Source organism: Bacteroides sp. K03, assembly GCF_019734355.1.
Lineage (GTDB): Bacteria > Bacteroidota > Bacteroidia > Bacteroidales > Bacteroidaceae > Bacteroides > Bacteroides nordii.
This window is the reverse complement of record NZ_JAASHC010000003.1, coordinates 1-115,343: the sequence shown is the minus strand read 5'-3', so window position 1 is coordinate 115,343 and position 115,343 is coordinate 1. Positions and strand designations below refer to the sequence as shown.

96 protein-coding genes (1 of these 96 running past the window's edge) are annotated in these 115,343 nt (G+C 43.3%); 37 read left to right on the top strand and 59 right to left on the bottom strand.

Going from position 1 to position 115,343, the window contains the following annotated elements:
- The 6 genes from HCG69_RS03120 to HCG69_RS03095 form a co-directional block, all read right to left on the bottom strand.
- Positions 1 to 453, bottom strand: the start of a protein-coding gene (locus HCG69_RS03120) for a metallophosphoesterase (protein ID WP_221648805.1). The gene continues 711 nt to the left of window position 1, outside the view; only the first 453 of its 1,164 coding nucleotides appear in the window; its start codon is at positions 451 to 453; its stop codon lies beyond the left edge, outside the window.
- A gap of 97 nt (positions 454 to 550) precedes the next feature.
- Positions 551 to 1,135 (bottom strand): hypothetical protein, encoded by a 585-nt coding sequence (locus tag HCG69_RS03115; RefSeq protein ID WP_007484939.1) that lies wholly within the window; start codon positions 1,133 to 1,135, stop codon positions 551 to 553.
- A 3-nt stretch (positions 1,136 to 1,138) separates the two neighbouring features.
- A complete protein-coding gene (locus HCG69_RS03110; RefSeq protein WP_002561746.1) occupies positions 1,139 to 1,651 on the bottom strand; it encodes an RNA polymerase sigma factor in 513 nt (170 codons plus the stop codon).
- Positions 1,652 to 1,891: 240 nt separating this feature from the next.
- Positions 1,892 to 2,788: a vitamin B12 dependent-methionine synthase activation domain-containing protein gene (locus HCG69_RS03105; protein ID WP_221648804.1), complete on the bottom strand. Its 897-nt coding sequence runs from the start codon at positions 2,786 to 2,788 to the stop codon at positions 1,892 to 1,894.
- Positions 2,789 to 2,898: 110 nt separating this feature from the next.
- A complete protein-coding gene (locus HCG69_RS03100) occupies positions 2,899 to 4,242 on the bottom strand; it encodes a dihydroorotase (protein WP_221648803.1) in 1,344 nt (447 codons plus the stop codon).
- Positions 4,243 to 4,283: 41 nt separating this feature from the next.
- A complete protein-coding gene (locus HCG69_RS03095; protein WP_221648802.1) occupies positions 4,284 to 5,045 on the bottom strand; it encodes a polyprenol monophosphomannose synthase in 762 nt (253 codons plus the stop codon).
- Between the two features lie 196 nt (positions 5,046 to 5,241).
- On the opposite strand from HCG69_RS03095, the gene mfd reads away from it, so the two are divergent.
- Positions 5,242 to 8,619 carry a transcription-repair coupling factor gene (gene mfd / locus HCG69_RS03090; RefSeq protein WP_221648801.1) on the top strand — a complete coding sequence of 1,126 codons (3,378 nt, stop codon included), beginning with the start codon at positions 5,242 to 5,244 and terminating at the stop codon, positions 8,617 to 8,619.
- 125 nt (positions 8,620 to 8,744) lie between these two features.
- On the opposite strand, the gene HCG69_RS03085 is transcribed toward mfd, so the two are convergent.
- The 14 genes from HCG69_RS03085 to HCG69_RS03020 all read right to left on the bottom strand — a co-directional run bounded on the left by HCG69_RS03085 (position 8,745) and on the right by HCG69_RS03020 (position 25,487).
- A complete protein-coding gene (locus tag HCG69_RS03085) occupies positions 8,745 to 10,565 on the bottom strand; it encodes a YgiQ family radical SAM protein (protein WP_221648800.1) in 1,821 nt (606 codons plus the stop codon).
- A gap of 34 nt (positions 10,566 to 10,599) precedes the next feature.
- Positions 10,600 to 11,673 (bottom strand): hypothetical protein, encoded by a 1,074-nt coding sequence (locus HCG69_RS03080; protein WP_221648799.1) that lies wholly within the window; start codon positions 11,671 to 11,673, stop codon positions 10,600 to 10,602.
- Between the two features lie 10 nt (positions 11,674 to 11,683).
- Positions 11,684 to 12,166 carry a DUF456 domain-containing protein gene (locus HCG69_RS03075; RefSeq protein WP_221648798.1) on the bottom strand — a complete coding sequence of 161 codons (483 nt, stop codon included), beginning with the start codon at positions 12,164 to 12,166 and terminating at the stop codon, positions 11,684 to 11,686.
- 4 nt (positions 12,167 to 12,170) lie between these two features.
- Complete coding sequence (locus tag HCG69_RS03070; RefSeq protein WP_007484949.1) at positions 12,171 to 12,515, bottom strand: hypothetical protein; 345 nt, start codon at positions 12,513 to 12,515, stop codon at positions 12,171 to 12,173.
- A gap of 116 nt (positions 12,516 to 12,631) precedes the next feature.
- Positions 12,632 to 12,850 carry a sulfurtransferase TusA family protein gene (locus HCG69_RS03065; protein ID WP_221648797.1) on the bottom strand — a complete coding sequence of 73 codons (219 nt, stop codon included), beginning with the start codon at positions 12,848 to 12,850 and terminating at the stop codon, positions 12,632 to 12,634.
- On the bottom strand, positions 12,847 to 13,164 hold the full coding sequence (locus HCG69_RS03060; protein ID WP_007484951.1) for a hypothetical protein: 318 nt from the start codon (positions 13,162 to 13,164) through the stop codon (positions 12,847 to 12,849). Before HCG69_RS03060 ends, HCG69_RS03065 begins: the two co-directional genes overlap by 4 nt.
- 187 nt (positions 13,165 to 13,351) lie before the next feature.
- Positions 13,352 to 16,249, bottom strand: a complete 2,898-nt coding sequence (locus HCG69_RS03055; protein ID WP_221648796.1) for a xanthan lyase — start codon at positions 16,247 to 16,249, stop codon at positions 13,352 to 13,354.
- A 227-nt stretch (positions 16,250 to 16,476) separates the two neighbouring features.
- The gene (locus tag HCG69_RS03050) at positions 16,477 to 17,202 is read right to left on the bottom strand and encodes a tyrosine-protein phosphatase (protein ID WP_221648795.1); all 726 of its coding nucleotides are present in this window, start codon (positions 17,200 to 17,202) and stop codon (positions 16,477 to 16,479) included.
- A gap of 83 nt (positions 17,203 to 17,285) precedes the next feature.
- Entirely contained in the window at positions 17,286 to 19,277 is a 1,992-nt protein-coding gene (locus HCG69_RS03045) for a glucosamine-6-phosphate deaminase (protein ID WP_221648794.1), read from the bottom strand.
- A 173-nt stretch (positions 19,278 to 19,450) separates the two neighbouring features.
- Positions 19,451 to 20,227 carry an amidohydrolase gene (locus tag HCG69_RS03040; RefSeq protein ID WP_221648793.1) on the bottom strand — a complete coding sequence of 259 codons (777 nt, stop codon included), beginning with the start codon at positions 20,225 to 20,227 and terminating at the stop codon, positions 19,451 to 19,453.
- Between the two features lie 25 nt (positions 20,228 to 20,252).
- Positions 20,253 to 20,813, bottom strand: a complete 561-nt coding sequence (locus HCG69_RS03035; RefSeq protein ID WP_221648792.1) for a 1-acyl-sn-glycerol-3-phosphate acyltransferase — start codon at positions 20,811 to 20,813, stop codon at positions 20,253 to 20,255.
- Between the two features lie 2 nt (positions 20,814 to 20,815).
- Positions 20,816 to 21,085, bottom strand: a complete 270-nt coding sequence (locus HCG69_RS03030; protein WP_002561713.1) for a hypothetical protein — start codon at positions 21,083 to 21,085, stop codon at positions 20,816 to 20,818.
- A 303-nt stretch (positions 21,086 to 21,388) separates the two neighbouring features.
- Entirely contained in the window at positions 21,389 to 22,849 is a 1,461-nt protein-coding gene (locus HCG69_RS03025) for an LTA synthase family protein (RefSeq protein ID WP_221648791.1), read from the bottom strand.
- A gap of 424 nt (positions 22,850 to 23,273) precedes the next feature.
- On the bottom strand, positions 23,274 to 25,487 hold the full coding sequence (locus HCG69_RS03020; RefSeq protein WP_221648790.1) for a patatin-like phospholipase family protein: 2,214 nt from the start codon (positions 25,485 to 25,487) through the stop codon (positions 23,274 to 23,276).
- Positions 25,488 to 25,762: 275 nt separating this feature from the next.
- On the opposite strand from HCG69_RS03020, the gene HCG69_RS03015 reads away from it, so the two are divergent.
- The 3 genes from HCG69_RS03015 to HCG69_RS03005 all read left to right on the top strand — a co-directional run bounded on the left by HCG69_RS03015 (position 25,763) and on the right by HCG69_RS03005 (position 31,561).
- Positions 25,763 to 26,959, top strand: coding sequence for an efflux RND transporter periplasmic adaptor subunit (locus tag HCG69_RS03015; RefSeq protein WP_221648789.1), 1,197 nt, complete (start codon positions 25,763 to 25,765; stop codon positions 26,957 to 26,959).
- Between the two features lie 3 nt (positions 26,960 to 26,962).
- On the top strand, positions 26,963 to 30,055 hold the full coding sequence (locus HCG69_RS03010) for an efflux RND transporter permease subunit (RefSeq protein WP_195570480.1): 3,093 nt from the start codon (positions 26,963 to 26,965) through the stop codon (positions 30,053 to 30,055).
- 117 nt (positions 30,056 to 30,172) lie between these two features.
- Positions 30,173 to 31,561 (top strand): efflux transporter outer membrane subunit, encoded by a 1,389-nt coding sequence (locus HCG69_RS03005; RefSeq protein ID WP_221648788.1) that lies wholly within the window; start codon positions 30,173 to 30,175, stop codon positions 31,559 to 31,561.
- Positions 31,562 to 31,828: 267 nt separating this feature from the next.
- On the opposite strand, the gene HCG69_RS03000 is transcribed toward HCG69_RS03005, so the two are convergent.
- A complete protein-coding gene (locus tag HCG69_RS03000) occupies positions 31,829 to 34,165 on the bottom strand; it encodes a glycoside hydrolase family 95-like protein (protein ID WP_221648787.1) in 2,337 nt (778 codons plus the stop codon).
- Positions 34,166 to 34,453: 288 nt separating this feature from the next.
- On the opposite strand from HCG69_RS03000, the gene HCG69_RS02995 reads away from it, so the two are divergent.
- Both HCG69_RS02995 and HCG69_RS02990 read left to right on the top strand, forming a co-directional pair.
- On the top strand, positions 34,454 to 36,097 hold the full coding sequence (locus tag HCG69_RS02995; protein ID WP_221648786.1) for a diphosphate--fructose-6-phosphate 1-phosphotransferase: 1,644 nt from the start codon (positions 34,454 to 34,456) through the stop codon (positions 36,095 to 36,097).
- Positions 36,098 to 36,308: 211 nt separating this feature from the next.
- A complete protein-coding gene (locus HCG69_RS02990) occupies positions 36,309 to 37,202 on the top strand; it encodes a glycoside hydrolase family 25 protein (protein WP_370634108.1) in 894 nt (297 codons plus the stop codon).
- Between the two features lie 131 nt (positions 37,203 to 37,333).
- Here HCG69_RS02990 and prmA read toward each other — a convergent pair whose 3' ends face one another.
- Together prmA and HCG69_RS02980 are read right to left on the bottom strand one after the other, a co-directional pair.
- Positions 37,334 to 38,179 carry a 50S ribosomal protein L11 methyltransferase gene (prmA, locus tag HCG69_RS02985; RefSeq protein ID WP_195570483.1) on the bottom strand — a complete coding sequence of 282 codons (846 nt, stop codon included), beginning with the start codon at positions 38,177 to 38,179 and terminating at the stop codon, positions 37,334 to 37,336.
- Positions 38,180 to 38,428: 249 nt separating this feature from the next.
- Complete coding sequence (locus HCG69_RS02980) at positions 38,429 to 40,669, bottom strand: hypothetical protein (protein ID WP_221648785.1); 2,241 nt, start codon at positions 40,667 to 40,669, stop codon at positions 38,429 to 38,431.
- 437 nt (positions 40,670 to 41,106) lie between these two features.
- Here HCG69_RS02980 and HCG69_RS02975 point away from each other — a divergent pair, with 437 nt between their 5' ends.
- Together HCG69_RS02975 and HCG69_RS02970 are read left to right on the top strand one after the other, a co-directional pair.
- The gene (locus tag HCG69_RS02975) at positions 41,107 to 42,405 is read left to right on the top strand and encodes a hypothetical protein (protein WP_221648784.1); all 1,299 of its coding nucleotides are present in this window, start codon (positions 41,107 to 41,109) and stop codon (positions 42,403 to 42,405) included.
- Between the two features lie 29 nt (positions 42,406 to 42,434).
- Positions 42,435 to 43,997 (top strand): OmpP1/FadL family transporter, encoded by a 1,563-nt coding sequence (locus HCG69_RS02970; protein WP_221648783.1) that lies wholly within the window; start codon positions 42,435 to 42,437, stop codon positions 43,995 to 43,997.
- Positions 43,998 to 44,279: 282 nt separating this feature from the next.
- Here the strand turns inward: HCG69_RS02970 and HCG69_RS02965 are convergent, their stop codons facing one another.
- On the bottom strand, positions 44,280 to 44,747 hold the full coding sequence (locus HCG69_RS02965; protein ID WP_002561697.1) for a nucleoside deaminase: 468 nt from the start codon (positions 44,745 to 44,747) through the stop codon (positions 44,280 to 44,282).
- 111 nt (positions 44,748 to 44,858) lie between these two features.
- On the opposite strand from HCG69_RS02965, the gene lpdA reads away from it, so the two are divergent.
- The 5 genes from lpdA (at position 44,859) to HCG69_RS02940 (ending at position 51,463) form a co-directional block, all read left to right on the top strand.
- Positions 44,859 to 46,208, top strand: a complete 1,350-nt coding sequence (gene lpdA / locus HCG69_RS02960; RefSeq protein WP_221648782.1) for a dihydrolipoyl dehydrogenase — start codon at positions 44,859 to 44,861, stop codon at positions 46,206 to 46,208.
- A complete protein-coding gene (locus HCG69_RS02955; protein ID WP_221648781.1) occupies positions 46,208 to 46,942 on the top strand; it encodes a lipoate--protein ligase family protein in 735 nt (244 codons plus the stop codon). Before lpdA ends, HCG69_RS02955 begins: the two co-directional genes overlap by 1 nt.
- 149 nt (positions 46,943 to 47,091) lie before the next feature.
- On the top strand, positions 47,092 to 48,435 hold the full coding sequence (locus tag HCG69_RS02950; protein WP_221648780.1) for a dihydrolipoamide acetyltransferase family protein: 1,344 nt from the start codon (positions 47,092 to 47,094) through the stop codon (positions 48,433 to 48,435).
- 304 nt (positions 48,436 to 48,739) lie between these two features.
- Positions 48,740 to 50,776, top strand: a complete 2,037-nt coding sequence (locus HCG69_RS02945) for a thiamine pyrophosphate-dependent enzyme (protein ID WP_221648779.1) — start codon at positions 48,740 to 48,742, stop codon at positions 50,774 to 50,776.
- Between the two features lie 192 nt (positions 50,777 to 50,968).
- Positions 50,969 to 51,463, top strand: a complete 495-nt coding sequence (locus HCG69_RS02940) for a flavodoxin (protein WP_221648778.1) — start codon at positions 50,969 to 50,971, stop codon at positions 51,461 to 51,463.
- Positions 51,464 to 51,569: 106 nt separating this feature from the next.
- Here the strand turns inward: HCG69_RS02940 and HCG69_RS02935 are convergent, their stop codons facing one another.
- The 20 genes from HCG69_RS02935 to HCG69_RS02840 all read right to left on the bottom strand — a co-directional run bounded on the left by HCG69_RS02935 (position 51,570) and on the right by HCG69_RS02840 (position 71,579).
- The gene (locus HCG69_RS02935; RefSeq protein WP_221648777.1) at positions 51,570 to 52,460 is read right to left on the bottom strand and encodes a hypothetical protein; all 891 of its coding nucleotides are present in this window, start codon (positions 52,458 to 52,460) and stop codon (positions 51,570 to 51,572) included.
- A gap of 21 nt (positions 52,461 to 52,481) precedes the next feature.
- The gene (locus HCG69_RS02930) at positions 52,482 to 52,946 is read right to left on the bottom strand and encodes a DUF4252 domain-containing protein (protein ID WP_221648776.1); all 465 of its coding nucleotides are present in this window, start codon (positions 52,944 to 52,946) and stop codon (positions 52,482 to 52,484) included.
- A gap of 40 nt (positions 52,947 to 52,986) precedes the next feature.
- Positions 52,987 to 53,412, bottom strand: coding sequence for a hypothetical protein (locus HCG69_RS02925; RefSeq protein ID WP_195350717.1), 426 nt, complete (start codon positions 53,410 to 53,412; stop codon positions 52,987 to 52,989).
- Positions 53,409 to 53,930 (bottom strand): RNA polymerase sigma factor, encoded by a 522-nt coding sequence (locus tag HCG69_RS02920; protein ID WP_221648775.1) that lies wholly within the window; start codon positions 53,928 to 53,930, stop codon positions 53,409 to 53,411. Before HCG69_RS02920 ends, HCG69_RS02925 begins: the two co-directional genes overlap by 4 nt.
- 503 nt (positions 53,931 to 54,433) lie before the next feature.
- Entirely contained in the window at positions 54,434 to 54,877 is a 444-nt protein-coding gene (locus tag HCG69_RS02915) for a VOC family protein (protein WP_002561687.1), read from the bottom strand.
- A 65-nt stretch (positions 54,878 to 54,942) separates the two neighbouring features.
- The gene (locus HCG69_RS02910) at positions 54,943 to 55,929 is read right to left on the bottom strand and encodes a Gfo/Idh/MocA family protein (RefSeq protein WP_195349549.1); all 987 of its coding nucleotides are present in this window, start codon (positions 55,927 to 55,929) and stop codon (positions 54,943 to 54,945) included.
- A gap of 377 nt (positions 55,930 to 56,306) precedes the next feature.
- On the bottom strand, positions 56,307 to 57,137 hold the full coding sequence (locus HCG69_RS02905; RefSeq protein ID WP_002561685.1) for a transporter substrate-binding domain-containing protein: 831 nt from the start codon (positions 57,135 to 57,137) through the stop codon (positions 56,307 to 56,309).
- A gap of 15 nt (positions 57,138 to 57,152) precedes the next feature.
- Positions 57,153 to 59,219 carry a putative porin gene (locus tag HCG69_RS02900; RefSeq protein ID WP_221648774.1) on the bottom strand — a complete coding sequence of 689 codons (2,067 nt, stop codon included), beginning with the start codon at positions 59,217 to 59,219 and terminating at the stop codon, positions 57,153 to 57,155.
- 148 nt (positions 59,220 to 59,367) lie between these two features.
- Complete coding sequence (locus HCG69_RS02895) at positions 59,368 to 59,910, bottom strand: 2-oxoacid:acceptor oxidoreductase family protein (protein ID WP_221648773.1); 543 nt, start codon at positions 59,908 to 59,910, stop codon at positions 59,368 to 59,370.
- A gap of 49 nt (positions 59,911 to 59,959) precedes the next feature.
- Positions 59,960 to 60,313, bottom strand: a complete 354-nt coding sequence (locus HCG69_RS02890; protein ID WP_221648772.1) for a four helix bundle protein — start codon at positions 60,311 to 60,313, stop codon at positions 59,960 to 59,962.
- 28 nt (positions 60,314 to 60,341) lie between these two features.
- Positions 60,342 to 61,106: a thiamine pyrophosphate-dependent enzyme gene (locus HCG69_RS02885; protein ID WP_002561682.1), complete on the bottom strand. Its 765-nt coding sequence runs from the start codon at positions 61,104 to 61,106 to the stop codon at positions 60,342 to 60,344.
- 386 nt (positions 61,107 to 61,492) lie between these two features.
- Complete coding sequence (locus HCG69_RS02880) at positions 61,493 to 62,572, bottom strand: 3-methyl-2-oxobutanoate dehydrogenase subunit VorB (protein WP_007484986.1); 1,080 nt, start codon at positions 62,570 to 62,572, stop codon at positions 61,493 to 61,495.
- Between the two features lie 12 nt (positions 62,573 to 62,584).
- Positions 62,585 to 62,812 carry a ferredoxin family protein gene (locus HCG69_RS02875; RefSeq protein WP_002561679.1) on the bottom strand — a complete coding sequence of 76 codons (228 nt, stop codon included), beginning with the start codon at positions 62,810 to 62,812 and terminating at the stop codon, positions 62,585 to 62,587.
- Between the two features lie 21 nt (positions 62,813 to 62,833).
- Positions 62,834 to 63,112 carry a tetratricopeptide repeat protein gene (locus HCG69_RS02870; RefSeq protein WP_195349551.1) on the bottom strand — a complete coding sequence of 93 codons (279 nt, stop codon included), beginning with the start codon at positions 63,110 to 63,112 and terminating at the stop codon, positions 62,834 to 62,836.
- 347 nt (positions 63,113 to 63,459) lie between these two features.
- Positions 63,460 to 64,863, bottom strand: a complete 1,404-nt coding sequence (locus HCG69_RS02865; RefSeq protein ID WP_025867700.1) for a glycoside hydrolase family 28 protein — start codon at positions 64,861 to 64,863, stop codon at positions 63,460 to 63,462.
- Between the two features lie 208 nt (positions 64,864 to 65,071).
- Positions 65,072 to 65,506, bottom strand: coding sequence for a ribose 5-phosphate isomerase B (gene rpiB / locus HCG69_RS02860; protein ID WP_195349552.1), 435 nt, complete (start codon positions 65,504 to 65,506; stop codon positions 65,072 to 65,074).
- Positions 65,506 to 67,515 carry a transketolase gene (locus HCG69_RS02855; protein ID WP_025867699.1) on the bottom strand — a complete coding sequence of 670 codons (2,010 nt, stop codon included), beginning with the start codon at positions 67,513 to 67,515 and terminating at the stop codon, positions 65,506 to 65,508. The genes rpiB and HCG69_RS02855 overlap by 1 nt, the downstream gene beginning before the upstream one ends.
- 305 nt (positions 67,516 to 67,820) lie before the next feature.
- Positions 67,821 to 68,975 (bottom strand): galactokinase, encoded by a 1,155-nt coding sequence (gene galK, locus HCG69_RS02850; RefSeq protein WP_002561674.1) that lies wholly within the window; start codon positions 68,973 to 68,975, stop codon positions 67,821 to 67,823.
- Positions 68,976 to 69,008: 33 nt separating this feature from the next.
- A complete protein-coding gene (locus tag HCG69_RS02845) occupies positions 69,009 to 70,328 on the bottom strand; it encodes an MFS transporter (RefSeq protein WP_221648771.1) in 1,320 nt (439 codons plus the stop codon).
- A gap of 150 nt (positions 70,329 to 70,478) precedes the next feature.
- Entirely contained in the window at positions 70,479 to 71,579 is a 1,101-nt protein-coding gene (locus tag HCG69_RS02840; protein ID WP_044095505.1) for an aldose epimerase family protein, read from the bottom strand.
- Between the two features lie 268 nt (positions 71,580 to 71,847).
- Here HCG69_RS02840 and HCG69_RS02835 point away from each other — a divergent pair, with 268 nt between their 5' ends.
- A complete protein-coding gene (locus HCG69_RS02835; protein WP_195349554.1) occupies positions 71,848 to 72,822 on the top strand; it encodes a type I phosphomannose isomerase catalytic subunit in 975 nt (324 codons plus the stop codon).
- A gap of 429 nt (positions 72,823 to 73,251) precedes the next feature.
- On the opposite strand, the gene HCG69_RS02830 is transcribed toward HCG69_RS02835, so the two are convergent.
- The 4 genes from HCG69_RS02830 to HCG69_RS02815 form a co-directional block, all read right to left on the bottom strand.
- Positions 73,252 to 73,512 (bottom strand): hypothetical protein, encoded by a 261-nt coding sequence (locus tag HCG69_RS02830; protein WP_002561670.1) that lies wholly within the window; start codon positions 73,510 to 73,512, stop codon positions 73,252 to 73,254.
- 3 nt (positions 73,513 to 73,515) lie between these two features.
- A complete protein-coding gene (locus tag HCG69_RS02825) occupies positions 73,516 to 73,878 on the bottom strand; it encodes a phage holin family protein (protein ID WP_002561669.1) in 363 nt (120 codons plus the stop codon).
- A 21-nt stretch (positions 73,879 to 73,899) separates the two neighbouring features.
- Positions 73,900 to 74,106 (bottom strand): YtxH domain-containing protein, encoded by a 207-nt coding sequence (locus HCG69_RS02820; RefSeq protein WP_002561668.1) that lies wholly within the window; start codon positions 74,104 to 74,106, stop codon positions 73,900 to 73,902.
- A gap of 188 nt (positions 74,107 to 74,294) precedes the next feature.
- Entirely contained in the window at positions 74,295 to 75,563 is a 1,269-nt protein-coding gene (locus HCG69_RS02815; protein ID WP_221648770.1) for a DEAD/DEAH box helicase, read from the bottom strand.
- 176 nt (positions 75,564 to 75,739) lie between these two features.
- On the opposite strand from HCG69_RS02815, the gene HCG69_RS02810 reads away from it, so the two are divergent.
- The 10 genes from HCG69_RS02810 to HCG69_RS02765 all read left to right on the top strand — a co-directional run bounded on the left by HCG69_RS02810 (position 75,740) and on the right by HCG69_RS02765 (position 85,599).
- Positions 75,740 to 76,510: an SDR family NAD(P)-dependent oxidoreductase gene (locus tag HCG69_RS02810; protein ID WP_007484996.1), complete on the top strand. Its 771-nt coding sequence runs from the start codon at positions 75,740 to 75,742 to the stop codon at positions 76,508 to 76,510.
- Positions 76,507 to 76,911: a lipocalin-like domain-containing protein gene (locus HCG69_RS02805; RefSeq protein ID WP_002561665.1), complete on the top strand. Its 405-nt coding sequence runs from the start codon at positions 76,507 to 76,509 to the stop codon at positions 76,909 to 76,911. Before HCG69_RS02810 ends, HCG69_RS02805 begins: the two co-directional genes overlap by 4 nt.
- A 31-nt stretch (positions 76,912 to 76,942) precedes the next feature.
- Positions 76,943 to 77,443, top strand: a complete 501-nt coding sequence (locus HCG69_RS02800; protein WP_002561664.1) for an SPOR domain-containing protein — start codon at positions 76,943 to 76,945, stop codon at positions 77,441 to 77,443.
- A 427-nt stretch (positions 77,444 to 77,870) separates the two neighbouring features.
- Positions 77,871 to 78,695, top strand: coding sequence for a 3'(2'),5'-bisphosphate nucleotidase CysQ (gene cysQ / locus HCG69_RS02795; RefSeq protein WP_002561663.1), 825 nt, complete (start codon positions 77,871 to 77,873; stop codon positions 78,693 to 78,695).
- Positions 78,696 to 78,711: 16 nt separating this feature from the next.
- On the top strand, positions 78,712 to 80,268 hold the full coding sequence (locus HCG69_RS02790) for an SLC13 family permease (protein WP_221648769.1): 1,557 nt from the start codon (positions 78,712 to 78,714) through the stop codon (positions 80,266 to 80,268).
- Between the two features lie 172 nt (positions 80,269 to 80,440).
- Positions 80,441 to 81,004 (top strand): adenylyl-sulfate kinase, encoded by a 564-nt coding sequence (gene cysC, locus HCG69_RS02785; RefSeq protein WP_122202247.1) that lies wholly within the window; start codon positions 80,441 to 80,443, stop codon positions 81,002 to 81,004.
- Between the two features lie 29 nt (positions 81,005 to 81,033).
- A complete protein-coding gene (cysD, locus tag HCG69_RS02780) occupies positions 81,034 to 81,945 on the top strand; it encodes a sulfate adenylyltransferase subunit CysD (protein WP_007485002.1) in 912 nt (303 codons plus the stop codon).
- 31 nt (positions 81,946 to 81,976) lie between these two features.
- The gene (cysN, locus tag HCG69_RS02775) at positions 81,977 to 83,407 is read left to right on the top strand and encodes a sulfate adenylyltransferase subunit CysN (RefSeq protein WP_002561659.1); all 1,431 of its coding nucleotides are present in this window, start codon (positions 81,977 to 81,979) and stop codon (positions 83,405 to 83,407) included.
- Positions 83,408 to 83,510: 103 nt separating this feature from the next.
- Positions 83,511 to 84,617: a sulfotransferase gene (locus HCG69_RS02770; protein WP_221648768.1), complete on the top strand. Its 1,107-nt coding sequence runs from the start codon at positions 83,511 to 83,513 to the stop codon at positions 84,615 to 84,617.
- Between the two features lie 16 nt (positions 84,618 to 84,633).
- Positions 84,634 to 85,599, top strand: coding sequence for a PCMD domain-containing protein (locus HCG69_RS02765; protein WP_221648767.1), 966 nt, complete (start codon positions 84,634 to 84,636; stop codon positions 85,597 to 85,599).
- Positions 85,600 to 85,763: 164 nt separating this feature from the next.
- On the opposite strand, the gene HCG69_RS02760 is transcribed toward HCG69_RS02765, so the two are convergent.
- From HCG69_RS02760 to HCG69_RS02735, 6 genes are all read right to left on the bottom strand, one after another.
- Positions 85,764 to 86,822, bottom strand: coding sequence for a hypothetical protein (locus HCG69_RS02760; RefSeq protein WP_221648766.1), 1,059 nt, complete (start codon positions 86,820 to 86,822; stop codon positions 85,764 to 85,766).
- Between the two features lie 13 nt (positions 86,823 to 86,835).
- Entirely contained in the window at positions 86,836 to 88,935 is a 2,100-nt protein-coding gene (locus tag HCG69_RS02755; protein WP_221648765.1) for a hypothetical protein, read from the bottom strand.
- Positions 88,936 to 89,103: 168 nt separating this feature from the next.
- A complete protein-coding gene (locus HCG69_RS02750; RefSeq protein ID WP_221648764.1) occupies positions 89,104 to 90,225 on the bottom strand; it encodes an OmpA family protein in 1,122 nt (373 codons plus the stop codon).
- 41 nt (positions 90,226 to 90,266) lie between these two features.
- Positions 90,267 to 91,022 carry a YjbH domain-containing protein gene (locus HCG69_RS02745; RefSeq protein WP_221649081.1) on the bottom strand — a complete coding sequence of 252 codons (756 nt, stop codon included), beginning with the start codon at positions 91,020 to 91,022 and terminating at the stop codon, positions 90,267 to 90,269.
- A gap of 39 nt (positions 91,023 to 91,061) precedes the next feature.
- Positions 91,062 to 93,176: a DUF3869 domain-containing protein gene (locus HCG69_RS02740; RefSeq protein WP_221648763.1), complete on the bottom strand. Its 2,115-nt coding sequence runs from the start codon at positions 93,174 to 93,176 to the stop codon at positions 91,062 to 91,064.
- A gap of 85 nt (positions 93,177 to 93,261) precedes the next feature.
- Positions 93,262 to 94,257, bottom strand: coding sequence for a hypothetical protein (locus HCG69_RS02735; protein ID WP_255585374.1), 996 nt, complete (start codon positions 94,255 to 94,257; stop codon positions 93,262 to 93,264).
- A 405-nt stretch (positions 94,258 to 94,662) separates the two neighbouring features.
- On the opposite strand from HCG69_RS02735, the gene HCG69_RS02730 reads away from it, so the two are divergent.
- The 13 genes from HCG69_RS02730 to HCG69_RS02670 all read left to right on the top strand — a co-directional run bounded on the left by HCG69_RS02730 (position 94,663) and on the right by HCG69_RS02670 (position 109,453).
- Positions 94,663 to 95,805, top strand: coding sequence for a site-specific integrase (locus HCG69_RS02730; RefSeq protein WP_221648762.1), 1,143 nt, complete (start codon positions 94,663 to 94,665; stop codon positions 95,803 to 95,805).
- Between the two features lie 440 nt (positions 95,806 to 96,245).
- Positions 96,246 to 97,490, top strand: coding sequence for a hypothetical protein (locus HCG69_RS02725; RefSeq protein ID WP_221648761.1), 1,245 nt, complete (start codon positions 96,246 to 96,248; stop codon positions 97,488 to 97,490).
- Between the two features lie 10 nt (positions 97,491 to 97,500).
- The gene (locus HCG69_RS02720; RefSeq protein WP_221648760.1) at positions 97,501 to 99,360 is read left to right on the top strand and encodes a carboxypeptidase-like regulatory domain-containing protein; all 1,860 of its coding nucleotides are present in this window, start codon (positions 97,501 to 97,503) and stop codon (positions 99,358 to 99,360) included.
- A gap of 45 nt (positions 99,361 to 99,405) precedes the next feature.
- Entirely contained in the window at positions 99,406 to 100,152 is a 747-nt protein-coding gene (locus HCG69_RS02715; RefSeq protein ID WP_002561646.1) for a YjbH domain-containing protein, read from the top strand.
- Between the two features lie 63 nt (positions 100,153 to 100,215).
- The gene (locus tag HCG69_RS02710; RefSeq protein WP_221648759.1) at positions 100,216 to 101,421 is read left to right on the top strand and encodes an OmpA family protein; all 1,206 of its coding nucleotides are present in this window, start codon (positions 100,216 to 100,218) and stop codon (positions 101,419 to 101,421) included.
- 120 nt (positions 101,422 to 101,541) lie between these two features.
- Positions 101,542 to 101,958, top strand: coding sequence for a Holliday junction resolvase RuvX (ruvX, locus tag HCG69_RS02705; RefSeq protein WP_002561644.1), 417 nt, complete (start codon positions 101,542 to 101,544; stop codon positions 101,956 to 101,958).
- A 44-nt stretch (positions 101,959 to 102,002) separates the two neighbouring features.
- Positions 102,003 to 102,557: a peptide deformylase gene (gene def / locus HCG69_RS02700; RefSeq protein ID WP_221648758.1), complete on the top strand. Its 555-nt coding sequence runs from the start codon at positions 102,003 to 102,005 to the stop codon at positions 102,555 to 102,557.
- Between the two features lie 217 nt (positions 102,558 to 102,774).
- Positions 102,775 to 104,820 carry a tetratricopeptide repeat protein gene (locus tag HCG69_RS02695; protein WP_221648757.1) on the top strand — a complete coding sequence of 682 codons (2,046 nt, stop codon included), beginning with the start codon at positions 102,775 to 102,777 and terminating at the stop codon, positions 104,818 to 104,820.
- A 164-nt stretch (positions 104,821 to 104,984) separates the two neighbouring features.
- Positions 104,985 to 106,925, top strand: a complete 1,941-nt coding sequence (gene thrS / locus HCG69_RS02690) for a threonine--tRNA ligase (protein WP_221648756.1) — start codon at positions 104,985 to 104,987, stop codon at positions 106,923 to 106,925.
- 72 nt (positions 106,926 to 106,997) lie between these two features.
- A complete protein-coding gene (infC, locus tag HCG69_RS02685; protein WP_221648755.1) occupies positions 106,998 to 107,609 on the top strand; it encodes a translation initiation factor IF-3 in 612 nt (203 codons plus the stop codon).
- Positions 107,610 to 107,677: 68 nt separating this feature from the next.
- Positions 107,678 to 107,875, top strand: a complete 198-nt coding sequence (gene rpmI, locus HCG69_RS02680) for a 50S ribosomal protein L35 (protein WP_002561639.1) — start codon at positions 107,678 to 107,680, stop codon at positions 107,873 to 107,875.
- 99 nt (positions 107,876 to 107,974) lie between these two features.
- Entirely contained in the window at positions 107,975 to 108,325 is a 351-nt protein-coding gene (gene rplT / locus HCG69_RS02675; protein ID WP_002561638.1) for a 50S ribosomal protein L20, read from the top strand.
- A 360-nt stretch (positions 108,326 to 108,685) separates the two neighbouring features.
- Positions 108,686 to 109,453, top strand: a complete 768-nt coding sequence (locus HCG69_RS02670; protein ID WP_221648754.1) for an EFR1 family ferrodoxin — start codon at positions 108,686 to 108,688, stop codon at positions 109,451 to 109,453.
- A gap of 64 nt (positions 109,454 to 109,517) precedes the next feature.
- Here the strand turns inward: HCG69_RS02670 and xpt are convergent, their stop codons facing one another.
- The 5 genes from xpt to mltG all read right to left on the bottom strand — a co-directional run bounded on the left by xpt (position 109,518) and on the right by mltG (position 115,067).
- The gene (gene xpt, locus HCG69_RS02665) at positions 109,518 to 110,084 is read right to left on the bottom strand and encodes a xanthine phosphoribosyltransferase (RefSeq protein WP_044166434.1); all 567 of its coding nucleotides are present in this window, start codon (positions 110,082 to 110,084) and stop codon (positions 109,518 to 109,520) included.
- Positions 110,085 to 110,196: 112 nt separating this feature from the next.
- Positions 110,197 to 111,504, bottom strand: a complete 1,308-nt coding sequence (locus HCG69_RS02660; RefSeq protein ID WP_221648753.1) for a phenylacetate--CoA ligase — start codon at positions 111,502 to 111,504, stop codon at positions 110,197 to 110,199.
- 96 nt (positions 111,505 to 111,600) lie between these two features.
- Positions 111,601 to 112,185, bottom strand: a complete 585-nt coding sequence (locus tag HCG69_RS02655; RefSeq protein WP_221648752.1) for an indolepyruvate oxidoreductase subunit beta — start codon at positions 112,183 to 112,185, stop codon at positions 111,601 to 111,603.
- A 3-nt stretch (positions 112,186 to 112,188) separates the two neighbouring features.
- Positions 112,189 to 113,781, bottom strand: coding sequence for a thiamine pyrophosphate-dependent enzyme (locus HCG69_RS02650; protein ID WP_221648751.1), 1,593 nt, complete (start codon positions 113,779 to 113,781; stop codon positions 112,189 to 112,191).
- A 248-nt stretch (positions 113,782 to 114,029) separates the two neighbouring features.
- The gene (gene mltG, locus HCG69_RS02645) at positions 114,030 to 115,067 is read right to left on the bottom strand and encodes an endolytic transglycosylase MltG (RefSeq protein WP_007485032.1); all 1,038 of its coding nucleotides are present in this window, start codon (positions 115,065 to 115,067) and stop codon (positions 114,030 to 114,032) included.
- Between the last annotated feature and the right edge of the window lie 276 nt (positions 115,068 to 115,343).

Here is a 115,343-nt window from a genome sequence, read left to right as displayed (position 1 = left end):
ATATCCTTTAAAAGCTGGTGGCAGTTTAGAGGAGTAATAGGCAACTTCTTTCACTTCAAACTGAGTTTTACCAATCAGGGAGCCGTACAGAATAACTCCTGCATTGATTCCGGCAAGCACTAATCCGGCATATACAAACGGTGTTTTGGGCCAGTGCAACAGGTAATTGAACGGAAGTCCGATAACTGAACACAACATAAAGTTCAATTTAGGCAATGCGAACAGGAACAATACAACGGCAAACCAGCCGATCCCCCGCATGTGCTGACTTACGAAGTCTTCGGGAGTAAAGAATGTGAGGTAGATAAGTCCTGCTAACAGGAAGAAGGTGGGAGCCCAATAAAGCACTTTTAAGACCGGATGTACCATTTGTCGTGCGATAAACATCTGGTAGATATAGATGTCCGGTAAAATAACTATTAGTGTTAGAAAAATAAAAATTCGTTGTAACATATGTATGATTATTGTTTTTGATACGAAAGTCTCCTCCGTTTTAATAAACAGAGAAGACTTTACTTTGTTAGAGAAAATAGAGAGAGTATGGTTTAAGTTAATTATTATCTTTCAGTTCTTTTAACTCTCCGAGATTTTTCTTTATCTCGCGAAGCCGGTTCAGATTTTTACGATATATCCAAAGCGGGATAATGATGCATACGGTCCATATAATGAAAAAGAAAATGATCATTCCGGTACCGTGTTGCCACACCTCCCGATAGAAGAAAAAGAATACAGCCATAAATAAAATGAAGCCTATCCCTATCATCCGTTCACGAATCACCCATCGGTGAATGCGGTTGAAACGGGATATAACGGTCACAAGTGGTAATTCATCTATTGAGGTATTACTCAAATAACGGGAGCTAAACAAGTCCCATCCCAAAGCTGGTACCAATGCTATCAGGATAATCTGATAATAAATATCCGGAAATACGCCATCGTATATGAACGTAAACAGGAGTAGTGCGATAATTGTCAGTGAAATGATACGTAGTCTTTTGTTAAGTCGACTCATTTCGTTGATGTTTTTCGTCGCATGATTAATGAGCTGGGATATTTCTTCATCTTTGACCAGCTTCTTATCTTTCAGATGTTCGTCCAGTGCATTCCATGATTTCTTAAGTTCATCCAGTTCCATCTATTATTCCTCCTTCTTCATTTTTTTAAGTTTGTCTTTAATTCGGCTCAGTTTGGTTGCCACATTTGTCACGGTAAGCCCAGTGATTTCGGCCATTTCTTCATAGCTTTTTTCTTCGAGATAAAGCAGAATGATAGATTTATCGAGTTGCCCCAGTTGGTTTATCATCCGGTACAATTGCCTTAGCATTTCCTGGAGTGGGTCATTGTCTTCGGTCATCCAGTCGGCTTCGCGGCTCAGCGTTACAAACTCCGGTACGTTTTTTTCTTTGCGGATAAAGCTGATACAAGTATTTAGTGCAATGCGGTATATCCAGGTTGATATTTTGCATTCTCTCCGAAATTTTGGATAAGCTCTCCAAAGATTGAGTACCACATCCTGGTAGAGATCATTGAGCGTAGCATTGGGAGTAGTATAAAGGTAACACACCTTATATATAACCCGTTCATACTCCCGGATGACCGATAGGAATTCCTGTTCTACACTTTCGTTGACTTGCGTGGCTTTTGAATCCATTGGCTTTTTTCTCGATTGCTTTTTAGATTGTTAGTCGTTGGGGGATAAGAAAAATCACAGCGAGATGTGCAAAGATAGGAAGTATTTTTATGAATGTTAGAATATATGCCTTTTATATTTTGATGGCAAACTTAGTATTTTAACAGTGACTTAAAATGCATATTAACAGTGCGTTAAATACGTACTTTTGTAGTATCAAAGTACGTACTTTCTTATGGCTTGATTATCAGCCTTATTCAACTAATCCTGTAAATTTGCTGCCAGGAACTTTCGCATTTCTTCTACTGATTTTCCCCGGCGAGTTGCGTAATTCAGTAACTGGTCTTCTCCGATTTTGCCGACAGAGAAGTATTCGGAAGCAGGATGTGCAAACATCAAACCACAGACAGAGGCATGCGGATACATGGCCCCGTTTTCTGTAAGTGATATACCGATCTGCCTCATATCTAAAAGCTCGTTGAGCAGAAAGTTTATTGACTGATCGGGGAGGGAAGGGTAGCCTACAGCCGGGCGAATGCCTTGATACTTTTCTACGAGCAATTCGGGGATAGTCAGATTCTCTTCTTTGGCATATCCCCAGACTTCTTTGCGCACATATTCGTGCATCTTTTCTGTTGCAGCTTCTGCAAGGCGGTCGGAGAGGGTTTGTACAAGGAGGTGTTTATATGGATCTTTTTCATAAAGCCCTTCCATATCTGCATCGATTGTGGAGGCAAAAGCACCCACAGTGTCGGTTATGCCAGATGACAAGGGGCGGACAAAGTCACTCAGGCAAAGGAATGGACCTCCTTCGCGTTTTTTAGCTTGCTGGCGAAGCAGGGGAAAAGTAATGCCGTCCAGTATCAGATTGTCATCCTGTGAATTTGCCTGGCAGAGCTTAAAGATTGTTTTTACTTCAAAATCTTCGTCCAGTAAGTTCAGCATCCGATTGGCTTCTTTGAGGAGTTGCATAGCTTCCGAAGCCTTGGGGCGTTCTTCTTCCGGAAATGATGTTAGCCAGGAAGCACGGCAAACATCGCACCCATGTATATCGGCTATCGCAGCAAAACGGGGTTGAAAGCCCCATGCATGAAAGAAGTAGATCCAATTGATATAGGGACTGACTTCGTGAATTTTATATGATACTATTGTTGACAAGTTTTTAATAATAAATGGTCGGTGAATAGTGATTAGTGAGTAGTGATAAGTGATTAGTACCATGCGGATCACAGCGCAGCTACTAATCACTAATCACTAACCGTTTATCACTAATTTCTAAATCTCAATTCCTGTCCACGATAATTTTCGTCTACCGTTCCATCGGAATATAACAAATGTCCGTTGGCAAAAGTTTTTTCAACCTTCCAGCGGAAAGTATGTCCCTCTAACGGACTCCATTGGCATTTGCTAAGAATACACTCTTTATTTACAGTCCATTCGCTATTGGGGCGAACGAGTACCAGGTCGGCCTGATTGCCTGTCCGTATGTAGCCACGATTATGTATCTCGTATATTTCGGCAGGGGCATGGCACATTTTTTCTACTACCTTTTCAAGGGTAAATATGCCTTCATCTACCAGTTCTAACATACTTACAAGGGAGAATTGTATCATAGGCATACCGGATGCTGCTTTTAAGGCACCTCCTTCTTTATCGGAGATCAGATGAGGAGCGTGGTCAGTGGCAATTGAATCAATAAGTCCGGAGTTTACAGCATCGCGCAGCGCATTTCGCTCTTTCTTTTTGATAGCAGGATTGCACTTGATACGTGTGCCCAGTTCCTGATAGTCACTGGAAGCAAAAAGCAGATGGGCAACGCATGCTTCGGCCGTGATTCGTTTTTCTGATAATGGAATATTCTCGAACAGTTGCAACTCTTTGGAAGTAGAGATGTGCAGTATATGCAGACGGGCATCGGCTATACGCGCCAGACGAACAGCAAGCTCGGAAGACTGATAACAGGCTTCCGACGAACGGATATTGGGATGATACTTTAACGGTACATCGCCATCTACTCCGTATTTTTCCAGATATTTGACTGTGTTGTCTTTGATGATAGATTGATCTTCACAGTGGGTGGCAATCAGCAGATCGGTTCCGTTGAATATATTCAGCAGACTGGCCATCTTGTCCACCAGCATATTGCCGGTACTCGAACCCATGAATAGCTTGACACCGCATACACGGTGCTTATCCAGTTGTTCGAGCAGAGGATAGTTGTTGTTGGTAGCGCCAAAATAACAGGAGTAGTTTACAGAACACTTTTCAGCCAGATGGTCGAGCTTGGCGTTCAGGGCATCCAGCGTTGTTGTTTGCGGACTGGTATTGGGCATATCCATGATAGATGTTACTCCGCCGGCGGCTGCTGCCCGGCTTTCGGTGGTGATATCTGCTTTGTGAGTTAATCCCGGATCACGGAAATGAACATGACCGTCGATAACTCCGGGCAGTAGATAGCATCCTGTTGCATCGATTATTTCGTCACAAGGAACGGCAGATTCCTGATTCTCAACCAATATTTCCGCTATCTTTTCTCCTTCTATAATCACCGAACCAGGTACTTGAAGCCCTTCGTTTACAATGATTGCATTCTTTATAAGTGTTCTTTTCATCTGAAATCTACAATTTTAAATTACCCATTAGACTTAGTCGTTCACTGTTTATTGTTTCCCACTTTTTGGGGATACTTATGAAACCAACTGTTTAGTTTCAGCTTGATTACTCCAAATACAGCTTCGCCAAAAATACTACCGTTCATTTTGGAGGTACCCAGTTCCCGGTTGATAAAGATGACAGGGACTTCGATTATTTTGAATCCGCATTTATAAGCCGTAAACTTCATTTCTATCTGAAAGGCGTATCCTTTAAACCGGATATTGTCCAGGTCTATGGTTTGGAGTACACAACGTCGGTAACATTTGAACCCGGCAGTGGTATCGTGTACCGGTATTCCGGTTATGAACCGGACATATTTGGATGCGAAATACGACATAAGAACACGTCCCATAGGCCAGTTTACTACATTTACTCCACTGACATAACGCGAACCGATTGCCACATCGCCTCCTTCTTCTGCACAGGCTTTGTACAAGCGGGGCAGATCTTGCGGATTGTGACTAAAGTCGGCATCCATCTCGAAGATATATTCATAATGGCGGGCAAGTGCCCATTTAAAACCTGCAATATAAGCAGTCCCCAATCCGAGTTTACCTTTGCGCTCCACCATGAACAGACGTTCGGGGAACTCCTCTTGCAATTTTTTCACGATGGCGGCTGTTCCATCCGGCGAGCCGTCTTCGATGATGAGAATATGAAACTCTTTTTCCAGCCCGAAAACAGCACGGATAATATTCTCTATATTTTCCCGCTCGTTGTAGGTTGGTATGATAACAATGCTGTCCGATGGTGTGTGCATAATCGTATCTGTATTTGCAGACAAATGTAACGCTTTTCCGTTACTTACCGAAAATAGTGTATCAAAACTAAGGATAATTTAGTACTTTTGCGAGGATTTTCACCACGGAGAGCACAATTATCTTACAAGGGTTCTATTTTTTTCTTAAAACTCAGTGGGACTCTTTGGCTCTTTTGGCGAGTTAAAAACAGGAACAATGACTATCACCGAACTGCAACAACAATACGCCTTTCATCCCAACGTGACTGTTATGTGTCAATTGCTGAAAGACGTTTCTGTAAATCATATTTTTTGTGGAGGATTGTGCGCTTCTTCTGCTTCGCTTTTTTCATCAGCGTTGATACAGAAAAGTCCGTCTCCTTTTGTGTTTATTCTGGGCGATCTGGAGGAAGCCGGTTATTTTTATCATGACCTGATACAGGTGTTGGGAGGGGAGCAAGTGCTTTTTTTCCCTTCTTCTTTTCGTCGTGCCATCAAGTATGGTCAGAAGGATGCAGCCAATGAGATACTCCGTACCGAGGTGCTCAGCCGTTTGCAGAAAGGAGAAAGGGGCTTGTGCATTGTTACCTATCCCGATGCATTGGCGGAGAAAGTTGTTTCGCAGGAAGAACTGGACGACAAAACTCTTAAGCTGAATGTAGGTGAGCATGTTGACTCCGGTTTTATCACGGAGGTGTTGCATAGCTACGGTTTCGAATATGTAGATTATGTCTATGAACCGGGACAATATGCTGTACGTGGTAGTATCATTGACGTTTTTTCTTTTGCGTCGGAGTATCCCTATCGTGTCGATTTCTTCGGAGACGAAGTAGAGAGTATCCGCACATTTGAGGTCGATACACAGCTGTCGCGTGAGAAGAAAAATAGCATTGTTATCGTTCCTGATCTGGCGCTGGCAGGGGCAATGTCTTCTTCATTCCTTGATTTTATTCCGAAAGATACGATATTGGCCATGCGTGATTTTCTTTGGTTGCGCGAACGTATTCAGACTGTTCATGATGAGGCATTGACTCCGCAGGCACTTGCAGTGCAGGAAGCCGAAGAGAATGGGGGGATTAAGCTTGAAGGGAAATTAATTGATGGTGCCGAATTTACCGTTCGCGCTCTTGATTTCCGAAGGATGGAGTTTGGCAACAGGCCCACCGGAACACCGGATGCTACGATTGAGTTTGAGACAACGGCACAACCTATTTTTCATAAGAACTTCGATCTGGTAGCCGCTTCTTTCAGAGAATATCGTGAGAAGGGGTATTCGCTTTATATCTGTAGTGACAGCAGGAAACAGACTGAACGCATACGGGCTATTTTTGAAGATAGAGGTGACGAGATACCTTTTATTGCAGTAGAGCGTACTTTGCACGAAGGGTTTGCCGATGATGCCCTGCGTCTGTGTATCTTTACAGATCATCAGTTGTTCGACCGTTTTCATAAATACAACCTTAAAAGTGATAAAGCCCGTTCGGGAAAAGTAGCTCTTTCGCTGAAAGAACTTAACCAGTTTACCCCCGGTGACTATGTGGTGCATACCGATCACGGGGTGGGGCGTTTTTCAGGATTGGTACGTATCCCTAACGGTGATACCACTCAGGAAGTCATGAAATTGGTGTATCAGAACGAGGATGTGGTTTTTGTGTCTATCCATTCGTTGCACAAAGTATCGAAGTACAAAGGTAAAGAGGGAGAAGCTCCCCGCTTGAATAAACTGGGTACGGGTGCTTGGGAGAAACTAAAGGAACGTACTAAAACCAAGATTAAAGATATTGCCCGCGATTTGATTCTGCTTTATTCAAAGCGCCGTGAGGAAAAGGGATTTGCCTATAGTCCCGATAGCTTTCTGCAGCGTGAGTTGGAGGCTTCTTTTATTTATGAAGATACGCCCGACCAGAGTAAGGCTACTGCCGAGGTGAAGGCAGATATGGAACGTGATCGCCCGATGGATCGTCTTGTTTGTGGGGATGTGGGTTTTGGAAAGACAGAAGTGGCTATCCGCGCCGCCTTTAAGGCAGTGGCCGATAATAAACAGGTGGCAGTACTGGTACCTACTACCGTGTTGGCTTATCAGCACTTTCAAACCTTTCGCGAACGACTGAAAGGACTCCCCTGTAAAGTGGAGTATCTGAGCCGTGCCCGTACTGCCGCACAAACAAAAGCGGTACTTAAAGGACTTAAAGAAGGAGAAGTGGGTATCCTTATCGGTACGCACCGTATCCTGGGTAAGGATGTGCATTTCAAAGATCTCGGTCTGCTGATTATTGACGAAGAGCAGAAGTTTGGTGTATCTGTAAAGGAGAAACTACGCCAACTGAAAGTGAACGTAGATACGCTGACTATGACGGCAACGCCTATCCCGCGCACGCTCCAGTTTTCGCTGATGGGAGCACGTGATCTGAGCGTGATATCTACCCCGCCGCCCAACCGTTATCCTATACAAACGGAACTGCATACTTTTAATGAAGAGATCATAACCGATGCTATTAATTTCGAAATGAGCCGCAACGGGCAGGTATTCTTTGTAAACAACCGTATAGCGAATCTGCCGGAACTGAAAGCTATGATACAACGGCATATTCCGGATTGCCGCATCGCTATCGGACACGGGCAAATGGAGCCTGCCGATCTGGAGCAGATTATCCTCGACTTTGTAAATTATGACTATGATGTGTTGCTTGCCACTACGATTATCGAGAGTGGAATTGACATCCCTAATGCCAATACCATCATCATAAACCAGGCGCAGAATTTTGGTTTGAGTGATCTTCACCAGATGCGCGGGCGCGTGGGACGTAGCAACAAGAAGGCATTCTGTTACCTGCTTGCCCCTCCGCTTTCGTCACTTACTCCTGAGGGGAGGAGACGATTGCAGGCTATCGAAAATTTCTCCGATCTGGGGAGCGGCATCCACATTGCCATGCAGGATCTTGATATCCGTGGTGCAGGAAATATGCTGGGGGCGGAGCAAAGTGGTTTCATTGCCGACTTAGGATATGAGACGTATCAGAAAATCCTTTCAGAGGCCGTGTATGAGTTGAAGACAGACGAGTTTGCCGAGTTGTATGCCAACGAGATAAAAGGTGAAGGAGCTGTCAGTGGCGAGCAGTTTGTGGATGAGTGCCAGGTGGAGAGCGATCTTGAATTGTTGTTACCTGCCAATTATGTCACAGGAAGTAGTGAACGCATGTTGCTGTATCGCGAGTTGGACGGTTTGACTCTGGACAAAGATGTGGAGGCTTTTCGTTCGCGGCTTGAAGACCGTTTTGGCCCTGTGCCTTCCGAGACGGAGGAACTGCTTCGTATCGTTCCGCTTCGTCGCCTTGCAGCCCGTCTGGGAGCGGAAAAGGTATTCCTTAAAGCAGGACGTATGACGTTGTTTTTCGTATCCAATCCGGACAGCCCGTTCTATCAGAGCCAGGCTTTTGGTAAGGTGATAGATTATATGATGAAGTACACCCGCCGTTGCGATTTGCGCGAACAGAACGGACGCCGTTCGATGGTAATAAAAGATATCCCGAATGTAGAGACTGCCGTGAGTATATTGCAGGAAATGGTGGCTTTACCGGTGAAACAGGAAGAATAAACCTACCCGTTTCTGTGTGCCTTGTAGAGTCTGTTTGCAGAGTACGCCTTACCTGTTTGTAGGCAAGGCGTACTCTCCATGCAGGCAAGGCGTGTACTGCAAGCAGCATAGTATGATACTGTATTCTATCTCTTTCCGTACAGTTTGTCTATCAGGTCCTGGCGTCCGATGCGCCGCAATTCGTTGATGATATTCCGGCGTTCTTCCGGTTTGTACCAGAAGAAGAACTGGCGTTGTGCCAGTTTCTCTCGTTGTGTTTTGGCACTGAATATCGGTTCCAGTGTATAGGGGTGGAATCCGGTATACCATGCTTCTGTTGCAACGGTCATCGGGGTAGGGGTGAAGTCCTGTACTTGCTCCAGATGAAAGTCCAGTCGTTTGGTGATGATGGCCAATTCAGCCATGTCCTCTTCCTTGCAGCCCGGATGGCTGGAGATGAAGTAAGGAATGAGTTGCTGTCGCAGGTTTTTCTCGGTGTTGATGCGGTCGAATATCTTTTTAAACTCTCCGAACTGGCTGAACGAGGGCTTGCGCATAATATTGAGAACGCGGTCGCTGGTATGTTCCGGTGCAACTTTCAGTCGTCCGCTAACATGCTTCTCGATCAGTTCGCGGGTATATTCATTGGTACTGCGATTTACTGCAGGGTCTTTACTTTGATGCAGTAGCAGGTCATAGCGTACCCCGCTACCGATAAATGATTTCTTAATGCCCGGCAGTGCATCTACTGCATGATAGATATCAAGCAGGGGACGGTGGTCTGTATTCAGATTCGGACATATTTTGGGATGGATACATGACGGGCGTTTACACTTCCGGCAGACTGTTTCGTCTTTTCCTCCCATCTTATACATATTGGCCGAAGGACCTCCCAAATCACTAAGATAGCCTTTGAAGTCCGGCAATTGCATCACCTCTTTTACTTCTTTGAGAATGGAATCCTTGCTGCGGCTTACGATGAATTTGCCCTGGTGTGCCGAAATGGTGCAAAAGGCACAACCTCCGAAGCATCCCCGGTGGATGTTTACCGAGAACTTAATCATATCATAGGCGGGGATACGCTTTCCTTTATACTTGGGATGCGGCAGGCGGGTATAGGGTAGGTTGAACGAGTGGTCCAGTTCCTCCTGCGTCATGGGCGGATAGGGCGGATTGACTACTACAACCTGTTTTCCTACAACTTGCAGGATACGCGCAGCGGCATATTTATTCGACTCCTCTTCGATGTGGCGGAAGTTAGCGGCCTGCTTTTTCTTGTCTTTCAGGCATTCTTCGTGCGAGTAAAGTTCGATATCATCTTCCGCACGGGTTACGTCTTCCGTATTGTTTCGTAAATAAGCTGTTTGCAGTAGGTCGGTCGGCATCTCATGGGTGGTTTGCAGTCGTTTGCAAAGGTCGGCAATAGGCTTCTCTCCCATGCCATAGATGAGCAGGTCGGCACCACTGTCACACAGGATACTTTTCTGTATTTTATCCTGCCAATAGTCATAATGACTCAACCGGCGCAAGCTTGCTTCGATGCCACCCAGTACAACGGGAACATCCGGGTATAGCTTTTTCAGTATCTGGCTGTATACAATCGAAGGGTATTCGGGACGCATATCCGGGCGTCCGTCCGGAGTATAGGCATCTTCACTGCGAAGGCGTTTATTGGCAGTATATTTGTTTACCATAGAATCCATACATCCTGCCGAAATGCCAAAGAACAGACGGGGGCGTCCCAGCTTCTTAAAGTCGCGCAGATCATCGCGCCAGTTAGGTTGGGGGATAATGGCTACCCGCAATCCCTGTGCTTCGAGAATGCGGCCAATCACAGCCGGCCCGAAGGAGGGGTGGTCTACATAGGCATCTCCACTGAACAGGATGACATCGAGTTCATCCCATCCGCGCAGTTCTACTTCTTTCTTGGTAGTGGGTAGCCAGTCGGTAAGTCGGTATTCTTTCATGCTGCAAAGATACGGATAATTTATAACTGCACATTTATTTTATGTGAAAGGATTCCATAAATCGGGTGACGGCAGGGTAGTTCGTTCTTACTCCACGTTGCAGTGCGGCCATCAGAATATATATCTTGCGATTTTTTAAAAACATGTGATAAAGAAGGGTCTCGGTTGTATTACCACTTTGTACCGTAATGGCTATTCCTTGTAGATTGCCTCTTTGGATTTCTTCTTTCTTTATTAACTTCCCGTTAGAAGTACTTACCATCGAGTGAACGAAATGCTGCAATAATAAATTCACCGTTTCGGCTGACATCGTTTCCGGAATGGTTTCTGAAAGAAGTGCCTCTGATAGTTTATAATAACTCACTGAGTCTTCATATTGATACATCTTGATGGTTTCTTCCTCTTCGCCAATCCAGATAGTTACCTCTTTTTCTTTTTGGGGAGTTGGGGCATATGCTTCTATTGCATATATCATTTCGGGTTCCGGATTATCTATTTTATATACTTCGGGTGGATAAGGAAAAAGGATGCTACAACTTAAACTATCAAGACTGATTTTCTGTATCTCTTTGATATAGTTGTCGATATAAAAACTCTGAATAAACTTTAGGCATTCGTAGTTGAATTCCTGGTCTTTTTTACAATGTATCTCTGAGGTATATACCTTGTTCTTGCTATATCCAATAAAGAAAAGAATGTATTCTCCATTGATATTTTTCAAAGTATATTGTGTAATAGGAACTCCCCCTTTGGGAAAAATATTCTTGTCCATGAGTTCCAGATTGCTTCCATACAGCTTCTGGGTGATAAGTTGCATCTCTTTCTTTTCTGCATATCCAGAATCAGATGGGTTTGTTGTTTCCCAGATACTGATGAGGTAAGATTTATTGGGATGTTCTTCTTCCTCTACTATATTTTCAAAACGATAGTTCTTTTCCTCACCGTCTAATTTAGTAGTGGCTGTGGGTTGTTGGTAAAAAGAGGCACTAATTCCTAATTTCTCTATCTGAATAGTATGCCACTCTCTATCATCCTGCGCTTTTATGGTAAGGGATGTAATGAAGGAGAACAAAGTTAATAGACAAGTCAGTGATTTCGTGTGTTTCATAGATAGATCGTTAAGATTGAATTAATGCATTGATAAAGCAAAAAATGAACCAACCACATATGGTAACTTTCAGTACAGTACCCATTAAGAATCCCACAAAAGCTCCGAATCCGGCTTTGAGGGCGTGATGTGTCTCTTTCCCTCCTAATAACTCTCCTATAAATGCTCCGGCAAACGGACCGATGATAACACCCCAGGGAGGAAACAGGAAAAGTCCTGCGAAAGTACCGATAATACAACCCCAGTTACCCCAACTGGTGCCACCAAACCGTTTCACCCCGAACATCGGGATAAAATAATCGAGCACCTGAATAGCTACGACAAGCAGCAGCCACAAGAAAAGCTGAGTTATTGTGAATTGTACTTTGTCGGTGAAGTGAAGCAATACCAAAGCCATATAGGCGATGGGCGGACCTGGAAGCATCGGGACGATGCACCCTATCAGTCCTGCCAACAGGCAGATGCTTCCTATGATAATGAGGAGAATATCCATCCGGTTAACCGATTCGTTTGATAATAGAGATGAACTCTTCATTTGTCATGCCGAAGCTTTGTTCGCGGTAGTTTACGAAATCTTCCAGATAGTCACTGGCTATGGCATCCATAATGTCTTTTCCGTCGAGACCAAGTTCGTCGAGCATGAAACGTATGAGACCCTGATAGGCACGAATGGTTTTCATTCGTTGGTCGGCAGCCGGCACAGCCATCATTTGGCACTGGTGCTCATTGCGGGCAATAAGATAAACGGTAGCATAAAACTTGTCTATGCTACCATATATACTGTTGATTTTCCGGGTGGCTGATCCCGGTAACTCTTTTAATTTTTGTTGTACTTCACTCATATTTAATGCGGTTTGGAATATGTTTCACCACAGAGTAACACAGAGTACTATTTAGCTGATTTCTAATAAAAAAAAAGAACTCTGTGAAACTCTGTGCCCTCTGTGGTGAATTTCCTTCATTCCAGTTTTGTAAACTGCAAAGTCATTTGTTCGCTACCGTAGATTTCGCGAAAACCGATGCCTTGTTCCGATAAGTATTCTTTTAAGTCTTGAAATGCGTCAGCATTATCCATAATAATCTTCACTGTCTCGCCGGGTTGGGCGCTACATATGGCTTTTATGGCCGGGATTAACGGACTGTAAGCAGTCGTTCCACGAGTGTCGGCGGTAATCATGATTCTTCCTCTTCTGCTTCTTGGGAGTTAAGCCAGGTAAGGTATAGTTTGATAAGCTGTTGCAGGCCGAATGCTTTCATGTTATTGTGATAGATCACGTCTATGCAGAGGTCAAGCAGGTCTTTACTGTCTTCTTCCTGGCTGGCGATAAGCGAACGGACGTTGAGTTTGAGTTTATCAAGAACAGCTTCGTCTACAATACCATTACTGTCAATCAGGTGACGGAAGAGGGCATATTTTTCAATGGTTTTCAGGTTTTCTTCGGAAACTTCCATGCTGCGTGTGCCGCTGGGATTTGCTTGTATGGTATACATAATGTTTTTATTTTAGAGGTTAATGATAGGGACAAAGATAGAACTTTTCGCGAGAGATTGAACAAATAGGGGGGAAATTAATTAAAAAAGTGATTAGTGAATAGTGATTAATGATAAGTGATAAGTGATTAGTGCCATGCGGCATGATGGCGCAGCCTGCTAATCACTTATCGCTAATCACTATTCACTATTCACTAAAAAAGTTAAGTATTGCTGCCATAACCATTGCCCGGTCTTTGTCCGATTCAATGCTTTCGAAGGGGAAACCCATAACAAATGTGCGGTAATTTCCTTTGTAGGCAATACCTGCACTTTGGTTATCCGGACTATATGTGAATACGGAAAAGGCAGGTGCTACGGGGACTATACAATCCGGTGCAGTCACCGCATACCTGTTTTCATTGGGTAGGCGGGGAATGGAAATAGTACGTCCCAGTCCGTTGATCTGTCCGGACAGGCTGTTGCGCAGTGAACTTTGATAGCCATATTTCAGAACTTTTTGTGTGAACTCCCGGTTACCTTGCGAAGTATTCATATCACTTCCAGGATAAGAGCCGCTGACGAGAATGTTACCTCCCGATTGGCAGTAAGCCGTAATGATCCGTTGCATAGGCGAGGAGAATGTTTTGTAATATGCGCGGTTGACGGGATCTTCTTTTTCCAGTCCCAGGATATAGTCCACAATGGGATATTCTTCCAGTTGTACCCGTCCGTTTTCTACAGCCTCATCACTACATGATACAAAACTATAGTGTCCTGCTGCTTGAATTGCTTTACCATGAATAAATGGATAGTCAAATGTGTTTCCAATGATTTTCATTCCTTCCAGTTCGTTGCCACTATGCCCCAGACTGCCTTTCCCTTCCTTGCCGGCTTGTTTCCGGTCGAATCCGATTTGTGCCCCACTCAGGGAGATGTTATATAAATAGGGTACGCCCGGATCTTCTTCCAGATCAAACCCTGCACTGGTAGGTGTGTTGATGATAGCCGGCCCGCTCAGACGGTCGAAACCATTGATGATAAGTATTTTCCCTTTTTCATCTTTTGCTTTATAGGCCGATAATATCTCTGAGGGGAAACTTTCGCCACCGCGGTTGACTGCTGTGACTTTGAATGAATACACAAGGCCCGGCTCTATTTTTAGGGTATAGGAAGGGTGGTTCACCAGTACACCATTATCGAAGCCGCCATAGCCGATGCGGGTATATACTACATATTCACGTGGAGTGGCGGTTGGTTCCAGCGGATCGTTTTCTCCTTGCCAGGAGAGTTCGAGGGTATTTTTTTTCTTACCGAACTGAAGGGCGAAGTTGCTTACAGGAAGCGGTTGTACAACATATTCCTTTCCGTGTTGGCTGCTCACAAAGCGGAGTACACCTTTGTAAATAGCACGTCCTACGGTGAACTTGAAGTTAGGGTCGTGCCCCAGTTGCATATCTGCAAAATTCTGGTGTGATAGTAGTTCTATGATCGTAGAGGGTACAGACGGCAAGCGTGTTTCGCTGTAATTGCGATTCCACATGCTACGCCGGGTCCAGGGGATATTGTAGGTAGTGCGGATGTCCCGTTGCAACTGTGTCAATAAGATATCTGCCAGATCACGCGAGGCATAGCGGTCCATGCCAGTGTTCAGCAAGCCGTTATTGAAATCGGTGGTATATATGCCTAATGAGCCGATTATTTCGTCTGTTTTACTATATCCGGCATCACTGTGCAGGGCTAAGGTCATTTCCAACGGTACTCCCAATCCCTTTTCTTTGGGGTTGAACACTGAACCGCCGGATAGATAATTGAGTGTATTGGAGCGTGCATTGATATCGTCGGCATAATCATTTTCTCCTTTTCGTCCACCATATATTTCATACGGCATACCTGCCCATTGAGCAGAATAACGTGCTCCCTCCAGATAGCGCGGAAGTCCGCTGACGGTTCCGCCTCGTGAGATATTTCCTATACCTCCTCCAAAACGTACTGCATCCGCACACACGACGCCATTCTCTTTGCTCTCATTGCTGAGTACCACCATGCCATAATCATTATTGCCTTTGTCGAACTCAAAAGTCCCCAGATATACCCAGGTACCTCCGCCTATCTGCTGGTTTACACTAAATTCGGTAGCTCCTCCTTTATGAAACACAATGTATTTGGCATCACTTACGCTGTTAGGTAGTGTCTGATAGGATACATATACCGCATAGTTACCTGTTTGTGGGATGGTCGGAATCCATTCTGCAAAGGCTTTGTTCTTTTTCTTTTCTGTACGGGCATAGCGTGCTGTGCCGTCCAGAAAAGGATTCTCTCCATCTTTATAGATACGTTTTTTAGATGCAAATCCTTTTCCACCTACTGTTTCCCAACGGGCCTTGCGGCTTTTCATTTCCAGATAGATAGAACCGTTTTTCGTGTCGTTATCAACAATTACTTCGTTCTTCTGCGTATCCCGTTCGCGTGGAGTGAAAACGTTGGCACCTGCGTTCTCCAACATCGGGATAACATAGGGCAGGATAAACGATTGCGTAAACAGGTCTTCTGTTGTACAAAACAGCCGGGGACGTTGCCAGCTCCATTCGCCTTTTTCATTCTTGAAATACTGTCCATGACTCTGCCAGAGAGCGATGTGTCGGTTTTGCAGTCCACGGGATATTTCGTATGGGCGCGATGTATTTGTCACCCAGGGTGCTCCCTTATAGTCAGTATTCAATGAAAGCCGGGTTTTGTCCTTTTTCTTTTTGCGGTAGGCATTGGGGATAAGGTCTTCTATGGGTCTGCCATCGGCGTATATCGTAACATCGAAAAAACGTACCGGGCCAGGGAGAATATTTTCTACCTGATTATAAATAGACTCAACTGTTTCGGGTAGAAAGGGCTGATAAGCAAAACTTTCTGAAGCCTGTATTGTGAGTTGCTTTCGGTCAAAGTCAATTTCTACACTTTGTAATGTGGGCTGTTTTATTTTAGCAGAGGCAGAGGTGTAGCTGTTGAAGAATTCATTCAGCCGATCTTCTACTGTTTTTTCGATGGCTTGCGCAAAGAGTAAATTGGTTCCTGCAATAAGTAACAGCAGGAATAAGTATAGCTTTCTCATAAACTTCAATTATTACGGTTTACCACAGAGGGCGCAGAGAACACGGAGTATTATTTATCTGATTGAAACGCAAATTAACGCAGATTTTTGCAAAATACAAATATAAAAGAAAGAATATCAGTACTCTAATCTGCGTTCATTCGCGTTAATCTGCGTTTTATTCGGATAATAAAGCTCTGTGTTCTCTGTGGTGAAAATCTTAGCCTGCAAAAGTAGAGTAATTTTCGTTATTCTGTATATAAATTACGCAGTTTCTCTATATCTGCTTCAAGGTTGTTTATCAGATAACTTTCTATTCCTCCGAATTCTTTATCTATCACACGGAAAGCCGTTTCCAGATACTCTTTTCTCACGGTAGTCAGCGGTTTTAGTTCCGGATGATCTTTTGTGATAAAATCATATTTGGCCTGGATATGCTGAGCTGACAGCATATAGTCTTCTATTATTGTATCGCGTTCCACTCCTAAAGCCGAAAGCAGCAATGCGGCTGCAATGCCTGTCCGGTCTTTCCCGGCAGAACAGTGGAAGAGGAGTGGGGTATTGGCTTTCTCTGTCAGGATGCGGAAAAATTCTTTGTATGTATCCTGCATATGGCGAACGATGAATGCGTACACTTCCTCCATGACAGCACTCAGGTTGTTTTTGTCAAAATGTGCAATATCACTCATATTGCCGGCTTCGATGGGCAATGGGATATGCTTGGACACAGTCTGTGGCAAATGATCGGCTGCTGCTTCCTTTTCGGCTTCGCCTCTGAAATCGATCACGGTTCGTAGTGGTAATAGAGTGAGATAATCCAGGTCTGTGGATGTCAGTTTGTTCATGTCGTCTGAACGCAGAAAAGTTTTCCATTTCACATGTTTGCCATAAATGGTGCGATAACCTCCAAGGTCGCGCATGTTATAAGCTCCTGCCATTGGAAGGAGCCGGTAATGAGTCTCTTCTTTCTTCATATTAATTTGTCTTTTATTTGTAAACAAAAAAAGAGTGAAGAATTCTCTGTTCCTCACTCTTCTTTATGATTATTTACTAATTGTTATAACGGAATATACTCTACGAATGCTTCCATTGCTTCATAAGAAGCAAGACCAAGATTATCATAAAGTGCAGCTGTACCACGGTTACGGTCTTCGCTACGTTGCCAGAACAGACGTTCGTCATTACCTAAGAACGGAGCACTTTCCATTTGCGACTGGTGTTTCAGGATGGAATTACGTTTAGCACGCAACTCTTCCGGACTGATAGGCACTGCCATTTCGATATTTTCAATTTCCCATTCAGCCCATGCACCACGATACATCCAGATACGGCAGTCTTTCAGCCATTTGGCTCCCTCTTCTTTTTCCAAATCTATAGCAGCAAACACAGCATCCGTACAAACGCGGTGGGTTCCGTGCGGATCGGCAAGGTCACCGGCTACGAATATCTGATGAGGCTTCACTTCGCGAAGCAGGTTACGTACAATTTCTACGTCTGCCTCACTGATAGGATTCTTCTGGATTTTGCCTGTTTCATAGAATGGCAGATCCAGGAAGTGAACGCGGTCCAACGGAATGTTATTGTATGTACAAGCCGTACGGGCTTCGCCACGGCGAATCAGACCTTTAATAGTCAGGATATCGCGTGAATCCATATCTCCGTCTTTCTTCTCTTTGAGGAATTTGCGGATCTCCGAATATTTTTCATTGATTACCAGGTCCTCGCTGTTATTGAAAATCTGGTTGAAACCATTAATGAAGTGCAGGAAACGGATTACTTCTTCGTCACCTACAGCGATGTTGCCCGATGTTTGGTAAGCTACATGTACTTCATGTTTTTGCTCTACCAGGCGGCGGATAGTGCCACCCATAGAGATAACATCGTCATCCGGGTGCGGAGAGAATACAACAACACGTTTCGGGAACGGTTTTGCACGTTCGGGACGATACGTATCATCAGCATTCGGCTTGCCACCAGGCCAACCGGTGATAGTGTGCTGCAAGTCGTTGAATATCTTAATATTTACATTATATGCCGAACCAAAGAGAGCCAGAAGTTCGCTCAAGCCGTTTTCATTGTAATCCTTATTGGTCAGTTTCAGGATGGGCTTGCCAGTCAATTGACATAACCAAACGATGGCACTACGAATCAGTTTATCGTTCCATTCGCAAGAAGTCACCAACCAGGGACGCTGAATACGTGTCAGGTTGCTGGCGGCTGAAAGGTCAATAGCTACGTGAGCGTTGTTGTGTGTCTGCAAATAAGATGCAGGAATTGTATCTGTGATCGGACCTTCCACACATTCTTTAATCATCTTGGCTTTGTCCTCTCCCCATGCCAGAAGATATACTTTCTTGGCACCCAAGATAGTAGATACACCCATTGTGATAGAACTGATAGGAGTGTTCTCCATTGTTCCGAATATCTTGGTAGCTTCGTTGCGTGAGCTGTTATCCAGCAAGATCAGGCGAGTGGTAGAGTTCAGGCGTGAACCCGGTTCGTTGAAAGCGATATTACCTACGCGACCGATACCCAGAAGAGCAATGTCAATACCTCCGAAACTTTCGATACGTTGCTCATACAGGCGACAATATTCCAGGATCGTATCTTTAGCAATGGTTCCGTCCGGGGTGAATACGTTCTGCTTATCAATGTCCACATGGTCGAGGAACATCTCTTTCAGGGCATTGAAATTGCTGTTGATTGCGTCCGGAACCAATGGATAGTATTCGTACATATTGAATACGATCACATTGCGGAAGCTGAGGCCTTCTTCTTTGTGCATACGAATTAGCTCGGAATACACATTACGTGGTGAGTTACCACCCGGCAATGCCAGAACACAGAAACGTCCTGCTTTCTGTTTATCGCGTATTACTTGTGCTATTTCGCGAGCGATGTAGTTGGCACCTTCTTCTACAGATTCATAAATATCAGTAGGAATTTTTTCAAGTCGGGTTAATACCGACCGTTCAAATGCATTCTCTGGTCTGTAGTATCTGGGGGAGACCCTGTTGAGAGTGATTTGAGAACTTAAGTTTGTTTTCATAAATTCTTTAATTAAGTTATGTTAGATTCAAGTCGTGCGACTGTTTTTTCTGAACGACAAAGATACAAAAGAAGTTTATTATAAAAACTACCTTATTGTAGGTATTGTTGCTATAAAGAGGCGATTTTAACGTTTGTTTATTTAAGTTGCTTAACTAAAATGTACATATAAACTCAAATCCGGAAAGTGTCTGCGTCTTTCCATACCGGAAACTTATCACGGAATTGTTGTAGCGATTTGAGGTTGAGTGAAACGGTGGCGATAGCTTCTTTGGTGTCCGGGACCGATGTTAGTATTTCACCTTTAGCGGAATAGACGATGCTACCTCCATTATATAGATGGTTATTACCATCTGTCCCTATCCGGTTTACTCCGCATACATAACACATGTTCTCTAAAGCACGGGCACGAAGTAGTGTGTCCCATGCCAATCGGCGGGCTTGCGGCCAACTGGCTACATATATTAATAAGTCATATTCATTATCTATATTCCGGCTCCATACCGGAAAACGCAGATCGTAGCATACCAGCAGGCAGATGTTCCATTCGCGGTAGGAGATAATGAGTTTACTGTCTCCGGAGGAAAAATGTTCAGCTTCTTGTCCCATACGGAAGAGATGGCGTTTGTCATAGTAATACTCTTCTCCTTCGGGAGTGATAAAGAAAGCACGGTTATAATACGAACCTTGTTCGCAGCAAATGAAACTTCCTGTGATGGCAAATTGAAATTCTCCGGCCCAGCTTTTGAGTGTTTGTATCGTTTCTCCGGAGATCGGTTCTGCCAATTTCCGGCTGTTCATACTAAACCCAGTCGAGAACATTTCCGGTAAAGCAACAATCTCCGTTGTCCCGTGAAGCATTTGTAGCTTATCACGGAGCAAACGGAGATTTTTTTGTTTATTCTCCCAGACAATATTAGTCTGGACGATTGAAACACGTAATTCTTGCATTACATTTATTACTAATCATTAATTACTATTCATCGATATTTCCGATACTAAAGTTTTCGGGATGTTTGCCTCTAAAGTTTTTGAAGTAGAGCTTTATTTCGCGCATGTCTTTTTCAATGTCTCCTGTAGGCATGATAGTTTTGGTGGATGAAATAGTCTTAGTAGTATAATCTATTCCTACGAGCACGATAGGGACTTGTGCTTTCAGTGCGATATAGTAGAATCCTTTCTTCCAGTTTGGATTTCGTTTACGTGTACCTTCGGGTGTGATGGCAAGATGAAATTTTTTTCTTTCAGCAAATTTGTGTGCCATCTGATCTACTAATGATGTTTTACGACCACGGTCTACCGGAATACCTCCTACGGCTTTAAAAATAAGACCTAAGGGGAAGAAGAACCACTCCTTCTTCATCATGAAGCTTGTTTTACGCCCCCAGGCACCATAGAAAAGTTTACCTATGAAGAGGTCTAAATTTGTAGTGTGGGGAGCGGCGCAAACTACGCATTTATCGTAGTTTGGCACCGTTACATTCATTTTCCAACCCAACAAGCGAAAGTAAATAAAGCTGTAAATTGCTTTTTTCATTCTTAGTTTAATTTCGCGATGGCATCAATAATTTCGTTTACTTTAGCGTTGAAGTCACTACGGAATTTTTTGTAGAATCCTTTTACATTGCCCGGTTCTGTATGGCTGATGCGGCTGATGAACTCATCCTGCATCTTAAGGATTTCGGCCATAAGTTGGTCTGCTTTGGCCTTATCAGTACCAGGAACAAACATGCTATTGATCAAACACTCTGAGAATAATTCTCCTGAAATATAATTTACGGTTTTCTTGAGTTCTCTTCTACTTGCCATAATCTATCTTCTTTTAATGTGAATATTGAATATATCAGCGGTAAAGATAAATACTTTCTTCGGCTTAGGCAAATAAATAATACAATAACTCATTACGAAGAATCAATTCAAAACTCTGCAAAAAATGATTCAAAACGAATTAAAACTTTAACTAGAGATGTTCTGAATCTATAAATGTCTTACAAAGAGATATAGATAGTATGGGATTAAGTCATATTTCCGTTTTGGGACATTAGTAAAAAGAGAAATCCGTAGAAACGAGATTGAAGAGGCACTGTATTAGTTATGTGAAAATTACGACTTTTATTTTAGTGGATTATGATTAAAATAATCACTATCTAAGATAATATTAGAGATTCTTTGCATATTTTCTTCTCTTTTTCTTTGAAATGGTGTATTTAGAAAAGAATCTGGAATGAGAATGCTATTTCCTACTCCCCTCCATTTACTGTCTATCCCCATTAAATCAAGTATAGTTGGAAAAACATCACATTGTTTTATGGGGTGATGTTGATCCTTTTTTATTTCTTTGGGAGAATTGATGATATATAAAGGGATTAAAGACGGAATTTGCAAATTATTAGCATTAAGTAAAAAATCATGAGCTTGATGGTCGCTGACTATTATAATCAAACTATTATCATATAATCCGGATACTTTTAGGGAATGGAAATATTCTCCTAAACAAACATCCATATAATGGACATTAGAAAGATAATTTTTTAATTCGTTAGAATAGTTGTTAGGGTAATTAATAGAGTACTCTTTTATAGAATGCGAATAGGGTGAGTGGGTAGAAGAAGTTAATATTACAGACATGAATCTCTGATTGTTTGTTGAGTCTGTCATTGCTGCATATTGAAATAATTGTTGATCTGTCAACCACCCATTAACCTGTTCCTGGTTGGGGTAACTATTTCTTGCGAACAGTGATTTTATTTCAAATTTCAGGCACACTTTGTTCTGTTGCCACATTGTTGAAGATGTAGGAATTATCATTTTAGTTTTCAACCCTTTTTCTTTAAATAAAGAAGGCAGTGATATAAAAGTATTATTCAGATAATCATTAATTGTGATACCTTGCTTTTTGGGGAGTAGTCCAGTTAAATATATAAGCTGTCCATCAATTGATTCTCCTGCTTGAATTTGTGGCATCATGTTATCATTATAGTATGCTCCCTCTTTTACTAACTTATTTAAGTTTGGGGTAATCTCAATATTATCAACTGTTAGGTTAGTAGCGTATGAGAGTAGTGATTCGACAATAATTAATATAAAATTTTGATGAATATGCTCTTTTTCCATATTAATAGTTTCTCCTGTGATATAGGGCTCTAAAACCTTTAATTCCTTTACAGAATAGCTTTTATTGTGATGTCTTTTCCACTCTACTATATAACTATGTACTATTCCAAATTGAAAAGTACTTTGAACTGGATTATAATTATAGGGAGTTATGTATTTCCATGACAAATCTTTCCAACGCATAGCTGATATTCCTATTAAAATCGAAATCAGGAAAATTCCTATTCCTCCTAATATAGTTGCCTGACGAATACGAGAGGTATTAAGACTTGATTTTATTTGTTTTTTATAATATAAATAAAACAGTATTCCAGTAATGAGGGATGATGGAATAATTGAATCTCGTAATTCTATGACATTTGTTATATTTGCTGATAAACCATTCAAATTACCGAATTCTGTATATAATGATAAAGGTATGTAGGATGAAAAATATCTACTATACCAGATATTTGCCAAAGATATTATATTTATAAAAATGAGCAATATAAAATATAAGTAGAATCTTTTTTTTATTATTATAAAGGGAATAATAAACAATATACAACAGTCGATAATTGTAAAACAAAAATTTTCTATGTATGGAAAAGTTCCTAGATCATTTCTATCTGTAAATACGTTGTAATGCATGTATAACAGATTTAAACAACACAATATCACGATAAGGTATTGGAAAATTACTTGTTTGTTTGTTTGGCTTTTCATCTCTTGTATATTTATATTGGTAACCACAATGAGCTACTGTCAATAAATGATTTATTTTAGGTTACAAATGTATTAATTTTCCAATAAATCTGGTGAATATTCCTTTAATTTGTTTTTAGTTTATTATGATATAAGTTGTCTGAATTTCTGCATTTCGGTAATTTAAATAAATAGTTTCTCAAAAGTAGAATCCCAAATTCACATAGAATCCTACCTTCTTACTTTGATTTGAGTATCCCAGCGAAGCTTCCAGCGGTCCGAACATGCTATCTATTCCGTAACCTAAACTGAATCCGTAGATACATTTATCTTCCAGAATATCGAAGAAGTTGTCGTTGGTCAGAGCTATGTTTCCCGTCAGGCTAACATAATGCTTACTCCATAAGCGTTGACGTAGTTTTAAACCGCCGACTACTACGGAGTTCTTCATTATTTCGATATTATCAATTCCGGCAAAAGGCAGTTGTTGTGAAATGAACCGTCCGAAGTAGTTGCCACCCAATGCGTTGGTATACGGGTAGGGGATATCTCTACCTATAAGTACCCTTCCATATATAGCGGGAAGCAAGGCAAAACGGTTGGTTAATTGGAAGGCTTCCACCCACGAAGCGTTGAGGGCTGAAAATGGAGCATGTCCTTTGTACTTCGCCATGTTGTCCGTATAAAGAGAATATCCGGCTTTAAAATCTGCCCCTTCGTTGGGGAAGTATCCTTTATTGAATGTATTATAATGCACCTGCGCAAAGTAGTTGAAGAAATGTTCCGGTTTTATCTTCAGATTATATTCCGGGCTGGTATATAAGAAATCTTTGTATTTGAAATATTCAAACCGTGCTCCTACAGCAAAACGCAGGTTCTTATACCATACGTCTGAGAAACTGAATTCCCCTGAATGATACTTATAAGTGGTATTATAAGCACGGTCGCCATGATTGTAGATATTGATATCATTATATTCAAAGAGATAACCGAAGTTGAAGTTTCTCATCTGCATCGGTTCCAGGGTATAATCTACCCGGGCAGCATAACGCTTCCCCAAACGTCCGGTTACAGATACTTTAGACGGGATGTGTGTCTTTAAGTTTAGAGTCGCATTCAGCAGCATAGAAGCAATTTCTTCAGAGTCGAAACGAATGCCTAAGTTGATTTTCCGTTCATACTTTTCTTCCAGCAGAAAGTCCAGCTTGTCTCCTTCCGGTGTACTGGTAAGTTTATAGCTGACATTGGAATATGCCTGGCTTCCCCGTAATACGGAAAGTGCTTTTTCCAATTGGGCTACACTGATTTCGCTGTCTTCTTTCAATTTGCATTTCCGCATCATCCATTTCTTATCCGCATCTTCGATACCGGAGAAATTGATCTCTTTTACAAAGAACTTTCTGGAAGAAGATAAGGAAGTGTAAGGCCCATGAGGAACAGGTTTATAATCAGCCGGGATACCTATTTCCTTTTTTAGTTTCAACAGCTCGCTCCATTTCTTCTGTGCTGCTTCTTGACCTCGGTTGGTGAGCGTATCCAGTGCATTGGGAGTAAAGCTGGCAGCAGAATATCCTTTTACATTTACTTTTATATAAACATCTGTAGCTACTACGTTTTGTTCATAATTTTTTTGTGTAGTAAGATCGATAATCTGCAACAAAATATCAGGTGCCGTATTAAGTTCATTTGCTGTTCGCAGCTTATCCTGTACATCTACTCCGATGATTACTTCGGCTCCCATTGCTTTGGCTATATTTACCGGATAGTTATTTTTCATACCACCGTCTACTAATACCATACTATCTATTCGCACAGGAGTAAATACGCCAGGAATAGCCATGCTTGCACGCATAGCTGTGGCAAGTACACCACTATGGAATACTATTTCGTCGCCATTCACAACGTTTTCCGAAACACAAGCGAAAGGGATTGGCATTTTATTAAAATCAATAGAGTCATGATATCCCACAGTGAGGTCAGAGAAGAGGTTAGCAAGGTTTTGTCCTTTGATAACTCCTCCCGAGGCTTGCTCTTTGAAACCCTTTCCGGTTAGAGGGAGAGAGAGTACATACGTTTCCGACTTTTCCCGTTCGGACATAGTCTGTTGGCTTCGTTTGATCCGGTCACTGAGGAGGAAAGTCCAGTCTTGCTTTTTCACCATGCTGTCAAGTTGCTCCGGTGTGTAGCCGATAGAATATAAACCTCCGATAATAGATCCCATACTGGTACCTACAATATAATCGATGGGGATACCTGCTTCTTCGATCACTTTCAATGCTCCAATGTGTGCAACACCTTTTGCACCACCACCGCTTAGCACCACGCCTACCTTTTTGCGTTGCTGTGCCGAAGTAGGTAAAGCCAAAAAAAGACACGTCAGGAGAACTAATGTTAAAGATAAATGTTTTTTCATTAAGATGGTTTTATTACGTGTAACATATAAAATACAAATGTACGTGATAAATTGTTTTGCTTTAGGCAGATTTCTCTACTTTTGTGGCCCAAAAGTCGGAATTGTGGATAAATTCTACAGTTTGCAGTAAAATTCCACAGATGCCCAATAACTGTATATACAGTATAAACAGCTTGTTTATAGCAGATAAATGAAGTTTTTGCCGTTTTGGTACGCAACTTGTACGACAAGAGACTAAGAACAAACATAAGTTAAATTAACTAATTCAACCGATTATGAGATTATTTCTCTCAAAGAAAGAATTGAAACTAAAGAAAAAGAGAACCATTGCTACTGTTGTTTGCATTGTTCTGATATTAGGTATTTACTGGGTATTAACACGTCCGCATAAGGCTGAACCGGAAATACCTACAGTGATAGTAGAGGCTGCAGCAAAAGATGATGTAGAGATTTATGGTGAGTATGTAGGTCGTATTCGTGCCCAGCAATTTGTTGAAGTGCGTGCCCGTGTAGAAGGTTATCTGGAACAGATGCTTTTCGCAGAGGGTACCTATGTGAATAAAAACCAGGTACTTTTTGTTATTAATCAGGAGCAGTATCGGGCAAAAGCAGATAAAGCACGTGCACAGCTGAAAAAAGATGAGGCGCAGGCCCTGAAGGCTCAGCGTGACTTTGAACGTATCAAACCGCTTTATGCTCAGAATGCTGCCAGCCAACTGGATCTTGATAATGCCGAAGCTGCCTATGAAAGTGCAATGGCTACGGTTGCCATGAGTGAAGCCGATCTGGCGCAGGCAGAGATGGAGCTGGGATATACGTTGGTTCGCTCTCCACTTTCGGGGCATATCAGTGAACGAAACGTCGACCTCGGGACATTGGTTGGGCCGGGTGCGAAGTCTTTGCTGGCTACCATCGTAAAGAGTGATACAGTGCTGGTGGATTTTAATATGACTGCACTGGATTATCTGAAAAGTAAAGAACGGAATATTAATATCGGGCAGCAGGATTCCAGTCGTTCCTGGCAGCCCAACATTTCTATTACATTGGCTGATAATACGGTCTATCCATACAAAGGTTACGTGGATTTTGCCGAACCACAAGTGGACCCTCAGACGGGGACGTTCTCTGTCCGGGCCGAGATGCCCAATCCGAAGCAGGTATTACTACCCGGACAGTTCACAAAAGTGAAGCTATTGCTCGATGTCAGGGAAGGTGCTGTTGTGGTGCCTCTCAAAGCTGTAACAATTGAGAAAGGTGGTGCTTATATCTACGTGATGCGTAAAGACTCAACAGTAGAGAAGCGTTTCATAGAATTAGGACCTGAGTTTGGCAACAAGGTAGTTGTGGAACGCGGACTTGCACAGGGAGAAATGATTGTTGTTGAAGGATTCCACAAACTCAATCCGGGAATGAAAGTCCGGGTAGTAGAAGCCGATAAGGCCGAAGAAGTGGATAACGCTATAAAGGAGTAAATAATGAAAGTCAGTTTTTTTATAGATCGTCCGGTTTTCTCGGCGGTCATATCCATTGTAATTATAATAATCGGAGTCATAGGGTTGACTATGCTTCCGGTGGATCAGTATCCGCAGATAACTCCACCGGTGGTTAAAATCAGTGCATCCTATCCGGGAGCCAGTGCGTTGACTGTTTCGCAGGCGGTGGCTACTCCGATTGAACAAGAGATTAACGGTACTCCCGGTATGCTTTACATGGAGTCCAACAGTTCCAACTCCGGAGGCTTTTCGGCTACAGTCACTTTTGATGTATCTGCTGATCCTGATTTGGCTGCCGTTGAGATTCAGAACCGTGTGAAACTTGCCGAATCCCGTTTGCCTGCCGAAGTAATTCAAAATGGTATTTCCGTAGAGAAGCAGGCACCAAGTCAGTTGATGACACTCTGTCTGACTTCTTCGGATCCGAAGTTTGACGAAATCTATTTGAGTAACTTTGCTACGATCAACGTGCTCGACGTGCTTCGTCGTATTCCGGGTGTGGGACGTGTATCGAACATTGGTAGCCGGTATTATGCTATGCAGATATGGGCAGAACCCGATAAACTGGCAAACTTCGGTTTGACCGTGCAGGACTTGCAGAATGCTCTGAAGGATCAGAACCGTGAGTCGGCTGCCGGGGTACTTGGGCAGCAACCGGTGAAAGGGCTCGATGTTACTATCCCTATTACTACACAGGGACGTCTTTCCACAGTAAGTCAGTTTGAAGACATTGTGGTGCGTGCCAATGCAAACGGATCTATTATCCGTCTGAAAGATGTGGCACGTGTGTCACTTGAGGCTTCTTCTTACAATACGGAGAGTGGTATCAACGGAGAGAATGCTGCCGTACTTGGCATTTATATGCTGCCTGGTGCTAACGCCATCGAAGTGGCCGACAACGTGAAGCAGGCCATGGAAGAAATCAGCAGAAACTTTCCTGAGGGGTTGAGCTACGAAATCCCGTTTGATATGACTACCTACATTTCGGAGTCTATTCATGAAGTGTACAAAACATTGTTTGAAGCACTTGTACTGGTGGTATTAGTGGTATTTCTCTCTTTGCAGAGCTGGCGTGCCACATTGATTCCAATTGTGGCAGTACCTATCTCGTTGATTGGTACGTTCGGATTTATGTTGATCTTTGGCTTCTCACTGAATATCCTTACATTGTTAGGGTTGATTCTCGCCATTGGTATCGTGGTAGATGATGCTATCGTGGTGGTGGAGAGCGTAGAACATATCATGGAGACAGAAAAATTGAGTGCCTACGAGGCCACAAAGAAGGCAATGGAGGGACTGACGAGTGCTCTGATTGCAACTTCACTGGTGCTCTGCGCCGTATTTGTTCCTGTTAGTTTCCTTAGTGGCATTACCGGGCAGCTTTACCGTCAGTTTACCATTACCATTGCTGTGTCTGTACTGATATCTACAGTAGTGGCTCTGACGCTGAGTCCTGTCATGTGTTCTTTGATTCTGAAACCGGACAATGGCAAAAAGAAGAACATCGTATTTCGTAAAATTAATGAGTGGCTGAATATTGGTAATAATAAATATGTAGCAGTTATCACTCGTGTCATCAAGCATCCGCGTCGTGTACTAAGTGCTTTCGGCATGGTATTGATAGCGATTCTTTTATTACATCGTATCATTCCCACCAGCTTCCTTCCGGTAGAAGACCAGGGGTATTTTAAGATAGAGCTTGAACTGCCCGAAGGTTCTACGCTGGAACGTACACGTAAAGTGACCGAGCGCGCTATCTCTTTCCTTGATAAGAATCCGTACATTGCATATGTACAGAATGTGACCGGAAGCAGCCCTCGTGTAGGTAGCAACCAGGCACGTAGTGAGTTGACTGTTATCCTGAAACCGTGGGAGGAACGTAAAGAAACCACTATAAACAAAATCATGGCCGAGGTACAGAAACACCTCAAAGAGTATCCCGAGTGTAAAGTGTATCTCTCTACACCGCCGGTTATCCCGGGGCTGGGTAGTTCGGGAGGTTTTGAGATGCAGCTGGAAGCCCGTGGAGAGGCAACCTTTGATAATCTGGTTCAGGCGGCGGATACATTGATGTACTATGCTTCAAAAAGTAAAGAACTTGCCGGCTTGTCCTCTTCGTTACAGTCAGAGATACCACAATTGTATTTCGATGTAGACCGTGATAAGGTGAAGATGCTGGGTGTTCCGCTGGCGGATGTGTTTTCTACCATGAAGGCCTATACAGGTTCTGTATATGTAAATGACTTCAACATGTTCAACCGTATATATAAGGTGTATATTCAGGCTGAGGCTCCTTATCGGGAACATAAGGATAACATCAACCTCTTCTTTGTTAAAGCATCCAATGGTGCCATGGTACCGCTTACCTCTTTGGGAAATGCTTCGTACACTACGGGACCCGGTAGTATCAAACGTTTTAATATGTTTACTACGGCAGTGATACGAGGAGAAGCTGCACAGGGATATAGCTCCGGACAAGCCATGGAGATTATGGAGCAGATAGCCCGTGATCATTTGCCTGATAATATCGGGCTGGAATGGAGTGGACTTTCCTATCAGGAGAAGAAGGCCGGTGGACAGACAGGGCTGGTGATGGCGTTGGTATTTCTCTTTGTATTCCTGTTTCTGGCTGCACAATATGAAAGCTGGACCTTGCCGATTGCCGTACTGCTATCCTTGCCGATTGCTGCGTTAGGTGCTTACCTGGGGGTATGGATCTGCGGATTGGAGAATGATGTATATTTCCAGATAGGACTGGTAATGTTGGTAGGACTGGCAGCTAAGAATGCTATCCTTATTGTGGAGTTTGCCAAAGTACAGGTGGACGATGGCGAAGATATTGTTACAGCGGCTATCAATGCTGCCCGTCTGCGTTTTCGTCCTATTCTGATGACGTCTCTGGCCTTTGTACTTGGTATGCTCCCGATGGTATTGGCAAGCGGACCGGGTTCTGCCAGCCGGCAGGCTATTGGTACGGGTGTATTCTTCGGAATGATTTTTGCCATTGTTCTGGGCATTATTCTTGTGCCGTTCTTCTTTGTTATGGTGTATAAGATAGTAGGTAGGAGTAAGTAGTTGGTAGTTGGAATCTATGCAGCGTGGGGTGCCTGCAAGGATTCCAACTACTAAATTCCAACTACCAAATTCTAAATACCAAATTCTAAATACTAACTACTAAATTCTAACTACGATATGAAGAGAAGTTTTTTATATATTATTTTATTACTGGCTGTAGTCTCTTTTTCCTCTTGTAAGATTGGAAAGAGTTACACCCGCCCTGACCTTCACTTGCCTGACAGCCTTGCCCGCAATCAGGATACGCTTAGTTTTGGTGATATGGACTGGTGGGAGATTTATACCGATTCTACACTTCGCGGGCTGATATCAAAATCGCTGGAGTATAATAAGGATCTTTTAATTGCTGCTGCCCGCGTAAAAGAGATGGTTGCACAAAAAAGAATCTCAACTGCTGCCCTTCTTCCCGACATAAAAGGAACGGTGACCGGTGAGCGTGAGTTTGAGAATCATGGTGGCGATGCTTTCAAGCGGAGTGATACTTTTGAGGCTCAGGTACTTTTTTCGTGGGAGCTTGACCTTTGGGGAAACCTTCGTTGGGCACGTTCGGCAAGTATTGCCGACTATCTGCAATCCATAGAGGCACAACGTGCTTTGCGTATGACTATTGTAGCCGAAGTGGCACAGGCTTACTATGAACTTGTAGCTCTTGATACGGAGCTTGAGATTGTCCGGCAGACTCTGAAAGCCCGTGAAGAAGGGATGCGTCTGGCACGTATTCGTTTTGAAGGTGGGTTGACATCGGAGACTTCCTATCGCCAGTCTCAGGTGGAGCTTGCCCGTACGGCAACACTTGTGCCCGATCTCGAACGTAAAATCAGTCTCAAAGAGAATGATATTGCCTTTCTTGCCGGAGAGTATCCTAATAAAATAGCTCGTAGTGGCTTGTTGCAGGAATTCAATTTTCCGAATGCGTTGCCTGTTGGCTTACCCTCTGCCTTGCTCGAACGTCGTCCGGATATTCGTCAGGCAGAGCAGAAGCTGATTGCTGCCAATGCCAAAGTGGGTGTAGCGTATACGAATATGTTTCCGCGTATCTCTCTTACGGGTAGGGCAGGAGCCGAAAGTACAGTCCTTTCCGATCTGCTGAAATCTCCTTATGGTATTATGGAAGGTGCTTTGCTAACTCCTATTCTGGGTTGGGGAAAGAATCGTGCAGCGTTGAAAGCTAAGAAGGCTGCCTATGAAGCAGAAGTACACAGCTATGAGAAAACGGTGTTGACGGCATTTAAGGAGACACAAAATGCAATCGTCAACTTCAACAAGATAAAAGAGGTATATGATCTTCGTGCTCATTTGGAACGTTCTTCCAAGAGTTATGTAGACCTGGCGCAACTTCAATATATTAACGGAGTTATCAATTATCTGGATGTACTCGATGCGCAACGTGGCTATTTTGATGCTCAGATAGGCTTGAGTAATGCTATTCGTGATGAGTTAATCGCAGTAGTACAAGTGTATAAAGCTCTTGGCGGAGGTTGGCAAATAAGGGAAGAAGGTAAATAGATTAAGAGGCTGTTTCAGTTTTATTCAAACCTGATCGGAAATGAGTTAAACCCACCACAGAGTAACACAGAGTTTAAATCTTTATTGAAACGCAGATAAACGCATATTTTCGCAAAGGGGAACAAATGTATGATAAAGAACTACAGTCTTTTAATTTGCGTTCATCTGTGTTAATCCGCGTTTCATCAGATAAATACTACTCTGTGGAACTCTGTGTTACTCTTTGGTGAAATACCTTCAATACCATACAGATTTGAATATACTTGCTTAGCTACCATCGCCTGTCGAACCTCTCCGTGCGGGAAGCACTTTTACCGTTTCTCCCTCCTTTGTATCAATCGTGAATCGGCTGCCGCTTATAACTTCTTCGTTTTTCCCATTACGTATGATCCGTACTTCTTTCCCCTTCCAGGGATTATCTATCACACAGGTACGTCCTTTCTCGCTTTTAATCTCCACCATTTCCACTGTTCCGTTCTTCAGGCTACTACTCACGAGGAAAGCACCGTATGCCCGCAGATCTTTGAAAGAAGCGTCCTGTGTCATTATCCAATTAGGGAAAATACGGATCACTCCTTCATAGCTCTGCATCAGCATTTCGTTGATAGTCAATGGCACAGCAGCAAGTGTTTCTATGCCTCCACCTCCCTGGGTTATCCACAGGTTAGGATGAACACTGAAGTTGATACGTCTTTTAAGATGTTGCAGTAACTTTTCCGCGTCATAGCCTACGCGTACTGCACCCGGATAACAGGTTTCTATTCCATTGTTGCTTGTGTTTCCCCAGTCGTTGGGATTCTGTTGCCGATCTGTCCAATGATTGACATCTTCCAGCAGGATAGTATTAAATACAGAGTCGGTTACCGGACCGGCTACTCCTCCTGGCAGGATAAGCCCATGAATAGATACCCGGTTTAACCCCGACGGACGGACTTCCGAATTTTGCGGTCCGCGTTCCATACTTTTCAGGCTCATTCTTCCTTCAGAATTCTTTCCTACAGGATAGTCACTTAGTCTGGTTAGTATTTCATTCCATCTGTATCGTCGTTCTTCATCCGTTTGGAGGAAGATGCTCATGTCCGTTACTCCTTTGAAAAGCATCTTCACTAATCCCAGCGAGAGAGTTGAGTTGAAATCGCCCAGCCTGTTTCGCCATACGCCTTTATTGCGCTTGTTGGGCATCACCTCGTTGAAGTGATCCATTTTTATCACATAACGTCCGTTCTCCATTACCAGATAATCTTCCCAAAAGTCTGCGCAGGCTATAATATAAGGATATACCTTCTTTGCATACGCTTCATCGTAGGTGCTGTAGTGCCTCATCAGCATATTGCCTACACTGAATACTGCATTTATCTTTTGTCCCAGGAACTTATACCCATTGTCAATCGTGTTTTCGCGGGTAGCATATTTTTGCATCATTTCGTCCGGAGTAAGAGGCCACATAGAGGTACAAAGTCCTTTTGGACCGATACCAACCGGATAATAAATGCCTTTGCAGTTCAATAGCTCACGGGCGTGCCGACGTCCCATGTCCATATAATCCAGCAATGGCTGGTCAAAATTCTTTGTGAGGTCGATGTGATTGGAAGAAAATGCTGCCCAATAGGGAGCCTGATAATTATAATTCAAGTGATAGTCACCTCCCCATGCAGCCTCATCGCGTGTAACAAATGTGCCCCAAATGCCGGGAGCAAACTTATCGCCACGTGAAGAGCAAGCCAGCAGATACTGGGACATGTAATAGTAGCGCTCCAATTCTTCGTCACCGATGGTGACAGAGGATTCATTCCAAAAGTTACTCCACCATTGTTGATGTTCTTTCTTTAGTTCTTTTAATAAGGCGGGAGTCAGTTTTCTGGCTTCACTGAGTGCCCGGTCTTTCCATTGGGGTGTGTCGTGATTGGTGTATGCTGTGACGGTTATCCATCTCTTTTCTCCGGGTTGTAACAATATCCTGTCAGAATGGGGGAGGGGACTTCCGGGAGTGTTCATAGCCAGTATTACGTGTGTAGGCCAGCGTAGCAACGGAGTGTTCTCAAATGAACGGCTCACCCAGTGTATATCTTCTTTGCCTTGTGCAGTGACGGAGGTGTTACCCTGGGCCGCCCATAGGTTGAGATTGACTTCAATAGGTTCGTTGGCTGTCAACTCTATGACGACGTGATTGTGTGTTGCTGCTACCCATGCCGATAATTCAACCTGTAAATCTTCTTTGGTGAAGCGACCTTTGATTTCGGCGCTTCCCGGTAGTTGCTCTGCATAGTAGCCGGCTCCTTGCAGACTCTTGGAAGAGATGCTCAGCCCTCCTGGTAGAGCAATACCACCCGGATAAACAGGGTATGCACGCCAGAAATCGTTTTTGCCAATATAAAAACACAGACTATCCGGTGCTCCGCCCATAGTGATACCTATATCTCCGTTTCCTGCCAAGGGAGCATCGGGTGTTTTGATCGTAGGTACTTCCTGCGGGATGGAAGTAAATACAGCTTTGTAGCGGTTCATAGGAGGTTCTTGTTCTGAACGGGCGGGGTTGCTGCACGAAGTCAGACAGAGAACCCCTAACAAAATACCTTTACTAAGGTGACCATACATGTTTTTCATGGTTTCTTTTCCTGATTAAAAATGCATAAATGATGTGTGCAAATGTAGCTCAAATCTTTTGTCCCACTTTGCAGTATTATCTCAATGACTTATACTAATACCTCAAAAAAGCCATTTTATCGCCTTTTCCATTTTTTGTAGTTGATAGCCGGAAGTCTCTCTAACCGAAAGGTATGCTAACATTATTTACGTATGCTCTTTCATATTTCAGAAAAAAACACGAAATTTGCATCGCTTTTGATTTTTTAGTATCGAACTTACTAACACCTTTAAATAAAAATAAAGAAAATGACTAAAAGTGCATTGCAAATCGCAAGGGCTGCGTATCAGCCCAAACTTCCGAAAGCGCTGAAAGGGGCTGTTAAAGCCGTAGAAGGCGCTGCTACTCAATCGGTAGCCGATCAGGAAGCTATCAAGAAATTATTTCCCAATACGTACGGTATGCCATTGATTAAGTTTGAAGCCGGAGAAGCTGTTAAACTGCCTGCTATGAATGTAGGTGTTATCCTTTCCGGTGGACAGGCTCCGGGCGGACACAACGTAATCTCCGGTCTGTTTGATGGTATCAAAGCTCTCAATGCTGATAGCAAATTGTATGGTTTCATCTTGGGCCCCGGTGGTCTGGTTGACCATAATTATATGGAGCTTACTTCTGATATCATCGACGAGTATCGTAATACAGGAGGTTTTGATATTATTGGTTCCGGCCGTACGAAACTGGAAAAGGAAGAGCAGTTTGACAAAGGGCTTGAAATCCTGAAAGAACTGGGCATCAAAGCACTTGTTATTATTGGTGGTGATGACTCTAATACAAACGCTTGTGTGCTGGCTGAATATTATGCAGCAAAGAACACTGGTGTACAGGTAATCGGTTGTCCGAAGACTATCGATGGTGACCTGAAGAACGAAATGATTGAAACTTCTTTCGGTTTTGATACAGCTTGTAAGGTTTACTCAGAAGTGATTGGTAATATCCAGCGCGACTGCAATTCTGCCCGCAAATACTGGCACTTTATCAAATTGATGGGTCGTTCGGCTTCTCACATTGCACTGGAATGTGCTTTGCAGGTTCAGCCCAACGTATGTATCATTTCTGAAGAAGTAGAAGCGAAAGATATGTCTCTGGACGATGTAGTAACCTACATTGCACAGGTGGTTGCCGACCGTGCTGCACAGGGAAATAACTTCGGTACTGTTCTTATCCCCGAAGGCCTTGTTGAATTTATCCCGGCTATGAAACGCTTGATTGCTGAGCTGAACGACTTCCTGGCTTCTAATGCAGAAGAGTTCTCTCACATTAAGAAATCTCATCAACGTGATTATATTATCAGCAAGCTCTCTCCGGTGAATGCTGCTATCTATGCAAGTCTTCCCGAAGGTGTTGCACGCCAGCTTACTCTGGATCGTGACCCGCACGGAAACGTACAGGTATCGCTGATTGAGACAGAGAAATTGTTGTCGGAAATGGTTGCTACCAAACTGGCTACCTGGAAGGCAGAAGGTAAATATGTAGGAAAGTTTGCTGCACAGCACCACTTCTTCGGTTATGAAGGTCGTTGCGCTGCTCCGTCAAACTACGATGCTGACTACTGCTACTCATTGGGCTATACAGCTTCTATGCTGATTGCTAATGGTAAGACTGGTTATATGTCATCTGTACGCAATACTACTGCTCCTGCCGAAGAATGGATTGCAGGTGGTGTGCCTATCACAATGATGATGAATATGGAACGTCGTCATGGCGAAATGAAACCGGTTATCCAGAAAGCTCTCGTGAAACTGGATGGTGCTCCTTTCAAAACATTTGCCGCTATGCGCGACCAGTGGGCTATGACTACGGATTATGTATATCCGGGTCCTATCCAGTACTTTGGTCCTACTGAAGTCTGTGATCAGCCTACCAAGACTTTGCAGCTTGAACAAGCTAAATAAGAAGTTAGAAACTGATAGTTAGTAGTTGGAATCTATACAGTATTAGCATGCTGTATAGATTCTGGCTGCTAAATTCTAAGTTAGTAACACGATACTGGTATGCTACATAGATTTCAGTTATTAGATTTTAGCTACTAAATTCTAAGTTAGTAGTAAATACTAATACTCTGCATAGGTCCTAACTACTGACTACTGACTTCTAACTACTGATATGACTACTTCCCGCAAACCTATACCTCGCAAAACCTCTACTGCTGCTTCGCGTCGTACCCCTATGGATGCTGTCGCTTCGCGTAGTACCCGTCGTCGTACTCCCTCAAAAACAAAAAAAGCAGCCCGTACTGTAATGCCCTTGTGGCTGCGTAATGTACTTGCTATCTTTATTATTGCTATCTTTTCCGGGGCATTTTATTATTTCTTTATACGTCCTTATGCTTACCGTTGGAAACCTTGTTACGGTCTGAAAGCATATGGTATTTGTGTGCCTTGTTGTTATGATGTACATGGCATTGATATCTCCCATTATCAAGGTGATATAGATTGGCTTGAACTGATGCAGAGCCGTCTGACCGATTATCCTATTGAGTTTGTTTTTATGAAAGCTACCGAAGGCGGAGATCATGGTGATGATACTTTTGCCCGTAATTTCTCGGAAGCGGGAAAGCATGGATTTATTCGCGGAGCTTATCATTTCTTCTCTCCGAAGACTGATCCGCTAAAGCAGGCCGATTTCTTTATTCGTACGGTGAAACTTGCTCCGGGTGATCTTCCTCCGGTGCTGGATGTGGAGGTAACCGGGAAAAAGACAAAGAAGGAATTGCAGCAAAATATTAAGCGCTGGCTCGACAGGGTGGAGGCGCACTATGGTGTGAAACCAATCCTTTATACTTCTTACAAATTTAAAACCCGCTATCTGGATGATTCAATCTTCAATACGTATCCTTACTGGATTGCTCACTATTATGTGGATTCTGTGAAGTATGAAGGTAAATGGCACTTTTGGCAGCATTCCGATGTTGGTACTGTGCCTGGAATTGATGAAGATGTGGACTTGAATGTATTTAACGGTTCGCTGGAAGAGCTGAAGAGGATGACGATAAAATAATGTGCCAATGTGCTAATATGCCAATGTGCCAGTTTATAATGTGTTAATATGCAATTAAATAATGTGCCAATTAGCTTTGTGCAAATACTGCGCAGCTAATTGGCACATTGGCACATTGGCACATTGGCACATTAGCACATTATTAATCTGACAGCTGCCCAACGGTTCTTTTCTTTATAATGAACAAAGCTCAGTCCGTTTCGTTCTGCCTCTTCGCGGATCACGGGGATGTCATCTACATAAAAGCCACTCATATATAGTTCCGAACCCGGATGCATGCAGGCGACATATTGCTTCATATCATTCAGTAGAATATTGCGGTTGATATTGGCAATGACTATATCGAACGGCCCTTTACCCGTCAATGCAGCAGCATCGCCCTGTTCTACGGTGATGTCCGTTACCTGGTTTAGTTCAATGTTTTCAATGGAGTTGCGTACGCACCACTCGTCGATGTCAATAGCCGTGCAGGGAGCAGCACCACGCATGCGGGCAAGGATAGCAAGTATGGAAGTTCCGCATCCCATATCGAGCAGTGATTTACCTTGCAGTTCGCTATCCAATAATTCGCCAATAATAAGGCTGGTGGTTTCATGATGTCCTGTGCCGAATGCCATTTGTGGGTTGATTACAATATCGTATTCCGCTTTGGGCACATCTGTATGGAATGTACTGTGAATCACGCAACGGTCTCCGATTACTATTGGCTGGAAGAAGTTCTTTTCCCATTCCTCGTTCCAGTTCTTATCCTCTGCCTCTACATAGCTGTAAGTGATTTGCGTATCGGGCAAAGGAAAATCAGCAAGCGCATTTTTTATTGTTTCTTCATCGCAAAGGCTTTGCTGGATATAAGCTGATAATCCTCCTTCGCACTCTACAAAACTTTCAAATCCTGCCTCACCCAGGACAGCGGCCAGTACATCGTTGACTGTTTCGGTACAAGGGTTGGTGTTAAAAGTGAATTCAAAGTACTTCATATGTATTCTGTTTTTATTTGCAAAGGTAATTAAAATACCAATTGCCTGGTATAATATCCGAAAAAGCCCGGGCAACTGCACTAAAATTTCCTTATATCCGTATAATAATGAATTTATTTACGATTAGACGATTTACGATGTACGATTGGGATTACTTTGTCTCTAACAGCACTGAAACAGGCTTTTAAAAGAGTAACTTCAATCGTACATCGTAAATCGTCTAATCGTAAATAAATTCATGTCCATACATTATTGGATCATAACTTTTTGGCGAACAGTGTCTGTAACTACGATGTAGATTCCGCTTTCCGGCAGGGTAACCGTACCTGTACCGCTGGCAATGAGGGTTCCGTTAATGGAGTATACCTGCAACAGTGTTTCTGTGCTGTCGGTAGTAATGGAACGTCCCTGGATTCGCAGAACGGACACGGTTGTTTTCTCAATACCTGTCACCTCATGTTTAGAATAGATGTAGAGGGTGACAATACCGTTTTCGTCTTTCTTGTCCAGTAATCCGTCGTTATTGTAGCTATATGCCACTTCTGTTCTCTTCTCTGTATCCTGATACTGTATATAGGCAACAATTCTTTTCTGGTCATCGTAGGTGTATACGTTTCTTTCTATCTCTCTGTCACCAACCTGGAATGTTACGGTGATGTTGTTGCCTTCTTGCTGGAATCCGTTCTTGTCTTGCAGCAACCAGTTACCATTGTCCCAGATATAACTGGCCCGGTAAGAAATCTCCGGACTTTCCATCACCTCTTCCATTTCGATATGATCGTCATAACGTTCCGGGTTGGGCAGTGTGATCTGTATACTGCTTGTTCCTTCTTCCTGTTTATTACCATTGACTATAACTCCATCTTCATAGTACTGGTCTATCGTCTCTTTGATTTGCCCCTTCAGGAGGTGAGAACGGAAATGACTTGGTTCTATACTGAATTCACCGTTGCTGTTTATACGATACTCTGTTTCTGCCACATATTCATTGTCTTTGGTTGCAAACTGGTACTTGTATGTTGATTTATATCCTTGCCAGTTATTGCTATCATCCCGGTAGAGATAAGACCTCAGGGTAGCTCTGCCATATGAATCGTATTCCTCACGATCTTCTTCATGCAACATCCAGGTGTCATTTGCCGGGTATTTTCTATAGAAAGTAGAACGTATGTTTTTGTTTTGGGCATTATATTCATATTCAGATTTCATGTTGTACAACAACGTTCCGTCCTCATAGCGGCAGGTTCCTGTACTTGCAATAAGGTTTCCCTTACTGTCAAACGTTCCTTCTTCTTCGTTGATGACAAAGACATACTGATTGTTGATATACTCTTCGTCAATCTCTTTTGAGTAACCCTTTGTGGCCACCCCTTGTGCATTGCGTTCTATTTTTCCATACTCGGTTTCTACCCATTTACCGTCTTCCCACTCAGAAGAAGAATAAGTAAGTAGCGGACCTTCAAAGTCTTCCTCTTCGCTGTCGGGATCGTAGGCTTCGGTTCCCCAGTATGTATACTCTTCTTTGTATGAGTATTCAAATTTTCCGTTCGTATACTCCTCGGCCACTGTAGAGATGAGACGGTTGTATGTATCATATACATTGGTTTCTTTTTCTCCATAGATGATAGTGCCATCATTGGGGTTGTATGCGTAACGTTCTTCGGACAAGCTGCGTTTGGCTTCATTATTGATAATGGTCAGGATGTCTGTAACATTCCACTCCTTTTTTTCTGCGTTCCATTGGTAGGAGGTTCTTGTGCTTTTTAAACCTTCTTTTACCGTCTCATACTTTGTTCCGCTGCCATATTCATCCCATGCTCCGTTCCAGAATAACATGAATACCTGATCTCCTTCATTATCATATCTGAATTCTCTCCAGTCTCTCAGGATACCTCGTTCGTCGTATAATTTGTAGAGGGTTTCGCGCTTTTCTGCATCGTAACCTTTTTCATAGTCGGCCACCAATGTTTGCTCGGGTCCTCCTATTCTGTAGTATTTGTAGATGGTGTTTCCACCTTCATAGCTGATGGTAATTTTGGATATTTCTCTGCCATCATCTAATATAGTGCGTCCGGTACAGCGTTGTTGGTCGTCATACGTGTATATTCTTTTATAGACATTATCCAGCCGCCATTCATTATTGTACCAATGGTATAGCTTTTCTTCGTCACGTTTGCCGTCGGGCGAATAGGTGTATGTGCGTCTCTCCGATCCTTCGATGACAGCTTCGTCCAGGAGGTTGACGCTTGCCCTTTCGATGGTTTCGCGCATATTTTCCAGTTTATGGCGTGCGATGCTGGTATTCACCTGTGTTTCCACCATTTTCTGATACTCTTTTTGTTTTTCTGTTTCTGCTTGTCTGGTTTGCTTTGTTTTGATAGATGTTTTGTGCTCTATTCCATATTTTTTACTTATTATGGAATGGATTTGTTGTGCCGATGTTGTCACGGAAAACAGTGACAAACCAATTAATAGTAGTTCTTTTTTCATAATCTGTCTTTTAAAAGTTTATTTATGACGAACAAAAGTATATATATTTTTTGAAATTGAAAGCGAAATGAGTTTTTAATTTAAACGGCTGTTCTGCCTTGTAAAGATTACTATGGTAAAAGGAGAACAAACAGGGTGTTTGGAGACTACGCCTTGCCTGCTTGGAGACTACGCCTTGCCTACATGGAGACTACGCCCCGGCTACATGCAACCTTCATGGTTAACTTTTCTTCTCCCGGAAACAATTCCCTACATCCTTCTGTTTTTTATCCATTGAGGTAAAGTATTAAAGGCTTTTATCAGCTTCTTAATCTTTTATAAATAGGGATTTCCCTATTATTGTTTGGGGAAAATCTCCCGAAAAGCAACAATACCTTGCTTATCTTTGTAATGTGAATAAAAGGATTAAAAAAAATAAACCCATAAACCACAGAGATATGAAAAAGATTGTTTTTTTATTGTTGATTGCCTTGTGTCTCCCTATAGGTTTGATGGCACAGAGCTATGACGATGACCTCTACTTCATTCCTTCCAAAGAGAAGGAAGAGCCGGCACCAGAGAAGAAGGAACCGGTGAGGAGACAGGCCACGACGAATATTTATACGTCTCCGGGGACAACTGTTGTTGTTCAGGACCGCAAAGGAAATACCCGAGATGTGGACGAGTATAACCGCCGCTACGATGCACGTGAAAACGACTTCGAGATGGAGGATGACACCTTATATATTAAAGAGAAATCACGCCCGGATCTGGATGGCGAATGGGTGAACGGTGAGTTCAACGGTTCGCAGGACGATTACGAATATGCAGAACGCATCATCCGTTTCCGTAATCCGCGTTTTGCTGTAAGTATCAGTAGCCCGTTCTATTGGGATATTGTTTACGGAAGTAATTCATGGGACTGGAACGTATATACTGACGGCTTGTATGCCTATGCGTTCCCTACGTTCAGCAATCCGATGTGGTGGGATTGGCGCTATAATTCCTACGGTCCCGGTTGGGGTTGGGGGTGGTCACGTCCTTATTACGGTTGGGGCGGATATTATGGCGGCTGGTACGGTGGTTGGTATGGTGGCGGCTATTGGGGTGGTCACTGGGGACATCATCATCATTATCCCGGGTATTATCCGGGTTGGGGTGGCGGAGGTCACTACTGGAGCAATAACAGTTATACCAATCGTCGGTCTTACGGAAACAGCGACCGGTATTCGTCGGGTACTTCCCGTCGTACATATACCTCAGGAGATGCCTCCCGTCGCCCAAGTGCAGGCGGAACGAGCACTTCCCGTCGTACCAATGCTTCGTCTTCAAGCCGGGTTGTAGGTACACGTACCTCTGCCAGCAGTCGTCCGGGAGTAAGTACGGACAGGGGAGAAGCAAGCTCTTCACGTCGTTCTACCTACACACGTCCGAGCAGTACGCGCAGTACTTATAATAGTAGCTCGCGGACTGAGGTAAGCCGTCCTTCCAGCAGCTCTTCCTCCAGACCGAGCAGTAGTAGCAGTAGCCGTCCGAGTTCTACTTACAACAGAGGTAGCTCAACGCAGCCTTCCAGCCGTAGCAGCTATTCAAGCGGAAGTTCACGTTCGTCGTCTACTCCTTCTTCCAGTAGAAGTTATTCTCCCAGTAGCAGCGGTAGTTCGCGCTCCAGTGCAGGTTCATATAGTGGTGGTAGTTCCTCCCGTTCCAGTGGTGGTGGCGGTGGTTCCAGCCGTAGCAGTAGTAGCCGGAGATAACCGTAGTATTAACTTAAAAGGTAAGGATTATGAAAAAGATAATGATTATAGCGGCTGCCGCCCTGCTTGCAGGCAGTGCAAAGGCACAGACAATATACGATGCTGCTAAGTTTACTGGTAAGGATTTAAATGGAACCGCCCGTTTTGTCGGTATGGGTGGCGCAATGAGTGCTTTAGGAGGAGATATATCCACTATCGGAACAAATCCGGCTGGTATCGGAATCTACCGCAGTAACGATGTGATGACTACTTTCAGTTTCTCAGCCTATGGGATGGAGAACACATACAAGGGACTTGACAATGTTTATAATTCAAAATGGGATAAGAACCGTGGAGGATTTGATAATATAGGTTTTGTGTTTTCTTCAAAGATAGGTAATCAGACGCCTCTGCGGTATGTGAATTTCGGATTCAACTATCACAAATCGAAGTCGTTCTATAAGAATATGGGCATGGAGGGGTTGCTGAACACAGCGCCTGGCGATGGAATTGTAACCCAAACCTACCAGATGGCTAATCAGGCGAATGGAGTGAAAGACAGCAAATATTTTGAAGGTCGTGAAGCTTTTCGCGATCAGGATTTGGGCTGGCTTTCCGTATTGGGCTCTCAAGGTCATCTAATAATTGAAGATGGAAAAGACCAATGGGGTGGAAACCTCTACAGACCGATGACTACCGATATCCCCTATGCTAAGTTTCACTCTGAGGAAAGAGGCGGAATTGATCAATATGACTTCAACGTATCGTTCAACGTCAATGACCGTTTCTATTTCGGAATGACAATAGGTGCTTATGACGTAGACTATAAGAAGTACTCTTCTTATGACGAGAACTATGGCGAGACAGGATATTTGCTGGAAAGCTGGAACAAGATTGGCGGTAGTGGATTTGACTTTAAGCTGGGAGCCATTGTACGTCCCATCGAATCCTCTCCTCTGCGTTTCGGTGTGTCTGTGCACTCTCCTACATTCTATAAACTTACGCTGACTACAAGCTCTCGTATGGTTTCCGATGTCTTTTTGGGTGATAAACTGACTCGGACCACCATTGATACCTATGACTTGGTGGGTGATATGAACCGCGAGTATAGTTTCCGTACACCGTGGACTTATAATTTCAGTCTCGGATATACAGTGGGCAGTAGCCTGGCTATCGGTGCGGAGTATGAATATGAAAATTATTCAACAATGCGCTTCAACTACCCCGAAGGTGATGCAATGACTTGGGAAAATGGCCAGACCAGTATGCTGAAAGGAGTTAGTACGGTTCGCGTAGGGGCAGAGTATAAGGTGATTCCGCAATTTGCTTTCCGTTTGGGATACAATTACAGCACTTCTGCCTTTAAGGATAATGCTTTCAAGAACTTACCTATAAACTCAATAAGTACAGATACAGATTTTGCCAATGCCCAGGCGCTTAGCAATTATACCATCGGTATCGGTTATCGTGGCAGCTTGCTTTATGCAGATCTCGCATATAAATACAGTACTTATAAAGAGAAGTTCTATGCCTTTGAAGATATATATCTTAACAAGACGGACGTTACCAACACTCGCAGCCAGGTACTCTTTACCATCGGCATGCGTTTCTAAAAAAGAAGAGTTTCAATTGCAATTATAACTTTTGTGTGTGAAAAAGATCCCCGGAGAAATGCAGTACTCCGGGGATTCTTGTTTTATATAGCGTATACTTCTATGTTGCAACGCTTTATGTTACCATTTAGGAAAGATAATATAACGAGTCCTAAAGTACGTATTTAACAATGCCTTAAAATGTATTTTAACGCTCCCTTAAAATGCATAGTTTACATCTGAACTATGCATTCTTTGTCAGGCATAGTACGTATGATTCTCAGCGAATGTTAATATGGTTAATCAATACTCCACTTTATCTTCCTTCTCCGCCCACTCTTCAAAAGCTTTGATAGCTTCATTGTGGAGCAGTACCTCCGAAGGCAATTTCCGGTCTGCGGGCTTCAACTCCAGTTCGTCATAAATAAATGAGTCATCGAACCCTATATTCTTTGCATCCGTTTTGTTATTGCCATAATACATTTTATCCAGTCGTGCCCAATAGATCGCTCCCAGACACATCGGGCAGGGTTCACACGAAGTATATATTTCGTAACCGCTTAGGTTGAATGTACCAAGCTGGGCAGCAGCAGCACGGATAGCGCTGACTTCCGCATGGGCTGTAGGGTCGCAAGAGGCGGTTACGCGGTTTACTCCGGTAGCAATAATCTCTCCATCTTTGGCAATAACAGCACCAAACGGGCCACCACCATTAGCGACATTTTCTTTTGAAAGCTCAATGGCTTTCCGCATTAATTCTTCCTTAGTCATATCTTTTAAGATTTGGTTTTAAGGCAAAGGTAATCATTCAGACAATTCCCGACAACCAAGTTCTTCTTTTATTTGTTGTTATATCATATTTTATTTAAAAACAATCAGCGTATGAAATTTGATATAGCAATCATTGGCGGAGGTCCCGCCGGATATACCGCTGCCGAGCGTGCAGGGGCCAACGGTCTGAGAACCGTACTGTTTGAGAAAAAAGCAATGGGGGGTGTATGCCTTAATGAAGGATGTATCCCAACCAAAACATTATTGTACTCCGCCAAAGTGCTGGATAATATAAAAGGAGCATCCAAGTATGGTGTTTCCGTCTCCGGGCTTCCCGCGTTTGATATGGAAAAGATTATCAGCCGCAAAGACAAGACAGTGAAGAAGCTGACGGGAGGAGTGACAATGACGGTAACTTCCTACGGAGTAACGATTGTGGAGCATGAAGCCCTCATAGTGGGGGAGAAGGACGGGCGAATACACATTAGCAGTGAGGGCGAATCATATGAGGTGACCTATCTGATGGTTTGTACGGGTTCTGATACGGTGATTCCTCCGATAAAGGGGCTTACGGATGTAGATTACTGGACTTCAAAAGAAGCCCTGGAGTCAACGCAGCTCCCCCGGTCACTCGTCATCATTGGTGGTGGTGTAATCGGTATGGAGTTCGCCTCTTTCTTCAACAGTATGGGAGTGCGGATAGCAGTGATCGAGATGATGCCCGAAATTCTGGGTGCGATGGATAAAGAAACCAGCGCCATGCTCCGGGCAGACTATACGAAACGGGGTGTTAATTTCTATCTGAATACAAAAGTGATTGAAGTAGGTAAGGCAGGAGTTACAGTAGAGAGAGACGGGAAAACAACTGTGCTTGAAGCAGATAAGATATTAGTCAGCGTGGGACGTAAAGCAAATATAGGCCAGGTGGGGCTTGATAAACTGAACATCGAGCTACACCGTAGTGGAGTGAAAGTAAATGAGCACATGCAAACCTCTCACCCGCATGTATATGCTTGTGGTGATATTACAGGCCATTCGATGCTGGCACATACCGCCATCCGTGAGAGTGAGGTGGCTATTAATCACATCTTAGGCGTAGAAGATAAGATGAGCTACGACTACGTTCCCGGAGTAGTTTATACCAATCCCGAACTTGCGGGGGTGGGGAAGACGGAAGAAGAGCTGATTGCCGGAGGGGTGAGTTACCGGGTACAGAAGTTACCAATGGTCTACTCCGGGCGTTTTATTGCCGAGAATGAATTGGGAAATGGGCTTTGCAAACTGATTCTTGATGAAGATGAGCATATCATCGGCTGTCACTTGTTGGGGAATCCGGCTTCGGAACTAATTGTAGTGGCAGGTATTGCCATCGAGCACGGATATACGGTAGAAGAGTTTAAGAAGAGTGTATTTCCTCACCCCACGGTGGGAGAGATTTTCCATGAAACCCTTTTTGCCTGATGTTCTGCATAGACAACCGCTGTACGGATATCTATTTCAATCTGGCAGCAGAAGAATATCTGTTGAAGCAGAAGCGTGAGAACTATTTCATGCTTTGGCAGGCAACTCCTACGGTGGTTATCGGCAAACATCAGCGTGTGGAGGCAGAAGTAGATACGGACTACACGCAGCAGTACGGTGTGAGGATTGCCCGCCGTTTCTCCGGTGGAGGTGCAGTTTATCACGATGCGGGAAATGTCAACCTCACTTTCATAGAGACTGCTACTCAGCCCGACTTCAACTATTATCTGCAACAGACCATTGATTTTCTGGCAACGGTAGGGATTACTGCCAGTGCGGACAGTCGCTTAGGGGTGTATATCGACGGGCAGAAGATATCCGGTAGTGCGCAGTGTATCCACAAAAACAGAGTGATGTATCACTGCACACTCCTCTTTTCTACAAACATCGAGGCATTGAATGCCTCGCTCAATGGCAGGTCGGAGCCGGAAGTACTGGCTCCCGGTTCTCACATAGTGCGCGCCGTGCCGTCAGTAAAAAGTGAAGTGACCAATGTGTGCAGGCATTTGCAACAGCCTCCGGATATGCGACGCTTTCTACGGCTCCTGTTTCATTACTTTTTGAGTGAGAATGGAGAGAATCCTATCTATCGTTTCACCCGTAATGATATAGAAGCTATTGAACGGCTGAAGCGTGAAAAGTATGCTACGGAAGCGTGGATTTGGGGGAATTGACAGGGGACAGTGGACAATTGACAATTGACAGTGGACAATTGACAGTTATTATGCGGTGTGACAACAACTATAAACTATTAATTCGGAACTTTCTATTCTGGAAGGTTGTTTAATCTATATAAGTCAATAATAATAAAAGAATAAGTTATATGCCAAAGTTTGAAATAAAGATGCCCAAATTGGGTGAGAGTGTCACTGAAGGTACCATTATATCCTGGTCGGTACAAGTAGGCGACGTCGTTCAGGAAGACGATGTGTTGTTTGAGGTAAATACTGCCAAAGTGAGTGCCGAAGTTCCGTCTCCGGTAGCCGGTAAGGTGGTAGAGATATTGTTTAAAGAAGGCGATACGGTGCCGGTAGGAACTGTAGTAGCCCTTGTAGATATGGGGGGAGAAGGCGAAGGCGAACAGGAAGAAACCGAAACAGAGCAACCTGCAAGCGGAATACCCACTTCTGACTCTCCACAGGAGAAAGTAGTGAAAGCGGAAGAAGAGCGTTGGTACTCACCCGTTGTGTTACAGCTGGCACGGGAGGCAAAAATTCAGAGGGAAGAACTGGATACCATTCCCGGTACAGGCTATGAGGGGCGGTTGAGTAAGAAAGATATCAAAGATTACATTGCCCGGAAGAAGAGTGGTAGTCCTGCTGCGCCTAAAGTTACTGTTCAGCAAGCAGCCGCTATAGCCAAAGAGGCTCCGGTGAGTACAGCTCCGGCTACTTCGCCTGTATCTGCTGCTACCACTGCTCCGGTTGCACCGGTTGTCTCGTCTGCTCCGGTAGCCGGTTCTACTTCGGATGTGGAAGTGAAGCCTATGGATTTTGTCCGTAAGATTATTGCCGATCATATGGTAATGTCGAAGAAAGTTTCTCCACACGTAACCAATGTAGTCGAAGTTGATGTGACCCAGCTGGTTCATTGGCGTGAGAAGAATAAAGATGCGTTCTTCCGTCGGGAGGGTGTGAAGCTGACTTATATGCCTGTCATAACAGAGGCGGTAGCTAAAGCATTGGTTACTTATCCGCAGGTGAATGTATCTGTTGACGGTTACAATATACTGTTTAAGAAGCACATCAATATCGGGGTTGCCGTATCGCTGAATGACGGTAATCTGATTGTACCTGTCATCCATGATGCCGACCGTCTGAACCTGAACGGACTGGCACTGAGCATAAACTCACTGGCACTTAAAGCCCGCAATAATAAGCTGACTCCTGACGAGATTAGTGGCGGAACATTTACAATCACCAACTACGGTACATTTAAGATGCTTTTTGGTACTCCGGTAATCAATCAGCCGGAGGTCGCTATCCTAGGTGTGGGGAGTATTGAGAAGAAGCCGGTTGTAAAAGAAACTCCCGAAGGAGATGTGATCGCTATCCGGCACAAAATGTACCTGTCTCTCTCTTATGACCACCGGGTAGTAGATGGCTCATTAGGGGGTAACTTCCTCCGTTTTATTGCAGACTATTTAGAGCGTTTCACCTCAGAATAGTGCTCCTGTAGCGCTTCTGGACAGCTTTTTGGGGATGCTGTTATGACACACCTGTGTCACCGGTCATGACACACCTGTGTCACCAGTCATGACACACTGATGTCACCGAGCATGACATCACGATGTCACCAGGCATGACATCACGATGTCACCGGGCATGACATCACGATGTCACAACACCCCCTCCCGAAGCCTCCCTCGAAGTATCCCCTAAATGTCAAATAAAAATACACATCGATAACCCCATTAATATACAATCATCGCCTGCCGCACCTCCCCGTGCGGGAAGCACAAAGAACTATTTATGAAGAAATATGATATTAAGACTACTGACGAAGCCACGCTTCGTAAGTGGTATCATCTGATGACCCTGGGACGTGCCCTTGACGAGAAAACGCCGTCTTATTTATTACAATCTCTGGGTTGGTCTTTCCATGCCCCTTATGCGGGGCATGATGGCATTCAGTTAGCTATCGGGCAGGTTTTCACCAAAGGAGAAGATTTTCTTTTCCCATACTATCGCGATATGCTTACCGCTCTTTCTGCCGGAATGAGTGTAGAGGAACTGATTCTAAACGGCATTTCCAAAGCTACCGACCCCGGTAGTGGCGGTCGTCACATGTCCAATCACTTCGCCAAACCGGAGTGGCACATTGAAAATGTCTCTTCTGCCACCGGTACACACGACTTGCATGCCGCAGGCGTAGCCCGGGCTATGGTTTACTACGGCCACCGGGGTGTTGCGATCACTTCGCATGGTGAATCGGCCTCCTCCGAGGGCTTTGTTTACGAAGCTGTCAATGGGGCCAGTCTTGAGCGCCTGCCTGTTATCTTTGTATGGCAGGACAATGGTTATGGTATCTCTGTTCCGAAAGATGAGCAGACTGCCAACCGTAAAGTTGCCGATAACTTCTCCGGCTTTAAGAATCTGAAAATCATTCATTGTAACGGCAAAGACGTGTTCGACTCTATGAATGCGATGACCGAAGCCCGTGAGTTTGCCATTGCCAATCGCACCCCGGTGATTGTGCATGCCAATTGTGTCCGTATCGGTTCGCATTCCAATTCGGACAAGCATACCCTTTACCGCGATGAGAACGAACTTACCTATGTGAAAGACGCCGATCCGCTGATGAAATTCCGCCGGATGTTGCTCCGTTACAAACGACTGTCGGAAGAGGATTTGCAAAAGATAGAAGCCGAAGCGAAAAAAGAGCTTAGTGCTGCCAATCGCAAAGCACTTGCTGCTCCCGATCCCGATCCGAAGTCGATTTTTGACTTTGTACTGCCGGAACCTTATGAACCGAAGAAGTACCCGGATGGAACTCACAATGAGGTAGAAGGAGAGAAGGCTTTTATGGTGACTGCTATTAATGAAACACTGAAATCTGAGTTCAGGCGCAATCCCGATACCTTTATCTGGGGACAGGATGTGGCAAACAAAGAAAAAGGAGGCGTATTTAATGTCACCAAAGGCATGCAACAGGAGTTTGGCGATGCCCGTGTATTCAGTGCACCGATTGCCGAAGATTATATCGTAGGTACAGCCAATGGTATGTGTCGCTTCGACCCGAAGATACATGTTGTGATAGAGGGTGCTGAGTTTGCCGATTATTTCTGGCCGGCCGTAGAGCAGTACGTAGAGTGTACACACGAGTACTGGCGAAGCAACGGAAAATTTGTTCCCAATATCACCCTGAGATTAGCTTCGGGTGGTTATATCGGTGGCGGACTGTATCACTCCCAAAACATAGAAGGAGCTCTTACCACCCTTCCCGGAGCGCGGATTGTGTGTCCTTCTTTTGCCGATGATGCGGCCGGACTGCTTCGTACAAGTATGCGTTCGCGGGGATTCACTTTGTTTATTGAACCGAAAGCTCTGTACAATTCAGTAGAAGCCTCAGCCATTGTGCCCGAAGATTTTGAGGTACCTTTTGGTAAGGCCCGTATCCGTCGTGAAGGTTCCGATCTGAGTATTATCACTTATGGCAATACTACCCATTTTTGCCTTAACGTAGCCGAACGCCTGGCGAAGGAAAACGGATGGGAAGTGGAAGTGATCGACCTTCGTTCACTGATCCCGTTAGACAAAGAGACTATCTTTGAATCGGTAAAGAAAACCAGCAAGGCATTGGTGGTGCACGAAGATAAAGTCTTTTCGGGCTTTGGTGCCGAGGTAGCTGCTACTCTTGGGACAGAGATGTTCAGGCATCTTGATGCTCCTATTCGTCGCGTAGGTTCCACATTTACACCGGTTGGGTTTCATCCGGCACTGGAACGTGCTATTTTGCCCGATGAAGAAAAGATATATGCAGCAGCAAAAGAGTTATTGGAATATTAAGAAAGATAGATTGATAAATAATCGTTCATCATTATATGATACTGTTATTGAAACGCAGAAACTCACAGATTCACGCAAAGCATATCATCGCTCAAGTATAGCGCAGCCATTTAATCTGCGAAAATCTGCGATCATTTGCGTTTCAATAAAACACTGTCACATAGTATGAACTTAATTTGAAGTATTACTTATATGAAAAAGATAGCATTGATTTACGCTGCCAATTCGGATAAGACGGCCTTGGTAGCAAAAAAGATACAAAAAGAGCTGGGTGATGCAGTTGAGATAGTCTCTGTAGAGAACGCCTGGCAGAATGATTTTGAAGCATACGACCATTTGATTGTGGGAGCTTCTACCTGGTTTGACGGAGAACTGCCTACCTATTGGGATGAACTTCTGCCGGAGCTGAGGACACTTCAACTGAAGGGAAAGAAAGTAGCCATCTTTGGCCTGGGTGACCAGGCAAAGTATCCTGATAACTTTGTAGATGGTATGGGCATACTGGCAGATGTTTTTGAAGAAGACGGAGCCACCCTGGTTGGTTTTACTTCTACAGAGGGATATAAATTTAATAAGTCTCGTGCACTGCGTGGCAATCAATGGTGTGGCTTGGTTATTGATCTTGATAATCAGGCGGAACTGACGGACAAGCGGGTGAGGGAGTGGTGCAAGGAGATTATAAAGTAGTGATTAGTGATTAGTGATTAGTGGGCTGCGCTATGGCAACGATTGCGCAGCCCACTAATCACTAATCACTTATCGCTAATCACTTACCACTAATCACTCTCTCTCCCTACCAATACCAACAAATACCGAAAGCCATTGGCGATACATCCGGTCCCTTTCCTTTTTCAAAGAGTCCGTAGGTAGAATAACGCAGATAGAAGCCCAGGCTGCCATATCCAGCTTGTGCCAGCAGGTTGATGCCTACCGGGTGTACATACATGCCTTTACCCAGTGTCTCTTTGTGTCCGTTTACTTTTGCCATTGATTTCACACCGTGGCGTATTTCCACTTCCGGTCCGGCAGCAAAGAATACGGGGCGACGTCCGTTGATCCTTGTCTGCCATTCGATAGAGATAGGAATACGAAAATGGAAGTAGCGCAGACGGCTTTTGTTATAAATCGTTTCCTCATCTCCGTCAAAGACACCCGTACTGCCTTCTGCTTTCAGGAAAGCCTGATTGCCGTCCAGACGGAAAGAGGTATATCCCCAACCCAGCCCGAAGGTCATCCCCCAGTGACGATCACGGGTCAGAGCAATATGGCTGGAGAAAAGATTGGCGCCGATTTCCCAGGATTTACCGGCATCCAGTGATGCTTTTCCGGTGGGGCCGAAACTATAGAAATCATTCGTGAGACGGCTGAATCCCATATAAAAACCACTGGAATGTGGGTCGAAGCGGTTGTGCTTTTTCGGTGCAAAGGGGAGCGCATCCAATATGCTTGGGCGGTCAGAGTCGATACGGGTGAGGTAGACGCCTTCAAAAAGCTTTTCTTCCTGTCTGGTGTCGTTACTGATATTCTCTTCGTAGATTTTGATTTTCACGTTACCTTCTCCCTTCAGGATAATGATAGAGTCGCCGGAAGTGTTTACGGTCGTTTGTTTTCTGGTTTCGTTTTCTTGTGCTGCAATACCCATGAACGGGAAGAGCATCATACATGCTAAAATGATCTTTTTCATGTCTTTATCGTTTTTATTGTTTTAGTTTTTTCTTTGGAATAAGAGTGCTACAAGCTCGTCCGAATTCAGATTGCCTTCGATATAGATCAAGGTAGCGCTGTTTTTCTTCCCGATCTTGAACAGGAGGAAACGGTTCAGCTTCTCTTTGCCTTTTTTCACCTGAGTGAGTTGGTAATAGGCAGTCAGCAGTTTACCGTCTTCGATGATCTCCTGTATTTTTTTCATAGTTCCTTCTTTCTGGTCTTTCTCCAGACAATCCAGTATATAAGGTAATGCTTCTGTCACATCTTTGAAAACCAGACTTTTGTATAGGTCGATACGGTAGGAGTCCAGCATGTCTCGGGACAATTCTACCATCGTCACACCCTTTTGCTTGCCGTATTTCTGAAATACGGAAGCACTGTGCAGATCTTCCTGCGCCTTTATACCAGCCGGGAAGGCAGCTAATAGCAGGATGATAAGTGTTGTGCGAATGACTGTGTTCATATAGGTTCTTTTTATTTTTTTTGATAGTTTACTACTGTTTCTATTCGCCAAAGAGGCTGTCGAGAAGTTCATCTTCGTCGAGGCTTACATTGCGGAAAGCCGCCATAGCTTGTTCGCGCACCAGATTTTCGTCCGTGTAGCACTTACCGTCGATGATGACGTAGCTGTCGGGCATAGCGTTGAAGTGACGGTGAATACCGGCAATGCCCAGTAGCAGAAGCAGCCCGGCGGCAATTCCGCTCAGGGTGTAGATGGCGTGGCGACGGAGCTTTCTTTGCTTTGTAGCAGGCTCTGTATCGGTGACCTTAGCTTGCCTGTTTTCTTTTTCAAGGAAAGCAAACAGGGGGCTGTATTCTTTCAGGTGTTCCGGCACGATTCCCTGGGTGAAGAAGTGTCTGAGTTCGCGTTCTTCTTCGCAAGAGGTTTCACCTTCAAAGTATTTATTTAATAATTCTTCTATATTCATGCTTCGTTTCTCCTTTTTCTTTCTTGTATGGTTTGCAGGTAAATGTCTCTAACTTTCTTTCGTGCTCTGGACAAGTTGCTGCGGATAGCTTCAGGATTACATCCGGTGATTTCCGCAATTTCGTCTGTTTCGTATTCCTGCACGTCCTTCATTTGTATGATGGTGCGTTGCAGACTGGGTAGCGAGTCGATGATTTCGCGCATCAGGCGGAATTCATCTTTCTCTTCGAGTACTCGCTCCGGAGTAGCCGATTGGCTGGGGGCTTGCACCTGATCCAGTGAAAGGGCGTCCGGGCGTCGGGCCCGCCAGATATCCATGCAGAGGTGGTGCGTCATGGTCATGGCCAAGGCTTCGATACTGCGGTATTCGTCCAGTCTCTGGCGCATATTCCATAGCTTCAGCATGACTTCCTGCACTGCGTCTTCGGCATCGGAGGGATCTTCTGTCAATTTCCGCGCATAGTTTAATAACTTTTCGCGGAGGGGTAGCACGTCTATTTTAAATTGTTTAAGTTCCATTTACATCAATAAGACGGAGGGAGAGGAGAAACGTGACATCAAAGATAGAATTTTTTTAAGTAAACTGGAAAGATAGGCTGCTTTCTGTCTCTGTTACAGTCTTTTTTATTAAGTAATCGTTCATCATTATGTGATACTCTTATTGAAATGCAGAAACTCATAGATTCACGTAAAGCATATCATTGCTCAAGTATAGCGCAGCCATTTAATCTGCGAAAATCTGCGATCATTTGCGTTTCAATAAAATGTTGTCATAGTATGAACTAAATTTGAAGTACCACTTACTATTATCAAACTATCATTTGCTGATAAGCTGTTGCATAGGAGTCTTTAAGCAAGGATAAACAATGGTAGAGGTAACGATTGGGTAACCGTTTGGCAAATACTTAACTTTTATTGTTGGCAGATCCTATTCTGATATACTTGAAAACCATGTTGTACCAATAAAGCGGGGAATCTCATACTATCTGAGATTCCCCGCTTTATTGTAAGAGAAAAACTCTTTACTCGTATTTTTTGCATTCTTCTATTAGCTCTTCACTACATTGTTCCGGAGCTAATGGTGAAAAAAGTTCTATTAAATTATCTTCAGGATCGCGCAAATGCACCGTGCGCATTCCCCAATCAGCCATATTGGTGGGTTCATTAACAAATACCACACCCTTTTCTTTCAACGCTGTATAAGTATCGTCAACATTGTCTACACTGAATGATACAAGTGATTTCTCTCGGAATCCAACAGGCAGTTCTTTATTCGCATTACCTACAGACGGTGCCATCCAATCGGATACAAAAAGGGCAAATCCTTCTATTCCGTCTGCTACCTTAAAACTGGCATATCCACTGTTCTCATCGCCCCAAGCCGGTTCCAATCCAAGTTGTTCAGAGTAGAACTTAAAACATTTAGCAAAATCCTTAACCAATAATCTTACATTACTAAATTTCATTGTTGTCGAATTTTTATGGTTATTCTTATACGTGTGTTTCTTGAATTATTCATTAGCAATGACTTTTATATCTTTCCCAGTATCTTATCCATCACCCAATTGGTAAGTGTGGCACTTTCGCCGTCGCACGTACAGATTGATTTTCCTAACAGATGGTCTACCACTGCCTGAATAAGCGGTTGTTGTACATGTTCAGGGTTTTCGATATGTATCTCTTCCCGTCCTCGTTCCGTATGTAGTGCAATGGGATCAAATGAAAAGACGGAGAAACAGATCATACCTTTGTCACCGATAATTTCGATACGGTCTTCCTTGGCGGACTCATGTGCAACGAAGCACCAGGAGCCACTCCCTACCAGTCCGTTGTCAAACTGGAAGCAGGCACTCAATGTGTCTTCTGCCGGATACAATCCGCCACGGTTACTTTTATAACCACTGGCTTCGAGGATGCAACCAAACATCTCCTGCAATAAATCTATCTGGTGAGGGGCGAGATCATAGAAATAACCACCTCCGGCGATGTCTGCCTGCACCCGCCAGGGTAGGTTGTCGCGGTTATAGTCCAGATCGCGGGGAGGCTGGGCGAAGCGGATTTGTATATTGATTACATTGCCGATAGCACCTTCTTCCACAAGCTGTTTTACCTTGATGAAGTAGGGCAGGTAGCGACGGTAGTAAGCCACGAAACAAGGAACGCCCGTTTCGCGTGAGATACGGTTGATACGGGTGCACTCTTCATAAGTGACGGCCATTGGTTTCTCTATATAGGCGGGCTTGCCGGCTTTCATTGACATGATGGCGTATGTGGCGTGAGAGGAAGGGGGAGTGGCAATGTAGATGGCGTTTACCTCCGGATCATCAATAAGCTCCTGAGCATCGTCATACCATTTTCTGATACCTCTTTCCTCTGCATAAGCTTTTGCTTTGGAGCCGTCACGACTCATTACGGCCACCACCTCAGAGCCTTCCACCTTTTGGAACGCAGGGCCGCTTTTCTTCTTTGTCACTTCACCGCAACCGATGAAGCCCCATTTAATAATCTTTTCACTCATACCTATCTGTTTTTTTTACGATCACAAAGATAAGAATATTTTTCTGTCAAGAGCATATTTATTGATTCTTAACTTAAAAGCGTTCCTTTTGAGAGAAAATGCTGTTTGCATCATAACACAGTGGTATTTCTATCGTAACATACCGGGAAACAAACCGTAACATATTGGGAAACTTTTGGCGAGTACCGGGGAAAATAGCATGAAGTATCCAGCTCGCAGGCTTTCTATGACGTATGTGCATAAAAAAAGGAGAGCGCGTAGTGCCCCTCCTTTATGTGCAGTTTAACTGAATCTCCTTTATGAATCCATTGACCAATATACGACATTGAAATCTCAAAGCCAGGCTTTTCACCTTTTATTCTCTTACAAATCACTTCCTACTCCTTGCCATAGTATTTTCGGTAGATTTCTTTGTATTCTTTTCCTTCACGGAATTTTGTAAGCCAGGAGTTGAGGCTGTCCAGTAATACAGGTGATTGCTTGCTGACACCCCATGAATAAAATTGTGTAAAGCTGATATCCGTACTGATGTCAAGTTGTGGCAACGAATCTGCCGCTGCCCGGGCAATGCTTTCGTCGCACACGGCATAATCGATATCTCCGTGAGCTACCATTGCTATCAGTTGTTCCGAACCGTATTTTTCTACTTCGTTGGTGTAAATCGTATCTCCTATCTCATTTCCCAGATTGCGAATGCGGAGGATGGATGGCGAACCTTTTACTACATGGAGTGTCCGCCCTGCCAGATCGAGCTGATTTTTGACAAAGAGTGAATCGTGCTCGGATACAGGTTTGCGTTGAACTAACACCTGTTTGCTTAGAATGATGGGGGAAGTGAGAAGTAAAGAGTCCTTGAGTTCGCTGGTCACCAGGATGCCGTAGGCGATAACGTCATACTTTCCTGTTTCTAATCCTTGCAACCGTTGCCCGAAACTCATCACTGGAGATACCTGTGCCTGGATTCCCTTATCCCGGGCGAAGGCTTCTATCAGTTCGTAGTGAAAGCCCGTCACCGTATCACCGTCCACGTAAAAGCTGATAGAATTGTATTCTGTTGCTGCATGGAGAATGCCGCTTGCAATGATCTCGGCATAGTCTCGCGGATGTCCGTTCTCTTTCTCCTTCTTCTGTGGCCAGAGCCAAAGTACCAGAAAGCATATGACTCCCAGTAACAGGTATTTCAGATATTTCCGTTTTATTGGTTTCATAGGTTCACGAGGTCATTAATCGTAGAAGTTCCAGGAAACTCCAAACTTTAGCAATCGTGGATTGATCGGATAGTGGGGAGCATAAAACGAGTTCGGCCGATTTATAAGTCCGTCGTTCACGTGATACATCATGACGAAGAAACGTGTCCGTTTCAGGTGCAGATTGGCATATACATTGACAATAGGATAAGCACCTATCTCTACCTGATCTTTGGACGATTGAAGGTAAAATTGTCCGGTAGCAGGCATATAGGCCGGAGCATAATATTTAGTGAAGTAGCGTACATCGGCACCCAGTTGCACACTCAATACTTTCTTTGCGAGTTTAAAGTCGAGGTAAAGATTGTGGTACAACGAGAGAGTGGGGAGCGGAAGCACTGTACTGTTACTTGATTTCTGCCAGGTCACTTCATTGTCCAGATGGAGAATGCCGAGGCGAAAGTCTTGTGCCAGAGTAGCCGAAACTACCTGTACGTTGCCTCCAAATTGTTCGGGCACTGCCTGCTGGTTGAAGTAAGTATAATTCTTGATATTCTCTACGCCTGCTTTCAGATGCGTTTTCCAACGGTCGATGTTTAGTTCTCCTTCTATGCGGGTACGAAATTCCTTGTCCATGTTATCATTGTCCCAATAGAAGTGTTTGGAGTGATAATGGCGCATGTAGAACGAGGGCAGTGTGTTGCTGACAGACGCGCGTGCTATCAGGCTCACCGTATCCTTGCCCAAACGGAAGTTCAGATCGATATCTCCTTTTACGTTGAATTGTCCGATGGCTTTTCCCAATAAGCCTACTTCACCTATGGCGTGGTAGTGGAGTACTTTCCCTTGTCGCTTAGCCAGCTCGCCACCTACAAAAACCTCATTTTCTGTATAGTGATCTTTACTGACAGAGTCTGCATTCATCAGTTCATATTTACTGAGTTTATGCGATATGAAGGCAGTGACCCCGGCTTTGGCATATTTGTTAAAACCTTCGAGCAGGGAGATTCCAAATGTATTCTTTATGCCGATATAGGAGGTGGAATCATCCACCACATAAGGTTGTCCCGGTTTGATGTACGTATTTTGGTAATAATCTTTCAGTTGGTCGTTGGACGTAAATTTACGCTTCGTCCATTCCACCTGCATCGTGTGAATGAAACTGGTGACGGGCACAAACTCTTGTTGAGGAGGCAACGTATCATTTTCCTGTTGAGGGAGGTCGCGATGGAATCCCAGTTTGTAGCGTTGCGTCAGGAATACATAGCTGTCAGTATTACGGGAAGTGGCTGTATTCATCACTGTCGGCATGTTGGTAGATTCATACACTCTTCCACCTTCTGCTGCACCCTCGGGATCTTTGATATAATCGTCGTTCGTGATACCTCCGTTCTCGTTGTTCTTCAGGTAGTTGTAGCTATACAGCAAAGTCCCTTCATATTTCTCTCCCATATAACTGATAAAGGGAGCTGCGTTGAAGTATGAGGTACTTGAATGGTTGTAATATCCGCGTCCATACAGATAGTCGATGTTGAAGCCGAAAGCAAGCCGCTTGTTGACATTCACCGAAAAATAAGATTTGAAACGCTCTTCTCCGTTTATTTTGTTACCTGCTTTGTTATAGGTCAGATTCGTATATGGAACATTACTATTGGTAAAATTAAATTCATCAGGCCGCACGAAGAAGAAAGAATATGGCTGCATGAAGATAGTTGGTTCTGCTGCCTGCCGGTCAAAGAAGATACGAGACATACGTGGAGCACCCATGTTACCTAAGTAATTATAGTGTCCGGTCATACCTTCTGTCAGATTAGCATTCTGGTAGTTAAGTCGGACTGTATCGGCAGGAATACGGGTTACGTTTCCCAGATTTTCGCTGACACGCCACATGTAAAGTTTGGGTGGAAGTCCCTGGATTTCTACATTTGCGCTATCCAGACTTTGGGGACGCATGGCAGGGTCTATCTGGTTGCCATATTGGTCTACGATATTGCCAAATTCATCCTGTCGGTCTCCGTACGGATTGTTTGGGTTGACTTGCGCTTGGATAGCCAACTGACCTACGATAAAGAGTAGTATATATGTAAGTAGGATTCGTCTCATAATTGGGCGCAAATATACGACAAAAAAGTTGAAGCTTACAGAGTTGAAACCTTAATTAATTGAAAGTTGAAAATTGAAAATTGAAAGTTAGCTGCGCTGCCATGCTGCATAGTAACTTTCAATTTTCAATTTTCAACTTCCAACTAAATTAAGCCTCCCTGATCAGTTCCATCCCTTTCTTGATGGCTTCTTCATTCATCGGTATCAGGTGATGATGGCGTTCGGGGAGAGTTTTCTTTAATCCTTTGATAACATTTTCCAGCGTTACAATAGGACGTAGTTTCAGTAAGCCACCCAGTACGATCATGTTGAATGCTTTGGCATTCTTCATTTCATTGGCTGCATCCATAGCATCAATGCGGTATACTTTGATGTCTTTGCGGGTAGGTGGGTTGATAATTCCGTATCCGTCGTAGATAAGAATTCCACCCGGCTTGATACGGCTCTCAAACTTCTCGAGCGAAGGCTGGTTTAATATGATAGCTGTGTCATACTGACTTAGAATCGGAGAGGAGATTCTGTCATCACTTACGATCACCGTTACGTTGGCAGTTCCACCGCGTTGCTCCGGTCCGTAAGCTGGCATCCAGGTTACTTCTTTGCCTTCCATCAGTCCGGAATAAGCTAAAATTTTTCCCATAGACAGTACTCCCTGTCCACCGAATCCTGCTATAATTATTTCTTCTTTCATTTTTTAATAATGTGCTAATGTGCCAATGTGCTAATGTGTCAATTAAGGGTTACATTTGCTGTTTGGCCGAATTAATAATGCTGTTTAGTAATCTCAATATGTCGCCGAGGTCATTTAGCAGATTCTTTTCATAGGGATAATTTGTAGCTTCTTCACAAAGCAATAGCCAGTATTTGGTCTCTTCTGCTTCCTTTGCAGCTATTTTGAGTTTATGAATAAAATCAGCTCTACTCTCACAGTTTTGTGCCTCATGTATATTTGCGCCAATAGATGTTCCACTTTTTAATAATTGGTGGGATACTACAAATTTTTTGTTTTGTTCAAGAGTTTCGCAATAGTTTATGATAGATAAAGCAAATGCAAAACTCTTATCCAAAACAATATTTCCAGTCTTTATTGGCATATTGGCACATTGGCATATTGAATAATCATTATTCTTTATTTTTCAAGTCACCGAGCGGATAGAATGGGAACATATGTTCTTCCATCCATTTGTTAGACTTTTCGGGAGTCATTTTCCAGCCGGAACTACAAGTAGAAACAATTTCTACCAGGTTGGAGCCTTTGCCAGCCATAGAGTTTTCAAATGCTTTGCGGATCGCTTTCTTTGCTTTACGGATTGCAGGAACCGATTGTACGGATTGACGGGTAACGTATGCCGTACCTTCCAGTTGCGCAGCAATTTCAGTAATTTTCAGAGGATATCCGTGCAAGTCTACATCACGTCCGTAGGGGCAAGTGGCGGTTTTCATACCCACGAGGGTTGTTGGAGCCATCTGTCCACCGGTCATACCATATATGGCATTGTTGATGAAGATGATAGTGATATTCTCACCGCGATTGAGTGCATGGATTGTTTCGGCTGTACCGATACAGGCAAGGTCACCATCGCCCTGGTAAGTGAATACCAGACGGTCCGGCCATAAGCGTTTGATGGCTGTTGCCAATGCAGGGGCACGTCCGTGGGCTGCTTCCTGCCAGTCGATATCGAGATAGTTGTAAATGAAAACGGCACAACCTACGGGAGAGATACCAACGGTTTTATCTTCCATTCCCATCTCTTCAATGACCTCGGCTATGAGCTTGTGTACCACACCGTGACTGCAACCCGGGCAGTAATGCATGGCGTTATCATTCATCAGAGTCGGTTTTTTATAAACCAGATTCTCGGGCTTGATTATTTCTTCTTTAGTCATAACTTAATTTTTTTTGGTTGATGAGGTTTAAGTTGACAATTTGACAAGTGGATTTACCATCCTGCATCTTGTCTTTTTGTTAACTTTCTCCTTATCTGTTGGTGAATCGTATGAAAAACTCCATCAGCTTGACAAAGATTGCCGCACCGCATACGTATATGAATATCTTGAAATCGTCTGCTACAAAGTAAACGATAATAGCCGCTAAAGCGAGTATGATGAAAAGTATATTCAATACGTTTCTTATTTTATCGGGATTCATCTTTTTATTTACAATTTAAACATTTACAATTTACAAAACTGAACACAGCCATTTACGATTTGAAGTATCTACAATTTGCTTTTATCCGCAAGGCAAATTGTAAATTGTAAATGGTCATTGTATATTACATGATTTTTTCTTTCAGTGCACTCACAATCTCGTCCGGATCGGGCACAATACCACCAAGACGGCCAAAGTGTTCTACTTTTATTTTTCCGTTTACTGCCAGGCGTACGTCTTCGATCATTTGTCCGGCATTCAACTCAGTAACAAGCATACCTTTCACCTTATCGGCATACGCTGCAATAGCTTTTGTGGGGAACGGCCACAGAGTGATAGGACGAAGCATACCTACTTTGATACCCTCTTCACGTGCCAGCTCCATTGCCTTCTGTCCGATACGTGCCATAGAGCCAAATGCTACAATCAGGTATTCCGCATCTTCACAGTCTATTTCTTCAAAGCGCACTTCGTTTTCTTCGATTACGCGGTATTTTGCCTGGAAACGGATGTTGTTCTTTTCCATTTCTTCGGGGCGGAGTTCGAGCGAAGTGATAATATTGGGTTTACGGTCTTTGGTTTTACCGGTAGTGGCCCATGGACACTGTTCGATTACTTCTGCATCCGTGCGACGGGGTTTCATCGGTGGCAATACTACTTTCTCCATCATTTGTCCGATAACACCATCGGCAAGGATGATGGCAGGGTTACGGTATTTGAAGGCCAGTTCGAAAGCGAGCCCAACGAAGTCGGCCATTTCCTGTACAGAAGCCGGGGCAAGTGCAATCAGTTTATAGTCGCCATGTCCACCACCTTTCACTGTTTGGAAATAGTCTGCCTGGCTTGGCTGGATGGTTCCCAGACCAGGACCACCGCGCATTACGTTTACGATCAGACAGGGGAGTTCGGCTCCTGCCAGATAAGAGATGCCTTCCTGTTTCAGGCTGACACCAGGGCTTGAAGAGGAGGTCAACACCATTTTCCCACTTCCGGCACCGCCATATACCATATTGATAGCTGCTACTTCACTCTCTGCCTGGAGCACTACCATACCGGTGGTTTCCCACGGTTTCAAGTCGGCCAGCGTTTCCAATACCTCCGATTGCGGAGTAATAGGATAACCGAAGTATCCGTCGGCACCACAGCGAATGGCTGCATGGGCGATGGCTTCGTTACCTTTCATTAATACTACTTCTTCTGTCATAATAATAATTTGCTAATCTACTTTAACTTTATACACAGAGATACATCCGTCCGGACAAACCGTTGCACACGAGCTGCATCCGTTGCAGGTATCTTCCAATACTTGGCGGGCATAATTGTACCCCTTTACATTCACCTCTTTGGTGAGTGATATTACATCGAGCGGACAAGCCACTACACACAGGTTGCAGCCTTTGCAACGCTCCGTGTCGACCACGATTGCTCCTTTAATTTTTGCCATAATCTATCGATTTTATTACGTTTATTGATTATACATGTCTTTGTGATAGAACTCCAGAATATCCATTACCATCTTGCGAGCTTGCAAGGCAGGACTTTCGGGGTTAATCTCGATGGCGGATTGATAATTGTTGAGGGCTTGCTGCCAGTTGCCTTGCTTTCGGTAGGCATTGCCCCGCAGGTAGTAAACTTCGTCTTTGGGGGCGAAGTCTGTTTGAGTGAGAAGAGCATCAAGGGCTTCAATTGCTTTATTTATATCTCCCTGATTGATAAGCTCTTTTATGGTCTCCAATTGTTTCATATTTAAATGAGTTTCAGAGTTTGCACCACAAAGATAGTTTTTTATTTATATACACAGCTTATGTCGTGGGTTAAATTTATCCTTATTGTACTTTTTCTTATCAAAAATGAGGGTGTATAGGTGGGTTTTAACGACATTTTGTTATTTTATGTTTTTAAGCAGAAACTACCTGATTGTTAGCGTATAATGGATTTAATGTAGAAAAAGAAATGGGGGGATTGCATATGTAGATAATGCCAGAAGGAAGCAGTGTAATAATGAAAGTTAAGAAAGGAGCGGATAGGGTGGGAAGAATACGAAAGACTGTACCAGAATGAATCTGGAACAGCCTTTTCTCAATCGTTTTGTTACTTCACGAGTTCACCGTTGATGTACAGATTTTTTAGAGTGACATCGTGAGCACCTTTGATGTCGTTGCCTCCTTTGGCTACGTTGTTGAAGTGAGAATCTTCTACGCTGATATTGTATACATGCTGGTCGTCATCCAGTCCGATGATAAGCACTCCCAGACGGCTTTTTTGGCAGGTTACATTTTTCAGGTGTACATTGCGCACGGTAGGAGTGAAGCCACGGTTGCACTGTTCCCGGTTCTCATATTGCAGATTGATGCGTAGTACGGCTTCCCGGCATTGTCCTACGGTGATGTTGCGTACAAATACATTTTCGATGATTCCACCCCGGCAGGTACTGGTTTTGATACGGATCACCCGGTCGAGATTCGGGCTGTCCATCTGGCAATTCTCAACAAACAGGTTACGATAGCCGCCGGATATTTCACTACCGATAACAACGCCACCATGTCCGTTTTTCATTTTACAGTTGCGTACGATGATGTTTTCGCTGGGTATATTCCATTTGCGCCCGTCTGCATTGCGTCCCGATTTGATGGCGATGCAATCGTCCCCGGTATCAAAAGTGCAGTTCTCTATCAGTACATTTTTGCAGGATTCAGGATCGCATCCATCTCCGTTGGGGCCACGGTTGAATATGTTGACACCACGTACAATCAGGCTTTCGCAGAACAGAGGGTGAATCACCCAAAAGGGAGAGTTCAGTAGTGTGACATCTTCTATCAGGACGGTACTGCATGCATAAAGATTGATTAACTGAGGACGCAGCCCGTCTTCCGGAGTCATGATGCGTTTGTAAACCGGGGTTGATGTTTCGCCGTACATCAGCAGGCGCTCACGTCCACCGTTGCGCTGTGCCACCATTCCCTCTTTCCAGCCATATTTGGGTGCGCCACACATGGGCCACCATGTTTCGTTGGAGCCTTGACCGTCAATGGTTCCTTTGCCGGTAATAGCAATATTGGTTTCGCCATAGGCGTAGATTAGTGGGCGGGCGTTGTAACAATCCAGCCCTTCCCAACGGGTGATTACTCCGGGGAAGTATAAGCTCTGGTCGGTGAGGAATTTTAGTACGGCACCTTCTTGCAGATGAAAGTTAACGTTGCTTTTCAGGGTAATGGGGCCTGTATAAAAGGTTCCTTGGGGGACAACAACTGTGCCGCCACCAGCAAGGCTGCATTTGAGAATAGCCTGGTTGATGGCTTCGTGGCAGGGCTCGGTTTCATTGTCCGGTTTTGCACCAAAGTCAGTGATATTGTAGGTTTGTTTTGGGAAAGAGGTTTTCTTGATTTGTTTTTCAATCTTAGCACTTTCTTTGAATGCTTTGTCAAAGTCAATCGGGTTGGCAAAAGCAATTGCTGTTACTAACAGTAGAGACAGGAAGCTAAATCGTTTCTTCATTTGTTTCTTGTTGTTTTTTTGATGGATATTGGATTTTAAGTATGCAAAAATACGAAGTAACGCGGTTTTTGTGCGATATATTTTGATTGAAAGGGTGTAATTTTTGATTAATATAAGGGGGAGGAGAGGTAGAAAGGGGGATAGTATTATAATAAAAAATAAAGAGAGACATACAGTAATGCGTCTCTCTTTATTCTTTTATCTTTATTTATTTCACGGGAATTTTATCAATTCTTTTCTGATGTCTTCCTCCCTCAAATGGGGTGTCGAAGAACTCTGTCAGAATCATATCAGCCTCTTCAGTGCTGATGAAGCGTCCCGGCATCACAAGTATATTTGCATCGTTGTGCTGGCGGGCCAGGTGTGCTATTGCAGCCGTCCAGCAAAGCGCGGCACGGATGCCCTGATGTTTGTTTAGCGTCATACTGATACCATTTCCGCTTCCACAAATGGCAATGCCCGGATAGCATTCGCCAGCTTCTACTGCCAGTGCTAACGGGTGCGCAAAATCAGGATAGTCACAACTTTCAGCAGAATAAGTACCAAAGTCTTTGTATTCCCAACCTTTTGCCTGCAACCAGCCCCGGACGAATTCTTTCAGTTCGAATCCGGCATGGTCACAGCATAGTCCGATTTTTTTCATTATAGCATCTCTTTTACCTGGTTGTACACATTGGCGGCAGTGAAGCCCAGCTTCTCGTCCAGCACTGTGTAGGGAGCAGAGAAACCAAATGACTCAAGACCGAAAACTTTACCATTAGCACCTACAAGACCTTGCAGATTTACGGGCAGACCAGCGGTGAGGCCGAAAATCTTTGCACCTGCCGGGAGTACCGATTCCTGATATGCCTTATCCTGGCTGCGGAACAATCCTTCGGAAGGTGCCGATACGATACGTACCTTCACACCGTCTTTGCGAAGCAATTCGGCTCCGGCAATGAGAGTGGCTACTTCCGAACCGGAAGCTACCAGAGTTACGTCCGGATTCTCGTCAGAACCGGCAACGATGTAAGCTCCTTTGGCCACTTGTGCATAGTCGTTGCCTGTAGGCAGGCTGACGATGTTCTGGCGGGAAAGAATCAGAGCAGTCGGGGTGTAGATATTTTCCATAGCCAGTTTCCATGCAATAGTGGTCTCTTCGGCATCTGCCGGACGGAGTACAAGCATAGAGTTGTGGCCTTTGTGATTTTTCAGTTTCTCCATCAGGCGGATTTGTGCTTCCTGCTCTACGGGTTCGTGAGTAGGGCCATCTTCGCCTACTCGGAATGCATCGTGTGACCAGATGAACTTCACGGGTTGTTCCATCAGGGCTGCCATGCGGATGGCAGGTTTCATATAGTCGGAGAATACGAAGAAGGTGGCACATGCCGGAATAACGCCACCGTGAAGTGACATACCGATGCAGACACAAGCCATGCTTAATTCTGATACGCCGGCCTGGAAGAAAGCTCCGCTAAAGTCGCCACGTTTGAAGGCATGTGTCTTTTTGAGGAAACCGTCTGTCTTGTCTGAATTAGAAAGATCGGCAGATGCTACTACCATATTCTCTACTTGTGTAGCCAGTGCACCCAGTACGGTGGCCGAAGCGGCGCGGGTGGCCACATTGGGTTTCTGTTCGATAGCGTCCCAGTTTACTTTAGGAGCTTTTCCTGCAAAGAAGGTGGCCATTTTTGCTGCCAATTCCGGGTTTGTTTTGGCCCATTCGGCTTTTGCTGCATATTTTTCGGCTACTATCTTTTTCAGGTCTTCGGTACGTTTGGCGTACAATTCGGCTACTTCCGGGAAGATAACAAACGGTTCGTCGGGATTTCCGCCCAGATTCTTGATTGTATTGATATAGGCATCACCACCTAATGGTGCACCGTGTGTAGCACAGTTGGCTTCATAGCTGCTGCCATCGGCTTTACGTGCTCCTTTGCCCATCGTGGTTTTCCCAATGATGAGTGTAGGACGTTTGCTTTCTGCTTTTGCTTCTTTGAGGGCAGTGCGGATAGCATCAGGATCATTTCCGTTGATTTCGATAACGTTCCAGTCCCATGCTTTGTATTTCATGGCCACGTCTTCTGCCGTCACTTCTTTGGTTTCGGTAGAAAGCTGAATATCGTTGGAGTCATAGAACATGATGAGATTGTCCAGTCCCAGGGTTCCGGCAATACGTCCGGCTCCTTGTGAAATCTCTTCCTGGATACCACCATCAGAGATGTAGGCATAGATAGTCTGGCTCATAACTTCACCAAAGCGGGCTTTAAGGAATTTAGCTGCGATGGCGGCTCCTACGGCAAAAGTATGTCCCTGTCCCAGCGGACCGGAAGTGTTTTCTACACCACGCATGATGTCTACTTCGGGATGTCCCGGAGTAGGGCTTCCCCATTGGCGGAACTGTGCCAGTTCTGCCAGCGTATATTTACCGGTCAGTGCAAGTACAGAGTAGAGCATTGGTGACATATGACCCGGATCGAGAAAGAAACGGTCACGTCCTTCCCAGCGGGGATTCTGAGGATCATATACTAAGAACTCAGAGAAAAGTACGTTTATAAAATCCGCACCTCCCATAGCACCACCCGGATGTCCGGAGTTGGCTTTTTCAACCATAGATGCAGCAAGAATACGGATATTGTCCGCTGCACGGTTCATAAGTTTGCTTTCGTTCATATTTATAATGATTAAGTTTTCATATTTTTCGCAAAGATAATGCAAACTGAGAGCAGAATAAAATGAACACGTTCATTTTTTTATGCCAAGGTGCAGCTTATCTTCGCTTTTTCCGCAAAGATAAGTCTTTAACGTTAATTATCGGGCATAAGAAGGGGGCTTTTTTCAATCTTTGTTTAAAGTCCGAAAGCGCTCTTCTTGTGCTGCGTACAATAACTATTTGTCCTTATCGTACTTATATCAACAAAAAGAGAGACACATCTGTTTAGGATATGTCCCTCTTTATAGAAGTTAGTTTTTGTTATTTATACGAGTTTTCTTGAACCGTCGCCGATTACAACATCATACACTTTGGGGCTTCTGCCAAATTTGGCTTTGAATGCCTCTTTTGCCTTTTCGATGAAGTTATCGTACAATTCTTCTTTAACCAGGTTGATAGTACAACCACCAAAACCGCCACCCATAACGCGTGAACCGGTTACGCCACACTCTTTTGCCAGGTCGTTGAGGAAGTCGAGCTCTTCGCAGCTTACTTCGTAGAGCTTGCTCATGCCGTGGTGTGTTTCATACATTTTCTTACCTACTGTTTCGTAGTCGCCTACTTCCAGTGCATCGCAAACGTCGAGTACGCGTTGAATTTCTTCAATCACATATTCAGCACGCATGTAGTCTTCGTCGCTGATGTCAGCTTTGGCTTCTTTGAGCATATCCATTGTGCAGTCGCGAAGGAATTCTACGTGCGGATGTTTTTTCTGGATAGCAGCTACAGCAGCTTCACAACTCTGGCGGCGCTTATTATAGGCCGATGAAGCGAGTTCATGTTTTACTACCGAGTCTACCAGTACAAGACGGTAACCTTCTGGTTTGAAGGGGAAGTACTGATACTCCAGTGAACGGCAATCCAGACGGATCAGGCTGCCTGCTTTTCCGAATACGGAGGCAAACTGGTCCATAATACCACAGTTTACACCGCAGTAGTTATGTTCTGTAGCCTGTCCCACTTTGGCCAGTTCAAATTTGTCTATTTTGTTGTCGCCAAACAGATCATTCAGTGCAAAAGCGTATGTACTTTCGAGTGCTGCCGATGAAGACATACCAGCTCCCAGAGGCACATCGCCAGAGAAAGCAGTATTGAATCCTTTCACATCAACACCACGTTTAATCATTTCGCGGCATACACCGAAGATATATCTTGCCCAACTTGCTTTCGGAGCATCTTCTTCGTTCAGCCCGAATGATACATAGTCTTTCAGGTCGATAGAGTATGCGTTGACTGTATTGGTTCCGTTTGGTTTGATTTCTGCAATCATGCCTTTATCTATAGCTCCCGGGAATACGAATCCACCATTGTAGTCGGTGTGTTCGCCGATAAGATTAATGCGGCCCGGTGAGGCGTAAACTGATCCTGTAGTTCCGTCAAAGTGTTTAATAAAACGGCTTCTTACGTGTTCTATATCCATGATAATATCTTTTTAATTGGTTAATATAATAGTTTATTCAACCGGAATATTCTTGTTTACATTCTTGCAACCGATCAATGCGTAGTACAGCATGTAAGCTACACCTGCAAAGATTACCCAGAAGCTTGACATATAGCTGCTTGTTACGTCGGCCACACCACCCTGGATAAGCGGAAGGATACCACCACCGCAAACCATTACCATGAAGATACCTGATGCCATTGCTGTGTACTTACCCAGACCTTCTACAGCCAGGTTGAAGATGCCACCCCACATGATAGAAGTACAAAGACCGCAAAGGATAAAGAACATGATACCGATAGGTACATTAGCCATACCAAAGCTGATGTCTGATTTGAATACAGGCATATTGATTGTAGCCTCAACCGGAGCAAACATACCCACAAGCAGGAAGCCCAGTGCGAACAAACAAACGGTAGTTAATTGGGTTTTGCTGGAGAACTTAGCACCAAGTGCACCACCACAAAGACGGCCAATCATCATCAGGAACCAGTAAGTACCTACGATAGAACCCGCCATAGCTGTATCCATACCAATACCTTTTGCGCCGGCAGCTTCCGGAGAAGTAGTCAGGAACAAGTTTACGAAGTTAGGAATACCTACTTCAACGCCTACGTATACGAAAATAGCAACAGTTCCGAGTACAAAGTGACGGAAAGACATTGGACTGTGAGTATCTTTCACCTTGTGGTCTGAAGCGTGCTCCATGTGCGGTTCCGGAAGTTTCATACTGCCCAATACAATGAATGCTATAGCGAAGATACCCATTGCGATGAACAATGCAGGATTAGCGTCACTAATCTTGGTATCCTGGCTGATAGTACCAATCAGATAACCGCCCAGTACCGGAACGATAGTAGCTGCGATAGAGTTTAGAGAACCTCCGAACTGAATCAGCTGGTTACCTTTTTTGCCACCGCCGCCCAGTGTGTTCAACATCGGATTTACTACAGCGTTCAGCATACACATAGAGAAACCGGAAACGAAAGCACCACCCAGGTATACCCAGAAAGCGATCAATTCACCGGGAGCATAAGAAATTTGTCCGGAAAGGAACTGGATTCCTACGCCGACAAATCCAACGGCAACGGCGATTAATGCTGTTTTCTTATAACCGATTCTTTTCAGCATAATACCGGCAGGAAGCCCCATAAAGGCATAAGCTATGAAGTTTGCTGCATTACCCAACTGGGTCATCCAGTTAGGAGCATTGAATTGTTCTTTTACGATGAGTCCGAGCGGGTTTGTAAATCCTGTTACGAACGAAATCATAGCGAAGAGGGCGAACATCATTGCAATAGGCAATAGATAGCTCTTTTTCTGTTGTGTCATGGTTTTAAAAAAGTTGTTAGTTTATAAAATTAGGTTATTTAGTTATTAATTGACAATAGACAATTGACAGTTGACGGTGATAGTTAACAGTGGGTTATGCTATATGATGCTGCATAATAACTGTCAATTGTCAACTGTCAATTGTCCACTTTATAAGTTTTCGACAGAAAATTTATAAATCGTTACCTGTTGGTACTCGTCTCCCGGAAGCAGTACGGCTGAAGGGAAATGAGGTTTATTGGGCGTGTCGGGGAAGCATTGTGCTTCGAAGCAGATGGCACTGCGAGCCGGGAAAGTGGCACCGTGTGAACCTTCAAAGCCGTTGAGCCAGTTGCCCGTATAGAGTTGCACGCCGGCCTCGGTGGTATAAACTTCCATGACGCGTCCGCTTACGGGATCTGTGCAAGTGGCAGCCAGATCCAGCGAACCGGCTTCCTGTTTGTTGAGCACGTAGCAATGATCGTATCCTGCGCCGTAGACAAGTTGCTGAAAAGCGTCGTTAATGCGTTCGCCCACAGTGTGCGGGGTGCGGAAGTCCATCGGAGTTCCTTCTACTTTGGCAATCTCTCCTGTGGGGATAGATACTTCGTCTATCGGAGTATAAAAATCAGCATTGATTGTGACGATGTTATTTTCTACTGTCGGGGTGGGGGTAGCGATACCTGCCAGATTGAAGAACCCATGATTGGTAAGATTTACAACAGTAGCTTTGTCGGTGGTAGCACGGTATTCGATGACCAGTGCATTTTCCTCTTCTTCAAGTCTATAAGTCATTTCTACTTCCAGATTTCCGGGGAATCCCTCTTCTCCGTCGGCCGATACATAGTTGAAGATGATCGTGCTTTCGTCTATCTGGTCGGCATCCCACACACGTGCATGAAAACCGGTAGGTCCTCCGTGCAGGGAGTTGGGGCCGTTGTTGATTGTCAGCGAGTGCTCTTCGGCGTAGAGGGTGAATTTCCCTTTGGCGATGCGGTTACCATAACGACCGATGGTGGTGCTGAGGAATGGTTCGGGACTATTTATTACATGGTCTATACTGTCGTGCCCGAGGATAACGTTGGCATATTTCCCGTTTTTGTCCGGGACCATGATGGAGAGAATGGCACAGCCGTAATTTGTTACAGCAACTTCCATCCCTTTTTTATTTTTGAGGATAAATAAGTCTGTTTGCTTATCGTCGATATCCTTTTGAAAATCCTTCCGGTTTAGTCCGGATAAATTTTCTTCTGTTGGGAATGTGTTATTCATGTCTGGCATATATAAAATTTCTTGCAAATAAAGCTAAATTCTTTCGTACTCCCAAATTATTCATGGTAAATCTATTCGAGGATTTAGGAAAGTTTAGCGTTTAGTTTCGCATGGGCTAAAACTTACTTTCGTGTCAATTCTATGAAATTTTGGTGATGAATTTAATATAAAACGCCCGGTTCTGTGTATTATTTGATATTTTTTGTATGTTTGTCCTCTGATTATCAAATCAAGAATTATAATCTAAGTTTATTAACAGAAAAACAAAATGTATCCGTTAAAATTTGAACCGATCCTGAAGCAGACACTTTGGGGAGGCGACAAAATCCTTCCGTTCAAGCACTTGAGTGATAACTTGACAGGAGTAGGAGAAAGCTGGGAGATTTCCGGCGTAGAAGACAATGAATCTGTGGTGGCTAATGGTCCCGATAAAGGATTCACGTTGACCGATATGGTGAGAAAATACCGTGAAGAACTGGTCGGTGAAGAAAACTATGCCCGTTTTGGCAATAAGTTTCCCTTGCTGATTAAATTCATCGACGCTAAACAAGATCTCTCTATTCAGGTACACCCCAACGACGAGCTGGCAAAGAAGCGCCACAATTCTATGGGAAAAACCGAGATGTGGTATGTTGTTGATGCCGATAAGGGGGCAAAACTCCGTTCGGGATTTTCAGAACAGATCACCCCGAAAGAGTACAAAGAGCGTGTTTTCAACAATACCATAACCGATGTGCTGCAAGAGTATGAAATACATCCGGGTGACGTGTTCTTCCTTCCTGCAGGACGTATTCACAGCATCGGTGCAGGTGCATTTATCGCAGAGATTCAGCAGACTTCGGACATTACTTACCGCATTTACGACTTCAACCGCAAGGATGCCAAGGGCAATACGCGTGAACTGCATACCGACCTGGCACGCGAAGCTATCAACTACGAAGTGCTCGATGATTATCGCACCAAATATGACGCTGTGAAAGACGAACCGGTGGAGCTGGTGGCTTGTCCCTATTTCACCACTTCCCTGTATGACATGACCGAAGAGATCAGTTGCGACTATTCGGAACTGGATTCTTTCGTGATTTTCATTTGCATCGAGGGTTCTTGCCGATTGACAGACAACGAAGGCAACGAGCTGGCGTTTTGTGCCGGCGAAACAGTTTTGCTTCCTGCCACGACAGAGAATATAACGATTACTCCCGAAGAGGGAGGAAGCGTGAAGATTCTCGAAACTTACGTTTAAAGTAAAAAAGTCTTTATTCTTACGAGGGGGGCTCGCGCGCGTAGGCGCGTAACTCCCCTTGTTTATAGTTTTAATTCTCTTATAAGGTGTAAATCGTGTATCATCAGGAAAATTTCCAGATGATAAGTCGGATGATAATTTTGCGATCATAGGAAGTTTCATCAGGAGAATTTCCTGATGATTTCTTGTATAAGGAGTGTTAATATCGTATTTTGTTCGGAGTGTTTTTTGAGACAAATACTTTGCATGGAGACTACGCCCGCAGTACATGTAGCGTAGGCGTTGCCTGCATGCAGCGCGGGCGTAGTCTCCAAAAGGTGCTTCCCTTCTTGTTTTTTTTACAAAAAAAACACCTCTACCCTAAAGTGGAGGTGAATGTGCAAAGCGAAATACTGTGTAGGAAATACTGCTTTTGTAATAAGTTTTTGTTTATCCCTTTCTGAAAAAACGGCGAATCTTTTTCATTATTTTCACTCCCATTACCACACCATCAAAGATTGCCATTCCTGTATTGAATGATCTCATTATTGCGTCTGTTTGAGAGGTGGCGGGAGCAAGAGGGGCAAAAATTCGTTGTGCCGTTCGGGTCATCGCTTTTTTCTGTCCGCGTATTTCTTCCAGTTTCTCTGTCTTGAGCCGGGCGATATATTCCAGTGTGATTTTCTGGGGGGTAGCTTGCTGATTGTTCATAACTTATTCTTTTGAATCATTAAGAAACAGGCCGGCAAGGAAGTTTACCATTGGAGAAATGATAAGTTTCTTGCGGAAGATAATAACTGTGGCAATGAGTATGATGTTGATTGCTGCAATAATGCCAAAGCTCACCATGAGTCCGCCAACGAGCGGTTCGAGGATATAGGCCAGGGCGAATAAGAGATAAAACAGGGCCACCATGCCGAGAATAATGAGTACTAAAACCATGATTAAGGTGGAAAGAAGTATGGTTAGCTTTTCCGTCAATTCCAGTTTGGTATATTCTTTCTGGAGCTCCAGATATTTCTTGAACTCGAAGAATAGCTGTTGAAAGTTTTCTATACTTTTGTCGTCTGCAAACATAGTGGCTCTGTTTTGATTCTTTTAGTCAGTTACTTCTTTTAGTTCGGCTGCAATTTCGTCAACGAGGTTTTCCATCTCATTGCGATTTAACTTGATACCTTTTTTACGAAGAATCTCTGCAATTTTGTGACGAGTGTCTTCTCCCTTTTCAGGAGCAAACAAAATACCAAGTGCTGCGCCTACTGCTGCACCACCTAAAAAAGCTGCTAATACATTAAGTCCTTTCATAATTTTACTGTTTTAAAGTGATAATACTACAAATATAACGCATTTATTGCATAGGATGTTCTATGGATGAGGATTTTTTTTAAGGGTTTTTATCTGAATCCTCTCATCTGTGTGTCATGGATATACAAAAAAGAAGGCAACCGTTTTTCCGAAAGGAAAACGATTGCCTTCTTATCTATTAATACATCTTATCTTTTGGGTTGCTCTCCTTTTTGCGTTTGTTTCTTTCGCCTCCAGAAGTCTCCATTGGAGCGGCTACCACGGTATACTTTATTCTCTTTTGCTTTCGCTTTGAGTTCTTCCGTTTTCACCTCCTGCGCCTTGGCGCCTTCGGTGGTGACAAACGGATGGTCTTTGACCACTGGGATTGTTTTTCCGATCAGCTTCTGAATATCTTTGAGGTAAGGTAATTCTTCCGATTCGCAGAAGGAGATCGCAATTCCTTCATGTCCTGCACGCCCTGTGCGCCCAATGCGGTGTACATACGTCTCCGGCACATTGGGTAGCTCGTAGTTGATGACGTGTGACAACTGATCTACATCGATACCACGTGCTGCAATGTCCGTCGCAATCAATACGCGTAAAGTATGGTTTTTGAAATCCGTCAGGGCACGCTGGCGTGCATTCTGCGATTTGTTGCCATGTATAGCCTCAGCGCGTATACCCGATTTGGTTAGTATGCGTGCCAGTTTGTCGGCTCCATGTTTGGTACGTGTAAAGATCAGTACCGATTCAATCGACTGGTCTTTCAGTAAGTGCAATAATAAGTCCTTCTTCTCCTTCTTCTCTACAAAGTAGACGTATTGCGAAATTGTGTCTACAGTAGAAGAAGCCGGTGTCACCTCTACCTTTTCCGGATGGGCCAGCATCGAGTTGGCCAGTGTCTCTATCTCCGGCGGCATAGTAGCCGAGAAGAAAAGCGTCTGGCGCTTCTGGGGAAGGAGTTTCAGTATCCGTCTGATATCATGGATAAAGCCCATATCGAGCATGCGGTCGGCCTCATCCAGTACGAAGAAGTCCAGTGTTTTGAGAGATATGTAACCCTGGGTTATCAAGTCCAGCAAGCGCCCCGGGGTGGCAACCAGTATCTGTACACCATTGCGCAACGCGTCCGTCTGAGGTTTCTGACCCACTCCGCCAAAGATGACAGTGTGCTTCAGTCCGGTGTATTTGCCATATGCCTCAAAACATTCACCAATCTGAATGGCCAGCTCCCGGGTTGGGGTTAATATCAATGCTTTTATTCCTTTGCGGTGGTCGGTTTTATATAGTTTCTGCAAAATGGGGATAGAAAAAGCAGCTGTTTTTCCTGTTCCGGTCTGTGCACATCCTAATAAATCTTTTCCTTGAAGTAAAACGGGGATTGACTGTTCTTGTATGGGAGTGGGAGAGGAATAACCCTCTTCTTTCAGAGCCTTGAGTATGGGCTCTATCAGGTTTAAATTTTCAAATGTCATGTAAAAAAGTTGAATGAGCCTCGCGGCTCGTTATGTTATATGGAGCAAAGATACGCGAACTTGTGGGGGTAAATACTTTTATATCGTCGGTTTAATCTTATTTAACTAAGAGAAAGGCCGAATGATAGCAGGTTAAAGCGTATTTTTGTTGCTCAATTCTATAGAGTAATAACAATATGAGAGGTAAGATTGTTTTTATAACCGGAGCAAGCAGTGGAATAGGCGAAGGTTGCGCCCGAAAGTTTGCTTCACAAGGTTCGGATCTGATTCTTAATGCCCGTAATGTGGCAAAACTGGAAGAGTTAAAAAACGAACTGGAAGCAACTTATGGAGTTCGCGTATTCTTGTTGCCTTTTGATGTTCGTGATCGTAAAGCTGCAACTCAGGCACTGGCTTCTTTGCCCGAAACGTGGAAAGCGATTGATGTGCTGGTAAACAATGCCGGACTCGTTATCGGGGTTGATAAAGAGTTTGAAGGAAACCTGGACGAATGGGATATTGTGATAGATACAAATATAAAGTCGTTGTTGGCCATAACCCGTCTGGTAGTTCCCGGAATGGTGGAGCGCGGATGTGGACATATTATCAATATTGGCTCTATTGCCGGTGATGCCGCTTACCCCGGTGGAAGTGTGTATTGTGCCACCAAAGCCGCGGTCAAAGCCCTTTCGGACGGACTGCGCATCGATCTGGTGGATACGCCGTTGCGGGTAACCAACGTAAAGCCGGGGATGGTAGAGACAAACTTTAGTGTAGTTCGTTACCGGGGCGACAAGCAAGCTGCGGACAATTTTTATAAAGGAATCCGTCCGCTTACAGGTGATGATATCGCAGAAACAGTATATTTCGCAGCTTCGGCTCCGGAACATATCCAAATAGCAGAGATACTGGTGATGCCTACCTATCAGGCTACAGGCACTATCTCTTATAAAAAGAAAGCAGAATGACGAAGAAATGGTTGTATCTTTTATGTTTGCCTTTGTTGTTATCGGTAGTGGCTTCCTGTTCGGATGATGAAGACAAACTGACTGGTAAATGGCAATTGAGGCGGTATGAGCTTCCCGATGGCACTGTGCAGAAGGAAGATAGTGTATTTTATAATTTTCAGAAAGGTAGCTTTTCGGCCATCTGTTTGCTCGAAGATAAGACGTATCACACCTTTTTCGGACTTTATTCTTTGCAGGATGATAAAATTTATATTATTTTGCGCCCCGAAGAGAATATAGATCTTTGCAAGCAATATTTACAGTGGGATGAACTGGGCCGAACATTTCAACTTGAAGAACTTTCTTCGTCCACTCTTCGGCTTAGATCTGAAGATATTGTATCTGTTTTCAGAAAGTATTGATACGAATTTATTAACTAAAAGAATATAGATTATGAAAAAATTGGTAGTATTGGGAATGAGTGTATGCATGGTTCTGGCATTTGCTTCTTGTAAATCAAGCGAAAGTGCATATAAAAAAGCATACGAAAAGGCAAAACAGCAGGAACTTGCCGAACCGCAGGTAGAAGCTCCGGTGGAAGTAACTCCCGTTGTAGCAGCTCCGGTAGAGGTAAAGAAGGCTACAGATGCAGCCAATGGTGTGCGTCAGGAGAAAGTAACGGTTGTTTCGGGCAATGGTGACAACCTGAAAGATTATAGCGTAGTGTGTGGTAGCTTCGGTTTGAAAGCAAATGCCGAAGGTCTGAAAGACTTTTTGGATGCTGAGGGCTACAATGCAACTATTGCATTCAATGCAGAATCTGCTATGTATCGTGTGATTGTGAGCACTTTTGCCGACAGAACGGCCGCTGCACAGGCTCGTGATGCTTTCAAAGCTAAATACCCTAACCGTAAAGACTTCCAGGGTGCCTGGTTGCTTTACAGAGTATTTTAATATTTCTTTTTGGTAATATCGGAAGCGGGAAAGCACCCTTCCGGAATAAGGGCAGTAGCTGGGAAGTTGCTGCCTTTTTGCAATATAGGTTTTGTATTTCACCACAGAAGACGCAGAGGACACGGAGCTTTATTATCCGGATAAAACGCAGATTAAAGTACGGGTCTTCTTTTTTCATATTTGTGTATTTGTGAAAATCTGCGTTCATTCGCGTTCATCTGCGTTTCATCAGAGAAAACAATACCTCTGTGTCTTCCGTGTCCTCTGTGGTGAAATCTTTTTTTAGTAATATTAGCGCTATTGCTAAAAGAAGTTATAAATGATAGTGCGGAAACTTTGAGAGAAGATAAAGTTTTTACTTTTGTAGCTCATTATATCAATGGGTTATTACGCCTTGTCGGAAACAGGGCTATAATTATATAACAAGATGGAACAGAAATATTTGTTTGTTGCTGTTGACGCGGCCCTGAGAGCAGGCGAGAAGATACTTTCTATCTATAATGATCCGGCATCGGATTTTGAGATAGAGAGAAAAGCCGATAATTCCCCCTTAACCATTGCCGACCGTAAAGCACATGAAACGATTGCTACGATTCTTCAGGAAACCCCTTTTCCGCTGTTGAGCGAAGAGGGTAAGCACATGGAGTATGCCATGCGAAAGAATTGGAGTACGCTTTGGATTGTCGATCCGCTGGACGGAACGAAAGAGTTCATAAAGCGTAATGGAGAATTTACTGTTAATATAGCACTGGTGCACGATGGCATTCCTGTGATGGGAGTCATTTATCTGCCTGTAAAGCAGGAACTTTATTTTGCAGCCGAATCACTAGGGGCATTCAAACTATCCGGGATCACGGCTTTGGGTGATTCTGCCTCTTTGGAAGAGTTGATAAACTTTTCTGCACGCTTGCCGATAGACGAACCACGCAAGCGTTTTGTCATTGTAGCCTCCCGCTCTCATTTAACCCCGGAAACAGAAACCTATATCGGCGAAATGAAGCAGCAGCACGAAGAAGTGGAGTTGATATCGAGTGGAAGTTCTATAAAAATTTGTCTGGTTGCCGAAGGGAAAGCAGATGTATATCCTCGTTTTGCTCCTACTATGGAGTGGGATACAGCTGCCGGACATGCTATTGCGCGTGCAGCAGGAATGGAAATTTATCAGGCTGGCGAAGCGTTGCCATTACAATACAACAAGGAAGATCTGTTGAATCCTTGGTTTATTGTAGAGAGAAAAAGAGTAAATCACTAATTGATTTGTACTGATTATGACATTTGAAATTGTATTTGTACTACTATCGCTATTGGGAATGGTGATTGCTCTTATATTGGATAAGATGCGTCCGGGTATGGTGCTTTTCTCGGTTGTGGTACTGTTTCTTTGTGCGGGTATCCTTAGTCCGAAAGAGATGCTCGAAGGATTTAGTAATAAAGGAATGATCACCGTTGCCATGCTTTTTCTGGTAAGCGAAGGTGTTCGCCAGTCGGGGGCCTTGGGGCAGGTGATCAAGAAATTGCTTCCCGTAGGTAAAACTACTGTTTTTAAGGCACAATTTCGTATGCTTCCCACTATTGCTTTTATATCGGCTTTTCTGAATAACACTCCTGTAGTAGTAATATTTGCTCCTATTATCAAACGTTGGGCACAAGCTGTTCATCTTCCCGCTACCAAGTTTCTTATTCCTCTCTCTTATGTCACGATTTTGGGCGGTATTTGTACGTTGATTGGTACTTCTACCAATCTGGTGGTACACGGCATGATTCTTGAAGCGGGTTATGAAGGATTCACGATGTTTGAATTAGGGAAGGTGGGTATATTCATTGCCATTGCGGGGATTATCTACTTGTTCCTGTTTTCTAAAAAGCTCCTTCCCGATGCACGTCCCGATACGGCAGTGCCCGATGAAGAGGAAGAAAAAGGCGAGAGCCTCCACCGCGTGGAAGCTGTGTTGGGTGCCCGTTTCCCGGGTATCAACAAAACCCTGACAGAGTTCAACTTCCAGCGTCATTATGGGGCAGAAGTGAAAGAGATAAAAACCCGCAACGGACAGCGTATCACAGAGAAACTCAATGAAGTTGTGCTTCGCGAAGGCGATACACTGGTGGTAATGGCTGATGATACTTTTATTCCTACCTGGGGAGAGTCTTCTGTCTTTGTGATGCTTGCCAACGGAAAAGATACTGAGCCGGTGCCGGGTAAGAAGAAACGCTGGTTTGCCTTGATTCTGCTCATTCTGATGATTGTGGGGGCTACAGTAGGTGAATTGCCGGTAACACAGGAAATGTTCCCTAATATCAAGCTGGATATGTTTTTCTTTGTTTCTGTGACTACTATCATCATGGCATGGACCAAAATATTTCCTGCCCGTAAATATACCAAATATATTTCGTGGGATATCCTGATTACTATTGCCTGTGCTTTTGCTATCAGTAAAGCAATGGTAAATTCGGGGGTAGCCGATGGAGTTGCAAGTTATATTATCGGTTTAAGCCATAACTACGGACCTCATGTTTTGCTGGCTATTTTGTTTATTATTACCAATCTGTTTACGGAACTTATCACAAACAATGCGGCAGCAGCTTTAGCATTTCCGCTGGCATTGGCCATATCCCAACAATTAGGGGTAGATCCTACGCCTTTCTTTGTGGTGATTTGTATGGCTGCTTCTGCCAGTTTCTCTACTCCGATTGGTTATCAGACAAACCTGATCGTGCAAGGTATCGGCAATTATAAGTTCACCGATTTTGTCCGTATCGGTTTACCATTGAATATTATCACTTTTCTCATTTCTGTATTTTTGATACCACTAATTTGGCCCTTTTAAGAGTTGAGAGTTACGGAAGACGAAAAGATGGGAAAAAGAAAACTAACAGTAAGTATTGTAAAAACGACTAAAAATAATATGCATGAAACAAAATAAGGAACCGAAAGGAGAAGAACTTTCAACTTTCAACTCTCCACTTTCAACTAATCATATTTATCCTATCTTTGATCGTATGCTGGCGCGGGAAGATAAAGAAGAGCTATTGAAGCAGCATAGCGTGATGATATGGTTCACCGGATTGAGCGGTTCCGGAAAAAGCACCATTGCCATTGCTTTGGAGCGTGAGTTACACAAACGCGGGTTGCTGTGTCGTATCCTCGATGGTGATAATATCCGCAGTGGTATTAATAATAATCTGGGCTTTTCGGAAGCCGACCGTGTAGAAAACATCCGTCGCATAGCCGAAGTCTCAAAACTCTTTATAGATAGCGGTATTATTACCATTGCCGCTTTTATCAGTCCTAACAATGATATCCGCGAAATGGCTGCCAATATTATCGGGCAGGACGATTTCCTCGAAATATATGTCAGCACTCCGCTTGCCGAATGCGAAAAGCGTGATGTGAAGGGCTTGTACGCCAAAGCCCGTAAAGGAGAAATAAAGAATTTTACCGGTATTTCGGCTCCGTTTGAAGCACCGCTACATCCGGCTCTTGAGTTGGATACTTCAAAACTTTCGCTTGAAGAATCTGTTAATCGTTTGCTGGAGTTGATATTGCCAAAAGTGAAAAGATAAAAATAAGAGATTTATAAAATAAGAATATAATGAAAGAAGAGTATAAATTGAGTCACTTGAAAGAACTCGAAGCTGAGTCCATTCACATTATCCGCGAAGTGGCTGCGGAATTTGAGAATCCTGTGATGCTTTATAGTATCGGAAAGGATTCTTCTGTTATGGTTCGCCTGGCAGAGAAAGCTTTCTATCCGGGTAAGGTGCCGTTTCCTTTGATGCACATTGACTCCAAATGGAAATTTAAAGAGATGATTCAGTTCCGTGACGAATATGCTAAGAAATATGGCTGGAATCTGATTGTGGAGAGTAACATGGAGGCTTTTCATGCAGGTGTAGGACCCTTTACACATGGAAGTAAAGTACATACCGACCTGATGAAAACACAGGCGTTGTTGCGTGCGCTCGACAAATATAAATTTGATGCCGCCTTTGGTGGCGCCCGTCGCGATGAAGAAAAGTCACGTGCCAAAGAACGTATCTTCTCCTTCCGTGACAAATTTCACCAGTGGGATCCTAAGAATCAGCGTCCCGAGCTGTGGGATATCTATAATGCCCGTGTACACAAAGGAGAAAGTATTCGTGTTTTCCCGTTGAGTAACTGGACCGAGTTGGATATCTGGCAGTACATCCGCCTGGAAAACATTCCCATTGTTCCGCTTTATTATGCAAAAGAGCGTCCTTGCGTTGAACTTGACGGTAATCTTATTATGGCCGATGATGACCGTCTGCCAGAAAAATACCGTGATGAGATTAAGATGCGTATGGTACGCTTCCGCACATTGGGGTGTTGGCCGTTGACTGGTGCAGTGGAGAGTGAGGCCGATACAATTGAGAAGATCGTGGAGGAGATGATGACTACCACAAAGAGCGAACGTACTACCCGTGTGATCGACTTCGACCAGGATGCAAGTATGGAACAGAAGAAGCGCGAAGGATACTTCTAATCAAAAAAAATTAAAAAACTAAGAATTGAAGATGGGAACTACTTTAGATATAAAAGCATTTCTGGATAAAGACGAACAGAAGGATTTGCTCCGTCTTTTGACGGCAGGCTCGGTGGACGATGGAAAATCAACTCTGATAGGCCGCTTGCTGTTTGATAGTAAGAAATTGTATGAAGACCAGCTGGATGCTCTCGAACGTGATAGCAAACGTATGGGAAATGCCGGCGAACATATAGATTATGCACTGTTGCTCGATGGTTTGAAGGCCGAACGCGAACAGGGTATCACCATTGACGTGGCCTATCGCTACTTCTCAACCAACAACCGTAAGTTTATCATTGCCGATACTCCGGGACACGAACAATACACCCGTAACATGATTACCGGTGGTTCTACTGCCAATTTAGCCATTATTCTGGTGGATGCACGGACGGGGGTTATCACTCAGACCCGCCGTCATACTTTCCTGGTGTCTCTGCTTGGCATTAAACATGTTGTGCTGGCTGTTAACAAGATGGACCTGGTAGACTTCTCCGAAGCACGCTTCAATGAGATTGTGTCAGAATACAAAAAGTTTGTAGAGCCACTTGGTATCCCCGATGTAAATTGTATTCCGCTTTCTGCACTGGATGGTGACAATGTGGTGGATAAATCAGAGCGTACCCCCTGGTATAAGGGTATATCCCTGCTCGACTTCCTCGAAACGGTGCACATCGATAACGACCATAACCTGACCGATTTCCGTTTCCCCGTACAATACGTACTTCGTCCTAATCTCGATTTTCGTGGCTTCTGTGGAAAAGTGGCTTCGGGGGTTATCCGCAAAGGAGACGAAGTGATGGCGTTGCCTTCCGGCAAGACTTCCCGCGTGAAAAGTATTGTGACCTATGACGGAGAGTTGGATTATGCTTTTCCACCTCAGTCTGTCACGCTGACACTGGAAGATGAAATAGATGTATCGAGAGGAGAGATGCTGGTGCATCCCAATAATTTGCCTGTCGTTGATCGTAACTTTGAGGCTATGCTGGTATGGATGGATGAGGAACCAATGGATGTGAACAAATCCTTCTTTATCAAGCAGACTACTAACATGAGTCGTACCCGCATTGATAGCATCAAGTACAAGGTGGACGTGAACACTATGGAGCAGTTTGCCGTGCCTTTCCTTTCGTTGAATGAGATAGCCCGTGTGGTACTGACTACAGCGAAAGAGCTGTTCTTTGATCCTTATCAGAAGAACAAATCCTGTGGATCGTTCATCCTTATCGACCCGATCACCAATAACACCAGTGCCGTTGGTATGATTATAGACCGGGTGGAAGAGAAAGATATGCGCACTATGGATGATGTTCCAGTGCTGGATCTTCCGAAACTGGGCATTGATCCTAAGCATTATGAAGCGATAGAGAAGGCTGTGAAAGATCTGGAACGTCAGGGTATTGCGGTGAAAATCATTAAATAATGCACAATTGACTATTTACAATTTACAATTTGCTATGCAGATCGTGCAATTTGTAAATGGTAAATAGTCAATTGTAAATAGTCAATTGTAAATTGTAAATAACATGGGATTACTTGAATTCAATAAACTTCCGATAAACACTCTGGTAGGAGCTGACTGGAAAACATTTAAAGCGATAACCGCTGGCAGGGATATCGATGCTGCCTACAAAGGAAAATATCGTTTGACCAAAGCAGTATGCCGCCTGCTCTCTACATTGGCTCCTTTGCAAAACAGCCGTTACGAAAAGCTTCTGGCCAATAAGCCGTTAGAGCACGATCCGGTGTTTATATTGGGGCATTGGCGTAGTGGGACAACGTTTGTACACAATGTCTTTTCCTGTGACAAACACTTTGGGTACAACACTACCTATCAGACTGTTTTTCCACATTTGATGATGTGGGGGCAACCTTTCTTTAAAAAGAATATGAGTTGGTTGATGCCCGATAAACGCCCGACCGATAATATGGAACTGGCTGTAGACCTGCCGCAGGAAGAGGAATTTGCACTGGCAAATATGATGCCTTATACATATTATAATTTCTGGTTTTTGCCCAAATACCAGCAAGAATATGCTGATAAGTATTTGTTGTTTGATGGTATCCCCGACGAAGAACTGAAAGTATTTGAAGATACATTTAAAAAACTGGTAAAGATTTCATTGTGGAATACGCAAGGTACTCAGTTCCTGAGTAAGAACCCTCCTCATACGGGTCGTGTGAAGGAATTGGTGAAGATGTTTCCCAATGCAAAGTTCATTTATCTGATGCGTAACCCGTACACAGTATTCGAGTCTACACGTAGTTTCTTTACCAATACTATTCAGCCCTTGAAACTGGAAGATATCAGCAACGAGGAGATCGAAAAAAATATTCTCTCTATTTATGCCAAACTGTATCATAAGTACGAAGCCGATAAACAGTATATTCCTAAGGGAAATCTGATTGAAGTGAAATTTGAGGATTTTGAAGCAGATGCTTTGGCGATGACCGAGAATATATATCAGAAACTCTCTATTCCAGGTTTCGAAGAAGCACGTGAAGCAATAGAAAAGTATGTAGGTGGAAAGAAAGGATATAAGAAGAATAAATATAAGTATGATGATCGTACTGTTCAGTTAGTGCAGGACAATTGGGATTTTGCGCTGAAGCAGTGGGGTTATAGTCTTTAAAAAGAAAGGAGAAAGGATGACAAAGAGAACATATCGCCGTCTGATGACGACAGGCTTTATTGCTTTATGCTCGGCTGTTGTTATGGCGCAACATAAAGTAGAAATGCTCCCGTTTGGGGATATGGATCAATGGGTAAATCGCGAAATAAAAGAGTCTGCCATTATTGGTGGAAATACAAAAAATGTATATGCCGTCGGGCCTACCCAAACCATAGCTGGTTCAAAAGCTTATACGAATCTTGGTGGTTCTCCCTGGGCTACTTCCAATGTGATGGCGAAAGTAGCGGGGGTCACAAAGACAAATACATCTGTTTTTCCCGAAAAGCGGGGAAGTGGATATTGTGCACGTCTGGAAACTCGTATGGAAAGTGTGAAAGTGTTCGGACTCGTAGATATTACGGTACTTGCTGCCGGCTCTATGTTTCTGGGCACGGTACATGAACCTATTAAAGGCACCAAAAACCCCAACAAAATGCTTGGAATGGGTATTCCGTTCACAAAGCGTCCTATTGCTCTTCAGTTTGATTATAAAGTGAAGATGTCTGATCGCGAAAATCGCATTCGTGCTACAGGGTTTAGTAAGATAACCGATGTGCCGGGCAAAGATTTTCCTGCAGCGATTTTACTCTTACAAAAGCGTTGGGAAGATGCTGAAGGTAATATTTTTGCAAAACGTGTCGGTACGATGGTTGTTTATTATTATAATACCGGTGATTGGCATAATAATGCTACCTATGAGATTCATTATGGTGATATAACCGGAAGTCCGGTATATAAACCTCATATGATGCGCTTACAGGTTGACGAACGTTATTCGCTCAATAGCAAGGGAGAGAGTGTACCGGTTCGTGAAGTGGCATGGGCCGATGAGGATGAAACGCCTACTCACATGATTCTTCAATTTACTGCCAGTCATGGAGGAGCTTATATCGGTTCTCCGGGAAACACTTTGTGGGTGGATAATGTGAAACTGGTTTATTAGCTAGTTGACCACTTATGAAAGAATAAGAGGGTCTCAAAACTAAAATTAGCTGTTGTTAAAACGCAGATTAACGCCAATTTACGCATATATTAAATTATACCTGCGATAAATTGGCATTAATCTGCGTTTTTAAGTTGTATAATTACACAAATATGAGGAAGTTATCACTCGTATTCCCGTATTTCATTCTTGTAGATCTTTACTTCTATCAGCTTTTTGGCATTGGTGTCAGAAACCCAGAGGCTTGATCCCGCTATCAATAGTTTTTCTGCCTTTTTAAATGTGTAACCGTTTACAGATTTGAAACTGTTTCCCCATTCTTTTTTCGTACGGTCGTAGATATAGATAGAGCCATTGCTGGCAGATACCATCATCTGATCATTGTGCAAAGCGATGCCGCAAGGGTTGAAGCTAGTACCGAGTGTCTTTTCTGTATCTATTAATATTTTTTGATCACCTTTTTCAATGCGTGCAGTGTCTATTGCCTGAATTTTTCTGTTACCGTATTGCCCGTAATCTGCCAAATAAACAATACCGGTAGAATCTTGTACCATCTGGTGGGGATTGAATCCGTTGTTTGTATCCATTCCTATCGCTGCACTTCGACAATAAAAAGGCACTTTCTGGTATTTTTCCGGAGTTACGTCCTCTTCCCGGTAAACGGCAATCTCTCTTTTGGTGCGAACAATAATTTTTCCGTCCGGAGAAATTGCCATAGCCTGTGCCTGAAACAATCCGCTTACTCCATCACTCCAATTGCCAGTCCCAATGCGCGTAATGAAATTCAGGTCTTCGAGGGCAAAAACATCGATGCGAGTCTCTCTGCTTAATACATACAGACGATTGGCCGGAGATACTCCGATGGCTTCTATCGGACTTTGAAATTTTTGATCAGTATTTCCATACTTCCATGACCGCAGTGATACCAGGTGTTGTTTCCTCTTTTTATCATACAGTTCCAGGCTGTAATGTCCGTTCTGTATGTTTGCTACAAACAGTGTATCTCCTTTCATATAGGTGGCTCCTGGGGTAAATTCACCCTCGTCCAGGGCAAAGTCTACAGCCGATAATTGCTGTCCTGCTTCATAGGAGTAGTAATAATGACTGGTATATGGCTCTTCTGGTTTTTGCGGTATATCTCCTGGTATATCTTCTTCCGAGCAGGCCCCTGCAATCATCAGGGCCAGTAGCAGGTGGCTTGTATGAATTATCTTTTTTTTCATGATTATTTCCTTTTTAGTTCAGTTCGTTTATTGGAATACCGGTTATGGTACGTTCAGTGCGATCTATTACAAACAGCGTTTGCCGGGATAGCATTATTTTCTCCACATTACGGAAGGTATGTCCACTTATGGTTGTATAATCTTTTAGGATTGTTCCGTTTTCCTGATTCACTTCTGCCAGGGCAACCGGTTGATTCTTTCCGGTGGCAAATGATACGAACATTCGTTTGCCAACAAAAGCAATGTCGTAGGGAGAGTGAGAAGCGGGGAGGTCTATTACCCGTTGCGCTTTCCATTCTGTTTGTTCGCGCATCACGTTACAGTCGAAGGCATAAATTTTCCGATTACTCTGGTGGGTAGTATAGAGTAGTCCGTCGGCTCCCATTGCCTGCCCATAAGTTCCCATTGCCTCACCCATATTGATTGTGCGGCAATAGTTGGCTACTTTTTTGTAACTACCTGCTGCAACATCATTTTCCATGAATACACACACGCGTTTCTTGTCCCGGATAAACACACATCCACGACGCACAAGTACATCAAAGGCATGTACTGTCTGAGTACTACCTTCACCCCAACTGCCTGTACCTATACACGTAATAAATTCTAGTGTAGCCTCGTCAAATACATCTGTACGGCTACTTTCATTTGTGACATATACTTTTCCATGTGCCACTGTAATCCCGTTAGGTTTCCCGGCAAAGGTTTTGGTTTCTGCATTCTCAGTCCACTCTTTCACGCTTTTTACATGCGTTAGTTTTCCTTCTTTCTCTTCCAGGACTTCCAGACTGTATTTTCCGTTTGCATCATTGATTATATATATGCGGTTTTTGTAGACACATACATCTTTTGGAGTAAAATCCTCTTTGGCAGTTCCCGGGATGTTTTCATAAGAAATAGAACAGGAGAGGGGCGTTCCTTCTTCAACGTTTTCGTCGTCGTCCTTCAATGCCGGAGCCAGACCACCGTCTATGGCATCTAGTTCCGGATCTTCAATGATGTATTTAGAACGTTGGTAGCGGGCAGCGCCATATAGTTTTCCCTGTTTACGCGTATGCATAAATCTTCTTGAGTAGATGGGAAGTTTTTTATCAAGACACAACTGGGTATACACTTTATTGCAAAGAGTAATCCATCCCGTTCCGGTTTGTTCATAGGTCATATTTCCTTCGTGTCCATAGCCCAGACAGTGTCCCAATTCATGAAAAATTGTGTGGGTTTGGTTCGTGTCGTCTGCGTAGTGTTCAAGGTAGCACCATTCATTCAGTCCATAGGTTTCTCCTCCTCCCAGACCGTTTACTCCACTCACATGTCCTACCAGGAAACCCGAATGATTGATTACCTGTTTGAGTAATTTGTCGATGTCTATCACTGCCAGATCATTGTTACTATGAAGTTTACCTCTGTATTTCTCCAATTCCTCGGCAAATTCCGGTGAGGAGAACATATAGGCAAAGTTCAGCATAATAGCTACCGTTTCTCTGGCATGGGCGGCGAGTAGGGGGAATTGCCAGCTACCTTGTTGGCTGTAGGCAGAGAAACGCACCCTGTATTTGCTTTTGGTAGAGAGTAGTTTTTGATAATAACTATCCTCACAATCTGTCTTCAACGAGAAATCTGATGCTGACAGATGCGGGTTAGCCATGATTTGTATCTCTTTTCCTGAACGGGTGATATAACGTTTGCTTTCGGTAAGCATTGGCAGTGCCCGGTGATATTCGGTGAAGGCAGGCACTACATCAAACTGTGCCAATTGAAACTCCTCATCATAGCCACTGATTTTTGCCCAGATTGTTACTCCATGTATGGGACGGGGCGAATAGAAGCGGATGAATAGTTCCTGCTTCTCGTTAATACTCACTTGCAGAGGCTGATTGACGTAAAAGAAACGTTGGCTGTTGTCAAAATACGTAGTTGAAGGTTCGTCGTCCTGCAACATAAGTTTGAATACTTCAGGTGTCAGATCATTCTCTGTAACTTTTATTAAACCGTAAGGATTATCCGGCACTTCATCTGTAGGGAGGTCATTGGAATTACTATCATTACATGCCTGTAAACTCCACATACCCAAAATGAACAAACCGATAAGTTTGAGGATTTTGCTATTAATCATATTAATTGTTTGTTTTTTAGGGGCGCAAAGATAATGTAAATAGCCATTGATTGCAAAAATAAGATGGAGTTTCCTTAAAATATGTGGATATAAGAAAGGCTATCTCACAAAATTTAGTGGGATAGCCTTTTGCTATTTAAAACTTTAGTTTGTATCTGATTTCAGCGTTTATTCCAGAATCACTACACGGTTCAGGAAATTCTTACCGAACATATTGGCAGTTCCACCGAAACCAACCAGTTCAAGCTGATCTTTGCTTACGCCTTCTTTAACAAGTGCATCGTAAACGGCCTGAGCACGTGCTTCAGACAGTTTCTGATTCCACTTGGAACTACCGGTTGCCTTGTCTGCATATCCGGCAATCTTGTATTTCTTATCCGGATTAGCCTTCAGGATCTTAGCTGCCAACTGGATGTTAACCATGCCATAGTCGTCAATCTTAGACTTGCCAATCTGGAAGAAAATAGCACGAGGACCAGCCACTTCTACTTCCTTCACAACTTCCTTAGTCACAGGTTTCACGTTAGCCAATGCATTCTTTGCATCTGCCAGATCCGTCTGAGCCTGTGCCAGTTCGTCACGATATTTGTTCAATTCATCATTGATAGCGCTCTGGTCTACCTTAGAGTTGCAAGATACAAACTTCTTACCGCCGAATGTGTAAGTTACACCGGCAGTCAGAGAAACTGCACCGTCTGTATATGCACTACTGTATTTACCAAATATAGAAGGAGAAACTTCGCCTCTTGCTTCAATATTAATATCGATGTATTTGCTTACGTTGAATTGTCCTGCCAAACCAACTGAACCGTTGACCAGCGCATTCATCTTATCCATTTTGCCATAAGCTTTTGCAAATGTCAAACCTGGGCCTGCAAATACAGAAACATTGAACAGACGGTCCGGATTGTAACCTACAATAGCATTGCTGAGGTTGTACATAGCGTCTGCACGCAGTGTGAAGTACTTCTTGTTCTTGTATTCGGCATAATCGCCTTTCACTCTGTTGTAGTCAGTATATAGTGTACTCCACATGCCGGCTACCTGAGCACGCACTCCCCATATGGGATTGATTAGTTTTCCTACTGATACATGGATCAGCGGAGTTATGGCATGTCCAAAGCCATAATCAAAGTTGTTCGGATTTACACATCCTTGTGCTCCGGCACCCACACTGATAAAGATATTGTCCTTAGCCCTTTCGGTATAGAACTTCTCTTTGGTCTGTGCAGAAGCTGAGATGGCTGCTCCGGTCAACAGTAAAGATAATATTACTACTTTGCTTTTCATTGTTTTTAATTTTTAATATTTCAACTCTTTCTTATCTCTTTTTATTTCAATCGGAATTGAAAGGTCAATCCTCCTGTGAAATATTTCATCCTTTGCAATTCTATCTGTGCATGAAGATGATTGAAAAGCAGATAAGTGGCTCCCAACGCAAAATCTTTCGAGTCATATTCGGCTATCAGTCGTAGCTGTGGATGGAAAGACGGATTATAGGTAATACCTGCTGCAATGCCGTTCAAATGATATTCTATTCTCCTGTTATAAAGATAGGAGAGATGAACACCAAGTGTTTCTTTACCTATCCGGATATGTTTGGTCGCAGCTATATAAAAGCGGCTGTAATATCCGTTCCCCTTATCGGAAGCTATCACATCTCCTGATGAAGTAAAAGGATCTGAGGTCCCTAAAACTACTGCAGGCGTATACTTCCAGAATTGGCCTTCCTTCAAAGCAAGCAATCGGACTGAGAAATACCGGTCCTGATTCGTAAACCCTGTATAACCATAAGGTTTTAGTCCCAATGCTTCGGCTTTGAAAAGTGTACAAGTATACGCTACTTCCAGCCAGGGCATTATAGTTACATTCAGGTAATAATTATACGTATGGTAATACCATGTAGGAGGAGTTATCTCCTTATTTAAAAAATTGGCCCCCAGCATTACTGTTTTATCTTTCTGCATCTCTGCCGAAGGAGCATGCAGCAATCCTGTGGTTCCATAGGTTAATTGAGCCGAAAGCATATAAGGTATACTTATAAGTAATAATACAATATAGATTCGTTTTAAACTCATTTTATATATTATAAATGCTTTCGATTCAATTACTTAGTACTCACAAAATTAATCCAGGTCAACAATACCACCACCTGCATTCAGGTTGTCTCCATGACCGTGACCATGACTTGGAGTTTGTTTTGGAGCGATCTTGTAAGAAACAACAGAAGCTACAGTTACAGTCAATGTAACAGGAGTTCTGTCAGCCTTGATAACTGTAATGGAGTATGTGATTTCTTTTTCACTTCTTGTGATAGTGAAACCTTCAATTTGCTGATTGGGCGAAATACTCATATCCTGAGAGAAAGCGACATCCTTATAATTTGGCTGAGGCAGAATGTTCATGTTATCTGCTTTGATCATCTTCTGCAAAAGTTCAACTATATGTTTCTTTGTAGTTTCTTTCACTCCTGTGAGTTTAGCATCTGCTTCCAGCTGAGGTGTGTTACCAATATATCTGCTACCACCCTTATACTGGCCTTTTACAGTAATAATCTGATCGTAGTTGCCAGTGAAGCATGGATACGGTTTGAATTCTTCAGCTAAAGGAGCTTCTTCTTTACTCTTGTCAATCTTTGATGTGAAACCAAATTTGAATTTAGAGAAGTGGCGGATTTCAGCTTTGAACTGACCGTTATCTTGTGGCATTGCATAGTTTACAACACCTTGTACTTTATCTTCTACCCATGTTTTGCTTATTTCATTGTAATATAATACAGGCAATAGATAGTCAGCTTTTTCTGTTGTAGCAATTTCAGATCCAAATGTGATATTTAATGGGGTAGCAAATACAACACCCTTTGGTGTACCTTCATAAGTACGTACAGCTGCTTCTGCTTTTTCTGTTGCAAGGTCACGAGATACGTTGATGTTCTGTGCTACTGTGCTACCTTCACCTTCGTTTTGAGTGTAAATAACTACGGCACTTGTAGGCAATGAAACAATATCTTTAATCTGTTGAACTGTTCCGTCAGCATTTACGATGTCTGAAACCAAATCTTTATTTAATTCAGTTGTAGTTGTTACAGTAGTAATTTTATCAGCTGTAACAGTTTCTCCTGTTGCTTCTTCCATTGCATCGAGAACATCGTTTACTGTTACTTTAACTTCAGTTCCGTCTTCTTTTACAACTGGTGCAGCCTCTTCTTGTGCGATTACATTTTTGTCTTTAACCTCAGTTTTTCCATTTTCTACCGGATTCAAGTTAGTGTTACCACCAATAGAACCATCTTCTGTTGTATCTTTATTGATTGGAATCAAAGTTATATTTACAGTGGATACCGATGTTTGGCCTGCTGATACGGGAACCATCAGGAAGCTACATGCAAACGGATAATAAGTAGATTTGCTTACTTTCACAGTTGCCAATACAGTAGGACCTACATATTCTGCAGGAATTTCTTGTTTGTAGTAACCGTTATTGATACTTGGTGTGAATGACTGACCATTAGTTAAGTTAATCTCAACAGTTGCTCCGTCTACTATCACATTATTTGCTCCCCAGATGTTACCTTCAATGTAATATTTAGCTGCTGGTTCTGGCTCCGGTTCTTCTGCGATCTTCTGTAAAACAACGTTTGCTCTTGTTACGATAGTATTTACTCCTGTACCTTCTTTCAAAGGAGCTTCTGTAATAACAATCTGTGCGTAGGTTTTTGTATATCCTGCTACATTTACAAAAGCGATATAGTTACCTGGAGTAACATTTTCAACAGTAAATGTACTTTCGCCAACATTATATTTCACTGTCTGGCCTTCGATAGTAACTTTGTCACCTGCTGCAAATTTAACCTTGTTACCATCTATGTCATACAAAGTTCCGTTAATATTATATTGGTTAGTCATGTATTCCGGATCTGGTATGTCTATTGCTACCGGTTCGAGTGCTGCATCTACAACATAAGTTCCTGTTTCTCCGTTGGGCAATGCTTTTACATCAATAGATTTGCTTAATGTAATGTAGTTATCCGCTTTGATGGTAATAGTCTGTACTCCGGTTGCTTCAAGTTGGAGTGAGTATTCACCGTTTGCCGAAGTAAATGATTGACCATTTACAGTAAAAGCAGTCATTGCGGCACCAGTTGTAGCATCTGTAACGATACCTTTTACATAATATTTGGCTGGTGTTGTACTTGGTGTCGGTACATCAATTTCCTCTTTTTCGTAACAACTTGCGAACATACCGCAAATCGCTACTAACATTAACGCTAACTTAGCGTTAAAACTAAAAAATTTACTTTTCACTTTCATCTCAATAAAATTAAAATTAATAATTTGATAATTCTGATTTAATAAAATATGGGTTAAAACTATTATTCTGCATTATGTTTTCATAGGGCGTAGCTTTATATCCTTTATAATAATACTGCTCATTTCCTGCATTATAGGCTATACCAAAGTTATTAGAAGTAGTTACACGCGGTATATACCTTTTGCGTTTGTATTTATAAGGTGGAAGAGCTATCTGAAAACGGAAACCTCCATTAGCCTTAACTCCATCGGCTTTCATTGCATAAAAACCAATAGATGCATAACGGAAGTGGCGGATACAATCAACTCTGACTCCTTTTTCACCCAATAAATATTGCTCTACTTTCAAAGATGTTTCTACGTTGTATTTAGGCCAGTAAAAACTTCCTCCTACAGACCAGGTTACACGTCTTTTGGTTCCGTAATGCAATGTAAATCCATCCCAATATCCAGTTCCTGTATATCCAACGCGCCCTTCAATGGTAAATCTTTCATCCCATATCAAGTGGTGAGTCATTTGTAAATCCACGCCATATCTATCGTTATTGAAGTGCCCTATTGCAAGTCTGGCAAATGTATTATAAGGTAGTCTTACACTTTGTACCAGTTCAACAAATCCCGGGCGTACCTTCTTGTACCCATCCGGGTATCCATCGTTATATATTGGCAATATCATTTGTGCCGTCAACTTCATGCCTTTCCAAAGAGAGACCTCTATTGCAGGTGACAGGTTGAATAATACCTGATAGATTTGTGTGATAACCACATTCTTAAAGTATAATTCCGGATAAACCACTATATCTACTTTAAACAGCGAACCGTTTTTTTTCTTACCTTTTGTTGTTTGTTTCCAGTTTTTGCCCAGATTATAACTTATATTCCACTCTTGTCGATTTATTTCAGGGATGCTATCGCCTATAACTGGCTGATAATAAAGCGAAATTTGCGGAATGTTGTTATCCAGAAAAATAAGTCTACATGGCTTATTCTGTGGATATGCAGATAGGCACAACTGTAAATCTACTAAACAATAGTAATTTGCTATATTGCTATATATTATATGATTTTATTACAAGAAAATAAATAGATATAAAGAACGTTATATTAAGTATAATAGCAGTACTACTGTTACTTATTTGTTACTATTTATTCGCATAAGGAGGTTTATATTTTTTTCTTTTACCTTATAAAGAATAATTCATTATCCAAATTCAAGAGAAACCATGCATAGGCGTACAAAACGGGCCATTGCATTGTGATACTTTATTCCTTATTAATCAGTCCTAATAGTAATAAACGTTATAACATAAACAATAGAAATAAGTACTACGTTCTAATTACCCTTTATGAAGGGTGTTACCAGTTTGTTACTCCAAACAGAAAGGTGTATATATTAATGATAGGTTAGTAGACAGATATGAAAAAGAAACTTAGAATAAAGGAACCGATTAAACTTCGGTCAAAACAATTGTCGAATGGGTGTTTATCACTTTATCTCGATATTTATATGGATAAAAAGCGGAGATATGAATTTTTGAAACTTTATATTATTCCGGAGAATAACCGGATAGATAAGGATAGAAATGCAGAAACGCTTAAATTGGCTAATGCTATTAAAGCTCAGAAGATTGTAGCATTACAAAATGGTAAATTTGGTTTCGATGCAAATAAAAACAGGTCAAACATGTTACTTACTGACTACATCTGCTATTTAGCAAATAGAGACATAGTTCAAAAGGCAAAACGAACTTTGATGAATACCTTGATTCACCATCTTCAGAGATATGATAAAAGTGGAATTTCATTAAAAGCTGTTGATAAAGATTACATATTAGGGTTTATGGAGTACTTAAAGTCTGCAACTCAGAAACATAGTAAAAAAGAAAAGTTGATCAATGTGAATAGCCAGATATGCTATCTAAAAGAGTTAAACTATTGCTTAAAATATGCAGTTGTTGAAGATGTTTTATCTACAAACCCGATGAATAAAATAAAAAATGAAGATAAACCTAAACGAAAAAGAACAGAACGGGAATATTTGACCATGGACGAAATACGCCTGCTATCTCAAACTCATTTCTATAACGAAATGTTAAAAAGAGCCTTCCTATTCAGCTGCTTTTGTGGCTTAAGACACTCGGATATTGCTGCATTGACTTGGGAGAACCTCAGGAAAGATAAAGCTGGTAATACTCAATTACATATAATACAGCAAAAAACTCAAGAAATAATATCTCTCCCTCTTAGTCCTGAAGCATTAAAACAGTTACCTAAGAGAGGTAAAGCATTGGATACCGACCGGGTTTTTAACGGTTTGATATCCTTGGGAAGAACCAATGAAATATTATCTCGTTGGGGAAAGGACGCAGGGATACAAAAACATATCACTTTTCACGTTGCGAGACATACCCACGCGACTATGATGATCACTTTGGGAGCTGATATATATACTGTTTCGAAATTGTTAGGACATACAAATATTCAGACAACTCAGATCTATGCAAAGATTGTAGATGAGAGCAAAAGTAAAGCAATTGCCCTCATTCCTGAGATAACATAATGCTGATTATCAGCATTTAGAGAATATATATATCATTGATTATAAAAGTACGTACTCTTATATATATAAAGTACGTATTTAAGTCATAGTTAAATACGTACTTTTGGACTATAAAAGTACGTACTTTTGATTCTATAATATAATAAGCTCTTGTTGTGTGGTAATTAAAAATAACATTAATACTCTTTCCCCTTCTTTATTGAACTACATTTTTACCTTCATATGTGCAGCTGCAACCACCTTAAAGAGCACTATCGTTTGTAACATTCAGAAAGGATATTACCAATTTGGTATCTATTTTTAGAAATTCGTAACAAGAATAAAAAAATATAATACAATATTTTGATTTTTCGTGTAAAATTCTTTGGTATTATTAAAAATGTACCTATTTTTGCGTCGTATTTCGCATCATAAAGATGACGCTAAGATAAAACTAAAGAATGGGATATAAAGTCTCTTACATGTGGAAAGGCCTAAATAATAGCGATATAACACGCTGTGTAGCGATCTTTTTATTCTGTTTGCTTTCCTCAAAGGGAATGAGCCAAACAGGAGAAGAAACTGTTAACACTTTAGTTGGGATGGGGTTTGAGAATGTAGGTTGGCATGAAGATGACAAAGAACGTGTTTATGTGATGGAGAATACAGCCTATCGCTTGAATGGAGTAGGAATTGGTAAAGCTGTTGACGTTGTTCAAAGGATGGGTTTACCACAGAATAAGCCATGTCGGTTAATTTTTTTGGACAATAATGTTCCTCAGATATCATTGTATTATCAGCCAACGATTACTGATAGTATCTCTGAGGCTGATCGGAAAGATTGGGAAGTTAGCTATGATCTTGGAAAAAACTGGAGAAAACAGGTTAAAGGAAAGAAATTAAATAGCTCTTTGTTTAAGGTAGATATTACAGTATATCCGGAGTTGTCATTAAAGAATTTGGTAATAACTCAGATTTATCAAGTGCTGTTTAATTTGTCTCCGGCTATTGAAGTTTCGTTTTGGAAAGGGATGAAGTTGACTGCGCAAATGGTGATTCCTGTATATAATGACGGGTATGGATCGCGTGCGGGTAAAGTACACCCGGGATTTCTTACTCTGCAACAAACTGTTCGGCTGCCTTATAACATATGGGGTACGTTGGCAGTTGGTACTTTTAATGCCGGGAGATATGGGGCTGATTTGAAGTTGTTTCATCCGTTCAAGGATGAACGTTTTAGCGTAGAGGGACGGATAGGGACAACCGGGACTTATTATTGGGATGGTTTTGAGTATGTATATGGAAGTAAACAAAGGCTAACGTGGAGTATTGGGGGCAGTTTTTATTGGCCCCAGTTTAATTTGCAGACCACTGTGAAGGCCGAGCAATATATATTGGGAGAAAGAGGAGTGAGAGTTGATGTGACTCGTCATTTCCGTTACACTTCTATTGGCTTTTTTGCAATGAAAGCAGAAGGTGTAAGAGCAAATGGGGGATTTCGTTTCCAGATTGCTCTTCCACCTTATAAATATAAACGAAAGGGATATATCCCACGTGTGACTCCGTCGAAGAACATGGGAATAGCCTATAATGCAGGAAATGAGCGGTATTATTATAAAGGATACAGAAGTTCACCGGATGATAACATAATGAATAATAATAGTTTTAACCCATATTTTATTAAATCAGAATTACTAAATTTTTAATTTTATTGAGATGAAAAAGAAAAGTTTTTTTAGAAGCTTTAATGCTAAAACGGCATTATTTGCAGTAATGGTCTCCGGAGCTTTACTGACCGGATGCTATAAGGATGACGGATTGGATGTAGAAGGACCTACTGGTGAAACAACTTTGCCTGCAGCAACCTATACGTTGAATGGTACTGTTATTGATGGTAAAACAGGAGAAGCTATTGATGGTGCTACTATTACAGTAACTCCAAGCACTGCTTTCACCGCAAAGAGTAACTCATTTACAGCTACTGTAGCACCGGGTGATGTTACTATTTCTGTGACTAAAGACGGTTATAAACCAGTTTCAAAAATTGTAACGATCAATGCTATTGCTGCCGGACAATCTGCTGTGTATTCACAGATTATCAGCATGGTGTCAACTACAGTACCTCCTGTTAGCAAAGTAGCTAAATATGATGTATCTGCTATTGCATTCTCTGAAGATAATGTTTCTGTTGCAGCTACAGCTAAATTATATGATGTAACTGGAGCTACAGAAGTTGCTATGCAAAATGTGGCTGCTGGCGCTTACAAATTAGTGGTTACTCCTGCTGATCAGAACAAATATGATGTGTACACTTCAATTGTAACTTTGGATGAAGTAGTTGTACCTGCTGATTTTGAAGGAAACCTGAAGAAAGTATTTGTAGCTTATCTGACTGAGAAAGTTGCTCCGGTAGAAAATGTTACTTACTCATATCATTTCACTGATCTTAGTGGAAATCTTTTCAATGTACAGAGCGCAAGCCTGACAGTTGATGGCGAGGTAGTAGCTACTATGGCTGGTTACCATACAATTAAGTATACTCTTCCGAAAGCTGATGCTGAAGGTCATGAATTTGCTGTTGTTTATACTTATTTGGATGAAGCTGGTGTAGAAAGATATGGCCGTGCTGCATTTGCACCGGGTAAAACTACAGGTACTGCCAATATTGATACTTCTGCTACCTCTTCTCCTTCAACAGAAGTGGGAGTAGGCGAAGATGGCAAACTGGTTGCTGGTAGTACAGTAACTGATGGTGGTACAATTATCGTAGACAATAATATTATTGCTACAATCGATGGTACTCCTATTGCAGAACCTATTTCTATTCAGCGTAAAGTTGCAGAAGAACTGGAAGACGAAACTGCACTTCGTGTTTATGAGGGTACACCTGCTGGAACTGTATTCTCAGAACCTATCAAGATTGCATTCAAAGATATCTACGGAACAGAACTGGGTGATTTGACTTTGATGTATAAGGAAGGTGACAACTGGGTTGAAGATACTAAGGGCGGTTCTGTAACTACTGGTACTTCTACTTATACAATGAATGTAAAACACTTCTCTACCTTCAAGGCAGATGCAAAAATGACTACAGTAGAAGCTCCTTCAACAACAGATGTAGATACTAAGACAATTGAAGTGAACAAGAAAAATGATGCAGATGACAAGATTACTGTGAAAGTGAAAATGCAGGCTGTAATCGGAACTGAGTTCGAGACATCTATCGTTGATGCAGTGAAGAAAGCCGGATTTACAAATACAATGGCTATACAGAAAATTGCTGAAATGGTTGAAAGCCGTCTGTTGGCACTTGGTTTGAGCAATACAGGTATTACTGAATATGAACAAACTCAGGATTTCGAATTAGCAGGACGTACAGCTTTCGTATCATATGACAGAGCACGTACTTATAAACTGGAAAGCTTTACCTTCACAGTTAACGGAAAGAACGTAGTTATCAATACGAAAACTGCTGTTAAGACAGAACTGACGAATCCGATATTGACTTATTATGGTCACGGACACTCTCACGGTGGTGACAACCTTTCTGGTGGTGGTATCATTGACGCTGAATAAAGAGGCTAAAGTTTGAACTGAAAGCATAAATAGGGATATCTTAAAATGGGTAGAAAACGTATTTATATTATTTTATTACTTGTTAGTATACCTGTTATGCTTTCAGCTCAATTAACCTATGGAACCACAGGATTGCTGCATGCTCCTTCGGCAGAGATGCAGAAAGATAAAACAGTAATGCTGGGTGCCAATTTTATGAATAAGGAGATAACTCCTCCTAAGTGGTATTACCACACGTACAATTATTACCTGAATGTAACTATAATGCCCTGGCTGGAAGTAGCGTATACCTGTACACTTTTCAAAGCCGAAGCATTGGGACTAAAACCTTATGGTTATACAGGGTTTACGAATCAGGATCGGTATTTCTCAATCCGGTTGCGTGCTTTAAAGGAAGGCCAGTTTTGGAAATACACACCGGCTGTGGTGATAGGAACTTCGGATCCGTTCACATCTTCTGGTGAAGTGGTAGCTCCTACGGGTGGAAATGGATATTACAGCCGTTTTTATTTAGCTGCAACTAAGCACATTCAACTGGGGAAAGAGACAATCGGGGTACACCTCTCTTATTTATATAATAGGAGAAAAGATTACCATTTAAATGGAATTGCGGCAGGTATTACATACAATCCGTCTTTTCATCCGCAGTTGCGGTTAATTGCCGAATATGATTCGAAGGATTTTGCACTGGGTGCCACCTATTTGCTGTTCAATCATTTGCATGCGCAGGTGGAGTTTCAGAAAATGAAGTATTTCACTGGTGGGTTGATGTTCAGGTTTTGCCTGAAATAAGGCTGTTGCAAGGAATGAAAGTGAATAAGAATAAAAAGAGTTGAATATTAAAAACAAAAAACAATGAAAAATAAGTTAGTAATATTATCTTTATTGTTGGCGGGAACTGCTGCTTCGGTGTCTGCTCAGGAAAAAGAGAAGTACTACAGTGAAAACTGGAAGGACAATATCTTTGTGAGCGTTGGAGTGGGAGCACAGGCTTCAACCAATCCGGATTCCAAATTTAGCAAATCCATTACTCCGCTGATCAATGTATCGGTGGGTAAATTTATCAATCCTATCTGGGGATTTCGTGGACAGGTTTATGGATGGCAATCCAAACAGTTTACTGCATATCCGTTTTTGCAAACGGGTAACAAGGTAGAACGTAAGGAAAACTATGTTGGTATTAACCTGGACGGAATGTTGAACCTGACCAACTTGTTTTGTGGTTACAAGCCCGGACGTGTATTCGAAGGAATGCTTTTTGTTGGTCCGTCTATGAACATCGTGAAGAACTATGATGGCTGGAAGCCTGGTTATACAACCGGCGAAGGCGTAGCTCAACCTGACGGAAGTCTTTTGTATGAAACTAAGATAGATCCTGCAAAGACTACTCCGAATGATCATGAGTTGCGTTGTCTTGTAGGAGCAAGTGTTGGTTTGGGAGCTAAGTTTAATATCAATCCTAAATGGGCTATTGATATAGAAGCTCGTGGACAGGTGACTCCTGCTATTTTGGGTGCATATAGTAGTGCAAGTACAGATGGTTATCTGCACTTAACTGCTGGTTTCACTTATACATTCGGCGGTAAGAAATTTGTTGCAGGAGGTAAAGTAGATCAGAGCGCTATCAATGATGAATTGAACAGATATCGCGACGAACTGGCACAGGCTCAGACGGATCTGGCAGATGCAAAGAATGCATTGGCTAACGTGAAACCTGTGACTAAGGAAGTTGTGAAGGAAGTAGAAGTGGCTGGTCCTCGTGCTATTTTCTTCCAGATTGGCAAGTCTAAGATTGACGACTATGGCATGGTTAACATCCAGTTGGCAGCTAAGATCCTGAAGGCTAATCCGGATAAGAAATACAAGATTGCCGGATATGCAGACAAGGCAACCGGTAGCTCTAAGTGGAATCAGAAACTGTCTGAAGCACGTGCTCAGGCCGTTTACGATGCACTTGTTAAAGAAGGCGTAAGCAAAGATCAGCTTGAATTGGTTGGCTTCGGTGGAACTGCCAATATGTTCGGTAAGAACTTCCTGAACCGTGTAGTGATTCTGGAATAAAATATGGGTTCTATAGAGCGAAAGCTTTGAATGAAAGAAAGGACGTCTGCAACAGACGTCCTTTTTTTTGTACCTCATGGGATGTAATCAAAATAATAATCGTATTTTTGTACCCCAATTATGAGTAGAATATTAGCAATAGATTATGGTAGGAAACGTACAGGACTTGCTGTTAGCGATACAATGCAGATTATCGCAAATGGTCTGACAACTGTGCCTACGCATGAGTTACTGGACTTTATAGCTGGTTATGTACAAAAAGAACCGGTAGAACGCATCATTATTGGTTTGCCCAAACAGATGAATAATGAAGTTTCTGAAAACATGAAGTATATTGAACCTTTTGTCCGTTTGCTGAAGAAAAAAATACCGGAAATGCCTGTTGAGTTTGTAGACGAACGCTTTACTTCTGTGTTGGCACATCGCACGATGCTGGAAGCCGGGTTGAAAAAGAAAGATCGTCAGAATAAGGCTTTGGTAGATGAAATCAGTGCTACTATTATCTTGCAAACATATCTCGAAAGTAAACGTTTTTAGTAAAGAGACAACCGTATAATATAAATAAGGAATAAGAAAGAAATATGATTTTACCAATTTACACATACGGCCAGCCTGTATTAAGAAAGGTGGCCGAAGATATTACGCCCGATTATCCGGAGCTGAAGAAGCTGATAGAGAATATGTTTGAAACAATGGTCCATGCCGATGGAGTTGGTCTTGCTGCCCCTCAAATCGGACTTCCTATCCGGGTTGTAACCATTACACTGGATCCGTTATCAGAAGATTATCCGGAGTTTAAAGATTTTAATCGTGCTTATATTAACCCTCACATCCTTGAAGTGGGAGGAGATGAAGTAGCAATGGAGGAGGGCTGCCTCAGCCTTCCGGGTATTCATGAAACAGTGAAAAGAGGAGATCGTATACGTGTGAAGTATATGGACGAGGATTTCGTTGAACACGATGAGGTGGTAGAAGGATACCTGGCCCGTGTGATGCAGCACGAGTTCGATCATCTGGATGGTAAAATGTTTATTGATCACATTTCTCCGCTTCGCAAACAGATGATAAAGGGAAAACTGAATACAATGCTGAAGGGAAAAGCCCGTAGCTCATATAAGATGAAACAAGTGAAGTGAGGGGGATTTACGATTGGACGATTTGACGATTTACTATTTACGATTGATAAATGTTTTATTTATAAAAAAAAGTAACTTTAATCGTAAATTGTAAATCGTCAAATCGTAAATCTTCTTGGCTAAATACTCAAAAAATATAAAAAGTTAACCGATATCCCTGTTTAATAGCCGAAAAGCATTACTTTTGCTTCACTTATTAAGTAGTATTCAAAGGCCAATGATAAAAAAGATATTAGTAGCACTCATGCTACTGCCTACGCTGGTGTATGCTCAAATAAATACAGAGCGGGTAATGATGATTGCCCGTAATGCGCTTTATTTTGAAGACTATGTGCTCTCTATCCAATACTTTAATCAGGTAATCAATGCGAAACCTTATTTGTACGAGCCTTATTTTTTCAGAGGCTTGGCTAAAATAAATCTGGATGATTTTCAGGGTGCGGAGGCTGATTGTGATAAAGCTATCGAGCGTAATCCTTTTGTTGTGGGAGCTTACCAGATTCGAGGGTTGGCCCGTATCCGGCAGAATAAGTATGATGGTGCGATTGAAGATTATCAGAAAGCCCTGTTTTATGCACCGGAGAATGTTACGTTATGGCACAATCTGACTTTATGCCATATTCAGAAAAAAGATTATAAAGCTGCAGAAGAAGATTTGGGTAAATTATTGGCCATATCTCCCAAATATACACGAGCCTATCTCATGCGTGGTGAAGTGGCTTTAAAACAGCAGGATACTATTAGGGCATTGAATGATTTTAATACAGCTATCGAGCTGGATAAATACGATCCGGATGCATGGTCGTCACGGGCTATTGTACAGTTACAACAATCCAAGTATGCAGAGGCTGAGTCCGATTTCAACCAGGCTATTCGTTTGAGTGCCCGGAATGCCGGGAATTATATTAATCGTGCTTTGGCTCGTTTTCATCAGAACAATCTGAGAGGGGCCATGAGCGACTATGACCTCGCTTTGGATATAGATCCAAACAATTTTATCGGGCATTATAACCGTGGTTTGCTGCGTGCACAAGTGGGAGATGACAACCGTGCTATTGAAGATTTTAACTTTGTGCTTGAAATAGAACCGGATAATATGATGGCTACCTTTAACCGTGGATTGTTGCGTGCACAAACGGGAGATTACCGGGGAGCGATCAAGGATTATACTACAGTTATTGATCAGTATCCTAACTTCCTGGCAGGTTATTATCAGCGTGCTGAAGCCAGAAAGAAAATAGGAGACCGCAAAGGAGCCGAAGCGGATGATTTCAAAATTATGAAAATGCAGCTCGATCGTCAGAATGGTGGTGTGTCAAATAAAGATGTGGCACAAAATAATAAAGATGATAAGGCTGAGAATAATGAAGATGAAGAAGACGAAGGCAAGACACGTAAGAAGTCGGATAAAAATATGAATAACTATCGTAAGATAGTGATAGCAGACGATTCTGAACAGGAACGGCAGTACAAGAGCGATTACCGGGGTAGGGTACAGGATCGTAACGTGAATATCAAGCCCGAACCGATGTTTGCACTTACTTATTATGAGAAGATGAGTGATGTGAAGCGTTCTGTGAACTATCATACTTACATTGACGAACTGAACCAGACGGGTATATTCCCGAAGCGTCTGCGTCTTACTAATATGGAAGCGCCGTTGACCGAAGAGCAGGTTAAGTTCCATTTTGCATTGATCGATGCCCATACTTCTGCCATTGTGGAAGATGAGAAGAGTGCTGCGAAACGTTTTGCCCGTGCGCTCGATTTTTATCTTGTACAGGATTTTACAAGCTCGGTTGACGACCTGACACAAGCCATCTTGCTGGACGATACATTCTTCCCTGCTTACTTTATGAGAGCTTTGGTGCGCTGTAAGCAGTTGGAGTATCAAAAAGCCGAAGAAGCTACAAGTGCCAAACAGGGCATCGATTCGTCTCATAAGGAGATCGGTGCGGTAGATTATGATGCGGTAATAGCAGACTTAAACCGTGTGATTGCTTTGGCACCCGATTTCGTTTATGCTTACTACAATCGTGCTAATGTGTCGGCAATGTTGAAAGATTATCGTTCTGCATTGGTCGATTATGACAAAGCCATCGAGTTGAATCACGATTTTGCAGATGCGTATTATAACCGTGGATTGACCCATATTTTCCTGGGTAATAATAAGCAAGGAATTACAGATTTGAGTAAGGCTGGTGAACTGGGGATTGTTTCGGCATACAATATTATTAAACGTTTCACCGATCAGATGGAATAACATTTTTTTTATAAATAATAGAAAACTCAAAAAGATTTAGCTATTTTTGCACCAAAAAGTGAAGTAAAGCTGCACCTTGGCATAAAAAATGAACTCGTTCATTTTATTCTGCTCTCGGTTTGCACTATCTTTGCGTGCTAAAAAGAAAAATATAACATCACATTATGATAAAGATAACATTTCCCGATGGCTCTGTTCGTGAATATAACGAGGGAGTGAACGGTTTGCAAATTGCAGAAAGTATCAGTTCGCGACTGGCACAGGAAGTACTGGCTTGTGGCGTGAACGGTGAAATTTATGATTTAGGTCGCCCTATTAATGAAGATGCTTCTATCGTACTTTATAAATGGGAGGACGAGGAAGGTAAACATGCTTTCTGGCATACAAGTGCTCACTTGCTGGCAGAGGCATTGCAGGAACTTTATCCAGGCATACAGTTTGGTATTGGGCCGGCTATTGAGAATGGTTTTTACTATGATGTTGATCCGGGTGAAGCTGTGATCAAAGAAGCTGATCTGCCGGCTATTGAAGCTAAAATGGCAGAGTTGGTGGCAAAGAAAGAGGCTGTGGTTCGTGCAGACATTGCAAAAACCGATGCTTTGAAAATGTTTGGTGATCGTGGTGAAACCTACAAATGCGAATTGATATCCGAATTGGAAGATGGTCATATTACTACCTATACGCAAGGAGCTTTTACTGATCTTTGCCGTGGTCCTCACTTGCTGACTACTGCTCCGATCAAGGCTATCAAACTGACTTCTGTGGCAGGTGCATACTGGCGTGGCCATGAAGACCGTAAGATGCTGACTCGTATTTATGGTATTACTTTCCCGAAAAAGAAAATGCTGGATGAATACCTGACGCTGATGGAAGAAGCTAAAAAGCGCGATCATCGTAAGATTGGTAAGGAGATGCAGCTTTTTATGTTCTCTGATACAGTGGGTAAGGGACTTCCGATGTGGTTGCCAAAGGGAACTGCACTTCGTTTGCGCCTGCAAGAGTTCTTGCGTCGTATCCAGACCCGTTATGATTATCAGGAAGTGATAACTCCGCCTATCGGTAATAAATTGTTGTATGTAACTTCCGGACACTATGCCAAATATGGTAAAGATGCTTTCCAGCCGATACATACTCCCGAAGAAGGTGAAGAGTACTTCTTGAAACCAATGAACTGTCCGCATCATTGCGAGATTTATAAGAATTTCCCGCGTTCGTACAAAGACCTTCCTTTGCGTCTTGCAGAGTTTGGTACGGTATGCCGCTACGAACAAAGCGGTGAACTTCACGGTTTGACTCGTGTACGTAGTTTTACACAGGATGATGCACACATATTCTGTCGTCCGGATCAGGTGAAGGGTGAATTCCTTCGCGTAATGGATATTATCTCTATTGTGTTCCGTTCAATGGACTTTACTAACTTTGAAGCTCAGATTTCTCTGCGTGACAAGGTTAACCGTGAGAAATATATCGGTAGTGATGAGAACTGGGAAAAGGCAGAGCAAGCCATCATTGAAGCCTGTGAAGAAAAAGGTTTGAAGGCTAAAATAGAATATGGAGAGGCTGCTTTCTATGGTCCTAAGCTTGATTTTATGGTGAAAGATGCCATCGGTCGTCGCTGGCAGTTGGGAACAATCCAGGTAGACTACAACCTGCCGGAGCGTTTTGAACTCGAATACATGGGATCTGATAACCAGAAACATCGTCCGGTAATGATTCATCGTGCTCCTTTCGGATCGATGGAACGCTTTGTGGCAGTGCTTATTGAGCATACAGCCGGAAAATTCCCGTTGTGGCTGACACCCGATCAGGTAGCCATTCTGCCGATCAGTGAAAAGTTCAATGACTATGCTGAGCAGGTAAAGATGTATCTGAGAACACATGAAGTCCGTGCGATTGTTGACGATCGTAATGAAAAGATCGGTCGTAAGATACGCGATAATGAAATGAAACGTATTCCTTACATGCTGATTGTGGGTGAGAAAGAGGCCGAAAACGGTGAAGTTTCAGTTCGCAGACAAGGTGAAGGCGATAAAGGGACTATGAAATTTGAAGAATTTGCTAAAATTTTGAACGAAGAAGTTCAGAATATGATAAATAAGTGGTAACTTTGCGCGCAATTAATAAATTAAAATAAATTGGTAGACAATAAAAAACAACCCGGAAGTAAACGTTATTTGATGAAGAACGACAGCTTAAAAGGGCAGTACAGAATCAACGAACAGATTCGAGCCAAAGAAGTACGCATCGTAAGCGATGATATAGAACCTAAGGTATATCCTATTTTCCAGGCCTTGAAGATGGCTGAAGAAAAAGAACTTGACCTGGTAGAAATTTCACCTAATGCAGAACCCCCTGTTTGTCGTATTATTGACTACTCTAAATTTCTTTACCAGCAAAAGAAGCGTCAGAAGGAACAAAAGGCTAAGCAAGTGAAGGTGAACGTAAAAGAGATACGTTTCGGACCTCAGACAGATGACCATGATTATAACTTTAAGTTGAAGCATGCAAAAGGATTTTTGGAAGATGGTGACAAAGTGAAAGCTTATGTATTCTTTAAAGGACGTTCTATTCTTTTCAAAGAACAAGGTGAGGTGTTGTTATTGCGTTTTGCCAATGATCTGGAAGATTATGCAAAAGTAGATCAGTTGCCTGTTTTGGAAGGGAAGCGCATGATTATTCAGCTTTCTCCGAAGAAGAAAGAAGGTGCTCCTAAGAAGCCCGTTGCTCCTAAGGTAGCTGCGCCTAAAGTTGCAGTTCCGAAAGCAAGTGAAGAGTCAACTGAAGAATAAGAAAGAAATGCGTAACGCGCCAGGTATAGTGCGTTGCCATATAATTTAATAATTTAAAATCAAGTAAGATGCCAAAGATGAAGACTAACTCCGGTTCTAAAAAAAGGTTTACCCTTACCGGAACAGGTAAAATCAAAAGAAAGCACGCTTTTCACAGTCATATTTTGACTAAGAAAACTAAGAAGAGAAAAAGAAATCTGTGCTACTCTACAACTGTTGATGCAACAAATGTAAGCCAGGTTAAGGAACTCTTAGCTATGAAGTAATCAAAAGCGTAAAAGTATTATTAAAGTATTAACCGAATGCATTAGCTTAAAGTTCGCTACGTGAAGTAACGGCGCTAACATTCAAAAAAGAGTAAAACTATGCCAAGATCAGTAAATCATGTTGCTTCAAAAGCAAGAAGAAAGAAAATTTTGAAATTGACCAGAGGTTACTTTGGTGCAAGAAAAAATGTTTGGACCGTAGCTAAAAACACTTGGGAGAAGGGTTTGACATACGCGTTCCGTGACCGTAGAAATAAGAAAAGAAACTTCCGCGCTCTTTGGATACAACGTATCAATGCTGCTGCACGTCTTGAAGGAATGTCATATTCTAAGTTGATGGGCGGTTTGCACAAAGCCGGTATCGAAATAAACCGCAAGGTTTTGGCTGATTTAGCAGTAAATCATCCGGAAGCTTTCAAGGCTGTAGTTGCTAAAGCAAAAGCTGCTTAAGTTACACAGTGTAAGAATTATAGGTGCCGGTTGCTGTAAAGCAACCGGCATTTTTCTTTTCCGGAACTCCCTCCGGACGGGAGAAAAAGTTATTTTGAGGGTAAACAAAAAGCTGCTTTTCCTTGTTTATCTCATACAAAGTTGTTACATTTGTGTAGTTAAAATATTAGCCGTATCGACTTGATCGGGAAACTCTTCAAATTAATCTGATAAACCGAGAACGCTTCAGCTCTCAATGGCGGGCCACATCCTTCGGGACAGCTTAATGCCGGTGGATTACAAAGAGGGCGAGCACTCAAATCTTGTTCTATCAGAGTTTCATCACATCGTCGGTGCGGCTTTTTTATACCCCTCCCCTTTATGATATTTTATTTTTCTGGTACAGGAAACTCTAAGTGGATTGCAGAGCAGCTTGCTGGTGTGCTGAAAGAACAATTGATATTCATTCCGGAAGCTATGCGGAATGCAGTTACCCATTATGAGCTGGCCGATAAAGAGAAGGTCGGTTTCGTATTTCCTATTTATTCCTGGGGGCCTCCTCCTATTGTTCTCCAATTCTTGCAGAGTTTATCTTTGTCTAATTATCATAGTCAGTATTTCTTTTTTGTGTGTTCGTGTGGTGATGATACCGGGCTGGCTCAGCAGGTGTTTTGCGACGCAGTGGCTGCAAAGGGATGGAGATGTGATGCGGGATTCTCAGTTACTATGCCTAATAATTATGTATTGCTTCCTGGTTTTGATGTAGATTCTAAAGAGGTAGAGAAACGGAAGCTGGATAATGCTGTTCAGAGAGTGGGCGAAGTGGGAGAGATGATAGAGGAGAGGATTAAATCTTTTCAGTGCAACGAAGGGCGTTTTCCTTTTATTAAGACGAAGTTGATCAATCCTCTTTTTATCAAGAAGGGCATATCAGTGGGGAAATTTCATGCAACGGATGCCTGCATTGCCTGTAAGCGGTGTGAGAAGGTTTGTCCGATGTTGAATATCGTGATGGTGGGTTGGAAACCGGTTTGGGGAGCAGATTGTACTTCCTGCCTGGCTTGCTATCATGTATGTCCGCAGAAGGCTGTGCAGTATGGGAAAGTCACAAAGAAAAAGGGGCAATACTTTAATCCGAATGTAAAATGACTGGCGGCTGCTGCCGGATTTCTAAAATCCGAATATAAAGTGTTCCCCGTAGTCCGCTGCCGTGTTATCTGATTTTTATCTGGCAGTTTGATAAATCTTCGATGATAGCCAGGCTCTCTACACGTACACCTTGCTCTTCAAGTGTTTTCCGGCCATTTTGAAAGGCTTTTTCTATAATGAATCCCATTCCTACCAGATTGGCGCCCGATTGCTTGATCAGGTCCAGCACACCGAGGGCGGCATTTCCATAGGCGAGAAAGTCGTCGACAAAGAGCACATTGTCTTCGGGGGTGAGGAAATCGGAGCTGATAACTACTTCATAGTCACGATCTTTGGTGAAGGAGTGTACGGTGGTGCTCAATGCGTTCTGAATGGTTTTGGGCGATTTCTTTTTGGCAAATACAACGGGGAGGTCCATGAGATAGCCGGTCATGATGGCGGGGGCAATGCCGCTGGCTTCTATGGTCATGATTTTATTGACATTGGTGGCGGCGAAGCGGCGAACAAATTCTACTCCGATGGATTTCATTAATACAGGGTCCATCTGATGGTTGATGAAGCTGTCTACTTTGAGGATACCGCCTTCAAAGCATCTTCCGTCTTGCTGTATTCTTTTCTTTAATAATTGCATAATGAATAAGGAAAATGGGGACATATCAACGTGTCATTTGCTGAAGAAGTTGATATGCCAATGCGTCAATTTGGGGAGGGAGGGCCTCCTGATTGGCGCATTGGTGTATTTATTATATATTGTTTCTCAGGTCTTTTACCCTTACTGCTTTGCCTTCGCTTTGGGGGAGAGAGCCTTTTTTGACCAATTTAAGTTTGGGGGTAACCAGTATTTCATCTTTAAGCTGGCGGGTGATTTCTTTGCGGATGCGCTCCAGTTCGATGTAGTTATCGGTAGAGAGATCGCTCAGTTCTACTTTGACGATCATTTCGTCTTGGTTGTTGACTGTCTCCAGGGTGATGAGGTAGTTGCTGCCCAATTGTGGGAATTGCACGAGTATCTTTTCCACCTGCATCGGGAAGATGTTGACTCCTTTGATAATGAACATGTCGTCACTGCGTCCTTTGATGCGGTCTATGCGCAGATGAGTGCGTCCGCAGGGGCATTTTCCGGGTAGGATGCGGGTGAGGTCGCGGGTACGGTAGCGGAGCAGGGGCATCATTTCGCGGTCGAGGGTGGTGAGTACAAGCTCTCCGATTTCTCCTTCCGGAACGGGTTCTCCTGTTTCGGGATCGATGATTTCTACAAAATAGCAGTCTTCCCAAAAGTGCATGCCGTTTTGTTCGGTGCACTCAAAGGCTACACCGGGACCGTTCATTTCTGTCATTCCGAAGCTGTTGTAGGCTTTGACGCCCAGCATGCGTTCTATTTTCCTCCGTTGTTCGTCTGTGTGAGGTTCGGCTCCGATGACGAGGGTTTTCAGGGTGGTGCCTGTGGGGTCCAGTCCTTCTTCCTGAAAGACTTCTGCCAGGCGTATGGCGTAGCTGGGAATGGCATGCAAGGCGGTGGTTTTGAAATCGTTGATGAATTTTATCTGCCGTTTGCTGTTGCCTGCGGCGGCTGGTACGGTGAGTGCTCCCAAACGTTCGGCTCCGTACTGGAATCCGAGGCCACCGGTAAACATACCGTAACCGGAACTGTTTTGAAATACATCCGTTTTGCGGATGCCTACCATGTAGAGGCAGCGGGCAACGAGGTTTGCCCAGGAGTCGAGGTCGTGCTGTGAATGTACGATGACGGTGGGGTTTCCGGTGGTTCCACTTGAGGAGTGGATGCGTACGCCATCTCTTTGCATGTTGCCGGCTACGAGTCCGAAGGGGTAGTAGGCGCGCATGTCGGTTTTGGTGGTGAAGGGTATTTTCCGGATGTCGTCCAGTGTCTGGATGGACTGGGCGGTGATGCCGTGTTCTTTAAAGACCTTTTGGTAATAAGGAGCATTTGCTGCTATTGAAACTGTTTTCCGGAGCCGTTGCAGTTGTAGTTCGTTCAGCTTTTCGCGGCTCATGGTTTCTATATCTTCTTCCCAGTATGTTGTATTCATGGTTTTTATTAATTGGAGCAATGGAGTTGATGTGCCAATTGTGCTGCGGTGGTTTGGACGCGGACAATTGGCACATTGTGTTGTATCACATTGGTGTTATTTGATTAATTTTTCGGCTATTTTCTTGCCGGCTTCCAGTGCCTGGAGGTTCATGTCTACGATGGCCTCTCCTTTGCGTTGGAATATCTCACGAATGCTGTCTTGTATTTTCTGGTAGTCGATGCCCAGGAATGGGATGGTGGCTCCCAGCAATACGATGTTGGCTACGCGTGCCGAGCCTACTTCTTTGGCTACTTTGTCTACATTGAGCACTACTTTGTGGGGGAGTTTGCCGATTTCGGCCAGTACGTCTTCCTGTGCGGGATAGTTGGGGATGTTGACGAACGGTGTTTCGTTGGTCACCAACCAGCCTTCGGGGCTGAGGTAGGGCAGGTAGCGTAGTCCTTCCATGGGTTCGAGTGAGATGATGAGGTCGCACTTTCCGGAGGGGATGAGGTCTGACGCAATGGGTTGGTCGCTGATGCGGAGGTTGGATTGTACGTCTCCTCCGCGCTGGCTCATGCCGTGTACTTCGGCTTGCTTCATGTATAGCCCGTCTTTCAGGGCTGCCTTACCGATGACTGTGGCGATTGACAGAATGCCCTGTCCGCCTACTCCTGATAGTATGATGTCTTTTTTCATGGTTTACTTGTTTCTTTTTTTACGTGCTAATGTTTGGATACACTCTCTGCGGGGGATGATGACTGACACGCCGTGGTAGTTGAGTTCTTCGCGTATGATCTGTTTCATTTCTTCGTAGTTTTTTTTCAGCGGGGTCATCACGCGGATGTGTGCGGGGTCAACTCCCAGTCCTGTGCAGATGGCTTCGATGCGTCCTGTTCCGGCAGAGTCTTGTCCACCGGTCATGGCGGTGGTTTCGTTGTCGGAGATGACGATGGTTACATCGGCATTTTCGTTGACGCAGTCCAGCAGTCCGGTCATGCCGGAGTGTGTGAAGGTGGAGTCGCCGATAACGGCTACGGCGGGGTAAAGTCCTCCGTCGGCAGCACCTTTGGCCATGGTGATGGAGGCGCCCATGTCTACGCAGGAGTTGATGGCGTTGAAGGGTGCGTTGGCTCCCAGTGTGTAGCAGCCGATGTCGCTGAATACTTTGTGTGTGGGGTATTTTTCGGTCAGCACCTGGGTGAGTGTGATGTACATATCACGGTGTCCGCAACCTTCACATAGGGCGGGTGGGCGCATTTCGACTACGGAAGGTACGCTGAATTCGGATTTGTTTTCTTTGCCCACGGCACGTGCCACGGAGTCTGGGTTTAGTTCTCCGTCTTGTGAGAGTGTGCCGTCGAGGCGTCCTTTTACTTTGAGTCCGATGCCCAGATAGCCTTTGAGTTGTTTTTCGACGAAAGGCTGGCCGTCTTCGAGGACGAGTATTTCGTCACAGGCTTTCACGAGCTGCATCAGTTGTTTTTTGGGGAGTGGGTATTGGCCTATTTTGAGTACGGGGTATTCGCAACCTTCCGGATAGTTTTCCATGAGGTAGTTGTAGCCGATACCGCAGGCGATGATGCCCAGTTTCTTGTTGGGGCCGTCGGTGTATTTGTTGTAGGGTGATGCTTCGGAAGCGCGGATAAATTCGTCCTGGCGGGCCAGCAGTGCTTTGTAGCGTTTGCGTGCATTGCCGGGCAGGAGGATAAACTGGCGGGGATCTTCGGCAAAGGCGATTTCGTTTTGTGGTTTTTGCGGTTTCTGTTCTACGCCGGAACGTGAGTGTGCCAGGCGGGTTACCATGCGCAGCAACAGGGGTTCGCCGGTTTTTTCGGAGAATTCAAATCCATTGTACACCATGTCGTAGGCTTCCTGCTGGTTGCTGGGTTCGTACATCGGGATGAGTGAGAAGTCGCCATAGAAGCGGCTGTCTTGTTCGTTCTGTGAGGAGTGCATGCTGGGATCGTCGGCGGCTACTACGATCAGGCCACCTTTTACGCCGGTGATGGCTGAGTTGATGAAGCAGTCGGCAGCTACGTTCATGCCTACGTGTTTCATGCAGACGAGTGCGCGTTTGCCAACGAAGGACATGCCCAGGGCGGCCTCCATGGCTGTTTTTTCGTTGGCTGCCCAGCGGTTGTGTATGTTTCTTTCACTCGTAATGGGAGACATCTGGATGTATTCCGTTATCTCGGTTGAAGGGGTGCCCGGATAGGCGTACACGCCTGAGAGTCCGGCATCCAGTGCAGCTTGTGCAATGGCTTCGTCGCCAAGTAAGAGTTGCTTGCTCATATCTTTGTTTTTTAATTAGTGTTAGTCACGGTTATTTTTATTTAGTAGTCAGGTAGTTAAGTAAGTAGTAAAGCGAGTAGTTAAGTAGTTAAGCAGTCAAGTAGTTAAGTAGAAATGTTTCATTTTATCTATTCTACTTGCTACTTGACTACTTGACTGCTTAACTACTTAACTACTTACTTTACTACTCGCTTGCCTACTTCTAGTCTTTGGCAAAGATACATTTTTACGGTCATTTTATCACAGAATTACTTGAAAATCTTTCTTTCGTTCAGTGCTTTCCAGTATTTTCTGGCATTTGCCATGTGGTCGGTATAGTTGGATGCAAAGTTGTGGGTGCCCGAGAAATCTTCTTTGGCACACATGTACAGGTAGTTGTGGCGGGTGTAGTTGAGTACGCTGTCTATGCCTTTGGCTGAGGGGATGCGTATCGGTCCGGGAGGGAGTCCGGTGTTGGTATAGGTGTTGTAGGGCGATTCTACGCGCAGGTTTTCGTTGGAGATTCTTCTCAGTCCGAAGTCTTGCAGGGCAAATTTGATGGTAGGGTCTGCCTGAAGGGGCATTCCGGTGTGCAGGCGGTTGATGTAGAGTCCGGCTACGGTGGGTTTTTCGGCGTTGTTGTTCGTCTCTTCTTCCACAATGGAGGCAAGGGTGCACACCTCTTCGGGGCTCATGCCGATGGCCTGGGCTTTGGCGAGGCGTTCGGCGTTCCAGAATTTCCGGTGTTCCTTCTGCATGCGTTCAAAGAAATCGTCGGCGCTCATGTCCCAGTACACTTGGTAGGTTTCGGGGATGAAGAGGCAGGGCATGGTTTCGGGGTTGTAACCCAGTTGCTGCTGGAAGGCGGGGTCGAAAAGGGGGGCAGCTATTTCGGCAGAGTCTATCATGAGTTGGCGGGCTACGCTGCGTGCCAGGCGGTCGAGGGTACGAACGCTGCCGATGGTGAGGTTGATGGGCTCCTGATAGCCGCGGGAGAGGCGGCTGTAGACGTGGTAGGCGTTGTCGCCGGGGCGAATGGGGTATCGTCCGGTGTGGATTGTTTTTTCGAGTTGCCGGTATTTGGCCAGCCAGCGGAATCCGGTGAGGGTGGTGGGATGGCCGTAGGTTTTCACCTTATTATATATGGAGTCGGCTGTGTCGTCGCGGTCGATGTATACGTAGACGGTGCGGGCCGGATGAAACTGTGGATACAGAAGGTAATAATAAACGGTTCCGGCAGCTGTTGCGCAGGCGATAAGGAGGATGGCCAGGAGGCTGATGAGGATTTTTTTCTTTTTCTTTTCCATGGGGAATGTTGACGTTATAAAAACGGGTCAAAGGTAACAAGAATCCGAGTAATTCCGGAGGTTTTGCAGGGGAAATATTTGGAGGGGAGGAGCGGAATTTGTAGAAAATAGGCAAGGCGTTGGCTGCATGGAGGCAAGGCGTTGGCTAGATGGAGGCAAGGCGTTGGCGTTTTCACCACAGAGTTCCACAGAGTTTTTTAATCTTTATTGAAACGCAGAATTCTAAGACCTGCGCAAATATTTGTGCAAGAAAAAACAGTTAAATAAGTTAAATGG

Excerpts from the sequence above, each read along its gene's own strand:
- HCG69_RS02835 (WP_195349554.1), top strand. The coding sequence starts at position 71,848 with ATGTATCCGTTAAAATTTGAACCGATCCTGAAGCAGACACTTTGGGGA.
- HCG69_RS02945 (WP_221648779.1), top strand. The coding sequence starts at position 48,740 with ATGAAGAAATATGATATTAAGACTACTGACGAAGCCACGCTTCGTAAG.
- HCG69_RS02820 (WP_002561668.1), bottom strand. The coding sequence starts at position 74,106 with ATGAAAGGACTTAATGTATTAGCAGCTTTTTTAGGTGGTGCAGCAGTA.
- HCG69_RS02890 (WP_221648772.1), bottom strand. The coding sequence starts at position 60,313 with ATGCCAATAAAGACTGGAAATATTGTTTTGGATAAGAGTTTTGCATTT.
- HCG69_RS03075 (WP_221648798.1), bottom strand. The coding sequence starts at position 12,166 with ATGGATATTCTCCTCATTATCATAGGAAGCATCTGCCTGTTGGCAGGA.
- ruvX (WP_002561644.1), top strand. The coding sequence starts at position 101,542 with ATGAGTAGAATATTAGCAATAGATTATGGTAGGAAACGTACAGGACTT.
- HCG69_RS02695 (WP_221648757.1), top strand. The coding sequence starts at position 102,775 with ATGATAAAAAAGATATTAGTAGCACTCATGCTACTGCCTACGCTGGTG.
- HCG69_RS02815 (WP_221648770.1), bottom strand. The coding sequence starts at position 75,563 with ATGACATTTGAAAATTTAAACCTGATAGAGCCCATACTCAAGGCTCTG.
- cysQ (WP_002561663.1), top strand. The coding sequence starts at position 77,871 with ATGGAACAGAAATATTTGTTTGTTGCTGTTGACGCGGCCCTGAGAGCA.
- HCG69_RS02980 (WP_221648785.1), bottom strand. The coding sequence starts at position 40,669 with ATGAAAAAAGAACTACTATTAATTGGTTTGTCACTGTTTTCCGTGACA.
- HCG69_RS02990 (WP_370634108.1), top strand. The coding sequence starts at position 36,309 with ATGACTACTTCCCGCAAACCTATACCTCGCAAAACCTCTACTGCTGCT.
- rpmI (WP_002561639.1), top strand. The coding sequence starts at position 107,678 with ATGCCAAAGATGAAGACTAACTCCGGTTCTAAAAAAAGGTTTACCCTT.
- HCG69_RS02950 (WP_221648780.1), top strand. The coding sequence starts at position 47,092 with ATGCCAAAGTTTGAAATAAAGATGCCCAAATTGGGTGAGAGTGTCACT.
- HCG69_RS02935 (WP_221648777.1), bottom strand. The coding sequence starts at position 52,460 with ATGAAAAAGATCATTTTAGCATGTATGATGCTCTTCCCGTTCATGGGT.
- thrS (WP_221648756.1), top strand. The coding sequence starts at position 104,985 with ATGATAAAGATAACATTTCCCGATGGCTCTGTTCGTGAATATAACGAG.
- HCG69_RS02920 (WP_221648775.1), bottom strand. The coding sequence starts at position 53,930 with ATGGAACTTAAACAATTTAAAATAGACGTGCTACCCCTCCGCGAAAAG.
- HCG69_RS03010 (WP_195570480.1), top strand. The coding sequence starts at position 26,963 with ATGAAAGTCAGTTTTTTTATAGATCGTCCGGTTTTCTCGGCGGTCATA.
- HCG69_RS02765 (WP_221648767.1), top strand. The coding sequence starts at position 84,634 with ATGACAAAGAGAACATATCGCCGTCTGATGACGACAGGCTTTATTGCT.
- HCG69_RS02720 (WP_221648760.1), top strand. The coding sequence starts at position 97,501 with ATGAAAAAGAAAAGTTTTTTTAGAAGCTTTAATGCTAAAACGGCATTA.
- HCG69_RS02910 (WP_195349549.1), bottom strand. The coding sequence starts at position 55,929 with ATGAGTGAAAAGATTATTAAATGGGGCTTCATCGGTTGCGGTGAAGTG.
- HCG69_RS02730 (WP_221648762.1), top strand. The coding sequence starts at position 94,663 with ATGAAAAAGAAACTTAGAATAAAGGAACCGATTAAACTTCGGTCAAAA.
- HCG69_RS03100 (WP_221648803.1), bottom strand. The coding sequence starts at position 4,242 with ATGAAAAGAACACTTATAAAGAATGCAATCATTGTAAACGAAGGGCTT.
- HCG69_RS02800 (WP_002561664.1), top strand. The coding sequence starts at position 76,943 with ATGAAAAAATTGGTAGTATTGGGAATGAGTGTATGCATGGTTCTGGCA.
- HCG69_RS02655 (WP_221648752.1), bottom strand. The coding sequence starts at position 112,185 with ATGAAAAAAGACATCATACTATCAGGAGTAGGCGGACAGGGCATTCTG.
- cysN (WP_002561659.1), top strand. The coding sequence starts at position 81,977 with ATGGGAACTACTTTAGATATAAAAGCATTTCTGGATAAAGACGAACAG.
- HCG69_RS02790 (WP_221648769.1), top strand. The coding sequence starts at position 78,712 with ATGACATTTGAAATTGTATTTGTACTACTATCGCTATTGGGAATGGTG.
- HCG69_RS02915 (WP_002561687.1), bottom strand. The coding sequence starts at position 54,877 with ATGAAATTTAGTAATGTAAGATTATTGGTTAAGGATTTTGCTAAATGT.
- HCG69_RS02725 (WP_221648761.1), top strand. The coding sequence starts at position 96,246 with ATGGGATATAAAGTCTCTTACATGTGGAAAGGCCTAAATAATAGCGAT.
- HCG69_RS02880 (WP_007484986.1), bottom strand. The coding sequence starts at position 62,572 with ATGACAGAAGAAGTAGTATTAATGAAAGGTAACGAAGCCATCGCCCAT.
- def (WP_221648758.1), top strand. The coding sequence starts at position 102,003 with ATGATTTTACCAATTTACACATACGGCCAGCCTGTATTAAGAAAGGTG.
- HCG69_RS02810 (WP_007484996.1), top strand. The coding sequence starts at position 75,740 with ATGAGAGGTAAGATTGTTTTTATAACCGGAGCAAGCAGTGGAATAGGC.
- rpiB (WP_195349552.1), bottom strand. The coding sequence starts at position 65,506 with ATGAAAAAAATCGGACTATGCTGTGACCATGCCGGATTCGAACTGAAA.
- rplT (WP_002561638.1), top strand. The coding sequence starts at position 107,975 with ATGCCAAGATCAGTAAATCATGTTGCTTCAAAAGCAAGAAGAAAGAAA.
- galK (WP_002561674.1), bottom strand. The coding sequence starts at position 68,975 with ATGGATATAGAACACGTAAGAAGCCGTTTTATTAAACACTTTGACGGA.
- HCG69_RS02670 (WP_221648754.1), top strand. The coding sequence starts at position 108,686 with ATGATATTTTATTTTTCTGGTACAGGAAACTCTAAGTGGATTGCAGAG.
- HCG69_RS03095 (WP_221648802.1), bottom strand. The coding sequence starts at position 5,045 with ATGCACACACCATCGGACAGCATTGTTATCATACCAACCTACAACGAG.
- HCG69_RS03115 (WP_007484939.1), bottom strand. The coding sequence starts at position 1,135 with ATGGAACTGGATGAACTTAAGAAATCATGGAATGCACTGGACGAACAT.
- HCG69_RS02740 (WP_221648763.1), bottom strand. The coding sequence starts at position 93,176 with ATGTTCGCAAGTTGTTACGAAAAAGAGGAAATTGATGTACCGACACCA.
- HCG69_RS02825 (WP_002561669.1), bottom strand. The coding sequence starts at position 73,878 with ATGTTTGCAGACGACAAAAGTATAGAAAACTTTCAACAGCTATTCTTC.
- HCG69_RS02940 (WP_221648778.1), top strand. The coding sequence starts at position 50,969 with ATGAAAAAGATAGCATTGATTTACGCTGCCAATTCGGATAAGACGGCC.
- HCG69_RS02650 (WP_221648751.1), bottom strand. The coding sequence starts at position 113,781 with ATGAGCAAGCAACTCTTACTTGGCGACGAAGCCATTGCACAAGCTGCA.
- HCG69_RS02660 (WP_221648753.1), bottom strand. The coding sequence starts at position 111,504 with ATGAATACAACATACTGGGAAGAAGATATAGAAACCATGAGCCGCGAA.
- HCG69_RS02840 (WP_044095505.1), bottom strand. The coding sequence starts at position 71,579 with ATGAATAACACATTCCCAACAGAAGAAAATTTATCCGGACTAAACCGG.
- HCG69_RS02845 (WP_221648771.1), bottom strand. The coding sequence starts at position 70,328 with ATGACACAACAGAAAAAGAGCTATCTATTGCCTATTGCAATGATGTTC.
- HCG69_RS03040 (WP_221648793.1), bottom strand. The coding sequence starts at position 20,227 with ATGCAAGAATTACGTGTTTCAATCGTCCAGACTAATATTGTCTGGGAG.
- HCG69_RS02930 (WP_221648776.1), bottom strand. The coding sequence starts at position 52,946 with ATGAACACAGTCATTCGCACAACACTTATCATCCTGCTATTAGCTGCC.
- HCG69_RS02975 (WP_221648784.1), top strand. The coding sequence starts at position 41,107 with ATGAAAAAGATTGTTTTTTTATTGTTGATTGCCTTGTGTCTCCCTATA.
- HCG69_RS02970 (WP_221648783.1), top strand. The coding sequence starts at position 42,435 with ATGAAAAAGATAATGATTATAGCGGCTGCCGCCCTGCTTGCAGGCAGT.
- HCG69_RS03070 (WP_007484949.1), bottom strand. The coding sequence starts at position 12,515 with ATGAGTGAAGTACAACAAAAATTAAAAGAGTTACCGGGATCAGCCACC.
- HCG69_RS02755 (WP_221648765.1), bottom strand. The coding sequence starts at position 88,935 with ATGATTAATAGCAAAATCCTCAAACTTATCGGTTTGTTCATTTTGGGT.
- HCG69_RS03050 (WP_221648795.1), bottom strand. The coding sequence starts at position 17,202 with ATGAAGAAAGAAGAGACTCATTACCGGCTCCTTCCAATGGCAGGAGCT.
- HCG69_RS02895 (WP_221648773.1), bottom strand. The coding sequence starts at position 59,910 with ATGAAAGAAGAAATAATTATAGCAGGATTCGGTGGACAGGGAGTACTG.
- HCG69_RS03045 (WP_221648794.1), bottom strand. The coding sequence starts at position 19,277 with ATGAAAACAAACTTAAGTTCTCAAATCACTCTCAACAGGGTCTCCCCC.
- HCG69_RS02900 (WP_221648774.1), bottom strand. The coding sequence starts at position 59,219 with ATGAGACGAATCCTACTTACATATATACTACTCTTTATCGTAGGTCAG.
- mltG (WP_007485032.1), bottom strand. The coding sequence starts at position 115,067 with ATGGAAAAGAAAAAGAAAAAAATCCTCATCAGCCTCCTGGCCATCCTC.
- HCG69_RS02805 (WP_002561665.1), top strand. The coding sequence starts at position 76,507 with ATGACGAAGAAATGGTTGTATCTTTTATGTTTGCCTTTGTTGTTATCG.
- HCG69_RS02770 (WP_221648768.1), top strand. The coding sequence starts at position 83,511 with ATGGGATTACTTGAATTCAATAAACTTCCGATAAACACTCTGGTAGGA.
- HCG69_RS02885 (WP_002561682.1), bottom strand. The coding sequence starts at position 61,106 with ATGACTAAAGAAGAAATAATCAAGCCCGAGAATCTGGTTTATAAAAAA.
- lpdA (WP_221648782.1), top strand. The coding sequence starts at position 44,859 with ATGAAATTTGATATAGCAATCATTGGCGGAGGTCCCGCCGGATATACC.
- HCG69_RS02710 (WP_221648759.1), top strand. The coding sequence starts at position 100,216 with ATGAAAAATAAGTTAGTAATATTATCTTTATTGTTGGCGGGAACTGCT.
- HCG69_RS02965 (WP_002561697.1), bottom strand. The coding sequence starts at position 44,747 with ATGACTAAGGAAGAATTAATGCGGAAAGCCATTGAGCTTTCAAAAGAA.
- HCG69_RS02955 (WP_221648781.1), top strand. The coding sequence starts at position 46,208 with ATGTTCTGCATAGACAACCGCTGTACGGATATCTATTTCAATCTGGCA.
- HCG69_RS02875 (WP_002561679.1), bottom strand. The coding sequence starts at position 62,812 with ATGGCAAAAATTAAAGGAGCAATCGTGGTCGACACGGAGCGTTGCAAA.
- HCG69_RS03035 (WP_221648792.1), bottom strand. The coding sequence starts at position 20,813 with ATGAAAAAAGCAATTTACAGCTTTATTTACTTTCGCTTGTTGGGTTGG.
- HCG69_RS03005 (WP_221648788.1), top strand. The coding sequence starts at position 30,173 with ATGAAGAGAAGTTTTTTATATATTATTTTATTACTGGCTGTAGTCTCT.
- HCG69_RS02870 (WP_195349551.1), bottom strand. The coding sequence starts at position 63,112 with ATGAAACAATTGGAGACCATAAAAGAGCTTATCAATCAGGGAGATATA.
- HCG69_RS02905 (WP_002561685.1), bottom strand. The coding sequence starts at position 57,137 with ATGAAACCAATAAAACGGAAATATCTGAAATACCTGTTACTGGGAGTC.
- xpt (WP_044166434.1), bottom strand. The coding sequence starts at position 110,084 with ATGCAATTATTAAAGAAAAGAATACAGCAAGACGGAAGATGCTTTGAA.
- HCG69_RS03065 (WP_221648797.1), bottom strand. The coding sequence starts at position 12,850 with ATGATTACCGCCGACACTCGTGGAACGACTGCTTACAGTCCGTTAATC.
- HCG69_RS03080 (WP_221648799.1), bottom strand. The coding sequence starts at position 11,673 with ATGAAACACACGAAATCACTGACTTGTCTATTAACTTTGTTCTCCTTC.
- HCG69_RS03000 (WP_221648787.1), bottom strand. The coding sequence starts at position 34,165 with ATGAAAAACATGTATGGTCACCTTAGTAAAGGTATTTTGTTAGGGGTT.
- HCG69_RS03015 (WP_221648789.1), top strand. The coding sequence starts at position 25,763 with ATGAGATTATTTCTCTCAAAGAAAGAATTGAAACTAAAGAAAAAGAGA.
- infC (WP_221648755.1), top strand. The coding sequence starts at position 106,998 with ATGAAGAACGACAGCTTAAAAGGGCAGTACAGAATCAACGAACAGATT.
- mfd (WP_221648801.1), top strand. The coding sequence starts at position 5,242 with ATGACTATCACCGAACTGCAACAACAATACGCCTTTCATCCCAACGTG.
- HCG69_RS03060 (WP_007484951.1), bottom strand. The coding sequence starts at position 13,164 with ATGTATACCATACAAGCAAATCCCAGCGGCACACGCAGCATGGAAGTT.
- HCG69_RS02750 (WP_221648764.1), bottom strand. The coding sequence starts at position 90,225 with ATGAAAAGCAAAGTAGTAATATTATCTTTACTGTTGACCGGAGCAGCC.
- HCG69_RS02830 (WP_002561670.1), bottom strand. The coding sequence starts at position 73,512 with ATGAACAATCAGCAAGCTACCCCCCAGAAAATCACACTGGAATATATC.
- HCG69_RS03085 (WP_221648800.1), bottom strand. The coding sequence starts at position 10,565 with ATGAAAGAATACCGACTTACCGACTGGCTACCCACTACCAAGAAAGAA.
- HCG69_RS02925 (WP_195350717.1), bottom strand. The coding sequence starts at position 53,412 with ATGAATATAGAAGAATTATTAAATAAATACTTTGAAGGTGAAACCTCT.
- HCG69_RS02855 (WP_025867699.1), bottom strand. The coding sequence starts at position 67,515 with ATGAACGAAAGCAAACTTATGAACCGTGCAGCGGACAATATCCGTATT.
- cysD (WP_007485002.1), top strand. The coding sequence starts at position 81,034 with ATGAAAGAAGAGTATAAATTGAGTCACTTGAAAGAACTCGAAGCTGAG.
- HCG69_RS03020 (WP_221648790.1), bottom strand. The coding sequence starts at position 25,487 with ATGAAAAAACATTTATCTTTAACATTAGTTCTCCTGACGTGTCTTTTT.
- HCG69_RS02865 (WP_025867700.1), bottom strand. The coding sequence starts at position 64,863 with ATGAAGAAACGATTTAGCTTCCTGTCTCTACTGTTAGTAACAGCAATT.
- HCG69_RS03055 (WP_221648796.1), bottom strand. The coding sequence starts at position 16,249 with ATGAGAAAGCTATACTTATTCCTGCTGTTACTTATTGCAGGAACCAAT.
- HCG69_RS03110 (WP_002561746.1), bottom strand. The coding sequence starts at position 1,651 with ATGGATTCAAAAGCCACGCAAGTCAACGAAAGTGTAGAACAGGAATTC.
- HCG69_RS02995 (WP_221648786.1), top strand. The coding sequence starts at position 34,454 with ATGACTAAAAGTGCATTGCAAATCGCAAGGGCTGCGTATCAGCCCAAA.
- HCG69_RS03030 (WP_002561713.1), bottom strand. The coding sequence starts at position 21,085 with ATGGCAAGTAGAAGAGAACTCAAGAAAACCGTAAATTATATTTCAGGA.
- cysC (WP_122202247.1), top strand. The coding sequence starts at position 80,441 with ATGCTGGCGCGGGAAGATAAAGAAGAGCTATTGAAGCAGCATAGCGTG.
- HCG69_RS02715 (WP_002561646.1), top strand. The coding sequence starts at position 99,406 with ATGGGTAGAAAACGTATTTATATTATTTTATTACTTGTTAGTATACCT.
- prmA (WP_195570483.1), bottom strand. The coding sequence starts at position 38,179 with ATGAAGTACTTTGAATTCACTTTTAACACCAACCCTTGTACCGAAACA.
- HCG69_RS02760 (WP_221648766.1), bottom strand. The coding sequence starts at position 86,822 with ATGAAAAAAAAGATAATTCATACAAGCCACCTGCTACTGGCCCTGATG.